Source organism: Leptospira saintgironsiae (assembly GCF_002811765.1).
Lineage (GTDB): Bacteria > Spirochaetota > Leptospiria > Leptospirales > Leptospiraceae > Leptospira_B > Leptospira_B saintgironsiae.
The window spans coordinates 172,264-287,606 of record NZ_NPDR01000006.1 but is presented as its reverse complement, the minus strand read 5'-3'; the positions used below and the strand labels follow the sequence as shown (position 1 = coordinate 287,606).

The 115,343-nt window shown below is 39.0% G+C and carries 103 protein-coding genes (2 of these 103 only partly in view); 32 read left to right on the top strand and 71 right to left on the bottom strand.

Translation table 11 applies throughout. The features are described from left to right. From CH362_RS14995 to CH362_RS14985, 3 genes are all read right to left on the bottom strand, one after another. Positions 1 to 332: part of a TIGR04388 family protein coding region (locus CH362_RS14995; RefSeq protein WP_125169732.1), annotated on the bottom strand (this coding region is incomplete at its 3' end). The annotated region extends 5,374 nt beyond the left edge of the window; the window shows 332 of its 5,706 annotated nt. Positions 333 to 358: 26 nt separating this feature from the next. After that, the gene (locus tag CH362_RS14990) at positions 359 to 847 is read right to left on the bottom strand and encodes an Lcl C-terminal domain-containing protein (RefSeq protein WP_165780275.1); all 489 of its coding nucleotides are present in this window, start codon (positions 845 to 847) and stop codon (positions 359 to 361) included. Positions 848 to 963: 116 nt separating this feature from the next. After that, on the bottom strand, positions 964 to 3,567 hold the full coding sequence (locus CH362_RS14985) for an Lcl domain-containing protein (protein ID WP_165780274.1): 2,604 nt from the start codon (positions 3,565 to 3,567) through the stop codon (positions 964 to 966). Positions 3,568 to 3,930: 363 nt separating this feature from the next. On the opposite strand from CH362_RS14985, the gene CH362_RS14980 reads away from it, so the two are divergent. Both CH362_RS14980 and CH362_RS14975 read left to right on the top strand, forming a co-directional pair. After that, positions 3,931 to 4,470 carry a hypothetical protein gene (locus CH362_RS14980; RefSeq protein ID WP_100711124.1) on the top strand — a complete coding sequence of 180 codons (540 nt, stop codon included), beginning with the start codon at positions 3,931 to 3,933 and terminating at the stop codon, positions 4,468 to 4,470. 63 nt (positions 4,471 to 4,533) lie between these two features. Next, positions 4,534 to 5,388, top strand: coding sequence for a hypothetical protein (locus tag CH362_RS14975; protein WP_100711123.1), 855 nt, complete (start codon positions 4,534 to 4,536; stop codon positions 5,386 to 5,388). On the opposite strand, the gene CH362_RS14970 is transcribed toward CH362_RS14975, so the two are convergent. The 10 genes from CH362_RS14970 to CH362_RS14925 all read right to left on the bottom strand — a co-directional run bounded on the left by CH362_RS14970 (position 5,385) and on the right by CH362_RS14925 (position 22,438). Beyond that, positions 5,385 to 6,074 (bottom strand): hypothetical protein, encoded by a 690-nt coding sequence (locus CH362_RS14970; RefSeq protein WP_100711122.1) that lies wholly within the window; start codon positions 6,072 to 6,074, stop codon positions 5,385 to 5,387. The genes CH362_RS14975 and CH362_RS14970 overlap by 4 nt on opposite strands. A 2-nt stretch (positions 6,075 to 6,076) precedes the next feature. After that, complete coding sequence (locus tag CH362_RS14965; protein ID WP_100711121.1) at positions 6,077 to 6,889, bottom strand: MORN repeat-containing protein; 813 nt, start codon at positions 6,887 to 6,889, stop codon at positions 6,077 to 6,079. Between the two features lie 7 nt (positions 6,890 to 6,896). Then, entirely contained in the window at positions 6,897 to 9,815 is a 2,919-nt protein-coding gene (locus CH362_RS14960) for an efflux RND transporter permease subunit (RefSeq protein ID WP_100711120.1), read from the bottom strand. Positions 9,816 to 9,820: 5 nt separating this feature from the next. Further along, positions 9,821 to 12,910: an efflux RND transporter permease subunit gene (locus CH362_RS14955; protein ID WP_100711119.1), complete on the bottom strand. Its 3,090-nt coding sequence runs from the start codon at positions 12,908 to 12,910 to the stop codon at positions 9,821 to 9,823. Next, complete coding sequence (locus CH362_RS14950) at positions 12,911 to 14,434, bottom strand: efflux RND transporter periplasmic adaptor subunit (RefSeq protein ID WP_100711118.1); 1,524 nt, start codon at positions 14,432 to 14,434, stop codon at positions 12,911 to 12,913. It lies immediately after the preceding gene. Between the two features lie 54 nt (positions 14,435 to 14,488). Next, complete coding sequence (locus CH362_RS14945; protein ID WP_125169731.1) at positions 14,489 to 14,980, bottom strand: tetratricopeptide repeat protein; 492 nt, start codon at positions 14,978 to 14,980, stop codon at positions 14,489 to 14,491. A 114-nt stretch (positions 14,981 to 15,094) separates the two neighbouring features. After that, the gene (locus CH362_RS14940; protein ID WP_100711116.1) at positions 15,095 to 15,793 is read right to left on the bottom strand and encodes a lipoprotein; all 699 of its coding nucleotides are present in this window, start codon (positions 15,791 to 15,793) and stop codon (positions 15,095 to 15,097) included. After that, entirely contained in the window at positions 15,794 to 17,572 is a 1,779-nt protein-coding gene (locus tag CH362_RS14935) for an Ig-like domain-containing domain (RefSeq protein WP_100711115.1), read from the bottom strand. A 29-nt stretch (positions 17,573 to 17,601) separates the two neighbouring features. Continuing rightward, positions 17,602 to 19,098 carry a TolC family protein gene (locus CH362_RS14930; protein WP_244280603.1) on the bottom strand — a complete coding sequence of 499 codons (1,497 nt, stop codon included), beginning with the start codon at positions 19,096 to 19,098 and terminating at the stop codon, positions 17,602 to 17,604. 208 nt (positions 19,099 to 19,306) lie between these two features. Then, a complete protein-coding gene (locus CH362_RS14925; protein ID WP_165780272.1) occupies positions 19,307 to 22,438 on the bottom strand; it encodes an Lcl domain-containing protein in 3,132 nt (1,043 codons plus the stop codon). A gap of 811 nt (positions 22,439 to 23,249) precedes the next feature. On the opposite strand from CH362_RS14925, the gene CH362_RS14915 reads away from it, so the two are divergent. After that, positions 23,250 to 24,416, top strand: coding sequence for an SH3 domain-containing protein (locus CH362_RS14915; protein ID WP_100711112.1), 1,167 nt, complete (start codon positions 23,250 to 23,252; stop codon positions 24,414 to 24,416). Positions 24,417 to 24,768: 352 nt separating this feature from the next. Next, the gene (locus CH362_RS14905; protein WP_100711110.1) at positions 24,769 to 25,131 is read left to right on the top strand and encodes a hypothetical protein; all 363 of its coding nucleotides are present in this window, start codon (positions 24,769 to 24,771) and stop codon (positions 25,129 to 25,131) included. 18 nt (positions 25,132 to 25,149) lie between these two features. Here the strand turns inward: CH362_RS14905 and CH362_RS14900 are convergent, their stop codons facing one another. From CH362_RS14900 to CH362_RS14835, 14 genes are all read right to left on the bottom strand, one after another. After that, positions 25,150 to 25,644, bottom strand: a complete 495-nt coding sequence (locus CH362_RS14900) for a hypothetical protein (protein ID WP_125169729.1) — start codon at positions 25,642 to 25,644, stop codon at positions 25,150 to 25,152. Positions 25,645 to 25,795: 151 nt separating this feature from the next. Beyond that, positions 25,796 to 27,247: an SH3 domain-containing protein gene (locus CH362_RS14895; RefSeq protein WP_100711108.1), complete on the bottom strand. Its 1,452-nt coding sequence runs from the start codon at positions 27,245 to 27,247 to the stop codon at positions 25,796 to 25,798. Between the two features lie 123 nt (positions 27,248 to 27,370). Next, positions 27,371 to 27,802 carry a hypothetical protein gene (locus tag CH362_RS14890; RefSeq protein WP_125169728.1) on the bottom strand — a complete coding sequence of 144 codons (432 nt, stop codon included), beginning with the start codon at positions 27,800 to 27,802 and terminating at the stop codon, positions 27,371 to 27,373. A gap of 374 nt (positions 27,803 to 28,176) precedes the next feature. Further along, positions 28,177 to 29,334 carry an SH3 domain-containing protein gene (locus CH362_RS14885; protein ID WP_165780271.1) on the bottom strand — a complete coding sequence of 386 codons (1,158 nt, stop codon included), beginning with the start codon at positions 29,332 to 29,334 and terminating at the stop codon, positions 28,177 to 28,179. Between the two features lie 73 nt (positions 29,335 to 29,407). After that, positions 29,408 to 30,193 (bottom strand): NADase-type glycan-binding domain-containing protein, encoded by a 786-nt coding sequence (locus CH362_RS14880; RefSeq protein WP_100711105.1) that lies wholly within the window; start codon positions 30,191 to 30,193, stop codon positions 29,408 to 29,410. Positions 30,194 to 30,280: 87 nt separating this feature from the next. Then, entirely contained in the window at positions 30,281 to 30,913 is a 633-nt protein-coding gene (locus tag CH362_RS14875; RefSeq protein ID WP_100711104.1) for a hypothetical protein, read from the bottom strand. Then, positions 30,885 to 31,313: a hypothetical protein gene (locus tag CH362_RS14870; RefSeq protein ID WP_100711103.1), complete on the bottom strand. Its 429-nt coding sequence runs from the start codon at positions 31,311 to 31,313 to the stop codon at positions 30,885 to 30,887. The genes CH362_RS14875 and CH362_RS14870 overlap by 29 nt, the downstream gene beginning before the upstream one ends. Before the next feature lie 183 nt (positions 31,314 to 31,496). Next, entirely contained in the window at positions 31,497 to 32,729 is a 1,233-nt protein-coding gene (locus CH362_RS14865) for a transposase (protein ID WP_125169727.1), read from the bottom strand. Further along, positions 32,722 to 34,077 (bottom strand): N-acetylmuramoyl-L-alanine amidase, encoded by a 1,356-nt coding sequence (locus CH362_RS14860; RefSeq protein ID WP_100711102.1) that lies wholly within the window; start codon positions 34,075 to 34,077, stop codon positions 32,722 to 32,724. Before CH362_RS14860 ends, CH362_RS14865 begins: the two co-directional genes overlap by 8 nt. 97 nt (positions 34,078 to 34,174) lie before the next feature. Next, on the bottom strand, positions 34,175 to 34,930 hold the full coding sequence (locus CH362_RS14855) for a hypothetical protein (RefSeq protein ID WP_100711101.1): 756 nt from the start codon (positions 34,928 to 34,930) through the stop codon (positions 34,175 to 34,177). 54 nt (positions 34,931 to 34,984) lie between these two features. Beyond that, entirely contained in the window at positions 34,985 to 35,671 is a 687-nt protein-coding gene (locus tag CH362_RS14850; protein ID WP_100711100.1) for an O-methyltransferase, read from the bottom strand. Position 35,672: 1 nt separating this feature from the next. Continuing rightward, complete coding sequence (locus CH362_RS14845) at positions 35,673 to 36,503, bottom strand: MBL fold metallo-hydrolase (protein WP_100711099.1); 831 nt, start codon at positions 36,501 to 36,503, stop codon at positions 35,673 to 35,675. Continuing rightward, positions 36,503 to 37,936, bottom strand: a complete 1,434-nt coding sequence (locus CH362_RS14840; RefSeq protein WP_100711098.1) for a M16 family metallopeptidase — start codon at positions 37,934 to 37,936, stop codon at positions 36,503 to 36,505. Before CH362_RS14840 ends, CH362_RS14845 begins: the two co-directional genes overlap by 1 nt. Next, positions 37,933 to 39,510 (bottom strand): M16 family metallopeptidase, encoded by a 1,578-nt coding sequence (locus tag CH362_RS14835; RefSeq protein WP_100711097.1) that lies wholly within the window; start codon positions 39,508 to 39,510, stop codon positions 37,933 to 37,935. The genes CH362_RS14840 and CH362_RS14835 overlap by 4 nt, the downstream gene beginning before the upstream one ends. A 95-nt stretch (positions 39,511 to 39,605) precedes the next feature. On the opposite strand from CH362_RS14835, the gene CH362_RS14830 reads away from it, so the two are divergent. Both CH362_RS14830 and CH362_RS14825 read left to right on the top strand, forming a co-directional pair. Further along, the gene (locus tag CH362_RS14830; protein ID WP_208859592.1) at positions 39,606 to 40,226 is read left to right on the top strand and encodes a hypothetical protein; all 621 of its coding nucleotides are present in this window, start codon (positions 39,606 to 39,608) and stop codon (positions 40,224 to 40,226) included. A 17-nt stretch (positions 40,227 to 40,243) separates the two neighbouring features. Further along, a complete protein-coding gene (locus CH362_RS14825) occupies positions 40,244 to 40,663 on the top strand; it encodes a lipoprotein (protein WP_100711095.1) in 420 nt (139 codons plus the stop codon). Between the two features lie 92 nt (positions 40,664 to 40,755). Here CH362_RS14825 and mpl17 read toward each other — a convergent pair whose 3' ends face one another. The 6 genes from mpl17 to CH362_RS14795 form a co-directional block, all read right to left on the bottom strand. Next, positions 40,756 to 41,151 (bottom strand): cell surface protein MPL17, encoded by a 396-nt coding sequence (gene mpl17 / locus CH362_RS14820; protein ID WP_100711094.1) that lies wholly within the window; start codon positions 41,149 to 41,151, stop codon positions 40,756 to 40,758. 37 nt (positions 41,152 to 41,188) lie between these two features. Continuing rightward, on the bottom strand, positions 41,189 to 41,683 hold the full coding sequence (locus CH362_RS14815; protein WP_100711093.1) for a YajQ family cyclic di-GMP-binding protein: 495 nt from the start codon (positions 41,681 to 41,683) through the stop codon (positions 41,189 to 41,191). A gap of 1 nt (position 41,684) precedes the next feature. Continuing rightward, a complete protein-coding gene (alaS, locus tag CH362_RS14810; RefSeq protein ID WP_100711092.1) occupies positions 41,685 to 44,444 on the bottom strand; it encodes an alanine--tRNA ligase in 2,760 nt (919 codons plus the stop codon). An 83-nt stretch (positions 44,445 to 44,527) separates the two neighbouring features. Beyond that, a complete protein-coding gene (rpsI, locus tag CH362_RS14805; RefSeq protein WP_086448385.1) occupies positions 44,528 to 44,926 on the bottom strand; it encodes a 30S ribosomal protein S9 in 399 nt (132 codons plus the stop codon). Positions 44,927 to 44,939: 13 nt separating this feature from the next. Beyond that, positions 44,940 to 45,389, bottom strand: coding sequence for a 50S ribosomal protein L13 (rplM, locus tag CH362_RS14800; protein ID WP_100711091.1), 450 nt, complete (start codon positions 45,387 to 45,389; stop codon positions 44,940 to 44,942). Positions 45,390 to 45,456: 67 nt separating this feature from the next. Beyond that, a complete protein-coding gene (locus CH362_RS14795; RefSeq protein WP_100711090.1) occupies positions 45,457 to 46,272 on the bottom strand; it encodes an LA_0442/LA_0875 N-terminal domain-containing protein in 816 nt (271 codons plus the stop codon). A gap of 90 nt (positions 46,273 to 46,362) precedes the next feature. On the opposite strand from CH362_RS14795, the gene CH362_RS14790 reads away from it, so the two are divergent. The 6 genes from CH362_RS14790 to CH362_RS14765 all read left to right on the top strand — a co-directional run bounded on the left by CH362_RS14790 (position 46,363) and on the right by CH362_RS14765 (position 50,688). Beyond that, positions 46,363 to 47,040, top strand: coding sequence for a hypothetical protein (locus CH362_RS14790; RefSeq protein ID WP_125169726.1), 678 nt, complete (start codon positions 46,363 to 46,365; stop codon positions 47,038 to 47,040). A 59-nt stretch (positions 47,041 to 47,099) separates the two neighbouring features. After that, complete coding sequence (locus CH362_RS14785) at positions 47,100 to 47,774, top strand: hypothetical protein (RefSeq protein WP_100711088.1); 675 nt, start codon at positions 47,100 to 47,102, stop codon at positions 47,772 to 47,774. A gap of 101 nt (positions 47,775 to 47,875) precedes the next feature. Beyond that, positions 47,876 to 48,505, top strand: a complete 630-nt coding sequence (locus CH362_RS14780; RefSeq protein WP_125169725.1) for a hypothetical protein — start codon at positions 47,876 to 47,878, stop codon at positions 48,503 to 48,505. 142 nt (positions 48,506 to 48,647) lie between these two features. Further along, positions 48,648 to 49,196 (top strand): hypothetical protein, encoded by a 549-nt coding sequence (locus tag CH362_RS14775; protein ID WP_244280602.1) that lies wholly within the window; start codon positions 48,648 to 48,650, stop codon positions 49,194 to 49,196. A gap of 205 nt (positions 49,197 to 49,401) precedes the next feature. Beyond that, positions 49,402 to 49,965, top strand: coding sequence for a hypothetical protein (locus tag CH362_RS14770; protein WP_244280601.1), 564 nt, complete (start codon positions 49,402 to 49,404; stop codon positions 49,963 to 49,965). A 54-nt stretch (positions 49,966 to 50,019) separates the two neighbouring features. Beyond that, positions 50,020 to 50,688 (top strand): hypothetical protein, encoded by a 669-nt coding sequence (locus CH362_RS14765; RefSeq protein WP_100711085.1) that lies wholly within the window; start codon positions 50,020 to 50,022, stop codon positions 50,686 to 50,688. A gap of 59 nt (positions 50,689 to 50,747) precedes the next feature. On the opposite strand, the gene CH362_RS14760 is transcribed toward CH362_RS14765, so the two are convergent. Then, positions 50,748 to 51,392, bottom strand: coding sequence for a YceI family protein (locus CH362_RS14760; RefSeq protein WP_100711084.1), 645 nt, complete (start codon positions 51,390 to 51,392; stop codon positions 50,748 to 50,750). A 58-nt stretch (positions 51,393 to 51,450) separates the two neighbouring features. Between CH362_RS14760 and thiL the strand changes: the two genes are divergently transcribed. From thiL to CH362_RS14745, 3 genes are read left to right on the top strand one after another with little or no spacing between them, the layout of a single operon-like run. Further along, complete coding sequence (thiL, locus tag CH362_RS14755) at positions 51,451 to 52,371, top strand: thiamine-phosphate kinase (RefSeq protein WP_100711083.1); 921 nt, start codon at positions 51,451 to 51,453, stop codon at positions 52,369 to 52,371. A gap of 48 nt (positions 52,372 to 52,419) precedes the next feature. Then, positions 52,420 to 53,748: an MFS transporter gene (locus tag CH362_RS14750; RefSeq protein WP_100711082.1), complete on the top strand. Its 1,329-nt coding sequence runs from the start codon at positions 52,420 to 52,422 to the stop codon at positions 53,746 to 53,748. Positions 53,749 to 53,752: 4 nt separating this feature from the next. Next, a complete protein-coding gene (locus CH362_RS14745) occupies positions 53,753 to 54,916 on the top strand; it encodes a DUF418 domain-containing protein (RefSeq protein ID WP_100711081.1) in 1,164 nt (387 codons plus the stop codon). Between the two features lie 17 nt (positions 54,917 to 54,933). Here the strand turns inward: CH362_RS14745 and CH362_RS14740 are convergent, their stop codons facing one another. Next, positions 54,934 to 58,773, bottom strand: coding sequence for a PAS domain S-box protein (locus CH362_RS14740; RefSeq protein WP_100711145.1), 3,840 nt, complete (start codon positions 58,771 to 58,773; stop codon positions 54,934 to 54,936). A gap of 170 nt (positions 58,774 to 58,943) precedes the next feature. Here CH362_RS14740 and CH362_RS14735 point away from each other — a divergent pair, with 170 nt between their 5' ends. Continuing rightward, complete coding sequence (locus tag CH362_RS14735; RefSeq protein WP_100711080.1) at positions 58,944 to 59,390, top strand: MAPEG family protein; 447 nt, start codon at positions 58,944 to 58,946, stop codon at positions 59,388 to 59,390. On the opposite strand, the gene CH362_RS14730 is transcribed toward CH362_RS14735, so the two are convergent. The 14 genes from CH362_RS14730 to CH362_RS14665 form a co-directional block, all read right to left on the bottom strand. Continuing rightward, positions 59,362 to 59,913 carry a hypothetical protein gene (locus CH362_RS14730; protein ID WP_244280600.1) on the bottom strand — a complete coding sequence of 184 codons (552 nt, stop codon included), beginning with the start codon at positions 59,911 to 59,913 and terminating at the stop codon, positions 59,362 to 59,364. The two genes, CH362_RS14735 and CH362_RS14730, sit on opposite strands and share 29 nt — an antisense overlap. Before the next feature lie 94 nt (positions 59,914 to 60,007). After that, positions 60,008 to 60,520, bottom strand: coding sequence for an SseB family protein (locus CH362_RS14725; protein WP_100711078.1), 513 nt, complete (start codon positions 60,518 to 60,520; stop codon positions 60,008 to 60,010). Between the two features lies 1 nt (position 60,521). Then, positions 60,522 to 62,000 carry an NADH-quinone oxidoreductase subunit N gene (locus tag CH362_RS14720; RefSeq protein ID WP_100711077.1) on the bottom strand — a complete coding sequence of 493 codons (1,479 nt, stop codon included), beginning with the start codon at positions 61,998 to 62,000 and terminating at the stop codon, positions 60,522 to 60,524. Further along, the gene (locus CH362_RS14715; protein WP_100711076.1) at positions 61,997 to 63,646 is read right to left on the bottom strand and encodes a complex I subunit 4 family protein; all 1,650 of its coding nucleotides are present in this window, start codon (positions 63,644 to 63,646) and stop codon (positions 61,997 to 61,999) included. Before CH362_RS14715 ends, CH362_RS14720 begins: the two co-directional genes overlap by 4 nt. After that, entirely contained in the window at positions 63,647 to 65,578 is a 1,932-nt protein-coding gene (nuoL, locus tag CH362_RS14710) for an NADH-quinone oxidoreductase subunit L (protein WP_100711075.1), read from the bottom strand. It abuts the gene before it with no gap. A 4-nt stretch (positions 65,579 to 65,582) separates the two neighbouring features. Next, a complete protein-coding gene (gene nuoK / locus CH362_RS14705; RefSeq protein ID WP_020768973.1) occupies positions 65,583 to 65,918 on the bottom strand; it encodes an NADH-quinone oxidoreductase subunit NuoK in 336 nt (111 codons plus the stop codon). Further along, the gene (locus tag CH362_RS14700) at positions 65,915 to 66,526 is read right to left on the bottom strand and encodes an NADH-quinone oxidoreductase subunit J family protein (RefSeq protein ID WP_100711074.1); all 612 of its coding nucleotides are present in this window, start codon (positions 66,524 to 66,526) and stop codon (positions 65,915 to 65,917) included. Before CH362_RS14700 ends, nuoK begins: the two co-directional genes overlap by 4 nt. Next, on the bottom strand, positions 66,520 to 67,578 hold the full coding sequence (gene nuoH / locus CH362_RS14695) for an NADH-quinone oxidoreductase subunit NuoH (protein ID WP_100711073.1): 1,059 nt from the start codon (positions 67,576 to 67,578) through the stop codon (positions 66,520 to 66,522). The genes CH362_RS14700 and nuoH overlap by 7 nt, the downstream gene beginning before the upstream one ends. Positions 67,579 to 67,581: 3 nt before the next feature. Next, a complete protein-coding gene (gene nuoF / locus CH362_RS14690; RefSeq protein ID WP_100711072.1) occupies positions 67,582 to 68,880 on the bottom strand; it encodes an NADH-quinone oxidoreductase subunit NuoF in 1,299 nt (432 codons plus the stop codon). 11 nt (positions 68,881 to 68,891) lie between these two features. Further along, on the bottom strand, positions 68,892 to 69,371 hold the full coding sequence (locus tag CH362_RS14685; protein WP_100711071.1) for an NADH-quinone oxidoreductase subunit NuoE family protein: 480 nt from the start codon (positions 69,369 to 69,371) through the stop codon (positions 68,892 to 68,894). Next, the gene (nuoD, locus tag CH362_RS14680) at positions 69,371 to 70,585 is read right to left on the bottom strand and encodes an NADH dehydrogenase (quinone) subunit D (RefSeq protein WP_100711144.1); all 1,215 of its coding nucleotides are present in this window, start codon (positions 70,583 to 70,585) and stop codon (positions 69,371 to 69,373) included. The genes CH362_RS14685 and nuoD overlap by 1 nt, the downstream gene beginning before the upstream one ends. 10 nt (positions 70,586 to 70,595) lie before the next feature. Continuing rightward, positions 70,596 to 71,117: an NADH-quinone oxidoreductase subunit C gene (locus tag CH362_RS14675; protein WP_100711070.1), complete on the bottom strand. Its 522-nt coding sequence runs from the start codon at positions 71,115 to 71,117 to the stop codon at positions 70,596 to 70,598. Then, positions 71,114 to 71,674: an NADH-quinone oxidoreductase subunit B gene (locus CH362_RS14670; protein WP_100705410.1), complete on the bottom strand. Its 561-nt coding sequence runs from the start codon at positions 71,672 to 71,674 to the stop codon at positions 71,114 to 71,116. Before CH362_RS14670 ends, CH362_RS14675 begins: the two co-directional genes overlap by 4 nt. After that, positions 71,665 to 72,042 (bottom strand): NADH-quinone oxidoreductase subunit A, encoded by a 378-nt coding sequence (locus tag CH362_RS14665; protein ID WP_036089115.1) that lies wholly within the window; start codon positions 72,040 to 72,042, stop codon positions 71,665 to 71,667. Before CH362_RS14665 ends, CH362_RS14670 begins: the two co-directional genes overlap by 10 nt. Before the next feature lie 514 nt (positions 72,043 to 72,556). On the opposite strand from CH362_RS14665, the gene CH362_RS14660 reads away from it, so the two are divergent. Continuing rightward, the gene (locus CH362_RS14660) at positions 72,557 to 73,021 is read left to right on the top strand and encodes a MaoC family dehydratase (protein ID WP_100711069.1); all 465 of its coding nucleotides are present in this window, start codon (positions 72,557 to 72,559) and stop codon (positions 73,019 to 73,021) included. An 18-nt stretch (positions 73,022 to 73,039) separates the two neighbouring features. Beyond that, on the top strand, positions 73,040 to 73,465 hold the full coding sequence (locus CH362_RS14655; protein WP_008594860.1) for a MarR family winged helix-turn-helix transcriptional regulator: 426 nt from the start codon (positions 73,040 to 73,042) through the stop codon (positions 73,463 to 73,465). Between the two features lie 6 nt (positions 73,466 to 73,471). Here the strand turns inward: CH362_RS14655 and CH362_RS14650 are convergent, their stop codons facing one another. Further along, on the bottom strand, positions 73,472 to 75,184 hold the full coding sequence (locus CH362_RS14650) for an HsdM family class I SAM-dependent methyltransferase (RefSeq protein WP_100711068.1): 1,713 nt from the start codon (positions 75,182 to 75,184) through the stop codon (positions 73,472 to 73,474). 147 nt (positions 75,185 to 75,331) lie between these two features. Next, positions 75,332 to 76,291, bottom strand: a complete 960-nt coding sequence (locus tag CH362_RS14645; protein ID WP_100711143.1) for an ankyrin repeat domain-containing protein — start codon at positions 76,289 to 76,291, stop codon at positions 75,332 to 75,334. 214 nt (positions 76,292 to 76,505) lie between these two features. Between CH362_RS14645 and CH362_RS14635 the strand changes: the two genes are divergently transcribed. The 5 genes from CH362_RS14635 (at position 76,506) to ileS (ending at position 84,216) form a co-directional block, all read left to right on the top strand. Beyond that, on the top strand, positions 76,506 to 77,996 hold the full coding sequence (locus CH362_RS14635) for an amidase (RefSeq protein WP_100711066.1): 1,491 nt from the start codon (positions 76,506 to 76,508) through the stop codon (positions 77,994 to 77,996). Between the two features lie 55 nt (positions 77,997 to 78,051). Next, complete coding sequence (locus tag CH362_RS14630; protein ID WP_100711065.1) at positions 78,052 to 78,531, top strand: flavin reductase family protein; 480 nt, start codon at positions 78,052 to 78,054, stop codon at positions 78,529 to 78,531. A gap of 70 nt (positions 78,532 to 78,601) precedes the next feature. Next, on the top strand, positions 78,602 to 80,833 hold the full coding sequence (gene purL / locus CH362_RS14625; protein ID WP_100711064.1) for a phosphoribosylformylglycinamidine synthase subunit PurL: 2,232 nt from the start codon (positions 78,602 to 78,604) through the stop codon (positions 80,831 to 80,833). After that, positions 80,830 to 81,474, top strand: coding sequence for a leucine-rich repeat domain-containing protein (locus tag CH362_RS14620; protein WP_100711063.1), 645 nt, complete (start codon positions 80,830 to 80,832; stop codon positions 81,472 to 81,474). The genes purL and CH362_RS14620 overlap by 4 nt, the downstream gene beginning before the upstream one ends. Positions 81,475 to 81,477: 3 nt before the next feature. Continuing rightward, a complete protein-coding gene (ileS, locus tag CH362_RS14615; protein ID WP_100711062.1) occupies positions 81,478 to 84,216 on the top strand; it encodes an isoleucine--tRNA ligase in 2,739 nt (912 codons plus the stop codon). A 27-nt stretch (positions 84,217 to 84,243) separates the two neighbouring features. On the opposite strand, the gene CH362_RS14610 is transcribed toward ileS, so the two are convergent. The 3 genes from CH362_RS14610 to CH362_RS14600 all read right to left on the bottom strand — a co-directional run bounded on the left by CH362_RS14610 (position 84,244) and on the right by CH362_RS14600 (position 86,116). After that, positions 84,244 to 84,930 carry a DUF1003 domain-containing protein gene (locus CH362_RS14610; RefSeq protein WP_100711061.1) on the bottom strand — a complete coding sequence of 229 codons (687 nt, stop codon included), beginning with the start codon at positions 84,928 to 84,930 and terminating at the stop codon, positions 84,244 to 84,246. 18 nt (positions 84,931 to 84,948) lie between these two features. Further along, positions 84,949 to 85,668 carry an LA_1326/LA_4305 family lipoprotein gene (locus tag CH362_RS14605; protein ID WP_425269068.1) on the bottom strand — a complete coding sequence of 240 codons (720 nt, stop codon included), beginning with the start codon at positions 85,666 to 85,668 and terminating at the stop codon, positions 84,949 to 84,951. Between the two features lie 85 nt (positions 85,669 to 85,753). Beyond that, positions 85,754 to 86,116: an STAS domain-containing protein gene (locus tag CH362_RS14600; RefSeq protein ID WP_100711060.1), complete on the bottom strand. Its 363-nt coding sequence runs from the start codon at positions 86,114 to 86,116 to the stop codon at positions 85,754 to 85,756. A 113-nt stretch (positions 86,117 to 86,229) separates the two neighbouring features. Between CH362_RS14600 and CH362_RS14595 the strand changes: the two genes are divergently transcribed. From CH362_RS14595 to CH362_RS14580, 4 genes are all read left to right on the top strand, one after another. After that, on the top strand, positions 86,230 to 88,056 hold the full coding sequence (locus CH362_RS14595; RefSeq protein WP_100711141.1) for a hypothetical protein: 1,827 nt from the start codon (positions 86,230 to 86,232) through the stop codon (positions 88,054 to 88,056). Positions 88,057 to 88,077: 21 nt separating this feature from the next. Then, positions 88,078 to 88,794: an amidohydrolase gene (locus tag CH362_RS14590; RefSeq protein WP_100711059.1), complete on the top strand. Its 717-nt coding sequence runs from the start codon at positions 88,078 to 88,080 to the stop codon at positions 88,792 to 88,794. A gap of 66 nt (positions 88,795 to 88,860) precedes the next feature. After that, positions 88,861 to 89,169 carry a DUF485 domain-containing protein gene (locus CH362_RS14585; protein ID WP_100711058.1) on the top strand — a complete coding sequence of 103 codons (309 nt, stop codon included), beginning with the start codon at positions 88,861 to 88,863 and terminating at the stop codon, positions 89,167 to 89,169. Beyond that, a complete protein-coding gene (locus tag CH362_RS14580) occupies positions 89,169 to 90,707 on the top strand; it encodes a sodium:solute symporter family transporter (RefSeq protein WP_100711057.1) in 1,539 nt (512 codons plus the stop codon). Before CH362_RS14585 ends, CH362_RS14580 begins: the two co-directional genes overlap by 1 nt. Before the next feature lie 26 nt (positions 90,708 to 90,733). Here CH362_RS14580 and CH362_RS14575 read toward each other — a convergent pair whose 3' ends face one another. The 5 genes from CH362_RS14575 to CH362_RS14555 are packed head-to-tail and all read right to left on the bottom strand — an operon-like array spanning position 90,734 to position 95,671. Beyond that, entirely contained in the window at positions 90,734 to 91,837 is a 1,104-nt protein-coding gene (locus CH362_RS14575; RefSeq protein WP_100711056.1) for an AI-2E family transporter, read from the bottom strand. Further along, positions 91,830 to 92,357: a cyclic nucleotide-binding domain-containing protein gene (locus tag CH362_RS14570; protein ID WP_100711055.1), complete on the bottom strand. Its 528-nt coding sequence runs from the start codon at positions 92,355 to 92,357 to the stop codon at positions 91,830 to 91,832. Before CH362_RS14570 ends, CH362_RS14575 begins: the two co-directional genes overlap by 8 nt. Positions 92,358 to 92,359: 2 nt before the next feature. Beyond that, positions 92,360 to 92,917 (bottom strand): lipoprotein signal peptidase, encoded by a 558-nt coding sequence (locus tag CH362_RS14565; RefSeq protein WP_100711054.1) that lies wholly within the window; start codon positions 92,915 to 92,917, stop codon positions 92,360 to 92,362. After that, on the bottom strand, positions 92,914 to 94,617 hold the full coding sequence (locus CH362_RS14560; RefSeq protein ID WP_100711053.1) for an ABC1 kinase family protein: 1,704 nt from the start codon (positions 94,615 to 94,617) through the stop codon (positions 92,914 to 92,916). The genes CH362_RS14565 and CH362_RS14560 overlap by 4 nt, the downstream gene beginning before the upstream one ends. 4 nt (positions 94,618 to 94,621) lie before the next feature. Continuing rightward, positions 94,622 to 95,671: a Gfo/Idh/MocA family protein gene (locus CH362_RS14555; RefSeq protein WP_100711140.1), complete on the bottom strand. Its 1,050-nt coding sequence runs from the start codon at positions 95,669 to 95,671 to the stop codon at positions 94,622 to 94,624. Between the two features lie 91 nt (positions 95,672 to 95,762). Between CH362_RS14555 and CH362_RS14550 the strand changes: the two genes are divergently transcribed. From CH362_RS14550 to CH362_RS14540, 3 genes are all read left to right on the top strand, one after another. Next, positions 95,763 to 97,160, top strand: a complete 1,398-nt coding sequence (locus CH362_RS14550; protein WP_100711052.1) for a UDP-N-acetylmuramoyl-tripeptide--D-alanyl-D-alanine ligase — start codon at positions 95,763 to 95,765, stop codon at positions 97,158 to 97,160. A 62-nt stretch (positions 97,161 to 97,222) separates the two neighbouring features. After that, a complete protein-coding gene (gene purE / locus CH362_RS14545) occupies positions 97,223 to 97,711 on the top strand; it encodes a 5-(carboxyamino)imidazole ribonucleotide mutase (protein WP_100711051.1) in 489 nt (162 codons plus the stop codon). Next, positions 97,708 to 98,826, top strand: a complete 1,119-nt coding sequence (locus CH362_RS14540; protein WP_100711050.1) for a 5-(carboxyamino)imidazole ribonucleotide synthase — start codon at positions 97,708 to 97,710, stop codon at positions 98,824 to 98,826. The genes purE and CH362_RS14540 overlap by 4 nt, the downstream gene beginning before the upstream one ends. 7 nt (positions 98,827 to 98,833) lie before the next feature. On the opposite strand, the gene CH362_RS14535 is transcribed toward CH362_RS14540, so the two are convergent. The 11 genes from CH362_RS14535 to rsmH form a co-directional block, all read right to left on the bottom strand. After that, positions 98,834 to 99,988 (bottom strand): polysaccharide pyruvyl transferase family protein, encoded by a 1,155-nt coding sequence (locus tag CH362_RS14535; RefSeq protein WP_100711049.1) that lies wholly within the window; start codon positions 99,986 to 99,988, stop codon positions 98,834 to 98,836. Beyond that, entirely contained in the window at positions 99,985 to 100,965 is a 981-nt protein-coding gene (locus CH362_RS14530; RefSeq protein WP_100711048.1) for a lysylphosphatidylglycerol synthase domain-containing protein, read from the bottom strand. Before CH362_RS14530 ends, CH362_RS14535 begins: the two co-directional genes overlap by 4 nt. A gap of 23 nt (positions 100,966 to 100,988) precedes the next feature. Next, positions 100,989 to 102,101 carry a glycosyltransferase gene (locus CH362_RS14525; RefSeq protein WP_100711047.1) on the bottom strand — a complete coding sequence of 371 codons (1,113 nt, stop codon included), beginning with the start codon at positions 102,099 to 102,101 and terminating at the stop codon, positions 100,989 to 100,991. Between the two features lie 45 nt (positions 102,102 to 102,146). Next, on the bottom strand, positions 102,147 to 103,136 hold the full coding sequence (locus CH362_RS14520) for a glycosyltransferase family 2 protein (protein ID WP_244280598.1): 990 nt from the start codon (positions 103,134 to 103,136) through the stop codon (positions 102,147 to 102,149). 107 nt (positions 103,137 to 103,243) lie between these two features. After that, positions 103,244 to 104,638, bottom strand: coding sequence for a UDP-N-acetylmuramate--L-alanine ligase (murC, locus tag CH362_RS14515; RefSeq protein WP_100711046.1), 1,395 nt, complete (start codon positions 104,636 to 104,638; stop codon positions 103,244 to 103,246). Beyond that, positions 104,638 to 105,714 (bottom strand): UDP-N-acetylglucosamine--N-acetylmuramyl-(pentapeptide) pyrophosphoryl-undecaprenol N-acetylglucosamine transferase, encoded by a 1,077-nt coding sequence (locus CH362_RS14510; RefSeq protein WP_100711045.1) that lies wholly within the window; start codon positions 105,712 to 105,714, stop codon positions 104,638 to 104,640. The genes murC and CH362_RS14510 overlap by 1 nt, the downstream gene beginning before the upstream one ends. Further along, positions 105,711 to 106,862 (bottom strand): FtsW/RodA/SpoVE family cell cycle protein, encoded by a 1,152-nt coding sequence (locus CH362_RS14505; protein ID WP_100711044.1) that lies wholly within the window; start codon positions 106,860 to 106,862, stop codon positions 105,711 to 105,713. The genes CH362_RS14510 and CH362_RS14505 overlap by 4 nt, the downstream gene beginning before the upstream one ends. Beyond that, the gene (gene mraY, locus CH362_RS14500) at positions 106,859 to 107,971 is read right to left on the bottom strand and encodes a phospho-N-acetylmuramoyl-pentapeptide-transferase (RefSeq protein WP_100711043.1); all 1,113 of its coding nucleotides are present in this window, start codon (positions 107,969 to 107,971) and stop codon (positions 106,859 to 106,861) included. The genes CH362_RS14505 and mraY overlap by 4 nt, the downstream gene beginning before the upstream one ends. Before the next feature lie 152 nt (positions 107,972 to 108,123). Further along, a complete protein-coding gene (locus tag CH362_RS14495; RefSeq protein ID WP_208859591.1) occupies positions 108,124 to 109,626 on the bottom strand; it encodes a UDP-N-acetylmuramoyl-L-alanyl-D-glutamate--2,6-diaminopimelate ligase in 1,503 nt (500 codons plus the stop codon). Further along, complete coding sequence (locus tag CH362_RS14490; RefSeq protein ID WP_100711041.1) at positions 109,592 to 109,951, bottom strand: FtsB/FtsL family cell division protein; 360 nt, start codon at positions 109,949 to 109,951, stop codon at positions 109,592 to 109,594. The genes CH362_RS14495 and CH362_RS14490 overlap by 35 nt, the downstream gene beginning before the upstream one ends. Continuing rightward, a complete protein-coding gene (gene rsmH, locus CH362_RS14485) occupies positions 109,948 to 110,907 on the bottom strand; it encodes a 16S rRNA (cytosine(1402)-N(4))-methyltransferase RsmH (protein ID WP_100711040.1) in 960 nt (319 codons plus the stop codon). The genes CH362_RS14490 and rsmH overlap by 4 nt, the downstream gene beginning before the upstream one ends. A gap of 245 nt (positions 110,908 to 111,152) precedes the next feature. On the opposite strand from rsmH, the gene CH362_RS14480 reads away from it, so the two are divergent. Continuing rightward, complete coding sequence (locus CH362_RS14480; RefSeq protein ID WP_100711039.1) at positions 111,153 to 113,147, top strand: methyl-accepting chemotaxis protein; 1,995 nt, start codon at positions 111,153 to 111,155, stop codon at positions 113,145 to 113,147. A 22-nt stretch (positions 113,148 to 113,169) separates the two neighbouring features. After that, positions 113,170 to 115,161, top strand: coding sequence for a methyl-accepting chemotaxis protein (locus CH362_RS14475; protein WP_100711038.1), 1,992 nt, complete (start codon positions 113,170 to 113,172; stop codon positions 115,159 to 115,161). 26 nt (positions 115,162 to 115,187) lie between these two features. On the opposite strand, the gene CH362_RS14470 is transcribed toward CH362_RS14475, so the two are convergent. Next, positions 115,188 to 115,343: the 3' portion of a rhodanese-like domain-containing protein gene (locus CH362_RS14470; RefSeq protein ID WP_100711139.1), read on the bottom strand. The gene runs 195 nt beyond the window's last position; 156 of the gene's 351 nt are visible here — the last part of the coding sequence; the start codon falls outside the window, past its right edge; the stop codon is at positions 115,188 to 115,190.

Genomic DNA, 115,343 nt, shown 5'->3' with positions numbered 1-115,343 from the left:
TCATATACATAATTTTTATAATCCTGAACGCTCTGAAAACTATCCTGAGTATTAACACCTGCAACTGCCGCTTGGATCTGAGCCTGAACCTGTGCCTGCCATTCCGATTGCAAAATGGAATAACTTTGCAGAATAAAAGCATCCCAATGAGTTATATCCTGCATTGAATTGGCTACCGAATACGAACCCTGCAATTGCTGCTGCCAATAAGGACTAAAACTCTGCACATTCAGATCAGGCACACTCACCGATTGGGAATTTGCTCCATCCGAAAATGGAAAGATCGCTCCGAAAAGTAAACATGCTAAGGATAGAGTCTTCAATCGATTCATTCGGAAAACACCTTTGATATATTTGTTCAAGGATAAACGTTAGTTACGCATCTAAGATAATAATTATTCACTTTGGCCGAGGTATGATAGATATACCCGTAATAAAAATTCACTGTCCAAGCGTAATTCGTATCCGCTCCGTACGAAGTGCTAGACCAAAAGAAATCTGGCATACCGTTCCCCGAGCTACTCGAAGAAGAACTAGCTGCCGCACCCGGATCAAAAATACCATCCAAAGCAGGATTGTATTGGGACCTCTCCACCAAAGATTTTAATTCAGCGATGGTAGGAGTCCTCCAATTCGAACCGTAATACTTACAAAGATTCTTATTCTTTACCTGACTCCAGGTGACTGCGGAAGCATTTATATAAGGTGAACTAGGAGCAGGAGTCGGGACCTTACACTGAGAGGTGGAAGTCGAAGTATCCCATTTCATTGGATAAATACATTTCTGCCAATACAAACTGGTTGACTTATCCTGGATCACATTCGCATCGGAAGAGTTTGCTTGCACAAATCTACTTGGTCCCGCATATATATTCGAAATATTTAATAAAGAAAAAAATAAAAGAATAGAAACCCTTATGCGACCCAGACTTTTATATTTAAAATAATCCAACATAAAAACCCTCAATGAGCCTTAGGCACGCCCGACACACATCTCACCTTATACAAACTAGTATTCAGATTAAAATATGTATCCGGATCCAGAAATCCCACAAACCAAGCGTTAGTCGGGTTTGCAGTAAACAAAGTGGAAGTCCAAAACGGAACTGGAGAAAAATTCGTAAACTTCGCCGAAGTAACCGTCGGATAAGAGTTATCAGACAGGTAGAGCGACAAAGTTTCTAGTTCCTGAACGCTTGGGACCCGCCAATTCGTAAGTCCCGCATAACCTGCCCCTGAATTTTGGAGATTCAAACTAGAACATTGATTTAACGCATCGTAATAACTATAAGAACCAGACTGTTCCGAACTTTTCCATTTCAAACCTGTAACTGCATCTGCAGTCACAAGATCGCTCGGAAAAGAAGCCGACAATGCCACCGGACCGGAGCCATAATCTCTCGCTACACCTAACCCAACACTTGCGTCATCTGAATTTGTCTTGAATACGGTAAACCCATACCCATGAGCCGAGGAATAAGTGGTCGTCATAAACGACAGAACTACGTCCGCACCAAGCGATATCCCGGTAATATCTTTCATACTACCTTGCAATATTTTCCAGCGGATGAGAGCGTTCTCTGGAAAATATATCCAAGGTAATACTGCAACAACTGTATCCGGCTGATTGCTATCCCAACGGAAGGAAAGATTCGTAATATCTAAAGTTTTCCAAGCGCTTCCGTCATACGCCTCAAAGACCATATTAGGACTATAATTCGGATCCATCGGTTCACTAAACACTACGGTAACAGTTCCAAGAGTAGGATCCACTCCAGTGTATCCTCCCGTAGGGATTGTAGAAGTCACCTGTGGTGGAAGAGTATCCTTCCAAACCGGAGTAGTAGCGCTCGCATAATGAGGTTGGTTCGTCTGATTCGCCACGCAGATAAGGACTAGGTTTTTACCTACTGAGAAATTCAGATTATCCAGCACCGTTGTCACCGCAACAGACGCCTGTATCTCTGATCCCGTAGGAGTACTACTCGCAGAAACAACATTCCCTGTCTTAAACACGGTAGCACCACCCGTTGGAGCAGAACCGTTATTACACTCACAATCGGATTGGCGAGAATAACTCGTCCCCGTATTACCTTGGTAAACGGTTGAGCCGCTTGAATTTGTGGAACTAGTACAATTATTCCCACCTAACAAAACCTTATACGAAGCTCCATTACCCGAAAACTGCCAAGTAATACTCTGATGAGAACTCGCATTCACCGCCTTTGAAGAAGGAGAAAAAGAATTGAATGTGATAGTAGCAAGAGTCTCGTCTATAGTAAACACAGCGGACTGAACGGAGCTAGTCAAATTCCCCGCAGGGTCCCTTGCTAAAAACCGAATGGTAGTGGTTTGGGAAAGTGAGATCGGAGTCGCTGAATTATAAAGAATTCCATTTCCTACAGTTCCAGTTGCAGAATTGATCGTCGGATTTGAATTATCCAAAGTATAAACTACGCTATACCCGTTGGAAGTACCGCTATTATCACTATAAACAAGTTGTACACTAACTGGAGAAGTACCGTATGCCCCCGCTCCAGGAGAAGCTGTCAACGTAGGAGCCGTATCATCTCTAGTGATAGAAATGCTCGTCCTACCCGTAAGCCCTGCAGTAACACAAACATAAAGTGTATTTAAACCCACAGACAACTGACTTGCTTGTACGTAGGACGTATTATTAGAGTTAGCCGAAACAATTCCAGAGTCGATCACATTTCCGTCACTACAACCTGTCCCACCTTGACGGATCGAATAAGATCCGGACTGGTTCGATCTCCATGAGAAGCTAGAAAGATTTACCGCACCTGAATTTACACTTACATAATTCGAAGAGAAGGCCGTTGAGATAGCCACATTCGGTACATTATGATTGATTTGATAAACTGCAGTACCTACATTACTCACCTTTCCTGACAAGTCCCTACAGCGGTATTGCACCGTATAATCTCCATCCCCACTCCCACCTACTGTAAAATTAGTGAAAGGCGGATTTGCAATATGACCATTTGCAGGACTAAAACTTGGGGTAGTACTATCTAACGTGTAAGCAATATTCCCTGGAGCAAGATTATCTGCACAAGTGACTGTAACAGTCTGAGCTCCACCATAAATACCCGCCGGAGGAGAAATACTAGCACTCGGTGCCGTAACATCATTTCCCAAAAGAGCTAAAATTGGATTATCAACTACACCGTCTCCATTCGTATCGAATCCAAGTCCCGGCCTTACCAAAACTTGGTTTCCTCCACAATTGATACCGGTGCTCAATGTCAAAGACCCATCCGAATGATAACAAATATAATAATCCACGGCTCCATCACCATTCACATCTACGGCATAAGGAGATGTGCTCGAACCTTGGTATAAAAAGATTAAATTCGGAACGCCATTTCCTTCCGTAGCAAAACCAAGAGTGTTTCCTAAATTACCTGGATCCAAGATCGTTCCGTTACCTGCGCTCCCGGAATTTCCGTTCAGGTTAACGGAATCCCCGACCGAAAAAGAAAAATTACCTGTATAAGGAGGAAGGATTCCACCTCCTCCACCTATACCAGCCCCTAACTCCACGAGAAAATTTTCTATAGCAGCGAGGACTTTATAATCCGCAGAATGTGGACCGCATTGAACTAGGAAAATAAAAAGAAAAAGCAACCATGCCCTGGATAAAAATGAAAAATGGCGAGATGAATATTGCACAGTGTACGTTAAACCCGATTGGCCCTCCTAATAAAGGAAGGCTACTGTCAAACTAACGTGGGATAAAAAAGAGAGAAACAATTTTTGTGGCAAGAAATGCATCTTTTTGTGAAAATCGATTCCGTATTCCACATAGGATAAGAGTTTTTTGCAAAACTAAGTTAATTCCCTATTTTTAATAGACGAATACCACCGATTATGTTGGTTTGTCTATGAGGGAGCGACCCAATCTACATGAAAAAAATTTTACTTACCAAATTTTCTATCCTTTTAGTAGCAATTTCTTTATTCACCAACTGCCCAGGAGACAAAGGTGACGATACCTTAAGTACCCTGACCACTCTTTATACTTTAGATCCCGGAATATTCGGCGGTTGTGTATTCGTTTATTACGGAGCGAAATCCGTATATCCATCCGTGACCGCAACTAAAGGTGGCGGACCGGTTAATGTACAGGTAAAAAACTCTAGTGGGGTAAACTATATGGGCTTCGTACTTATGCCCAACCTGCAAGTAGGAGATGTGATCACTGTTGGCCTCCCTGCCACAGACTCAATTACATTCGAGGCCTTTAAAGGTGGATGTCCCTTCTCTACTTCTACAGTCCCAACAAATATGCCCGCATCAAGCTCGGAGATAGACCCTTCAATGATAGGAGATGAAACATATGACGGAAATACATACACTGTGCAAACTGCTGGCGACTACATAATAAGATACGAATTGATCGGTGCACCAGATCCGAACTACAATATCACCGTCGATATCCAATAGACTTTCTGCACACTCGGGACCTATCCAAGCGAACTGTCCCGAGTTACCTCCCCCTAAAAACAAATGAAAAACACGATCCGAAATCCTCTCCTCTTCTCTCTCTTAACGATATTCTTCTTTGCCTGTCATCATCCGAACTCGGAGCTTCCGAACCCTCTACCAATCTCCAAATCCGAAACCTTAAAAATAGAATGGAAACTCATCCGCCCTAGTGCCTATACACAACAGATCTTCTCACCTATGTTAGATAAGGGAGACAAGACCCTATTCAACCAATGGACCTCATCCCCAATCACCTGGGAAGAAGGACAACTATTCCAAACAACTCTCCAGTCCGATCTTGGTAAGCCGGAACCCGGCGAGGGAACAGTCAAGGCCATAGCCGTTCCGATCGGCTCCCTCTTAGCAGACGATAGAAGTGGTCTTTTAGAATTCCTAGTATTTGTACAAAGTAAAAAAGGAGAATGCCAGGATAGATTCTCCGTCCAGCTTACATCCTTCTCCCGCTCATCCGAAGACATTATAAAAATATTATGGATGGGAGCGGCACATCGGATCCCGTATTCCGTAAGTAAATGTTTAAACGATAACGACGACCCGCATATCAAAACTCTCGCACGTCATAGTTTTTATCCTACGTACCATGCCTTTCCATTCACTTACATCGCCAATTTTTTCAATACGATTCCTCATGTCCTAACTGTGAATTATTATAGTACGCTGGACGAGGCAATCTCACAACTACCTGCTACGATCCGTTATTCTTTTTGTTCCCGTCTCGCAGCTGCTCCTGCTGGATCTGTTCGCTGTATTACTTCTCAAACAAATACGACTCCTCCTATCCTTTGGAAAGATCATATTCGTAAGCCAACATCTTCTGAATTGGCCAAAGAGATAACAACCGAACCTAGTTTCTAAAGATTAGAAATGATAAAAGTTGCAAACGAAAAGAACGGCAAAAACCAAGTGATCAAAGCTCTTCCCAAATTTTGACCGAAGACCCTTCTGCACATTCTAACATAAAAAACGGACTCCAAAATAATGGCTCCGAAAAAGAAAATCCCGTTCAAGCTTAAAAATAGGACCATAGAGAATGGATCCTTCTTAAAAGAGTTCGGGGTTACATTAAAAAGAATTAATATAGGATAAAAAGCCAAAAGAACATAAAGACTGGTGGAAAATGCAATCCCCAAGATCCTACGATATGATCTTCCTTCTTCACCCAAAACCCAAAGTGCAAGATAACTAAAACTCGCAAAATAGAATTGGAAGATAAGAAAAAGCACTGCGAGCATGAAAATACTATTTGGAAATGAATTCATCAAGTAAAGAGTAAAGGAAACCTTTCCTTGATCGTATAGCTCCTTCATTCTATCTCCATACTCTAGTAAATAAGCCGCGTTCGTCAAAGAGACCAGTAGATTAAAAACAACATAGGTTCCTAAAAACAAAAGAAAGACTCTAAAAACTCCCTTAAAAAATTCCTTTGGAGTTTCTTTTAAAATATCCTCAGGATAAAGATTATAATGAAGATTTTTCTTAAATCCTCTCGTATAAAAATTGTCCTGAACAAGTTCTTTTAATCTTTCGAGTAGATGATTCATGATCAATTGCCTTTCTTCTTCTTAATTGTTTTACTAGTCTGCTTATCTCGAGTTTTTCCTTCCTCGAGCTTATCCACGCTCGTCGAAGAACCTATCCCGGGCCTGTCGAAAGGTTGTGATCCTGGAACCTTTTGATCGTTTTCCCACATCCCTCTAAACAAAACGATCCCTCCGGGAGCAACCAAAACCCCGAAGCCATGTCTCATACCTGCTTTCCAACTTCCTAAATACTTGGAACCGTCCGAATAAATAAAGACTCCCTCTCCATCGTAAATAGAACCTTTCTGATAATAACCGATAAACTTACGTGAGCCTGGTAAACTCAAAACGCCCTGACCCTGTGGATGATCTCCTATCCAAGAACCCTCTAATATGCTCCCATCCGCCCATTTAAAAATTCCGGTTCCTTCTTTTTTATTGAAGGTAAAATCTCCCACATATTCTGTACCGTTAGGATAAACATATTTACCTTTGCCGTGTTTCATTCCCCGAAACCAACTGCCTTGGTAATAATCTCCCTTTCTGCTCCAAAAGGCCCCAAAACCCTGAGGTTTAGAATCTACAAAAGTTCCTTGATAAATATCTCCATTGCGGAATTGGATCTTGGAAAGACTATCCTTACAATTTCCTTCCAAACATACAGCATCGTCGAAAATCCTATAATACCCTCCCACCAGAAAAAGGAGGATTGCAAAAGATCCTAAACTTCTCTTCAAGGAAAATGGAGTATAAAAACTGATTATCTTCTTAAATACGAATGATTCTCGAACGAGCAAAAATACTTTATTAAAAAAATGAAATATTCGTATGATCACGCTTTACCTACTTTCTACCTAAAAATTGGAACTTCGAAAACTTGCTTGAGAGAATATACGGCAAAGCCTTAGTAGTTAAGAAAAGCGAAGAACCGTAACCTACGATCATAGTGACCTCAAACTCCCTCAAAAATCTTCCACCTTCTCTCGCAAAAACGATCTGAGGAATACACAAAGCCAAGATCCCGAAGATCGCCGACCTCTTCCTAAACCCGGATCCGATCGCCTCTCCCGTTTTAAGAATTCTCATAATATGAAAACACGAGATCGAGATCGTCAATAGCAACCCCAAGTATATAGGCAGGGACAAAGTCCCAAAAACTAAGCTCATAACCGAAAGAGTGATAAAGAAGGGCAATACTGCAGTGAACAAAACCGCAAACGGTTCTCTAAACGATTCGAAATAAGAAGCAAGCACCATATAGATCAATACGAGAGAAAAACAGATCACACCATAAAGACGGTTCTCTGTTTCCCAAATTTTCTCCATACTCCTACCTGGTTCTATATAATAATTCTCAGGAAGATCCTTCTCCAATTCCTGAACTATATTAGATTTAACTGAAAAATAAGAACCACCAGTAAGGCGCAAAGAAAATGATAATACCCTTTTCTTATTTTTACGGAATACCCTAGTGGGAGAATGTGATTCCTTTTGAGTAGTCACTTCCGGGAGCGGCACGTATTTCCCGACTTGATTTTTCACGACAAACCTTTCCAGACTTTGTTTCGAATTGCGGAATTCTTTTAACGCCCTCAATCGAATATCTATTTCTCGATGATCTTCCACATATTTTGAAATGACTGAGCCTTGGATCGCGGTTTTTAAAAAACCAGCTATTTCGGAATTATTTAAGGAAGCACCCGAAGCCTTATTATTATTCAAAGAAAGTTCCAATTCATCCCTTGGCGATTTGTAATTTAGTACCACGTCGCCGACTCCTGGAGTTTTCGAAGCCTTCTCCGCAGCATTCTTAGCAAGCTCGTCTAACTTGTCCAGATCGTCTCCAAGAATATCGATCCGAATATCTTTGAATTTAGAATTCTCCGATTCTCTCGAAAAATAACAGAAAGCCGGACTGATATCCCCTATGGAAGCGCGAACATTCTGAATGAATTCGTCCCCGTCAATTTTAGATTCATCGATAGTGATCACAAGAAATGCATGGCCTGGATCGATTTTTGAAGTAATTTCCGCAAAACCTTCTGCCTCTGCGATCTTACTCTCTACTTTTTTCACGACCTCATTCGTTTGAGGAAAATTAAAACCGGATGGGAATTCTACAAAGCCCAGAATTCTTTTGTTCTCTATGGAATAAAACAATTCCTTCTCGCTCTTTACTAATCTGAACATTCCAAATAATAGAATTATAATATAAACTCCCCAAAAAAACTTTTCAGAGACCTTCCAGTTGAAACGGAACGGGCTTACCAAATTTGGAGCATCCGAATTCTCATATAAATTCGGGACCGAAACGTAAGAACCAACAAGCAACCCTCGAATACGTCCGACAACAAAATGTAAAGGTAGAAAAAGAAAATACGAACAAGACAAATACAAAACTATGAATAACCCCAGCCTCATAGTGGATTGTCCAGTATCCGGATCTAAATAATATAAAGGCAAACAAAGAGAAAGAACGATTACCACTAAGGAAAAGAAATCACCTATAGTGTTTTGCAGAGAAAAAACGCCCTCTTCCTTCGAAAGAGACTGATAAACGATCAGCCAAAGTGCAAAGCCGACAATAATGGAACATGCAATAACTATATCGAAGTCTATCTTAGAAACAAAAAGAACGAATTCCACCAAAAAGAAGTTCAGCGGTAATTGGCAAAAAAGAGTGATATAATTTTCGTCCCTACCCCTTCTTCTTCTCCAATACCAAAATCCTCCCAAAAGTAAGGCGCCGATAAAAAAGCAAATTATAATATTCTGATATGTTTTACGGATGGACTCCGACTGATCATAGACTACGTTAAAATGAACATCAGGAAGAACTAATTCTTCTAACTTCTGTCGAATGGAAGAAGCGATTTGCATCGTATTCCCGAGCGAAGATTTATAAACGAAAACGCTTACAGTCTCTTTTCCGTTGATCCTGGCGGAACTTTCCTCATCTCTATGAGCAAAAGAAACCTCTGCAAAATCCTCCAAAAAGAAAATTCGGCCCAGCTCTTTCGAATGGAAAGGTTGCTTTTGAAGATCTCGCAAGCTGGAATATTTACCGAAAACTTTCAATTGGACCTTCTGACCGGAATTTTCTACCGTTCCGATCGAGGCATCTTTGTTATTATGTTGGACAGCTTCTTGGATATCTTCCAGTCCAAGACCGTAAGCTCTCAACTTTTGAAGATCGCAGCCGATCAACACTTCTCGAACCTTACCTCCAGAAGATGAAATTTTACTAACTCCTTCCACATTTTCTAAATATCTGCGCACTTCATTGTCAGCGATACTTCTTAAAATCGCAAAATCGAACTTCTGGCTTTCGACAGAAAGGATCATCACCGGTCTTTGGTCAGGATCGTACTGCAGCACTAGCGGCTTATGAACTTCTCTCGGAAAATTGCTCGAAACCATATCGATCCTTTCTCGGATCTCCAAGCTCTTTAAATCAATGTTGATTCCTTTACGAAATTCTAAATTGATTTCTGTCTTACCTCTCTCAGCATAAGAACGGATCTCCTCTATCCCGCCTACACCTGAAACTGCTTCCTCTAACGGTACGGTCAGAAGTTCCTCCACCAGCAAAACATCTGCACCTGGAAACTCGACCGAGATGGTCAAACCTGGATACTCCATCGTTGGAAATAAAGTAACCGGGACCTGAAAAAAAGCTAAAATCCCGAAAAGAAAAAATCCTGAAAAAAGCATACTCACACTCAGAATATGCTCTCTAAAAAAGACTTTTAGATCGGTCATAACAACTACGCCCTTTCTTTATTCTTCAGAAGATAAAAGAAGAGGACTGGGATCAAATAAAGACTGAAGAAGAATGAGGTCAAAAGACCTACGATACTAACAATCGCCATAGGAGATTGGAACTCTGTTCCTTTCTGGAGTTCCAGCATGATCGGCAATAAGCCTAAAATTGTGGTCGCGTTATTCATCAGGATCGGACGTAAAACGATCTTACCACTATCCACGATAACCTTTCGTAAAGGAATATTCTCTTTAGAAAGCAGGTGAACATATTCGTAATAGAGCGCTGCGTTATCTACCACTACCCCTAAAAGTAAAACCAAGCCCATAAAGGAACTGACATTCAGGCTCTTGCCGAAAATGTACAAAGCAGGGAACACTCCGATAAACATTAGCGGGATCGTGCAGATCATAATCAAAGAATATAACAAAGATTCGAACTGACTCGCAAGTAACATATAGATGAGAACGATCGCCAAAACGAATGCGAAAATCAGATCACTAAAGGATTTATCTATATTCTCTTGTTCACCCGCAAACCGAATCCGATATCCTTCCGGTAAATTCATTTTGGAGATCACATCCTTAACATCATCATAAGGATTATTTGATTCGCTGAAATCTACTTCTGCAGTAACCAAATTTACTCTGGAATTTCCGGAACGAATGATAGAGACCGGAGCCTGGGTCTCTTTGATGGACCCTATCTGAGAAAGTTGGACCAAATTACCATTGGGCGACTGGATCCTCATACCAAGCACCTTATCCAGGGAATCCACGTCCCCTTTTTTAAAGAAAAGTCTAACGTCCCGATTCCTACTCTCCATTTTGATCTTAGTAACAACGGAACCGAAATTTGCCATACGAAGATAATTGGACAGATAATCGTTATTAAGATTAAAGAAACTCGCCTTAATGGAATCGAAGCTAAGATCGTATTCTACGGAAGTATCTTCCATACTAACCCGAGTGTCTTTGATTCCGGACAATTTGGAAAGTTTAGACTTCAATTCCCTTCCGATTTCATTTAAAGTTTGGAGATTCTCTCCTAAAATCTCTAAGCTAAGCCCGTTCCCCTCGGCAGAAACTACCGAAGCCAAGACATCCCCGCTATTTTCAAAATGAATTTCCGTATCTTCCGAAAGTCTCAGCGACTTCCTAAACTTAGATATAAACTCTGCAGAAGAAGACCAGGAACCTTCTTTCAAGATCACTCTCAGAACTGCACGATTCGAACCCCAATTTCCTCTCTTCTTAGAACCCAATTGATCCTCTTCAAAACCAATGCGTGCTATGACACTTTTCACATCGGAATCCTTCAACAAAGTTGATTCTAAAGAAGAAACAATATCCCCAGTATGAGTAAGTCCAGATCCGTTTTTAGTTTTGATAAAGATTGAAAATTCCCCAGTATCTACTCTCGGAACGAACTCCTTCGGAAGTATAAATAGAAATGCGATCGAAAACAAAAATAAAATGGAGATCAATCGGACCAAAGGTTTAGGTTGTTCGATATACGAATTCAACTTAGCTTCATATTTGGATAAGAGATTCCTGTGAAATTCCTCGGAACGTTTAAAGATTACTTCTTTTAAAAATTTCGGTTCCATAGAAACCGAATACAAAACAGAAGTCATCATTGGAATTAAGGTTAAGGAAGCGAGTAAACTCATTAAAAGAGAGATCGTAATTGCAAGTGCCATCTCTCCGAAAACGATACCGATCATACTCTTGAAGAAAATGATCGGTAAAAAAACGATCACAGTAGTCAACGTCGCAGATACAACCGAACCTGTAACTTCCGAAGTTCCTTTCAGAGAAGCTTCCTTTATCGGAACACCTCTCGAAAGATTTCTTTCGATCGAGGAAAAAACGACGTTACTCGTATCGAAAAGCATTCCGATACCTAAAGCCATTCCTCCTAAAGACATCATATTTAAAGAGATTCCGAAGATGTAAAAAAGCAAAAGTGTCGAAAAAAGCGACGCAGGGATAACCGTAAGTAGAATGATCGGGCTTTTCAAATTACGAAGCAAAAAGACCAAAACCAAAAAGGCCAGGATCATACCCGTAATCAAAGATCCGGTTACTCCTGAAATCGATTCTCTAATAAATTTGGATTCATCATATACGATTTCAGCGGATAATTCTTTGCCGAATTTTTGATTAATATTATTTAATTCTAATTTTATACGATCGGAAATTTCGACCGAATTTCTTCCGGATTCCTTATACAAATATGCGATAACACAGTCTTTGCCGTTATATCTTGCGATACCCGTCTGTTCCCTAAATCCTACATGAACGTCTGCAAACGAGCCCAAACGGATAGGAACACCTTGAGAATTATTGCCGACGACTGTTTCACTGATATTTGCAACTGATTTAAATTCTCCTACGGCACGGATCAAATAATCCTTATCACCAACAGGCAAAGTCCCCGCAGGATAACTAACGTTGGATAGCGAAATAGCTTTTTTGATATCAAAAAGGGAAATGCTATAGGAGTTCATTTTCTCAGAATCGATCTCGATCGATACTTCCTTTTTGAATCCCCCGGAAAACTGGACGGCCGCAAGGCCCTCCACTCTTTCGAAATAAACCTTTACACTATCCGCAAGAAACGACCTCAATTCCTTGTCTTTCATTCCTGCTTTCGGAAAGATCGCAATCTCTTGAAAAGCGGATTGAGAAGGATCAAAACGAATGACGACAGGACGATTCGCATCCTGAGGTAAAGAGTCTCGTACTAAGTCGATCCTCTCTCGGATCTCTATGATAGCAAAATCAACGGAAGTATGATTTGAAAATTGGACTGTAACTGTAGACAGACCTTCCATAGATTCCGAACGGACCGACTCTACACCGCCGATCGTGCTAACTGCATCCGAAATTGGTTTTGTGATAAGATTCTCTACCTCATCCGAAGATGAATTCGGGTAACCGGTAACAATAGTTACTTTCGGGAACTCCAGATCAGGCATTAGATTGATTTTTAAATTTCCGAGAGCGATAAGTCCGAAAATAACAAGTGCGGACCAAATCATGGTAACCGTTACCGGCCGATCGACACAGAACCGTAGGATTGCTTTCATTTATCTACTGAAAGAAGGTGTTACGGGCATGCCGTCCCTCAATTGGGAAAGTTTTTCTAAAAGAACGACATCGTTCTGCTGGAGCCCCTGGAGAATTTCTATATCATTCCCATATTTTTTTCCTACTTTAACCTCGGTGCTATAACAACGACCTTCTTTAAAGATGAAAACGGAAGATTTATCTCCCTCGTTCGCTAACAAAGCAATCGAAGGAAGGAGAATAGTAGGGGTCGGATTCCCGAGTACGATATTCGCTCTGATAAACATTCCAGGCTTTAATTTTCTGCCTACATTCTCTACGATCGCCCTGACTTCTACAGTATGTGCTTTCTGATCCACTAAAGGACTCACCAAAGTTACTTTCCCTGAAAATTTTATATCAGGAAAAACATCTGCAAAAAAATCGACACGCATTCCTTTTTTCAAAATGGTAGATTCGGTTTCCGTAATATTAAAAACTGCATACACTTTATTGATATTGATGATGGTGAGAACCGCTTGATTACCCGACGCTCCTCCAAGAAGTTCTCCTTCGGACTTATACTTCTTAGCGACTACACCCTTCATAGGAGAATAAACTATAACTTCCTTCAGCATAGTTTTGGTGGAGTTCACCTGGGCCTCATGAGATCTACAAACCCCTTCCATGGCCTCGTATTCTGCTCTTTCTATTTTAGTATTAATTTCCTTGAAAAGATTTAGTTTCTCTTCTTTAGAACGCGGGAGTACATAACCGTTTTGAACGATATCCTCGTCGGTCAATCCTATGCTCCGGATTTCATTATCCCTTTTAGCTACCCCTAGCGCAGTTTCCTTTGTAGTTAATCCAAGTTTAGCGATCTCAAACTCTTCTTTACTAAGGCCCCCGACCTTATAAACCTCTTCGAGGGCAAAAAAAGTGGCTCTGGCTTTCTCAAGTTCTTCTTTTACCTTTTCGTATATAGCTTCGCTTTTTTCCTTTTCCTGGAGTAAGCCATATACATTCATTTTAGCTTTTTCCCATTTTTCTTTTGCTAAGCGAGCCTGGGATCGAGAGGCTTCTAAAGTCGCCTGCTGCTTCATCAACTCAAGTTCCATCTGAAGACTTTCGACTTGAAATACCTTTTGTCCTAAAGAGACTTCCTCTCCTTCTTGAACGAATATTTTTTCCAACCTTCCGCCGATCTTAGAGAATATATCCGCTTTACTTTCAAAATCCACTAAACCGGAAACATCGATATTAGGAGAGATCATACGTTGCTCTACGTTTAACGCACCGATAGAAGGAGCGTTTTGAAGGTCGCCTGCTTCTCCAAAGGTTCCTCCTTCCGCTCCTCTTTCTTCGAAACTTTCAGACCGATTCGGTTTCCCGAAAACAGCGTGAGCAGGTTTGAATACTATATCTCCGGCCTTAGTTACGAACTGGTTTGCCCTGGCTCCTCTCGTTGCCTTGGAATAGATGAAAAAGCTGGCGAGGTAGATCGTAATACCGATTACGATAAATCGAAAAACTTTGTTGGAAAATAATAACTTCAATAGATCCATAATATTCTCTACGAACTGTCCGTTCGAAAAGTGATTAGCCGAAAATTTGGCTACTTATTCTTTTCTGGTTAAAGCCTGGAACTGTTTAAAGTGAAAATCGGCCTTCTGGGCGACATTCGCTCTTTTGTAAATTCCCGACAACTGTTTATGTGCGAGGGCTATCTGCGGGGTCTGCAAAACCATTTGCGAATAATTCTGGATTGCCAAATCCGTCTTACCCGCTTCTTCTAAAATCCTACCACCAATATACAAAGCCTCTAGATTACTCGGATCTCTTTTCATAAATGTTTGAAGATTTTCGAAAATCGACTGGTCACGAATCCCGGAAGCAAATTGGCATTTTAAGATCCAAAGTAATGCCGTTAAATTTTCCGGATTCTTATTATATATTTCTTCAAAGTATTTCTTAGCTTCTGGAAATTTCAGATCGTAATAGTTGATTTTTCCCATTACGAATAACGTATCTTTATATTCCGGATCTTCCTTATGGATCTCGTTTAGGATTTTTAAAGCTTCGGATCTTTTATTGACCCAAAAAAGATTCATAGCCTTGGCATATTTTTCCTCTAAGGCTTTATCGTTACTGCCGCATGAGGAGATAAAAATTAAAGATAGAAAAAGAAGAATTAAAAAAGGTCGTTTCAAATGCATATATATTTGTTAAAATTTCCACCACGGTTTAGGTTCTTCTCTTTTTTCCAATTTGTCGATGACTCGACTACAAATGGATTTCAAAAGTTCCGCTTCAGTTAAGGTTCTACCTTCAACTGTATAATTTATACCACTCACAAATTTCCCGTTTTTATCGAATATTTCCAAAAATAGGATCCCATTTTCGATCTTATCCAGTATTTTACGATTATCGTTCATCGCAAGAGCTCCCTGGATAAAAAAATCAAAACGTGTAACTGCTTGAACCGTCTTAATTTCAGATTCTCTTAATAATTTAGAACTGAAATCCGGGGATAAAAATCCCGGTTCTTGCCCACCAGGACTTGCTCCAGCTCCGCTCATCTTAGCGTTTTCCGCCAATTGGGCTAAAATATCTTTTGGTTCCTTCTTGCTCGCAAGCTCCTTCGACGCCGAATCTTCGCTGACTTTGATATAGTCGTCCAAAACCAGGATACCATAGCCCGCATTCAAAAGTTCGAACTTAAGCATATTCGATAAGTTCTTAGTATTATATGGGTCGAAATGGTTATCTCGGTTTTCTATATAACCCAAAAGATAGGTAGATTTGACAGATTCTTTTTTAATCGCAATCCTCATTGAACCGGAATTCAAAAAACCGGAATAAGAACAATTTACGAAAAAGAATATTAGAATAATTGAAAGAATTATGTACTTTTTAAAAAACATTTACTGACTCACCGCTGAGAATGTGAAAGGAGAACTCAAACTACGACCATTTACATCCGTTGCTGAACTATTTACTTCGATCATATACACCGGACTGTTCGGATCGACCCCAATCGGAGCATACGCATTTGTAAAATCCAATCCAGCTCTTGTGAGATTATAATCGCCTGAAGGACCAAATGCTCCGTTACCACCGCAACTGGATTCGATTTCGGCAAATTTCAAATCTAACACTCTACAACCGAACGGATAAGAGACCTGACAATCGCTCCAACTCCAAGTAGACAAACGAATTACTGTTGAAGTCCCAGAAACCCTAGTCAAAGAAACTGCGCTTGCTGTGGCTCCCGTATCCATATAGTTATTGAAAACCAACCTAAAATTGTCTGTGGTTTGATCTGCACAGGATGTGGCTGTCGACGCACCATCATCTCCACCTCTAAATTTATACGAACTCGGAGAAAGAACTGGTAAAGAAGAATCCCACCAACAGAATCCTAAATTCCAATCTCCGCCGGTAGAACTTCCTGTTCCTGGATACGTAGTCGAACAACCAGGTGCTCCGGTTTGACTAGCTAAACCGACTGCTTGAACAATCGGAGCCGAAGTTAGCGCTCCCGCCACAAAGCTTCCGACCACAGCTTGTTGCATTGAGATCAAACTGGACGACTGAGCAGATGTTCCAACACCAACTTCGTAACGAGTACCATACGACAAAGTAGAATCCGAAACTAAGGTAAGGGTTTGGTTTCCATTCGACCAGCTAAAACTACCCGGAATGTTAGGAGAAAAAGAAACGGCATTTTGAGTGCTCTGAGTATCCATCGGAGTAGTAAAGTTGAATGTAATCGTATTATTCGTAGGATTTCCCACACAGCCATTATTCACAGTGCTCGTTAAAAAATTAGTCGCACTTCCGATTCCTGCCTGGCAACCAGCTTGAGAACCGCTCAAGACGGTCATGGAAGAAACACTTGGATTCGCATTACCCGACCCAACATAAAAACTCGACTGAACTGATTGTTTCATTGCTATATTATTCTGATCTGTGGCGGATGCTCCTACCACGACAGTATAACGTTGATTCAGATTTAACGCAGAGTCTAAAGTAATTGTAAGGATCGTGTTCGAGCTCCATGTATAACTTCCGGAAACGCTAGGACTGATCGAAATTGCCGAATTCGTAGTTTGAGTATTCATCGGACGAGAAAAATTGATCAGAATTTGATTTTGAGAAGGGTTTCCCATACAGGCATTCTGTACGTTCCCATTCAAAAAATCGGTTAACGCAGCATTCGAAGTGTTACATGCAGAAGAAGTACCGGCATACACGTACATACCGGAGATCGTTGGATTAGAACCCAAACTTCCAGTCGAAGTTCCTATGGCCACAGAAGCACTAAACGGATTCTGAATATCCATACCGTCCGGATCTTCGCAAGCTTTCGTAAGATTAATAGTGTATGTCCCTGCATTCAAAGCAGAAGTAGGAGTGAAAGTTAAAATTAAACCTGCAGTATTGCTAAAAAATCCGGGAGTCGATGGAGAGATCGTAAATGCGATCTGACAACTATTGATATTCATAGGGCGACTAAACCCAATAGAAAACGATTGGTTCGTCGGTAAATTTTGCATCCCCGAAGCGGGATTACTAAAGATAACTTTGGGTGGCTCTGTCTCTCCGATAAAGGGATCGACTTTTAATAAATTTTTCGAAACTGAATCACAATTAGTTAATGCTGCAACAATGATCAATCCTATGACTAAAAATTTTTTCATATAAATATACTTTCCTCGTTTTCCCCTACTTAATTCGCACCAGGGAACGAAGCCCCATCATTGGAATCTACAGCTGCTGCTTTTCTCGGATCTTTCCCTTGCAATAACGCGCCGATTAGGGAGTTTCCTCTTCCTTTCTGAAATTGGATCAGTTTTCTCTGCGTTACATCCACATTAGCAACATAAGATGCTTCATAGCAGCTAATCATATAACCTACTAAAGAGTCGGTCAATTCCTGCTCTGCACGGACAAAATCTAATTCAGAATTCAAAAGATCTTCCTTCTTAGATTGACCCACGTTCATCTTAGTATTACTAATTTTTAATGCTTCCCAATTCAACAGAACTCTCGAATTCGAGATCTTTAATAGCTCCCAGGCCTCTGTAGTACGGTCCAAACTTTTTTGCACCTCAACTGCCACTTGATTTTCCATGTTCTTAAGGCTTAAGACCGCTTCGGATAATTGTACTTCACCTTCCATGATCTTACGGGAATAAGCCATATTATCGAAAAACTTGATCGTGCTGGATTCATATCCGTTTAACCCAGGCCCAACAGTTTGGTTACCAAAACCGGGATATGTTTGGATACCCGTTCCATCTTTCTGAACCCCCATACTTCCGTTCGATTGAACGACCGAACTACCAAGAGGCATAACGAAATTAAAATTAACCCCGTAAATATCATGACGCAGCGGAAATTCATTACCGTTCTTACCGGCGTAACCACCTAAATAAAGTTTAGGGATCCAGTAATTATCCGCTATTTTTTTCTCATTCTTAAGTTTTCGAACAACAACCTGAGATTTTTTCAAATCTTCTCGAGTATTAATAGCTCGAATAATCGTTTCTTCTATATCGAAGATAGGTTCAGTAATTGCGAAATCGGTATAGATATTTTCTTCAAGATCAATATCCACATGAAAGTCTAAAGACAAAACTTGCTTCAATTCCAAAAGGGCTTGGTTAGATTCGTTCTTAAATTTCAGAAAAGTAAATTGTGCTTGCTTGATTTTATTCGAAACTTCCATCAACTGAACTTTTGTAATAAGTCCTTGGCTGAATTCTACCTTAGATTTCCTCAAAGATTCTTCCATCTTCTCTATCGACTTGCGGCCTAATAGGATTTTTCCCTTAGCAGCTAGAGCTTTCATGTATGCTTTTTGGATTTCTAATTTGACCTTTGCAGAATTGATTTTGAAATCTTGTTCGTTCAAAAGGTCATTTAATTTGGCGACTTCTACCTGGAGACCGGCTTCTCCCCCGTCAAATACAAGTTGTTGGACTGTTAAGCGAACATCATTATAAAGGTTATCGGAAGAACCAGTGTTAACATTCCTTAAACCCAGATACTGAACTCCAACTTTAGGAAGGAATTCTCTCCACCTTTCGGCAATCACCATCTTCGCGATTTCTTTTTTAGAATCCAGAGTTCTCAGAATAATATTATTCGTAGTCCCAATCAGAACAGCTTGGTCCATATTCATATGTATCCTAACTCTTTCTACATTTCCACGATTCTGCATTACGGCTTGAGGAGAAACCGAACGAAAGAAAAAGAGTAAAGTCAATATTATAAAAACTTGAATCGTTCTCAAACGAACAAAATAAATTATCTTTTCAGACAATATCCGCATAAAATTCCTCAACGACATAGTATTTCGAATTACCATCCCACTTATGAAAGACTCTTAAAAATGAAGGCCATATTCACAATAATATTTCCCAATTCACTTAATCGGTAACGCAACGTATGAAATACGAGTTACTCTTTGCTGCAAAAGGACTGACTAAACCTCGATTAAAATGAACATACCATGCGTTCGAAGGCGAAGGTGAATATGAAGTAGAAGACCAATAGTAATTTGATAATGTTCCGGGGAAATATATTGTATCCACCGAAGGATTGGCCTTTGAATAATCCATAATTGATCTCAACTCATTGATATTTGGCAATCTCCAAGTCTTACCAGCGAGAGTTAAGGCATTACAACTTGCTAAAGCTGTGGTCCAAGTCGAACCGGTCGCCGAACCTGTATTACAACTAGTTCCGGACAATCCGTTCGTACATTTTTGCCAAGTCAAGCCGGTCACATTATCCGTAACCGTACCATTTTCCACTCCAGCAACCTTATTGATTGTAAAAGATATCTGTGCAGAATGAGAATTAGAAGAAGAGACACAGAAGATCCCGTTAGAAGTCGGCTTAACGGAAGTCGTTGCGGAGCCGTCACTAAAGACTGTAGCCCACGAATAGTATGGGTCACCAAAATAAGATGTAGCACTCCAATAATTAGCCCAATATGTAGAAAGCGAACCGCTGGATGTGCTTAAGAATGCTGTAGTATTGATTGCTGGCGTGCTTCCTGAGCCATAGGTAGGTAGAGTATTAAGCTCAGAAGCTGTTGGCAATCTCCAATTTGAAATATTACCGTAGTTGGAAAGGTTTAAACTAGAGCAGGCGTTTACTGCAGAAAGAAGTGGAGTAGTCTGGCTATTGTCATTGTAAAATGGCCAAGGTCCTAAAGAACCAGATGTATTTTGCACGCATGTATTTGGAGTTCCGGTTTGTACTTCCCATCCCAAAGCGCAAGTTTTCCAAATTAAACCTGTAGAAACATCAGTAGTAATATAAGCAGCGCCAATATTAGTTGGCCCGGTATAACTTCTGCCAGTGTTCTTGCTTGTATAATCCCCATCTTGGCCGGTTCCAGCGCATGGAATAGGATTTCCATTAGCATCCGAACAGGAAGCCTGGCCCGTCTTCAAAACTGGGAATTTTTTCGGTTCTTTCGTAGTCGTAAAGCTTATGTTTACATCGGAAGCTATCGCGTTTCCTGCAAGGTCTTTAATATAGGTGCTCGGAAAAGAAAGTAAAACCTTAGTATTCTCTGGATAATTAATCCAAGAAAGATCTACCACAAGCTTAGTTTTATTTGTATCTGCCCAAGTGAATTTTGCCGAAACATCAGTACAATTCAAACCTAATCCATCATATATGTAAGCCGTAATCGCAGCAGGAGTCGTCGGCGCTGTAGATGGACATAGATTGGAATCAGAAGCAGGGATCAAAGTCGCGTCCATCGATTCGCTAAATTGGATCGTTAATGCGGCAGGTGATACGGCGATACCCAATCCGTTATTTGCCGGAATAGAAGATGAAACTGTAGGCAACACACTATCCTTGGTAATCGTCGTACTCAGACTTCCGTATTGAGGATCCAAACTTGCATTAGCAACACAGATCAAAACCGTATTGGATCCGTTTACAAAATTGGAATTATCCAGAATGGACGATACTTGGACATTAGCTGTTGCTGTACCACCTACGTTCGTTCCTGTGGCCAAAGTACCAGAGTTGCAAGTGGCAGACGATCCAATGTATATTTTATAAAAACCTGATAGACTTGCCTGCCAATTAATTTGAACTGTAGAGCCGGAGTTGGAATTGACTGCTTTACTCGCAGGAATATAAGCATTTACAGTCACAGTCGCAACTGAAGAATTAATAGCGTATGTAGAACTAAGAATGGTCGAAATATTTCCAGCACTGTCTCTCGCTACTGATCTTATTTCTGTTGAACCGTTCGAAAGTCCGATCGAAGAGCCGGAATAAAGGTTACCATTCGATATTACACCAGTTACCGGATTGATGGACGGATCTGAACCGTCTAACGTATAAGCTATTTTACAACTGCTTGTATCATTACAACTCAACTGAATGTTCTGGGGGGAAGATCCATACGTTCCAGCGCCAGGATTCGGAGTAATAGATGGAGCAGTATCGTCCCGAGTAATAGTTAAAAGCGAATGTCCACTTAAACCCGAAGTTACACAAAGATAGACGGAATTGGAACCTAAGCTCAACTGACTTGCCAAGATAGTAGATGAAATATTGGTATTTGCTGTCGCTGTTCCACTATTCAAAACGGTCCCATCACTACAACTGGTCGCATTCAAGCGAATCGAATAAGAACCGGACTGGCTAGACTGCCAAGATACATTTGCAGATTGAATCGAACCGGAATTCACGCTAAGATATGCGGAAGATAAAGCGCTAGTAATGGAAATGATCGGAATATTATGGTTAATCTGGTAGACTGCAGTTTGGACACTCTCTATATTCCCAGCAAAATCCCTACATCTATATTTAATCGTATAGCTACCGTCTCCCGCTCCTCCGACAGTAAATGAAGCACGAGGCGGATTCGTAACCTTTCCATTCAAAGGTGAAAAGGCTGGGACCGAACCATCTGTTGTATAAACAATATTACCTGGGGCAACATTATCAGAACAGTTGATAGTTACAGATTGGCTACCACCATACAAACCTGGGGTAGGACTGATTAAACTGCTCGGATTGGTAGAATCGCCGGCAATATCAGAAAGAATAGGATTATCTGCTACACCATCTAAATTCGTATCGAATCCATGAGTAGTAATTACGACTACTTGGCCACCTGAACAATTGATGCCCGTATTTAGAGTAACACTTCCACTTCCCCCAAAGCAAAGATAATAGTCTAAAATACCGTCCCCATTCGCATCCACTGCAAAAGGTTTATTATTACTAGCATATAAGAGGATCAAATTCGGAACGGAAGCATTTTCCGTAGCAATTCCAATGGTCGTTCCATTATTACTAGGATCCAGTACGGTACCAACCAGAGGCGGAACACGTGTTCCATTCAAGCTAAGAGATTTTCCCGGGAGTATAGAGTTTCCAGTAGTTGTACCGAGGTTTTCGGATAATAATTGGAGTAATGCGGATTGAATAGAACTTTGAAGGTTCTCCTGTCCACAATTGACAAATAGTAATAAGATTAAAATGATCTTAGCAAAGAAAGAAAAGGAGGATTTAGACATAAATCGGTCGCATTTTGCGTAGCTTAAAAAAGCATATTTCATAAAGGAAAATAGATTCCGGAATTTTCCTCTTTCTGCCACGAATTTACCATCTCCTAGCAAAACAAATCTTCGCAACAAGAATCAATAGATAATATTTTTTTTCTTAAAAAATCGAATAAGCAAGTTCCTAGTAACGTTCAGCGTTAGACGCAAAACGTTTTTTAATATTGTACAACTTGGATATAAGGAAATAAATTTATCCCTTTGGGGATATTGGAAATGTATAGAAGATAGCGCACGTGTGAGCGGAATGAAAATTCCCATTTTGACTAATGTTTAGGATCTCAGAAAAGAATGAAGTAGAGAGTTTCTATAACTTCAAATAAAAGAAAAATAAAAACTACTCATCACCCCATTCCCTACATTCCGCAATAAACCACTCTTTCTACTTAATAGTCGATCTAACCTGTAGACTTTTAAACCTTTAAGAGCAGACCAAAGTATCGAAACCGGAAAAAATGCTCCGAGTTTAGAAACAATTTCCAGACTAGCAGTTGTATTTGAGGTTCATCCGAAAGCATTCCTTGATGTTCCTTTCGATGAAAAATTGAAGAAAAATAAAATTTAAAATTCTTCTTTAATGGTTAGGTTCAAGAAATACCGATCAAAACAAAGCTAAACTTCTTCGCCCGGACTATTTCAATAAACCTTCTTATATAATAATTTCTCGTTCCTCTATCTCATTCAGGATACTCCTATCAAAACTAACTTAGACCAATCTACTTAATAGTTGAGAAATTATCATAAAGAATAATAGATTGTTTTCATTATGATCCCAGCGCAGAAATCTAATAATTTTCTTATACTATTAACTATATCTCTTTTTCTATTCAATTGTACAAAGAAAGCCCGTTATTCAAATTCTCTATATGGAGTAAAAGTATATAAGGAAGCTAAAGTCGACTCTGAAGTAATCGGCACAATTGAGTTCATTGAACCTATCTATATCCAAGATGATAAACCTTTCTCCGACAATATGATTAAAATTTCCTTTCAAGGAAGAACAGCATTCGTAGAAAAGGAATTTTTATCCATTGAGAAAGTTCAATTTTATTATAACGTTATTGCCTCTAATTTAAACCTTCGATCCGCTCCAGGTTTAAAATCGGAAAAATTGATTTTATTACCCAAAGGAACCAAAGGAGAGATCTTATCTATTAGCAAGGATCCAGTAACAATAGATGGGCGAAAAGGATTCTGGTTTCAAACAAAGTTCCAAGATAAAGAGGGATGGATATTTTCAGGTTACACATTAATAGCCACAACTCTCGATTATTTCCAAGAGGATTTGCCAGACGATTACAAAATTTCGCTTAGATCTATAGATCTTTACTCAGGCACTTTAGAACAATTCAAAGGCAAAGGTAAAATCGAACTCTCATACGAAAACAGCGATTTTAAAGTATATCAAGTTAGTTATCCTAAAAACGATGATTGCGATTCACCAGATGACAGAATACTATTTGAAAGCAAATTGGATGGACGCCTTTTTTACGATAAGGGTGTTGTTCAACAAACTATAAGGAAAACTAACTATCCTATTCACGATAGTATACTTACATATTCTATCGGCTGTAAATGCTGCTGTCCATGGAGTTCTACAGAAGTCTATTTTTTAAGAAAAACTGTACAAGCTATATATTTTGAAGATACGAATACTAAACCTATGTGCTTCTTTGGAGATGAATATAAGAGCAATTATAGCGAAAATCGGATGAATTCTGAAAATCACCTTCTTACATTCTGGAAGTTTTCCGACTGTAGATCGTTTGGAGGAATAGAAATAGATTCTGAATACCCAGTGGTAGCATTTAAAGGAAACTTATTTGCTGAAATATTTTTCGAAGGTGATTCTGTTAAAATCGAGCAATTTAGAAATGTAGAAATTCCAGCTAAATATTCAGAAAGCTGGAAAAATTCTACAGCGATAAAATAAGTAGGACTCAATCGCCAAACTAAATTTGATGAGCAATTTCTTTTTAAAGAAGCTAATTCTTTTCTTATTGTCTTTATCTATCCTATTTCAAAGCTTTATGATATGGTTTGGGCTTGGTATGACTGGAGCATTTGTAAATAGCATAGTTCCTGAATCAATTCTTTTCCCTATTTTAATGCCTATCTTTGCAATTCAGAATATATTGATTTTATTTCAAAGATCTATAAGTAAGAAAATCAATATTTGGATTTCTGTTTTGCCATTGGTTTGCATCAGTTCTACTATTTTCTGGAGAGCCTTCGATGCACTCTTCCTAATGCTGAGAGCAAAAGTTCCAAAGGCAAATACTTAAATGCCATCCAAAAAGAGAGAAGCATCTTATGACTATGTTTGCTTCAGTGAACTTGTATATGAATACGATAAACCCAAAGAGACAGAAAAGAAAATTAAGAGACGATTGAAATATTATGAGTTAGCAGATTATGATCAAGCAAGAGTAGATTATATCAGAAAATTGAGAAACGATTTGAGTGAAGAAATACAAAAGAATAGAGAATCAAAATACTATTTGGAATCAAAAGATACTTATTCTGCCTTGCACGATTTCGATGTGGATTTATTACTGCAAGACTTTCTTTTAAAATACCAGAATATCAGCAAAGACGATATGGGGTCCATCTTACTTCTCGCTATTTATGTTTACTATCTTCGCTAATCCTTCTGGAACAGATGACTAATCGAAACTATATCTAACTTCTTTGCCAGTATTATTCCGAATATATACATTTCGCTTTTCGAGTATTAATCTTCTTTCATCCTTAATTTCATGATCAACGATCTCTTGAAAATGTTCCGGATATTTACTAAACTTATAAAACTCACTCCCGCCAGTTTTAAAACTAGTCAAGTCATCAAAATCATAGCCGTTTTTTCTCTGCGTAAAATTTCCAAGGCCTAATACCTTCATACTCCCTTCATTCAAAATTATAAGCTTTTCTTCTAATTTTAAGCCAGGGATTTCAGCTTCACATTTATTTTTAATCTTATTTAAATCACCTCCTTCCAATTGGAGAAATTTATAAAAATAGATATATAGACGATCTTCACTCCAAAGATATTCGCCAATCATAGCTCTTTCTTTTTTTATGCAAATCGCAGGATCTATAATATAAACAACTGTTCCATTTTTTGAGAAGGCAAATGTATTACCTGATCTTAAATCATTCACACCAATCTCTTTCCATACTCCAGGCATTTCAACAGGGTAATGAGGAGCATCGTGATTAATCTCCCTCCCTTTGTTGCAAAACAAGAAAAGAAACGATGAGATGAAGAAAACAAGTTTTCTATAATAATTCATTAGTGCGTGTGAAAACTATTTATTCACTACCACTGCCCGAAATCAATTTCCCATCGATTAACTTGTATGCAATTTTTTCTTTACCCGCCTTTATATTGAGATTGTTTTGAGATAAATAAATATTGCATTTAATATTCTTATTTTCTTCATCTTCCTCAATGGCAACTTGATCTCTTTCATTAATAGTTATATCACAAGCGTTCTCTTTATTCCATTCCAGAACTTTATTAAAAATGCTCCCATCAAATGCATAATACAATACGTAATTTGCATTTGTAACAACCCATTCATCTATACCATCATTATTAATATCCACCAGCTCCTGACGAGCACCCATCCATGGTAAAGCAAGGGAAAATATTCCGTTTTTCTTTGAATATAAGGCTGAATGTACTTTTTCTTTATCGTAACCTTCATCGTAAATATTATAAGTAACTTTAAAGAGATTAGGGCTTTTCGTATTCTTTCTCGGCAATTCAGTTATTTTAAGTGATGATACATCCTGAAGGGGTGTCATGAACTCTGATGAAAGAAGATTGATTAGTCTTAAATCATACTTACTTCCATATTTCGCGCTCGACCAAGAGAATAAATCGTATTCTGAGTATATTCCATCTTTTTCCGAAACCCAGGCACTTATGCATCCCCTTTTTTCTCGATGGTCCCAGTAGTAAGTATAAAAATCTTTTTCGATTTGAAAGTATCGAATATTCATATGTGTCGTAAGACTTGTTACTTTAAAGTATTTTAATCTATCGCTACTTTCACCTTTAAGATTAAGCTTTTCACACTTTTCATCGGTGCCTTTTTCCACTCCCGGATCGATCCAGAAAACTGGATGCGCAGCATTTGGAATGTATAAACCCGAATAAGACTCGACCTCATCTCTATTTTCATCGAAATCATAAGGTTTGTAATTGGACCCTACTGTAAAACCAAGAAATACGTATCCAATTTTTCCAGAACGAGTTTTGATCTTCCCCCAAGAAGCAATTTTCCCTTCGATCTCATACTTAAATAGAGATCCACCGATTATATCAATTTCTGTATTTTCCGGCAATACTTCAATCACGTCTCCTTTAATTGAAGGAACAGAAACCAAATTCAACTTTTGCTTTCCGGTATATCGCAAAGGCGAAAATGAATCATGAATGATTGTTATAATATCTGATTTAAATATTTCTTCATTTTGATTAATGTAACCTTCTTTACCATCAATTCTTACTTCAAACCAAAGTGAGTATTCGCCTTTCTCTTTATCAAATTTACCTTTATTAAGAATCTCAAATCGGTTACCATTGGATAAAGAATCAAGACATTTACTTTTAGCTGATGGGGTTTCATGAAGACAAACGCCGTCTTTAAGAACGAAGCCTTCACCAATTGCCAATTGCTTAGGTTCGGAACAATAAATGTTTCCTAATATTGAAACAAAAACAATGGATTTAAGTAGATGTTTTAAGATTCTCAATTTGTATATCCCGATAAATGAATTTTATAGCTATGAAATTAAAGCACCTAAGTTTTTAGCATCGATGTCAATTTAATGATGGTAGAGAGTAAATTAATATAAACTATCAATTACTAAAAATTCCTATTCCAAAGGCTCATACTGGAATGGTTTATTATCAATATCTTGCGAAAACCTCGCTCCATTATCTATTACTTCTGCAAGTTCTGATTTTGGAGAAATTTTCAGCACAATATCTTTTGAGACAATATCAAAATCCATGAATAGCTTTCCTGATGAATGAAACATTTTACAATTGTTCATTTTATTACATTTCAAGGTAAGGGACCTCAGCTCCACCCCGTTACCAGCAAGTATAAAACTTATGTTATACTTTGAATCAGTTCTCTTGGTGAAAGTTAAATGCATAGTTGTATCACCATACTCATTCTGATCGATTCTAAAATATAATCCAGTAAGGTCGATATCGTTATTATTATTTGATTTAACCGGTCCCTTTGCTTCATACGGAATAGAGAGGAGGGTAATTGTAATTATACATATAAGTCGTTGCATTCGCATTCATTCGCTCCTATTTTTAAATAGCATAGAATCACTCGTTATTATAGGACTTTCATTCTTAGAATGGTGAAGGCTCTGTAATCTTTAACCCATAATCTGTGTAACTCTTTATCGATACTAATGTTCCCGCATTCACATCCTGTGCTTTCCCTTGGTACGCTGGAAATAAAAGATTCACATAAATCGCATCTGTAAAAAATACCTCGCCCTTGTTCTACTTCCGAAGTATCCGCGATACTCTTTCTAATAACTTCGTATTTAAAGCTGTCCATTTGAATCTAACATTTCTTATACCCGAAATGAGTCTCGACGGACAATTCGATTATTTGTTTAAGAATTTTTCAACGTGCCAAATTTAATATACACTACTAACATCCCCCTCCTGCTCCGTTAAATACAGGAATTACTCTATCCTTTTCTAAACTATAGATTTTATAAAACCACCATTCGTATCCATGTGTTACTGTAAATATTTCAAGTATTCCGTTATGATCTAAATCAGTGATCGCAAATACAGTTTCACGATCCGGGACATCTCTCTTTCCTCCGATCGAGTCATGGTAATAAATATTCTCAATTTTATCCGACAAAATTTTATCTATACGAAATACCTGAGAATGACCGCTTTTATCTGGATACTCGATTGTCTGAGTAGCGATAATATATTCATTTCCATTATTTTTAACTGATTTATAAATACACTTATCCCCTGAAACACAAAGAAAGTTTCCTCCTTTGAAATCGTCCGGACTCTTCTTCTTAATCATTGACAAAGAAGCATTCTCAATAGTTTTAATTATAGTCCGATCAGTGAAATACTTAAAATCTACCGAAGATTCTGAAATTCCATTTAATCCGATAAGAATTAAACTGCTCGGGGTAGGTTTTATCCCATTATAGATTCCTGAAAAATAATATCCGTCCCAACATCCCTCTTCCTGCTTTTCAGTATAGTCCTCGGCAAATTTAACGTTCCTTATTTCACCTATACTTTTTTGGTCAGAGGAAAGAACTATTCCATGATCAATAGATAGTTTCTTTGGGACTCTACTGATAGTCTTTGATTGGACAATGTCATGGGAAGCTGGTTCTCTTACCACCCCATCCTGTAGAATCGATAAAACGGTAGCCTTTAGTTTTCCTTTTTCAATTTGTTCAAAAATACCAATTAGACCTGTTTCCCTCTTATGACCAAGAAGTAGATTAACGTATTGACTAGACATGAACCCGACATTTCCAGATTCAGTCTTTACCTTGTACCAATAAATTGGTATCAAAGTACCAAAATTAGGATATTGTTCTTTCGTAATATTCTTTGAGGTATCAAGAATCTCAAGACCTTGTCCATTATTCAAAACCTCTACGATAGGCTGGTTTCGTCCCGGATTGGCTCTGAGATTTACTTTGTCGCCGGAGACTGCATAGACATACTGAGGGGTAAAATCAAGCTTCTTAGCGCATCCCCATAAATTTAACGTTATACATAAAGATAACATACTACTAATTTTAAATAGATTACTTCTCATAAAGTCCTTCATTTAGAAAATAAAGATAACAGTCAGGCCGAATCGGAACATATAATAATTACGATTATAGATTTCATTCATTCAAAACTTCAGTAATTAGAGTATCTGAGTATTTATCCCCTTTATAAACACTCAAAATTTCAATGGCTATGACTGAGTGATATAACCGTTCTTTTGAATCCTTATTTGGACTAGGAGCACCTTTTAATTTGTAAGTCGGTATTTCTAACTTCTGATAACCATTTAAATCTAGTAGGATAACGGAATGGACTCCAAGCTTTCTAAATTGTCCTAAAACAAAATTACTTTGACCTACGCTATAATAACCAGATTCCAAAACGTGAACCCGAATTTCTTTAGGTCGATTATTTGCTATAAACAGGGCTGCGGACTTTCCAAAACCAGTCCAAATCTTAATTGGTCGGCGAACATCTACGTATGCTAAGACAACTTCTCCAATACCATCCCCCTCAACCCCCTCAGACCAGGCAGTAGAAACATCTTTGTCCATAAGGGAGTATGGAGAATATAGACAGGATAGGTTTACACGATTTACAAATTGAATCTCATTGTCGAAATCCATTTCTTTTGGAACCTTCGGCAACGGAGTTTTAGGCATCAAGATCGAACTTGCCCAATTCTTCGTATGATATCTATCATACCCATTATAATTATCCCGATTTCTTTGTTGGACAGAATCTCCAATATACATATCAGGCAGTTTATTATTTGTGATTTGCTGCAACAAAGTAGGATTAGAAGCATTCTGGCAAGGTGTACCATCGTAAGCTTGCGGAAGAATCTCTCCAACGTAAATGATAGAAAGAAAAAGTAAGAAGATTTTAATTTGTTTAGCCATATACTTCAAATCGCTTCTGATCACATAACCTTAGTGTCATATAAACAAGAACTAAATTTCATTTTCAAAATTCCCAAAGCATGTAAATTACTTTGTCACCTGTAAACAATCCACCTGGAATTTACGACCATTATTATATTGGTAGTACAGTTTATCATTTGAATCGACGAATAATTTAATTTCCGTTTTCCAATATGAACAAGCTCTTTCGCAGAATTCTATACTATAGATTGAGTTGTTCTTGCATTCCCTTTCAATACAAGCGTTAACACTCACAGATTCAAAATGTTCCTGATCAAGAATTATTGAAATACAATTTGAAGTAGCTTGCCATGAGCCTTCATCGGAATAATAATCGGCAAAGTGATGTATAATGCTATGATCGGAAAATAAATGCAGATCTAAGCTTCCTGAATTTTCTTCCGTAAATCCACCACCGGTACAGCCTATAATTGTTCCCGATCTAAAATCTTTTGGGAAATTAGCTTGGTTAACTTGGAAACAACCATTCTTATCAGTATAAACATCTTTCGTGGCTCGTTTTAATATAGGTTCGGTTGTTAAAAACCCTGAAAATACCCAACCATTAAATTCTCCTTTTACATTTGGAAAGTTCGTTCCATATCTTTTATGTATTATCGGAGAATACTTTATTTTAGTCCATTTACCCTTTCTGCGAGAAATAGTAACTTCATTTTTGGACCATTCTATAATGCTCACTACTACGTTGAATGTTATCTTTGTATTTTGAAAGAACAGATTGAACATCTGAGCCTATTCTAATTCCCGATAAGGTTTCAAGACTTGGATCATTAATATAAATTCTTCCTAGTCGAATATCGTTAGCTGCACCCGTAAACATAAACAATACACTCTTAAGATCTGGTATAGAATAAAAATAACATGGCTTTCCATCAAAATCGCTATCCTCCTTTCCACCGACAAACTTAATAGATAACTTTTTCTCTATCTGGTCAATCCGATCATTAAGATTAATGGAACCAAGTCCACGAAGATGGATTTTTAGATTCTTTATTTCACTGGCTTCCGACTGAGGCTGAAAAAGTAAATAAAAAGGAATCAGAAAGGAAATTATTAGGACTATAAAATTGTTCTTCATTACAGTTTATAAATTTCGTAAGTAACGAATGATGCGCCAAATTAAGAACGTTAACTGACTTAACGATTGACAAAAGTCTCCACATATATACATTCTGCATATAGTTTTTTGAGGGGAAATGGATATAGTAGACTATTTAACTACCAGGTCCCTGCTTTCTAAAAACAATAACTGATTCAATCATCACCCATTCCCTACATTCCCCAATAAGCCACTCTTTCTACCTAATAGTCTATCTAACCCATAGACTTTTAAACCTTTAAGAGCAGAATACTCATTCAAATAAAGAGTACTATACTTAGGATTAATATAAGAGTAAGAAGCTAAGAAAGAGTATTTAACAGATCTTTGGATTCCTTCTGCTACTTGGTTATTAATAGAATCTTTACTCCATCTATTTCTAGCCCAAACGTTTCTTTTAGAATCATTTGCACGAGCACTATGGTTTATACTTCGAAAGTTTTTATTATATCTCTCCATCCAAGGCATTCCTTCATCACTAAATATAGGAGAATCTTCTGGAATAAAATCCATTAAAGGCATTAGAGTTTTCTGTTTCTGATCAGGAACAGATGAAAGTATTACAGGTCCACCTTTGATCGCAATAGTGTGAACTAAAGTCCCTATCTGATATTTACCTTTCTCTAAAGCTACTGCATCAGTAAGATATATTGATGCTGTTTGACCTTTATGCTTATATCTTTTACGAAATCCATTAGCTCTTTGAGAAGCAGAGAATAAAGCCAAAGTATCCATATGAACTACTGGTTTACCTTCTATAAATGGCTTCAAATCGCCTGATTCTGGCAAATTTCTACCTTTCCAAGCCTTCTTAAGATCCTTTACCATTTCTCTTTTAATAGAAGGAATGAGATCACTTAAGAATATCTGTAATCGTCTTTTAAGAAGAGTAGCGGTTGATTTAGATACACCTAACCTTCTCTGTATCTCAGAAGCAGATAATCCTAATGGTGACCTTTGTATCGCTTCTAGAAAGATATATGAGAAGGTCCATAAAGGTATTTTGAGATGCTCTAGTGGAGTATCTTTAGTTAGAGATACCTGACAGTTACATTTGGAGCATCGAAGAACATTCTCTCTAGTAGATATACCTTTAGTAAGAGGTATTTTACAAGTAGGACAGTTCTTAGGATAACATTTAGATATTAGGTTTCTAGTAAGATCAGTGTAATAAGTAAGATTTAAATTAGGAAAACGAGAATTAAAACGATCTTTAGCAGTACGTGATTTTAGTTTGTAGGTTTTAGTAGTATGAGAGTGGTGAGGGATGAATAATTTTGAGTTTCTTGGAACAAGGGGCAGAACTTCGGAGCCGAGGACTTTCCGAAGGAAGGAGGAGGTTTCGAATGTCTCTGAGTTCTGCCCGTTGCGGAAAGAAGACTCAGAATCAATCATCTCTTACTACTCTGAAGTAATTTCCTTCCTTCAAGTTTTCATAACGTGCCCAATCGATTTTTTTCCCTTTAGGAACATAAGGTAAATCAGCAGATTTAATTTTGATGCCGTGAAATAAGGAATAAACCCCGACCGCTAAACTAATTGCAGTGTCCTTTCTTCTTTGGGTCAGGATTTTCATATCCTTCTCCTTATCAATATAACCAATTTCTAAATATGCTGAGATTGCATTGATAAATGTAGGAAGACTATAAGTGGAGATATACGGCTTATTAATTGGACCAGGATTGGACAGTTCTTCTTCTGAATTAGGCAAAGTCCTAAGGCCATATTGCAAAAATCTCATGAGTTCCGTTGCAGCGTAATGATTGTCTCCTCCGAACCCTTCTGCACCATCTTCTCTTCTCCAAAGTTCAGGCTCTGCTCTTTCTCTATCCCAGAATTTTCCTTTCGCGGAGTATTCTGAATGTTTTTTGGCATATGGCCCTGGACCATCTAACACCGCTTTATCGACCCAGCCGGAAGGATCAGCATATTTCCATGTCACCATATTTTGGCGATATCCTTCAAAATTAGAAAGGTCAGTCTTTTTACCGGATTTGTTCGGCCAGTAACCATTAAAATAGATCCAAGCATCCGCTACTGCATTTTCTAAGCGGGACCATTCCATCTTGAAACGCATCCACTCGCTCCAAGGCCCGTCTTCAAAAGACTTAGAAGATTTTCCTTCGGATATTTTTCGTAAATTATAGAATGTTCTATAAGAAGGAGAAAGAACTGCTGCCATTCCACCTGGATGTCCTTTCCAACTTGGATTCAAATGCAAAGATAAAACTAAATAAGGTCGAGCTGCGTTGATCCTGGAAATTCTTCCGGGTTTAAGTTTTCCTGATTTTTTATCCGGATAATCATACAATCTATAAAAAGCATTCGGGTCAGAAGAAAGATCGGCTCCTTCTTCTTTTGCTGTTTCTTCTCTAGTTAGATCCGAATCGATTCTGATCCAAGGAAGAGTATCATTCGTAAATTTTTTTGCATAAGATCTAAATGTTTCGAATCCTTCCGGAGTTTTGGTAAGGTCCAAAATTTCTTTTACTTCTTTTGCAAGAGCGAGTACTACTTCACTTTCTCTTCTGGATTTTGTTTGAGCGCCTGCCTTATAAGGTTCCAGATATTTGTTAGAGATTGGATCGTATTTATCTCCGTGTTCCTCTTTAGGTTTTAGGTCCAAACCGCCATGGCCAGGATCTATAACTATATTATAGGTTCTTTTCGGGGTTGTTTCTTGAGAAGAAACAGAAAATGAAAAAATTAGGACTAAAGGAATAAATAAAATTTTTCGTATCACGTATGGAAATTTATTTCTCCGGGGATATCAGGCAAAGACTGCTATCCCCTTGTGATACGTCAAGGAAGGAATCCGGCTATTGACGTCCGGAAATCTTTTAAAGTTTAGATTCTGCGTAGACCATATTGCGATTATCGCTCAGATCTATTTTGTATTTCTCCCGGACATTCTTACTTTCCTCTTCTGTCTTCAATTTGCTGAGGATAGAAATTCCGTATTCTTTCGCGATCCTAAGATGCATGAGACTGTCCTTAAATCTGGAGTCCCTTCTCATCTTCTCCGCTTGGATGAATTGGTAATAAGCAATTTGAAGTTTATGTTGGTTATTGGAAACTTCTCTTCCAGCATATCCCTTTGCAGCAGCGCCAGGTCCGGACTTTTGTTCGATAGAAACAATTGCATCCGCACATTCGCCCAATAACTGATCCACTTTTTGGTTATATAGATCGGAGAATTTTCCGTACAATTTGTTGGTCTCGTCTTCCGTTTCTTTCATCTTACGGCCAGCGACAACATATTTACGCATTAAAGAATATCGATATGCTTCGTTGTATTTTTTCCAGATGGTATCGAAATCCTGTTGAGAGTTCTGGACCTGAGATCCGAAATTTTTTACAACCACTTCCAAGGCACCTAGATCACCTTTGATCTTGTTTTGGGTGGAATCCAAGGTTCTGGCAAAATGAAATTCCTCCAAATAATCTCCCTGGTATTTAGGATCTTCAGCCGCATTGGCTAAGGCAGAACCTTTACCGTCATTACTTGTGGGTTTATTTTGTGCAGATACGCCGTACGAAATTATAAAGAATGCCGCAAACACCGCGACGATCCGAGGGAAAGAATTTTTTGTCATGTGATCGACCCTTCGCGGTAATATAACACAACGCTTTAGAACCAAACAAGCTTTTTATTGCTTAAAATCGAAACATAATATCCCGTCACCAACAGGGAATAAGGTGTATTCTATCTTAGAATTTTTGATTAGGGACCATAATTTACGGACTGCTTGGTCAGAGGGGGCTTGGTTTTCCGGATCTGCAATCCTTCCATGCCAGAGAACATTATCGTAGATCACTCTTAGATTTCTGGTCTTCCCTTTCTCTAGGATCATTTCTAAAATTTCTGGATAACGTATCTTATCACAGTCCACAAACATCAGTTCTTTTCGGCCCAAAGAAGAAGGTTCCAAAAATTCTTTTGCGATCTCAGAACAGTCTGCATTCGTAAATGTAACTCTATCTGAGTTAGGCTCCAGCTTGGCAAAAAATTCTTTCGCAACTTGGATGAATTCTTCCTCTCTATCCACAGTTTGGATCTTTGCGTTTTTTCGAATTGCAGATACAATCCATAATAAGGAAATTCCATAACCTGTTCCGAGTTCCAAAACCACATCCGGATCCCAAGAAGAAGCCAAAAATGCAAGCACTGCCCCGGAAGCAGGAGTTAAAACAGGAAATCTATCTTGAGAAGCTTTTTTCTCCAGATCTTCTAACCAATGAAAGGGACGTTTTACTAATTCAGAATGGATCCAATCTTCTAATCCCTCCTTATAAATAGAAGTACCGTATTTCTGTTTCGGGTTTTGAGAAGCCATATTATTCAGGAAGAAAAAGATGAATTCTATCTCTTTCGGAAGGAGGAATTCTTTTAGTTAAAACTTTTCGAATATACGCAGGAGGATAACGTTTTGAAAAATGGATCAGAACTATCTTTTCGTTTTTGAAAGAAGAAATATGATGTAAGATCTCATCTAAATGGATATGCCCCCATTCTCTTGCATTCTCCACATTCCTTTCGTGGTCTATATAAGTGCATTCTAAAAAAAGGATCTCAGATTCTGCTACATCCTTATGAGTCAGCACATACTCTATTTTGGTATCACCTGAAAAGCTGACCACAGGTTTGGAATGAACTTCGTTGATGTCGATCCCTTCTTCTTTCTTTTTCAAAAGTTCGTTTCTATCTAATCCGGCAAACTCGGATCTTAATTTTTTCTTTCTTTCGTAGATAGTATAACCTTGTGAATCTACTCTATGAAATGTTTTCCACGCTTTAAAAAAATGATATGCGTCTATTTCTATTTCTTCCCCTTCTTCTAATCCTTTCATTTCGTAGGAGTAAGTAAAATCTTCGATTTTAGAATAGAGAGATAAAATTTCTCTCATAGGCGCTTCTAAACTTTTAGGAAGGTAAATTTTAGGAGGTCCTAATTTACGTAAGGATCTTTGAGAAATATAATAAGGAATTCCTGCAGAATGATCCAAATGTGCATGAGTCAATAGTAGTCTATCAATATTGATACGATTTGGATTTTGGTGTCCTATATCGAACATCAAACTCAAACGAGGCATTACAATAGAGGTACGAATTCCTCCTTCTGAAATTCCTTCAAATAGGTATCCTTTATGTTCGAACTTACAATCCATTATGGGATCGGATCTTCCGGGCCAATTGTTTTTTGTCCAGGCAGGTCAGAAGAGACTGAAGATTTTGGTCCAGAGATCACTGCAGTTAGTTTATCTCTTCTAAAATATATTTTACCAACTCTTCTCAAATCTTCAAGAGAAACATTCTGGATTTTATCTCTGTAATTTCTAAGATAATCCTTAGGCATTTTATGTTCTCTAAAACGAACTTCGTTACGAAGAATTTCCATAGAGTCAGTGAATAAGAAGATAAATTTATTCAGAATTGCTTCTTTTGCATTTTTCAATTCTTCTTCGCTTATATTAGAGAAGGTAGAATCTCCCAAAATTTCTCCCATGAGATTATAAACTTCCATGGTACTTTGAGATTTTGTCTGAGTGAAAAAGTAAATCACCGAGTGATCTTTCTCAAACACAGGATGACTGGAAGAAGAATAAGCGAGTCCCTTATCCGAGCGGATCTTACTCATGAAGTAGGAAGTAAAACCACCGCCTCCAACAAGATAATTTAAAACTTGGACTGCATAAAAATCTTTATCATTATGAGCAGGCCCCACTCCCAAAAACAGAACTACGTTTTGGGTATTCGCCTTATCTACGATCAAGTTTTTGATATCTTTCTGTTTTAGATTTTTATTCAGCTCTTCCGGACTAGAACCTTGGGATTCCATCACTGGATTTCCTGACAATCCTGGCAGAATATCTCCTAAAAACTGAGGAATTTCTTCTTGGTTCCATTTGCCACTTACAAGTATGGAACGTCTGGAACTCAATAATTGGTTTTTATAATATTCCCCTAGATCTTCTTCTTTTAATTGTTCAAGTGTAGTTAAAGAAAGTGCCTTTCCCTTTACTTTTCCTTGGTATACAAGCTCGTTTGCTTTTCTAAAAGCAAGACCTACGATATTATCATTTCTTCTTTTGATCTGTTCGCTTAATTGTAATCTTGCGATCTCAAATGCTTCCTTTCCAAAGATAGGTTGTTTTAAAAATTCTGAGATTAATGCCTTAGACTCTTGGTCATATCTGGAAAGCCAGGAGAATGTTAAAGTCACAGTGTCCAGATCAGAATCCACTCTTAGCTTGGAACCGTAAGATTCCCAGACTTCTGCAAAACTTTCACCTGGATGAGAGGTTGTGCCCCCCTTCTTCCAAGCCTCAGGAAAAATTTCCACTAGTTCAAAAGAAGTTTTAGGTTGGAAAGAAGGTCCCGCATAAAAAGTAATCTCCAGAGTTTTGATTGGAAACTCAGAATTTTCCAAATACAAGATCCGAGTGTTCGGGTCCTTACCAATCTCCTTAATTTCAGGAAAATGGAATTCTAAAGCGGGGACTTTTACGTCTTTTACAAAATCTCCCGGAGCAGCTGTTAAGCCAGCAAAAGAGAATAAGAATACAAGATTGGAGATAGTTAATTTTTTTATAATATTCATTTTTTCTCTCCATCAGAATTAATCAGATCGCCTACAGTCAGGTTTCGAGATGTAAAATATTTTTGGGCCACTCTCATTATATCATCCGGCGTAACTCTATCCAAACGTGCGTAATCATCGAAAATCTCGGTCCAATCTCCGGCCACTAATTCATAATAAGTAAGAACATCAGCAAGTTTTGAATTGCTGTTCAGACCTCTGATATAATCAGCCACTATCTGATTTTTAATCTTAGCCAGTTCATCTTCGGTGACTGCTTCTTTTTTGAGAGTTTCAATTTCTTCGAGGATAGAAGATTCAATCTTATCAGGATCCGCACCTCTTACGTTGGTTACATAGATCGCAAATAGATTCGCATATCTTTCTCCAGGTTCTCCTGTCCAACAAGCTACTCTTTGAGCAAGCTTATCTCTAAGTACCAGTCTCTTATATAATCTTCCGGTCTCACCTTGAGACAAAATTGCATCAATCAATTCTAAAACTGGTTTATCAGGATGAGGAGAAGCTGGGGTCAGCCAACCCATCACTTTCATAGGACCAGAAGAATGTTTTGCACTCACTCTCCTTGTCTCATGATCAAAACTTTCTGGCTCATGAGAAAGTTTAGGAGAAGGTCCATCCGGAATATCTTCAAAATATTTTCGGACTAATTTTTCGGTTTTATCGAAATCAAGATCTCCTACAATCCCGATCGCCATTTTATGAGGCCTATAATTCTTTCTGAAAAACTCTTCTGTTTTATCTATATCTAAAAAAGGAAGATTGGATTCATAACCGATTACAGGCATTCCATAAGAATGTTTAGGAAAAGCAGCGCCTAAGAATTTCTCTCTTAAGATCCCCATTCCCTGGTTTTCCACTCTCATCCTGCGCTCTTCCAGAACCACATCTCTTTCTGTATAATATTCTCTTAATATAGGATCTTTTAATCTATCTGATTCTAATTTTGCCCAAATCTCCAGTCTATTTGCTGGAAGAAGGATTTGGTAATTTGTTACATCGTTTGTAGTATATGCATTAAAACCAGTGCCGCCATTCTTCTCATAAATATAAGAATCTTCGTTGGAAACCACAAACTTACGATGGAGCTCCAACAGATTCTTAAATCTGGTCTCTAAAATATTTTTATCTTTGATAAGTTTTTCAGGAACAGGTTCCCCTTTGGCAGCTAATTCTCTTTCTTGTATACGATAAGAATCTAAACGTTTTCCCCATACACGGATCTGATCTAAATATACTTTTTCTTTTTTGGCATCAGTGACTCCGATATTTTTCGTGCCCTTAAAAAGCATATGCTCTAAAAGGTGGGCGGTACCTGCGATCTCAGGAGTTTCATCTGCAGCACCCACCAAAAATTTGGTATAAACTGCAACCGTAGGAGAATCGGCCCTTTTCATCATAAGAAGCCTGATCCCATTCTTCAAAATCACCTTTTTCACTCTGGATTCCAAAGTGGTTCGGATCTCTGAGAAGATGTCTTCGTTAGCGAATGCTTCGAAGTTTATAAAAATACAAAGAGTGAAAAACAAAAAACTGAAACGAGAAATGACGGACTTGGAAAGATATTCCCACATAACCAACATGATTTCCCCTAAAAGTTATGTTGTCCAGAAGATACCGGGAAAAAATCCCGCTGGTTTTTGTAGAGGGGAGCTTTAAACTAGGACCTATGTTGCGGGTTTTGTCGGTCTTATTCCTGACATTTTTTTTAGGATATTGCGAACCTGCAGATCCAGAATACAGAAGAAAGGTTTGGGATAATTTAAGCGATTCGGGTTTTATCTCTCATGATTATTTCCAAGTAGTGGTAACAGTTCCTATCCCTAACCAAGAAAAACCTATCCTAACATTAAGAGAAGATTGTAAGGCAAGAGCCATCCGTAAACGAGATGAGATGTCTGTAAACTTACTCTTAGCTCAAATCTCAGAAGAAAGAAAAACTTGGATAGGAGTCGGGGTCAATTCTACAGTTCCCAAATATGAGCCACTTCCTGGACCACCCCAAGCGGTTCGGACCAAGTCCAATTCTCCTATGGGTGCCGCTTCTATCGCCACTCAAAACATACAGGCCCCAGCAGAAGACGATACTCCGGAAGAAAAAAAAGAAAAGAAGAAGACGGAAATCGTAAATGCCGATTATTTAACCTACCGAGCTTCTTTCGCTTGGCTATTGGATAAACTGTTCTTATACAGAGAAGATTATAGCGACCCTAAGAGCTGTATTTTTGTTTTTAGGGTTGTGGATGCGGATTTACTCAAGCGAACCTTAGAATCTAAAATCATTCCATAACAAAGGAATCTAACGCTATGCATACAAAAACGATTTTTACAATATTGATCGTTTCTCTAATTTCCGTATGTAAAACACCTCAAACGGAAGAACCTAAAAAAGAAACTCCTAAGAATGTGGTCCAAGAATCCGCTCCCACAGAGGACGACCAATTCGTAAAAGCAACCGAAGGTTTTATCAGCTCATCCACTTACCAAGTTGTAGTATCTTCTTTGGATGGGAATGAAGGCGAGGCATTAGACCTTGCTAAAAAAAGAGCCTTAAATCTTTTTATAGCGGAGAAGGGAGACTCATTCCGCCCTACCGACCGCAAATTCCTGAAAGAATTAGTAGATTCAAAAGGAAAGTTTGTAAAAGTTTCTAAACCAATCAACGGAAAGACTTACTATCTATTTCATGTATCTCAACCAGATCTAAAAATAGAAATTAAGAAATAATTTGAAGCATGATGTAGGAGCTCCTACAAACCAGTTTAAATAAAAAAAGCGGCCATGATGCCGCTTTTTCTTTTTACTCAGATTCTATTCGATTATTGAATAGTTTCTTTTTGTAATATCTTTCCAGGAATACAGATATTCCTATTATAATCGCAGTAGAAAATTTTAGCGTGAATTTCTAATTCACCTTTTCCTTCTAATTTTAACTGCATAGGCTCAACTGATTCAAAATATTCTTTCTTGCGAGTAGAAATTTTACCTTTCAGTTTTAGATCCGCAGAAACAACTTTTAATCCGGATCCAGGATTGAGTAAAATTCTATGCGGTGCTTCTTTCTGGACCCCGAAATTTTCAGGATATACAACTTTCAAAAGATACGTAGAAGGAGAAGATTTTTCTATCTTAAACTTGATCGGATTTTCCTCTTCAGCAGAAAGCCCTGAGATCATAAAAGTAGAAATGATTGCGAGAAGTATAAAACGTTTCATACCTAAATTAGACCCTTATCTTTCTGAAAGGTTTTGATTAACCTTTAAAATTTTGAAATTGGACATCAAAAGAGAGATCAGCAGATTTTAGGAGTTTCATGATCTCTTGAAGATCATCCTTCTTCTTACCTTGGATCCTAACACAATTTCCCATAATAGTTGGGATCACTTTCAGTTTAGAATCTTTTACAATCTTAGTAATTTCTTTGGTCTGTTCTTTTTCGAGGCCGTTGCGTATTTTCACTTTCATACGAACAGTATTACCTGTAGCAGGTTCCAATTTGGATTTGAAATCAAAAGACTTAAGACCAAGTCCTCTTTTAGCCATTTTATTGATCAAAACATCGATTACACTTTCCAACTTAGCTTCGTTGTCGGATATAAGAGTCAGATTTTCTTCTTCCAGTTTGATCTCTGACTTAGAACCTTTAAAGTCGAATCTATTCTTGATCTCTGCGATCGCTTGGGTAACCGCGTTTTGTAATTCAGGTTTATCTACTTCAGAAACAACGTCGAATGATGGATCGCTCATTTTATTTTCCCCCGTTCAAGCTGGAACTTACCTTTTCTAATGCAGATCTGACTGCTTCTTCTACTTTGGAAACTTCTTTTCCTCCGCCTTGGGCCATGTCCGGTTTTCCACCGCCCTTTCCGCCTAAAATTTCACAGGCAGTTTTTACGAGTTCTCCACAATGGATCTTTCCAGCGAGAGAAGCAGAACAAGTGATTACTATGCTCGCATCTTCTGCGTTTTTGCTAGCAAGAATAGCTACTATTTCCTTTTCTCTGACTTTGATATTATCAGAAAGTCCTTTTAATGCTTTTGCATCCTTGGATTCAAAAATCGCAGAAACAATTTTTACAGATCCGATTATATTAGAATTTTCGAATACTTTTGCGATCACTTCCGGATTGTTCTCAAAGTCCCTGGATTCTCTATTCTTCTTCTCTTTTAAGAACTTGGATTGAGTTTCTTCTAATTCAACGGATAGTTTTTCGGAAAGATCCCTGAGAGAAACTACTGCGTCTGCACCTTTAGATTCGAACAAGGATCTAATCTCATCCGGTCCAGGGATGGTAGTTTTGATAGAAAGTGAAGCCCCTTCTGCACCCAAATCATCTTTGATCTTAAGGTTTAGATTTTGGACTGCTTCTGTTAATTCTGCAAATCTGTTTTGGAAGGTTTCGAGAACCAGTGGGCCTGCTACTGCTTCTATCCTTCTGTTTCCAGCGCCTGGGCTGGATTCTTTTTTAATGAAAAAATATCCGATATCTCCAGTATTCCCTACGTGGGTTCCACCACAGAATTCCAGGGAACGATCTCCCATTTGCAGGACTCTTACGCTGTCTCCGTATTTTTCGTCAAAAGCAGCAACTGCTCCGGTCTTCTTAGCTTCTTCAATTGGTAGAACTTTTGTATCTACCGGAATATGACGACCAATACTTTCGTTCACCCAGGATTCTATATTACGAATTTCTTCTGCACTTAAAGGACTTGGATGAGAAAAGTCAAAACGCAAATATTCAGGAGAAACGATGGATCCCTTTTGAAGAACATGATTTCCAAGTAGATTTCTGAGGGCGCCATTTAATAAGTGAGTTCCGGAGTGATGGAATTTGAGTCTTTCTCTTCTTTCCTTTTCTACTTCCAGCTTTGCTTTGTCTCCGGCAGAAAAACTTCCGGAAATAACTGTCCCGATATGAAGAATGATATCATTCTCTTTTTGGGTATCTAAAACCTTAAAGACGGACCCGTCTTTTCGGATAAATCCAATATCTCCAACCTGCCCTCCACCTTCTGGGTAGAATGGACTGGAAGAAAATACTAATACACCAGACTCACCTTCCTTAAGTGCGGACGTCTGTTTATTATCTAAGAAAATAAATTTAAGATCTGACTCTGCTTCTAAAGCATCGTAACCCAAAAATTGGGTCTTATCAGTTTTGATCCCAGTGAATAAGGAAACCTTATTTGCTTTCCAAGTCTCGCGAGAAGATTGTCTATCCTTCTCTAATTCTTCTTCAAAACCTTTTCTGTCGAAAGAAAGTCCATGCTCTGCAACTATCTCTTCTGTCATTTCTGCCGGAAAACCATAAGTTCCGTATAACAAGAAACTATCTTTCCCGGAGAATGTGCTGGAACCTTCTGATTTGGTTTTGGAAACAAGAACTTCTATCTTCTCCAAACCGATCTCTAATGTTTTGAGGAATAATTCTTCTTCTGCCAGAAGTGTTCTTTCTACTGAAGAAATATGTTTTTCTAATTCAGGATATCTTTCTTTATAAATATTACATACTGATTTTGCCAGTTTGTGTAAGAAAGGTTCCCTTAGGTCCAATTTTCTGGCGAATAATACTGCTCTTCTGATCAAACGACGGATAACGTATCCTCTTCCAGTTCTATCTGGATAGATACCATCGGATACTGTGAATAATACAGAACGAATATGGTCAGTGATGACCCTAAAAGGAACTTTAGTGGATTCGTTATATGTTTTGCCTGAGATCTTTTCTACTTCTGAAATAATTCCACGGAGTTCATCGGTATCATAGACTGAATCGACTCCTTGCAAAAGTAGAGCGACCCTTTCTAATCCAGAACCAGTATCGATACCTGTTTGTTTAAGAGGATGAAGATTTCCTTCAGTGTCTTGGTTGAATTGATTAAATACTATATTCCAAAATTCTAAAAAACGGTCGCAATCACAGCCCGGTTTACACTCGTATTTTACACCACAATCTGGGAAAGCCTTCTCAGGTCCTCTATCCAAGTATAATTCCGAACAAGGTCCGCAAGCACCGCTATCTCCCGCAGGTCCCCAGAAATTGTCTTTTTTGCCTAAACGAGTAATCCTATCCTTAGGAATACCTTTAGAGATCCAGATTTTCTCCGCTTCATCATCATTTTCGAATACTGTGATCCAAAGTTTTTCTTTAGGAAATCCAAGATGATTTACGGAACAATCTAATGCGTATTCGATAGCTTCTTCTTTAAAATAATCTCCGAAGCTGAAGTTTCCAAGCATTTCGAAGAATGTACAATGCCTTTCTGTTTTCCCAACATTCTCCAGGTCAGTGGTTCTCAAACATTTTTGAGCAGAAGTTGCTCTTGTATAAGGGAGTTCTACCGCACCAGTAAATAACGGTTTGAACTGAACCATTCCTGCAGTAGTGAATAGAAGTGTAGGATCTCCCGCAGGTAATAGAGAGGAAGAAGGAACTATTGTGTGGCCTTTCTCCTTAAAATAATCCAAAAAGATTTTGCGGACTTCGGAAACTTTCTTAAAATTCATGATACCCCTTAAAACAGAAAATGCCCGAGGTCTTGCTGGCAAGAACTTCAGGCATTCTCAAAAATAGATCTAAAAAGCGTAGATTAACGTTTAGAGAACTGAGTTCCTCTACGTGCTTTGTGTAGACCGTATTTTTTACGTTCCACCATACGTGGGTCACGAGTCAGAAGGCCTTCTTTTTTAACAGTAGCTCTGAACTCGGGATTATAGCGGCAGATCACTCTTGCAAGTGCGTGACGGATTGCTCCGACTTGTCCGATGATCCCTCCTCCGGAAACATTTACCTTAAGATCAAACTTTTCGGCAACGTTCATCAGAGTTAAAGCAGTGATAGCTTCTTTAATATTAGAACGGCTGTTTTGAAGATAATCTTTGTAATCTCTATCATTGATTACAATTTTACCAGAACCTTCTTTTAATTTTACACGGGCGATTGCGTTTTTACGACGACCTACTGCCCAAATTTCCTTGGCGCTTGCCATATTCTAATATCTCCTAGAGTTCCAGTTTGATCGGCTTTTGAGCGCCAAGATTATGCTCGGTTCCTGGGAAAATTCTGAAATGAGTTAACATTTCAGCACCGAGTTTACTTTTAGGAAGCATGCCTTTAACAGCTTCATACAGGATTTTTTCAGGTTGTTTTGCTCTCATGTTTTGGAGAGTAGTAGCTGTCATACCACCTGGATAGCGAGAGTGATGGAAATATTCTTTTTGAGTCTCTTTATTTCCAGTCACTGCTACCTTAGCAGCGTTGATAACAATGATATTATCTCCACAATCAACGTTGGGAGTAAAAGTAGGCTTATGTTTACCGCGGAGTCTAGTTGCGATCTCCGAAGCGAGGCGACCTAAGGTTTTGCCTTCAGCGTCGACTACGTACCAAGCTTTACTAGCTTGTTCCTTTTTTAAGGAAGGAGTTCTATGCGGTTTAGATACGATTGGCATGGGTATGTCCTGTATTGGCCAATTTCGCGTACCGGCCTAAGGGGTCAAGGAAATACGAACAAAATTCCTAGAAACCGAGGCTAAAACTTGCCTCTGCTCCCCAGCCAATTCTGCCAGCAGACCAATCAGGTTTAGGTACAACTGTCCAAGCTACTGGATTAGCAGAAGCTCCCTGCTCCCAGGACTTTCCCAGGAAATAAGTACGGACCAATTGAGCAAGATACACTCCTCCCAATACATACACGGAAGTGTTATAAGATTGGACTGAACTTTCGTAATCTGCTCTTGCTCCAGGCACTACGGTGAGAAGGTAGAAGTTTGCAACTCCACCTCCGTAGATCAATGCTCCCGTACTGCTACTTTTGGAAACTGCGTCATCATATTTGCTTTTTGCTGATTCAGCCTCGGATCTGGAATAACCTGCGTATGCTAAGCTGGCCAGGAATGCTCCTCCGGTAATCTTAGCTTCCAGTTTATTATCAGTATACCACTGTCCCCAACCAGGCAGGACTGCAGAACGCCATACTGCGCTCCATCTACTTCTGCCAGACTCTGTAGAAGTTGGAGGTGGAATGATCTGAATCGGCTCCTCCACTATTTGAGGATTCTCTTGGACCTTCTTTTCCTCTTCCTTACGGATGCGGTTCTCTTCTTCTCTTGTGATATCTTTATAAATAATTTTTAATATTTCTCTTTTGTTGATGGTTTGTTTGCCAGATTCGGATTGAACGGTGATCGTCTTCTCGTTTTGACCTACAACATTACCGATTACCTTGCCTCCTTTACGGAGAAGGATAGTCTGATCTGCAAATAAAAGGCTTGGAGTTAGGACCATTGCCAATAGGAAAAAAATTATAGAACGGACTTTAAGGTTTGGACGCATCTTGGCAGAAGGAAAAACTTTCTGACAATTTAGTCAAGTGTAATGAGAAATTCCTTGAAGTTTGTATAGCCCTTTAAGGATTATTATATTGTGCAAAGCCGCAGGTTGATCCTAATCGTATTTCTATATTCTTTCCTATATTACAATTGTTTGAGCGACAAAACCTGTTCCGACGACGATAAAAGCTGTAGTTCTCAAGCTCTTATTTCTTCTTACCTTTCCTTTCAACAAGAAGCGATTTACGTATATTCAACAAACCAGAAATACCAAGGGAATTTGGCAGCCTATGGGGCAACCGAGGAAGAGAGTCTCCAAAATATATGTAGAGGCGAAAAACTTTTGTCCGGTCTGGTCAATCAATTCTGCCCGAATGTTCAGGCATTCGTCTCTACCGCAAACGCACCTTTGTTTGATTATGCGAGCGAATATGGTGTTCCAACTACTGTTCCAATTTATGGTCCAACAGGAATCTTGCTCTCAGATAATTGGACTACCTTTTTCGGATCTGCAACTATACTAAAAAGCACACTCTCTGCTGCAGGTTTGGGGTCAGAATTGTTTTGGACTTTTGCGGACAGTACAGGTGGCCAGGGGACTGATTGTTTAAACGGAACTACTACGGATTCAGAATCTCCCGGAAGTATCGGAACGCCAAATAGTACCTCATTAGATTGGATCAATCCAACAATAAGCAATTCGGCTAGTTGTGATCAATCGTTAAGAGTATTATGTATCTGCTATATTGCTGGTGAGAGTGTCGCACAATAATCTATATAATAAAGCTTCTTGCAATTTTGAAATGCCATAATAACGTATGGCTCATTGTTATGCGAATTCCAATATACATTATTCTTTTTAGCTTTCTTTCATTTGGATGTATTTCGGATAAAACCTGTTCCAATGAGGATAAAAGCTGTAATATCCAAGCATTAATTAGTTCCGCATTCTCCGTTCCAGAAGGGATCTATGTATATTCTACAAATGCAAAATACCAAGGTAATCTCTCCGCTTACGGTTCTACTCCGGAAATAAGCGCTCAAAATATATGCAAAGAGGAAAAATTATTTTCTTCACTTGCAAACCAATTCTGTCCGGATGTGTGGGCTCTAATAGCAACCGTATCAGTGGCTCTATATGATTACAATACATCCTATTCTGTTTCAACTATCCTTCCTGTTTATGGACCGACTGGAATCATGCTTGCTACCAACTGGGATAATTTTGTCGTTAATGGAAGCACCAATTTACTTCAACCCTTGGCTAGTGCAGGTCTTGGAACTGATGATTTTTGGACTTTCAGCAGTATAGGAGGAGGGCTTGGAGCAAGCGATTGTAGCCAAGGTGCGGATAATACCAATGCTTCTTACGGAGTAATCGGATCTGCAACAACGACGAATGTGGATTGGCTAAATGTAAACGGAACGGCTACAGTTACTTGCAACACTAGTCATCGTGTGCTTTGTATTTGTTTCACTCCGGATACTAGCTCACAGGGACAATAGTATAAAAATTCTGCAAGATTCTCTTGAAGATCTAAGTTCCATATCCTTTATTCAGAAAATTATTTCTTGCAAAACCTAACCGTTTGGTCTTTAATCGTGCGGTGAAATTTCTTGCGCCATTACTCTTCTTATTATTTTTTTCCTCAAATGCTTGTATAGACGGCAAAACCTGTGCCTCAGAGGATAAAAGTTGCAGCTTTAACGAAATTTTATATTCTTCTATCTCCGTTCCACCTGGGATCTATATCTATTCTACTCAAAAATCCTATCAGGGAAATATAGCCGCATATGGGCCGGATCTACAAATCAGTCTTACGAATATCTGCGCGGAAGCGAGGCTTTTCGCTCAAACCATTTCCAATTGCGGAAATATTCTTCCTCTGACTGCAAGCCCAACTAGCTCGGTCAGTACATACACTACGGATTTTTCTTTAGATGGGACTTTACCCGTAAGAGGAGCTCGAGGAGAATTAATTTATAGCCAGTGGAATTTAGTTTTTTCGTCTACTCCTACATTGTCCATGAGCAGCGCAGGAGTAACGACCGAAAAGTTTTGGACTTTCGCAACCACCGGATGGTCGTATGCTTCTAGTTCCTGTTTGGACGGCACCTTGTCCGATAATGGAAACGTAGGAATTACAGGAGATCCGAATGATATAAACTTAAGTTGGGGTTCCTTTGCAAGCGATACCTGTGACAGTTATAGAAAAGTTTTATGCATCTGTTATTAAGGATTTTTTTTCGTCTTAAGTTTTAGAAAATGGTTCACTTTTCAGGAATTTTTATATGAACAAGTCGTTTTACTTTTTTAGCTTTTTACTCTTATTTTCGAATGCTTGTATGTCCTCGGATGTTTGTTCGGATACGGACAAGATGTGCAACACTAAAGAACTATTATTCTCTATCTTCTCCACTCCGAAAGGGATCTATTTATATTCCACTCAGAGTTACCAGGGAGATCTGGCGAAATATGGATCTAGTTTTGAAGACAGCCTAAAGAATATTTGCACTAGTAATAAGCTATTCTCTGCGATCACTGATTTTAGTTGTTCTAATGTTCTGCCGGTTGTTTCGACTTCCACACATTCTCTTTATAATTTCGCAACAGATTATGGCCTGCCAAGTAGTACTGATTATCCGGTAAGAGGGCCTAAGGGGGATATCTTGGCTATATCCTGGACTAATTTTTTCACTTCCTTATTAGTAACCATGGAAGCTGCCGGAGTCACATCTCAAACATTTTGGACATTCTCCAATTCTGGAGGAGTTTATAATTCTGCGGATAATTGTATCAATGGGACAAGCAATGGAGCCGCAGGCGCCATTGGATCTCCTACAGATAATACTACAAGCTGGGTTAATTCCGGAGCTCCAGCTTGTAATGAATCTCATCCAATAATATGTCTTTGTTATAAGGATTAAACCTTAAGAATTCAGGTATAGAAAACAAATTTAAGACTCCAAATCGATTTATAATTTCTTGCCTGCCTGCGAACTCCGATCTATCCTTGGTTGGATGGCGCTTCGCATTCTTCTTGTTTTATTTTTTTGTATTTTGTCCGGAGGTTGTCTTACTGATAAAACATGTTCCGACCAGGATAGGACTTGTAGCTCACAAGCGAACTTAATGAGTCTTCTCATTTCAGCTCCCGAAGGAATTTATATGTATTCTACAAATACTGGCTACAACGGAAATTTATCCGTTTTGGGACCAGGAACATTAGATTCTAGTTTAAACTTTATTTGCGGACAACAACGACTTTTTTCAAATATCATAGATACTAAATGTTCTAAGTATGCTCCTTTGGTTTCGACTTCTCTTGTTTCTGCTTCTTCACTAAATGCTTTATATTCAGACTTACCTACGACAGGTGTTCCGATCCGAGGTCCCTACGGTACAATTATTGCCCAAGATTATTCTAACTTATTCGCATTGGATCTTGAGGTTACGTTAGAAGCCGCAGGTTTAGGAAACCAAACCTTCTGGAGTTTCGGAGATGGGAATGGTGGCGCTGCCGCAGACAATTGCACAAACGGAACAGATGATGGTAGTCTATCTACTTTGGGGCAAGCAGGAAATACTCTAGTAAAAACGCAATCCAGTTGGTTCGCAACAGACATTAGAGGTTGCGGAGAATTACATAAAATACTTTGTCTTTGTTACGTTCCCACTGCAGGTGGGGGTGGTTGATATCCATATGCATTCTGAATTTATAATATATGTGAAAAGGTTTTTGGTGAAGTTATGATATATCGTATTGTTTTGATCCTATTTTTTGGATTTTCGGCCCAAGCTTGTATGGATGCAAAAACCTGTTCAGATCAGGATAGGTCTTGTAGTCCTTTGGCAAATCTACTGAGCTATTTCTCTGCTCCTTCCGGAATTTATGTTTATTCCACCGGTGTTGCTTATGGAGGAAACTTGGCGATCTTAGGTACAGGCACTTTGGACGCAAGCCTACAAACCATCTGCAAACAAGAACGACCTTTTGCTGCCATCTTAGATACTGGATGTCAAAACGTTGCCCCTTTAGTATCTACACTTGCAGTATCTGCTAATAATTTAACCTCATTGTATTCAGATATTCCGACTAATGTTCCAATGCGAGGCGGACCTACTGGCACAATCTTGGCGGATGACTTAGCTTCTTTTTACAGCTTGGATCTACACGTAACCTTGGAAGCCGGAGGTTTAGGCACAGCTGATTTCTGGACCTATGGAGATGGAACCGGCAATTACGCTTCAGGCGTTACCTGTAATGACGGGGATGATAATACTTCTGCCAATACTGGATACATAGGAAGTCCTCTGCTTTCTGCAGCAGGCACCTGGAATAATGTGCAAGCTGCAAATTGTGATCAAGCATACAGAATACTTTGTATTTGTTATAGGCCGGTCGCTGCCGGAGGATAAGACAGAATATCTGAATTTTGTAATATGCGGGGCAAGTTTTATCCTCCGTGTCTCAGTTCTTATTTACAATCTTTCTTTAAAGTAGATTTTATAGTAATCTCTACATCTGGCCAAAGAACAGATTTACCATCCTTACTTTTATGAAGATCGCTACAAACTGTGTTTAATGCAGTTAAAGCCTTACCTGCATTCCAATTATTTACATCCAAAGAACCTTTTGCTTCTAAAACTTCTCCAGTTAAAGTGAATTGTAAAGGAACATCTTTACTCACTCCGTTCCAGACAAGTTTTATCACTCCAGTTCCAGACTTTCCATCAGCGTCTAGTTTTGCAGAAGATACGGATCCTTCTATCTTTCCGCTCTTTTTCAAATTTCCGAAAAATGCGCCCTTGATCTTTGGATCTCTTTCTGCATTTCCAGAGTCTAGGTCCAAAGAATCGATAGAGAATTTTAAACCTTTTAATGCGTCAGGAATATTAGCCGAAGATTTAGCTCCTGCAATAGTTACTTTGGTAAACTTACCGCCTACTCCAGTTTTTTCAGTGAATTTAAAAGCTTTCCATTCAAGTCCAGTTGCCTCTTGGCTCACGGAATATTTGCAAGAAGCCTCAGCTGATAACGAATTGAATTGCAAACTTCCTGCAAGGGAGAATACTGAAAAAATCAGTACGGTTAAATAAAAAGAATTTATACGTGATTTCATGGCCTTATACTAGGGTTGAAATAAAACAAAGTCAAGATTTTTAGATATTGGAAAACACTTGAACGAAGAAGAACTCATCTCCTCCTTATATCCTCCCGGCAAAGAACAGGAAAACGACTGTTATTCGGATAAAGAAGGTAACTTAATCACAACAGATACGATTGCCGAAGGAACTCATTTTAGATTGGACTGGAGTCGTCCTGAAGATTTGGCAAACAAATTGGTAGAAGTTAACGTATCAGATATAGCGGCGGCTAACGGGACTCCTCAAAAGGCATTTTTTAATTTTGGACTTTCTCCTTCTTGTAATCGAAAAGAATTTTTAGAACCATTTATCGAATCATTTAAGAAGGCATTAACTTCTTATGAAATAGAACTCTGCGGTGGAGACACATACAGAACACAAGAGTTAAACTTAACTTTAACTCTATTCGGAAAATCAAATTCTCCTGTAGATAGAAAGGGTGGAAAACCAGGAGATAATGTATACTTGAGCGGTCATATAGGTGCTTCTCTTTTAGGTTATAAGATATTAGAAGGTGCCCATATTTCTCTTTCTCCAGAAGTCAAAAAACTCGCTTTGGATAGACATTTAAGACCTAAATCCAGATTAAACTTAAGTCGTTCTCTATATTCAAAAAATAGAATACATGCGGGAATGGATCTGACAGATGGACTCAAGCAAGATGTGTTCAAATTAGCAAAGTCTTCAGGCGTCAGAATAGATTTAGATCTAGACAAACTTCCTTTTGAAAATGGAGTAAAAGAAGCAATCGGGATAGAAGGTGTTTTAATATCTGGAGAAGAATTAGAACTTTTATTTTTATCTCCAGACGAATTACCTTCTTCTTGGGAAGGCATCTCTATCCGAAAAATCGGCAGTGTTATCGCTTTGGAAGAAGGTGAATCTCCTCAGGTCCGATATTCTTACGAAGGAAAAACTTACTCTCCTAAAGAATCCGGATTTAGACATTTTTAATCAAATTCTACTTGTGCTTCCGACATATACGATCATTCTTCCCGATCGATGAGAAACGGTCTATTATCTTGGATTCTACCAAGCCCTTCGAAACCTTTACGCCCAGATTCTGAAGTTAAAACTCTTTATCCAAAGTTTCGTTGGAGAATTTTAGAGGCAACATTCCTAGGATATTCTGTCTTTTACACCGTTCGGAATAATTTTCCTGTAGTTTCCAAGGAAATCGGACAGGCTCTTTCCTACTCCCAAGAACAGATCGGAAACATTTTAGCGATCACCGCAATCTCTTACGGTATCGGAAAATTCCTGATGGGGGCACTTTCAGATAGAAGTAACCCTAAAATTTTTATGCCATTAGGTCTCGTTCTAACAGGAATTTGTAATATATTTTTTGGTGCTTCTTCCGATTACCAAACACATCTAATTTTATGGGGACTAAACGGTTTGTTCCAAGGAATGGGTTGGCCACCTTGCGGAAGATCCTTAGGACATTGGTTTTCCGTTAAAGAAAGAGGACAAAAATTCGCAGTATGGAATATAGCACATAATGTAGGAGGAGGACTTGTAGGAGTAATTGCAGCCTATAGCGCCTCTTGGTTCGGATGGAGAAACGCATTTTATATTCCGGCAGCTCTTTCCTTTTTAACTGCGATCTATTTGTATTTTAGATTATTGGATACTCCTCAATCTGTTGGACTTCCTTCTATTGAAGAATATACCGGAACGGAAACTGATTCTGCGAAAGTTTCTGAATCAGAAAGAGAACTCAGCTTTAAGGAAATTTTTATAGATCTGGTGCTTCTAAATAAGTATATCTGGGTCTTTGCAATAGCTAACTTTTTCGTTTATATAGTGAGGTATAGCCTCACTGATTGGGGACCTTCTTATTTAAAATTCGCGAAAGGAGCGAGTTTAGAAAAAGGAGGGATCAGCACTTTAATTTACGAATTCGCAGGAATAGGTTCTACTCTACTTGTTGGCTGGTATTCCGATAAGGTAGGCGGAAAAAGAGGATTAGTCAGCTTGATATGCATGTTTCCTATCTTATTTGCATTATTTGGAATATTATATCTTCCTCCTGGATATTTATGGGCAGACCTTACTCTGTTTGGTATCGTAGGATTTTTTATCTATCCACCAGTCATGTTACTGGGAGTCGCCGGATTGGACTTTACTTCCAAAAAGGCAGTCGGGACAGCAGCAGGATTTATAGGATTATTCGGTTACTTGGGAAGGACAGCTCTTTCCAAAGGATTAGGATGGATGAGCTCATACCCCTGGTTTCGCTGGGAATATTCTATATTTATAATATTCTCTTCTGCGATCCTTGCGATAATCCTACTTGCATTTACCTGGAACTGGAAGCCTAAACAGTAAGAACATGAAAAATAGAATAGGATTTATAGACTTTTTAAGAGGATTTGCGCTTTTAGGAATACTCGCAGTCAACTTGCCTTATTTTTCAAAACCGATGTATTTGGTCGCCTCCTTGGGTGAAAATTCCACTCTTCTGGATTCCATAGGTTCTTGGATCGTAGCATTCTTCTTCGAATCTAAGTTTTATGTATTATTTTCCTTTTTATTCGGTTACGGATTTTTTATCCAATTGGAGAACAATCAAGAAGCAAATTCCAGATCCAGGTATTTCAGAAGAATATTCGGTTTAGGAATATTAGGACTTCTTCATGGAATCTTTTTATTTATTGGAGATATTCTGCTTTCTTACGCAATTTTAGGAGCATTACTCTGGTTTTTAAGAAACAAATCTTCTTCTTGGTTATTAAAACTTTCTCTATTCTGTCTGGTAATTGCTGTATTTTGCAGAATGGGTATGAGTTTAGCAGAAGGAGAATTTAAATCCCAACTAGAAACAAATCTTCCTCGCCTGTTAGAAGAAAGTAGAAAAGCATATTTAGGAGGATTCTGGGAAAGTAATGTGCAAAGAACCAAGGATACTATTCTTTCCATTCCATTTTTGGTATTTTACCAATGGCCTACTGTTTTCTCCATGTTCTGTTTAGGTTTTTTTGCTGCCAAAAATTCTATCTTTTCTGATTGGGAGAGAACGAAGCCCGGATTTCGGAAACTTTTTCCTTGGGCTTTAATCCTGGGAATTTTAGGGAATCTAATATACACATTACATTCTCGTCATATTCTTTCCGAAAATCCAAGTGTGTTCTTAAAAATTTTATATGCGATATCGGATACTTTCAGCGCACCTGCTCTCACTTTTTGTTATGTATATCTGCTAGGAAATTATTATAACTCCGGAAGAAGTTTTGCGGATCGAATCTGGTTCGAGACTATGGGAAAACTTTCTTTAACTTGTTATTTAGGAGAATCCTTGATTTGTACATGGATCTTTTGTGGCTGGGGACTTGGTTATTTTGATCAGTTAGGTAGTTATATTGTCCTCGTTCTAACCGTTCCTATCTGGATCTTTTTCGGTGTAGTTTCTCTAATTTGGAAAAGAATCTTCTTTTTAGGGCCTATGGAATGGATCTTAAGATCTTGGACCTATTGGGAGAAGATCAAAATACTTTAGAAAATATTAAAGTATATTTAACTCATCCAACGGAAGATAATCCGGGCAAAATCTGCTTTTACTGCAGGCTTGCTGATGTAATCATCCATCCCAGCTTCTAAACATCTTTCTCTTTCACCAGAAACGATACCTGCTGTCACCGCAATGATCGGAACTCTGTGACCGTCCTTTTCTAAAATACGTATTGCCTTTGTTGCCTCGTACCCATTCATCTCAGGCATTTGGATGTCCATAAAGACCAGATCAGGATTAGTCTCTCTAAACTTATCCACAGCTTCTCTTCCTGTCAGAGCCTCTATACATTTTGCTTTGGGAAGGATCCTTTTAACGATACTTTTTGCGAGCATCATATTTACAGAATTATCTTCGGCGATCAGGATAGTTGCAGTTTTATGAATGGTAGGAGCTCCTTCTTGATCCCTCGTATTCAAAGGAAATTCAAACGGTTCCTTAAAAATCTGATTTCTAGCAAGAATATCGAATAACTTCTGCATGTGAATGGGTTTAGAGATCACTTCTTGAACTCCCAGTTTCCTGGACTTCTCGCTAAATGAGTCTCCTTCTTCCGGGTTTACTATCAATACGATCGGCTGATCTTCACTTCTGATTTTCAGATCCTCTCTTACCTTCCTAACAAGCTCAAGCCCGCCACCTTCCGGCATTTCATAATCCATTAGAATAATATCATATCTATTTCCGCTGGATAAATTCTGTAACATCTCCTCTCCATTTCTGGAAAAGTCCGTAGGAATATTCTGGGTAGATAACATTTCTCCGATCAATTTTACGTTTTCTTGATTCTTGTCGGCGACTAAAACCTTTTTGATGGAACGAAGTCTGATCCAATCTTCTCCCACAATTTCCGAAATATTCAGCTTCAGATCGAAATAGAATGTACTTCCTTTTCCTAATTCACTTTTGACTTGAAGACCGCTACCCATGATAGAAAGAAGTTTATTAGAAATAGCAAGTCCGAGCCCTGTCCCTCCAAATCTTCGAGTGGTAGAGACATCTCCTTGAGTGAATGCTTCAAATATTTTATTTTTAGCATCAGGCGCGATACCGATACCAGTATCTCTAACAGAAAATCTAAATTCCCCTTCTGTTTCTGAAATTTTTTGAAGAAGTTCTATCTTAAATTCTATCTCACCTTCTTCCGTAAACTTTACGGAGTTACTGAATAGATTTACTATTACTTGTCTTAACCTTACACTGTCTGCCTTTACAAAACGGGGCACGTCCCACGCGACATTTACTATTACTTCTAATCCTTTTTTCTGGGCCTGGAATTTAATTGTATTTACGATCTGGCTACAAAGTTCCAAAAGATTTGTTTTTTCATAAGACAATTCCAGTTTCCCGGCTTCAATTTTCGAAAAATCTAATATATCATTAATAATGTCCAACAAGGACTCGGCGGATTGAAATACAGTCATCATATACTGATGCTGAGTGGAATCCATTGATGTTCTAAGCAAAAGATCGGAAAATCCTATGATCCCATTTAAAGGAGTCCTGATCTCATGGCTCATATTTGCCAAGAAGTCCGACTTAGCTCTATTTGCCTGTTCCGCAGCCAGTTTCGCTTTTTTTAATTCTTCCCTTTGCAGGCAACTTTCAGTGATATCTTGTGTGAACATCATGATTCCACCAATGGCACCATCTAATTGATACCAAGGCCTTACTTCCCAGCGAAGGTATTGGTCATGCTCCCAACCTTCCGGTCTCCATACATCCTCATCATTTTTCAGAACTTCTCCAGATAAACATCTTTGGTGGATATCCTTCCATTCTTGGGAAATGTTTGGAAACACTTCGTAATGAGATAGCCCTATGATATTTTTTCCAGACAATTGATATTCGGTTAACCATCTTTCACTGACGGCAACGTATTTGATCTCTGCATCAAACATTGCAACAGCAGCAGGGGCATGCTCAACGAATGCGGAAAGCCTGGATTTTTCTCGAAACAATTCCAGTTCCGCTTTTTTTCTTTTGTCAATATCGTATAACGCACCGAATATCCGGACACATTCACCGTCCTCGAACTCCGCGCTCCCTACCGTTCTTACCCAAAGTTCATTACCCTTGGCCGTTATTATTTCCATTTCCAAATCATACGGAATTCCGTCTGTTAAAAGTAATTTTATTGCCTCTGTTACCTTCTCTCTACTCTCTCCCTCCTTAACGAATTGAAGACCTCCCTCAATATCGGGAACGTAGTCAGCAGGGACCTCGTGCATTTCTTTTGTTATCGCTGACCAAGACCCCACTTTACGTTTAAGGTCCATATCCCATGCTCCGATTCGGACCAGTTTGCTGGTTTGTTCCAACAATTCTTTAGCATGCCTCAGTTCTTCTTCTGCTTTCTTGATCTCGTCTATATCTAATATCTGAGAGATGAAATGATTAGGTTTTCCGTCTGCATCTCGTACTAAAGCAACCGAAAGTAAAATCCAAATCAGTTCTCCATTTTTCTTAACATAACGTTTTTCTAAATGATAACCCGACCTTTTACCTTCCAAAGTTTCCGTAAGTAATTGCAGATCTTTGTCAAGATCCTCTCGATAAGTTATTTCTCTGAATGTCAGTTTGGATAACTCTTCCCAATCATATCCAAGTAATTGGATAAGATTCCCGTTTACTTGAATCCATCTCCCTTCTGGATCTAAAATTGCCATCCCAATCGCAGAATATTCGAAGGCACTTCTAAAAGAACTCTCCATTCTCTTTCTTTCGCCTATATCCCTCGCTATCTCCGCGGAACCAATTATCTTTCCCGAAGAATCTAAAATAGGAGAAAGTGTGATGGACATTTCGATCGAATGACCGCCCTTTGTCTTTCTTACTGATTCAAAATTCGCTGTTTCTTTGAGAGCAATCATCTTTTGATTGATCTTGGATTCCGATCCATTCGATTCCTTCGCGACCAGAATATCAAAATTAGATCCTAATATCTCAAAGGAATTATAGCCGAAGATTTTCTCAGCTCCCTTATTCCAAGAATTGATCTTGCCATCCAAGTCCTTTCCGATAATTGCATCGTCAGAAGATTCGACTATCTTTGCCAACTTTAGATTTTCAGCTTCTGCATTCTTAATTTTTGAAATATCACTGACTATAACTGAAAAGCCTATTACCTTTCCGTCTCTAAAATCCGGAATATACTTTGCTAATGAATATCTGAAATGTTCTCCATCTATAGATGGGATTTTTCTTTCAAATAATTGGGTCTCACCATTTAAGACCTTTTGAACATACGGAAAATTTAATTCGAATAATTCGTCACCTAAAACCGTTTTCATATGTAAGCCGACAATCTTTTTGGCCTCAATCCCAAACCAGTTTTGATATGCATCGTTAGCCAATCTATTGATTAGATTCGAATCCCAATAGCCAATCATATCTGGTAATGCATTGATTAAGGAAAGGATATCCAATTCCTTTTTCATCACATGTAGCTCGGACTCTTTCAGAATTTTGATTGCACCGAGACAAATCAGCTCACCGGACTGACCTTCTATAATTTTAAGTTTAGTATCTGTATCCAGTTCAGAACCAGAAAATGTTTTGTAACGAATAGGAAGAGTTTTTGTCTCCTGAACCTTCCCCAATTGAGAATCGATCAACTCATAATCTTTCTTAAAAAAGAGATCTTTCCAATGCACAGAAGAGATATCAGAGTCCGATCCGGAGAACCCAAGGACCGATTTGAATTTTGGATTGAGCCACAATCTATTTCGATCCGAAAGATCCAAAACCCAAATGCCATCCAGCCCTTCGGTTTGGATGAATTGGAAAACTTCCCAATCATTTTGTATCCAGTGATAGACTAACTTTTCCAGGGATTCTTGCATTGTAAGTATAAGAGTATCAGACGAAAATAAAGGGCTTTTTAGATTAGTCAAAAAGTTTCAAGAGTCAATGAAAATAGAATTTGAAGATTTTGAAATTCTGTGTCTTTTGGTTGCAGATTATAAGCAAAAGTATTCCATATAAAAATTCCTTTTGATCCAAAGGTTTTGAAATGCAAAAAGAATATTGGCTTCTTCCGATCGGAGCGTTAGCTCTATTGACTTTTTTCGTATTGTTGCAAATCCCAATTCGACGTTTATATGCAGGTTTTATCGGAAAGGTAATCCCAGAAGATTTTAAGTTCGGAGAATCCAAAAATGTTCCTCAATGGGTAGCCATAGCAAATCGGAACTATATGAATCTATTGGAAATTCCTCTATTATTCTATTTGATCTGCCTTATACAATACTTAACGAGTTCTAATGACCCTTTAAATTTTCAGCTGACCTGGATCTATGTGGGACTTAGGACCTTGCATAGTCTCATTCACCTTACTTACAACAACGTTATTCATAGATTAATTATATTTGCTATGAGTAATTTGATCTTGTTTGGGATATGGGTAAACTATTTCAGAAAATTTTTAGAGTTTATTTTTTGGGGAAAAAAATTTCCTTAGATAAGGCTCTATCTAAGGTTTTCAATCCCATAAAACGCCCCAACCTTCCGTATTCCGCACCGGAAGAATAAAAAGGCATTAGGAATATAAAGAAAATCTGATAATAGTAATCATATTTTTCCACTAAGTCTACCGAACCTAAAAGTTCACCTTTTGAATTATAAAAATCAGTGCTCATAGCGAAAGAGCCTTCTTCTCTGTATGGACGAAAACCCCAACCTTTGGAAAATGTATATTCTAATCCTCTATCTTCTGCCTGAGATTCTACGATCTTAATTTGAACTTTCAGATCACCGTCTGGAGAAGTAGCAACCTCTCGGAACAACCCCGAATCTTCATACGCAGAAATTAAAAGTTCGGTCCACGTTTCTTCCCTATTTTTTTGCTCATCTTCTTCCAGATTGTAAGCGTGATCATCCTTTTCTGGGATATAGATCACTTTAACAGAAACTTTTTTATAATGTTTTAATACTTTTCCATCGTTTAAGGTAGAAGGAGAAGAAAGTTCCGATCTCGAAACCAAAATACAGTTTGTGAATAAAGCGAATAAAAGGAGAAGGTTGAAAATATATATTCGAAAAGAAGAATACATTGGTGCGTTTGGTAAAAGAAAAGGATTATTTTTCTTTTTGCAATAATTCCAAATGATCTCTGGAGAGCAACCATAACGTAGAGCCAGGATCTATAGCAACTCCAGAAACTCCCTTATTCTGTAATCCTAAGGCCCATAGTTCTTTTGCAGTAATTGGAACGAGTGCAGTATCCTTTTTAAAATAACGGAATGATTCGGAAGGATGAGAAAATGCCGGTAAGAACACTCTACCATGTTCATCGCTTACGTATAATAATACGATCGGTTGAGGTCCCTTTTTAGAAGGAGTCTTCTTCTTTTTTTTAGCCACTACTTTCTTTTTGGGTTTTGCCTTTTTAGCGGCAGCTTCTTCGCCAGCATGAGGGATTAAAAAGTAAGCTTTGGTGAGCTCAGCGGAAAGTTTTTCTAAATTTTTTTCGGAACGATTTTTAGAATAAAGATAGATTGCTTCCCTAAACCTTGCATTCTCTCCATCAAACTTAGGGATAGGTTCAAAATATTCTTTAATAGAAGAGAGAACTTTTTTGAAACTGGACATCTTACTTTTGTAATTCTGCGGATTTGTTCGCGAACTTTAAGCTATTCAAATCCTTAGGTTGGATAAAATACCATCCCACTAACACGGCAGCCAAAGAAATTGCAGAAACGAATAGAACTCCGTAACTTGCTTTAGGAGAATCTAATTTAGAAATTTCTCCTTCCTCAGAACTCATGTATGCAAGTATTCCTACTTTCACATAATAATATAATGCTAATGCAGAGTTCGCAATACCTCCGATGAGTAATAATCTGGAGATTTGATCTGTTCCTTCTGCAATCCTTTGGAATAGAAATAATTTTGCCCAGAATCCACCTAAAGGAGGAATTCCAGCTAAAGACAAGAAGAAGATAAATAATGCAAAACTGGTCCAAGGCCTGGACTTTGCAAGTCCAGCAATTGAATCATACGTTACGTGGCGATTCCCTTCTTCCAAGAAAGATAAAATTGCAAACGCTCCCAAACTCATAAAAGAATATACGATCAGATAGAATAAGGCTTCTTCTTTTCCGCCTAAAGAAATCCCCGCTACTACATATCCTGCATGAGCGATGGAAGAATATGCTAACACTCTCTTTAAACTTGTCTGCTTCAGAGCTACGAAGTTTCCATAAGTCATGGACATCAGAGCCAAAATTCCCATGATCCAAGTCCATTCTCCGCCTGCAACTTGGACTGGAAATTTTGAAAATACAACGAGTAATAATCCCATAGAAGCAGATTTAGAGGCCGTTGCCATAAAGCCGGTAACTGGAGTTAACGCACCTTCGTAAGCATCAGGTGTCCATGAATGATATGGGAATAAAGCAATCTTGAATGAGATCCCTGTTAACAGAAGTAATAAACCTATCTTTGTAAAATTGGAATCAAATCCAGAACTCAGCAAAGGTTTTAAAGAATCTTGCAGATGAGTTGTGCCAGATCCTCCGAATAAAAACGCCATCCCGAATAAGAAAAATCCTGTGGAAAAACTTCCTAAAAGGAAATATTTCAAACTGGCTTCTAAAGAATAAACATCACTTCTTGCCATTCCGACGAGAACATACAAACATACTGACATCAACTCCAATCCAACAAAGATTGTGACAGTATCCGTTCCAGAAGTCATCAGAAACATTCCGACTACTGAAAAAAGAAGAAGGGGATAGAACTCTGGAAATTCCATATTATGTTGTTCTAATACTCTTGGGGAAGCAAGAACAGTGCAGAATGCTGCGATTAAATATAACGCCCCAAACCAGAAACCGGTGGTGGAAATTTCATAATGTCCTGAAAAATATGATCCGACTCCAGGATTCGATTGAGAAACAAATAAGGAGAAGAAGGCAGCAATCAAAATTAGGCCAGAAGTGAACCTTACAATCCTGAATTCGAATCCTTGGAAAAAGAACTGTAGTCCAAGCAATAAGATCCCTCCTCCGGAAAGTACCAGAATAGGAAGTATAGAAATTAGATCGTTGGAATTTGGAATTAAATTCATTCTTCCGCCTCTTGGGATACTGTCTTTTTACCTGGGATCCCTGTTCCTCTTCCGGAACTGATCCTATCCTCATAACTAGGAGGCTCGACGCCCAAGGTCCTATAATTTATAAATTTCTTTTTGGTATTTTTCAAAGTGCCTTCCTGTTCCAAAAAGGCTCTTTCTTGTAGAGCTTGCTTAGAAGTAAGGTTCAACACTACTCTGGCGCTCGGTTTCAAATACTCGAGTAGAAGATTAGGAAAAATCCCAGTTAATATTATAATTCCTGCAACTACGGAGATTATAAACTTCTCCCTTATATTTAAAGGAGACAGGCCAGAAGATAAAGAGTTTGGCTCACCAAATAATAAGTGCCTTGCAAAGTATAACATGTACCCCGCAGCAAAGATAACTGCGGTTCCGGCTAGGAATCCGTAAAGAAGGCTATATTTAAAAGTTCCGATAAGAACTAAAAATTCTCCCACGAAACCATTTGTTCCGGGAAGTCCAGCACTCGCAAAAGCAGCCAAACCAATTGTTACTGCTAAAAACGGAGCTGATTTAGCAAGACCAGAATAATCTTTTAGTTCATTACTTCCAGTTCTTTCATGCAAGAATCCTAATATAAAGAACAAAAGCCCTGAAGTAAATCCATGATTCACCATTTGGAGCATTCCGCCAGCCACACCTTCTTCCGTAAGAGTTAAGATCCCCAAAATACAGAATCCCATATGCGAAAGAGAAGAGAATGCGATTAGACGTTTGCTGTTTTTTTGGGTTAACGCGACTAAAGCCCCATAAACGATCCCAGCAACAGCAAGTGCAGTAAGTAGATTACGATATTCTAAAAATACCTGAGGGAAAATTGGAATAGCCACTCTCACATAAGCGAATAGCCCTATCTTCAGTAGAATTCCTGCTAAGTCAACGGAACCTACAGTAGGAGCCTCTTCGTGAACATCTGGCATCCAAGTGTGGAAAGGAAATAAAGGCACTTTGATCGCAAATGCGAAACTAAATCCAACAAATAACCAAAACTTAATATTCGCAGGAATAGAATTTAGAGACACTACAGCCAATTCTTCTAAATCGAATGTGTGCGTGTAATGATATAAAACCAAAATACTCGCAAGCATGAAAACGGATCCGGTAAATGAGAATACCAGATATTTCATTGCTGCTTTAATTCTTCCGTTCTCTCCCCAGATCCCTACCATCAATGTGAAAGGTAGCACCATCCATTCCCAGAAAACATAGAACTGGATCAGGTTGACCGAAAGAAATACTCCGATCACTCCAGTTTCTACCAAAAGAAGAAGTATAAAAAATTCCCTAATCCTATGCTTTACATTAGAAAAAGCAGATAAAGCCGAAAGAAAGAATAGAAGCGCGGACATCGTAACAAGCAATAAAGAAAATCCATCTATTGCTATATGATAATCCAAACCTCCTGATTGTAATTTCAAGAAGTTCCAAATATGATGTGTAAATTGAAAACCGCTATCTCCTTTCAAAAATTCCAAAAAGAGAGGAATGGTCATCGCGAAGACTCCCAGAGTCACGATCGAAGACCAAAGTCTGATCCATTTTTCATTTTTAGAAAAGAATAAAAAAGGAATCCCTAAAACAGGCAAAAATAACAGAATACTTAAATAATACTGGGGCACTTAGATTCCCCTCCATAAGAAAACGGACAAGATCAAAACGGTCCCTAAGACAATTAGAAAAGCGTAATCTACTACGGTTCCTGTTTGGATCCTACGTAGTAATGAGGCGACCCCTCCGGAAAGTTTCCCTGTTCCGGTCAAAACTCTGTCGATCAAATGTTTCTCTATTACTTCGGATAAAAATTCGGATAGTGCAGAAATCGGTCCAATCAAAACGTTTTTGAAAATTTCATCTATGAAATACTTATTTGCAGGAAGAAGTCTCCAGCCGGAATAAGAGGATTCATCTGAAGGTAGCTTCTCTTTTTTACCAAAGAAGAACCAATAGATCCCAACTCCCAAAAGGATTGCACCTAACGAAAGTCCAGCTAGTAGGAGTTCCAACTCATGGGTTAAATGATGGGCTTCCAAAGGACCTTTTTGTTGAGAATAATATAGTAATCCTTTTGCAAAAACAGGAGAGAAGTATTTCTCTAAGAAATCAATTCCTCCTCCTAAAGATTCAGGAACCAACAAATATCCGGAAAATGCAGCACCCAATGCCAAAATCACTAATGGCACAGTCATGGTCCAAGAAGATTCATGTGGATGTACATGATTAGAAACTCTGGACTTACCAGTAAACGCCAAGAACGTTAGGCGGAACATATAGAATGTGGTCAAGAATGCAGTAGCGATCCCCATTCCAAAGAATACTGGATGGAAATAAAACGCTTTTTCTAAGATCAAATCTTTAGAGAAAAATCCACTGAATGGTGGAGCTCCTACAATCGCCAAGGTCCCTAATAGAAAGGTCCACCAAGTGATCTTCATCTGGGACTTGAGTCCTCCCATTCTTCTTAAATCCTGCTCATCAGATAATCCGTGGATTACTGAACCGGAACCCAAGAACAACAGGGCCTTAAAGAATGCGTGAGTCAATAGATGGAAAAGTCCCGCAACATACGCGCCTGTTCCCATTGCCACAAACATATAACCTAACTGAGAAACAGTAGAATAGGCTAAAACTTTCTTAATATCGTTTTGATAAACACCAATAGTCGCTGCGAAGAATGCAGTGAATGTCCCAATACAAACGATCCAAAAGCCGACCTTAGGAACTAAGATAAAAATAAAATTCAATCTTGCGATCAGGAATAATCCCGCAGTCACCATGGTTGCCGCATGGATTAAAGCAGAAACTGGAGTTGGTCCGGCCATTGCATCGGGCAACCAAACATGGAACGGGAACTGAGCAGACTTACCCATCGCACCTATAAAGAAGCAGATTGCTACAAAAGGGAGTGCGTTCAAAAAGAACTTCGCCTGAGGCAAAGATTCAGAAATTGTAATAAAGGAAACAGAACCAGCCAACCAATAAGTTAAAGCAATTCCACCTATCATCGCCAAGTCAGCGATCCTATTGGTAACAAAAGCTTTGATACTTGCTTGTGCAGCGTTTTCTCTATGAGTATCAAAACCGATCAGAAGATAAGAACAAAGTCCTACACCTTCCCAACCGAAGAATAAGACCACAAGGTTTTCTGCTAAAACCAAATGGAGCATAAAGAATACGAATAAGTTCAGATAAGAAAAAAATCTTCCAATTCCAGGATTTCCTTTCATGTATCCGATGGAATATAGATGGATCAAACTTCCGATCCCCGTAATGATCAGAGCCATAAAAAGAGAAAGTTGATCTACTTGGTAAGCAAGATCCACTTTAAAATTCCCAACTTGTACCCAATTGAATAGAGTTACAATTTGAGCATCCTGTCTTTCCAAGGGATGGAATTGAAGATAAGCGAATACGCTCGCAGCAAAAGATACAAAAGACAAAGAGGTTCCGATCGGACCTGAAAGCCCCTTCCAGTATCTTCCGAATAATGCGTTTAATACGGACCCAAGAAGTGGAGAAAAAGCCAGAACGGATATAAGGATTTCCCAACTCATCGCATTACCATTTCATTAAATTCATTTCGTCTACGAAACTTGTCTTTTTCTTTCTGTGAATCGCAACTACTAAGGCTAAACCGATCGCTGCTTCCACTGCAGCGATTGCCATCACAAAAAATACAACCACTTCTCCCTGAACCTGATGAAGTGATTTAGAAAAAACAACAAATACCAAATTTACGGAGTTCAACATGAGTTCTATACTCATGAAGATGACTACAGCACTTCTTCTGAATAAAACCCCGGCTACACCGATGGAAAAAATAATACAGGCCAGGATCAGCAGATATTCCACTGGGATTCCCGCCAGAGTTGGTTTCAGAATTCCCGGATTCATGGCTCCCCTTCTTCTGTTTTTTTACCTAAATTCTTTTTTCCTAATATAACTGCACCAAGGACTGCAGCCAAAAGTAATATGGAAACTATTTCGAAAGGAAGAAGGTAATCCAAAAACATGGAACTTCCTACAGCGGCAGTATTTCCTTCTGCGATTACGCCCGCCTTACCTTCTTCTGATTTGGACAATGTATACTCATAAGATCCAGAATCAGAATATCCTTTCGGAGAAGCCTCCGTATTCGGGACACCTTCTCTCACTGAATGGATAAGCACCACAGCAAGTAACACAACAACAGAAAGAACCAAAACTTTTTTGAGAGGATGATCCCAAAGTTTTGCAATTCCTTCATCGTGCAAAGATAGAAGCATCAGAACGAAAACTACAAGCACCATGATAGCGCCTGCATAAACCAAAACTTGCATTGTGGCCACAAAAACGGAGCCAATGATCGCGTAAATTCCGGCTAACGCAAAAAAGGAAAGCACAAGTAAAACAGCAGAACTAATAGGATTCGGATGAAATACAACTCCTAATGCTCCAGCAACCAGCACTCCGCCAAATATAAAAAAGAGCAGAAGTTGAGGATTATCAAAAATTCCTACCATTTCCAGAAACCGTCCAAACTTACATAAACGCTTGCGACTATTATATTTGCCACTGCCCAAGGGATCATTTTTTTCCAGCCGATAGTCATCAACTGATCATATCTAAATCTAGGCAGGGTCCATCTCACCCACATGAATAAAAATGCGAAGAATAAAACTTTAAGAGTAAAGAAGCCTAATCCCGCCCAGGCCTGCCAAATAGAGCCGCTCAATATACCAAAAGGAAGATGATATCCACCAAAAAACAAAATGGTGACTACACAACTCATAGTGATCATATTCATATATTCTGCAATGAAGAATAACGCGAATTTAAATGCACCGTATTCTGTATGAAATCCAACCACCAATTCGGATTCAGCTTCTGCTAAATCGAAAGGAAGTCTGTTTGTCTCAGCAAACATAGCCACTACGAAAACAGAAAATGCAATAAATCCAGGAAGTTTAAAAATATTCCAAAGACCGATCTGAGCATCATTAATATCAGTAAGTTTTAAAGATCCAGTCAAGATCACGATCGCCGCCACAGAAAGACCAAGAGGCAATTCGTAACTGATCATCTGAGCCGTAGCACGGATCCCACCAATCAAAGAATATTTATTATTGCTGGACCAACCTGCAAGAATTATCCCATAAACAGAAAGACTGGAGATAGCAAACAAGAACAAGATCCCTGTATCAGGATTTGCAATTTGAAGATCTAAAGAAGTAAATCCAACCTCTTTTGCCAGAAATTCAGGTAAGATCACAGTCCCACCCAAGGGAACCACTGCCCAAGCCATGATCGCACAGGTCATAGAGATCGCAGGTGCAATCAAATACATAACCTTGTTTACATTTTTAGGAAAGATCTCTTCTTTCGTTAAGAACTTGATCCCATCCGCCAAAGGTTGCAGTAAACCAAGAGGACCTGCGCGGTTCGGGCCTTTTCTGTCCTGGATAAATCCGGCTACTTTACGTTCTGCTAATGTATAATACGCACAAGCAGTGATGAACACTAAGAAAAAAAGCGCACTTTTTAATAACCAGAGTAGAACTATATTCCAGTCCATAGTTCAGACTCCCGTCTGTGCAGGAATTGGTTCTTCTTCTTTGCCTGCTTTATCTTTTAATCTGGCTTCGAATTCATGTTTGAATTTTAAGATAGTAGGTCGGACTGCTCCCACACACGCATCAGAAAGAGGACAGATGGTTGTTCCACCTTCCATATTTCTAGCTAAGGAAAGAATAAGATCCAAGTCTGCACTTGTTCCTTCTCCTTCTTTGATCTTATGTAGTAGATCCCTGACCCAATGTGTACCTTCTCTGCATGGAGTACATTGACCGCAAGATTCATGAGCATAGAATCTTGCAAATCTGTAAGTGGTCTCTACCAAGTCAGTGCCTTCTCCGATTACGATTACCGCACCAGAACCAAGCATTGTTTTATGAGCCGCCATGGATTCAAAATCCATATTTGCAGTTTTACATTCTTCTGCAGTTAAGATCGGAACGGAAGAACCGCCTGGGATCACCGCTTTTAACGGAACATCGTCGAGCATTCCACCACAAAGATCATTCACTAATTCTAATAAAGGAGTCCCTAATTCTATCTCATATACTCCAGGTCTTTTCACATGACCTGAAACGGAGAATAAACGAGTTCCTGGAGATTTTTCAGTACCTATTTTAGAATACCAATCAGCACCCTTATCCAAAATATGAGGAACAGTGGAAAAAGTTTCCACGTTATTCACCACTGTAGGGCAACGATATAAACCGGAAACCGCAGGAAATGGAGGTTTTAATCTAGGATGACCCCTACGACCTTCCAAAGAATTGATAAGTGCTGTTTCTTCTCCGCAGATATAAGCACCTGCTCCTGCGTATAATACCAGATCAAAATCGAATCCGCTACCTAAGATATTTTTACCAAGATATCCTTTTGCATAGGCCTCATCAATCGCCTTCTGCATGGAATCAATTCCCTTATTGAACTCTCCACGAATATAGAAAAATCCTTTATTTGCGCCGATCGCTTTTGCACCGATTACCATCCCCTCAATGATTTGGTGGGGAAGGTTCTCAATCAGTTTACGATCTTTGAATGTTCCAGGTTCGCCCTCGTCTGCATTGCAGATAAGATATTTAGGTTTTGGAATATCCTTAGGAATAAAGGACCATTTCAGGCCTGTAGGGAAACCAGCTCCCCCTCTTCCTCTTAAACCTGATTTTTTGACGATCTCTATAATTTCTTCCGGCGCGATAGACAGAGCCTTTTTCATCCCGTCGTAACCGTGAACCGATTCGTAAAATTCCAATTCGTTCGAACGAGGATCATCTATAAATTTAGTGAGGATTTTCATTTCTGCCATAACGTTTCCCCTTAGGTTAAATCCTTCAGGATCTCATCCATTTTTTCGAACGTTAGATTTTCATAATATGCATCGTTGATCTGGACCATTGGAGCATAACCGCATGCACCCAGACATTCCACTTCTTCTAAAGTGAATTTTTTATCGGAAGTTGTTTCTCCCAATTCTATTCCCAAACGAGAACAAATATGTTTTTCGAGCTTATCATTCCCTCTCATATAACAAGAAGAAGTTCCACAAATCTGGATATGATACTTGCCAACAGGTTTTTTATTGTACAAGGTATAAAAGGTAGCAACCCCATATACTTGAGCGAGAGAAATTGGAGAGCCTATCTTATCTGCAAGAGCTTCCATTCCTTCTCTATCTACAAAACCTTGTTCTTTTTGTAGGAGGTACAACCCAGGAAGGATCACACTCCTTTTATCTGGGAACATCTCCAGTAGTTTATCTAGTCTTGCAACTGATTGCGAAGAAAATTGATAACTCATTAACAGTCCAACTCCCCTGCGATCACATTCATAGAACTCATAGTAGCGACTGTATCTGCAAGAAGTGAACCTTTTACTAATTCAGGGAAAGATTGATAAAACCAGAAACATGGCCTACGCACATGCACTCTCCAAGGGGACTTCTCCCCTTCGGAAACAATATAGAAACCGAGCTCGCCGTTAGCAGCCTCGGTTGCCATATAATATTCTCCCTTAGGAACTTTAATACCATGCATGATCAATTTGAAATGGTAGATCAACTCTTCCATATTCTTATAAACCTTGCTCTTGTCAGGAAGATAGATATGAGGCATGTCCGCATGATGAGCACCAGAAGGAAGGCCGTTAATAAGTTGTTCTACGATACGAAGGGATTGTCTCATCTCTTCCATACGAACAAGAGTCCTATGAAGAACGGAACCGTCCTCTCCCACAGGAATATCAAAGTCCACTTTATCATAGAACATATAAGGATCGTCTTTACGAATATCCCAAGGAACTCCTGCTGCTCTTAAGTTAGGACCTGAATAACCGTAAGAAATAGCATCTTCTGCAGAGATACCTCCCACACCTTCCGTTCTATCTATAAAGATCCTATTATTTACGAGTAATGACTGAAACTCTTCAATCGCAGGACGAAGACCTTTGATGATAGTCTTAACATCCTTCTCGAATTCAGGATAAATATCTTTTTCGAGTCCACCAATTCTGCAGAATGTAGTGGTAAGTCTTGCACCTGTGAGTTTTTCCAAAACCTGATAGATATTCTCTCTATGATGGAATAAATGTAACATCCCAGAGAATGCACCAAGATCCACACCCAAGATACCGTTGCAGATAATATGATCCATCACGCGAGAAAGTTCGGAGACGATCATACGAACGTAAGTGACCTTATCAGGAACTTCTATCTCTAACATTTTTTCGACAGCGAGGATCCATCCGATATTATTAAGCGGAGTGGATACGTAATTCATTCTGTCTGTACAAACTAAGAACTGATTATAAGTATAACGTTCTCCTAATTTTTCGAAACTGCGATGCACATAGCCGATCACAGATTCTGCATCCACCACTCTTTCTCCATCTAATTGGATCACATTCTGTAAGATCCCGTGAGTAGAAGGGTGAGAAGGTCCCAGGTTCACAAGAAGATGTCCTTCTGGGAGTTTTTTCTGTTTGAGGCTGAAATGTTCCGCGGTTTTTTCGTACATCGCTGCCATCTTAAGCCTCCATATCTTCTTTTAAGTGAATGGTGAGAAGGTCTTCTACCAGATAATCCTGGCCAAAACCTTCCAAAGGATAATCTTTTCTTAATGGATGACCTTGGAAATTATCAGGCATGATAAGACGATCCATTCTAGGATGTCCTGCAAAACGAATACCGAATAGATCGTAAACTTCTCTCTCCGGCCAATTCGCACCTTTAAAGATACTTATGATACTTGGGACTTGTTCATCTTCTTCCAATGCCACGCGAAATTGTACTCTTGTGGAGGATTTGTTTCCGGAGCGGAGAAGGTAACAGACTTCGAATCTTGGCGTTTTTTTACCCAACCAATCGATCGCAGTCAGATCATTTAAATAATTCAGTTCAATCCCAGGTGCTGTCTTTAAAGCAGAAAGAACCGGAACAATTCCTTCCGGCTTTAAGAAGAATGTAGGAAGATTTGTGAGTATTTCTTCTTCCTTGGAGATAAAATGAGAGAATTTGTCTTTTAGGAAACTTTGGATTGTTTCTTTCATTGGACGACCAGGGGTTTGTTTCTTTCGTTCATTTCCCGGATCTTATCCATTACTTCCTGTCTTCTGGCTTCTAACCCTTGGGTTTTTACTTTTTCCTGAAGTTTGATTACAGCATCTAAAAGTGCTTCTGGTCTAGGAGGGCAACCTGGAACATATAGATCCACAGGAAGAATACGATCGATTCCCTGTAAAACGGAGTACGCGTGGAACATTCCACCAGAAGAAGCGCAGGCTCCATAACTGATCACGAACTTTGGTTCAGCCAATTGATCGTAAATTTCACGAAGCACCGGAGCCATTTTATAAGTGATGGTCCCAAGAACTAAGATCATGTCAGCTTGTCTAGGAGAGAAAGAAGGTCTTTCGGCACCAAACCTGGCGATATCATAATCCGCGCAGGCAGTACTCATGTATTCTATCCCGCAACATGCAGTCGCAAATGGATAAGGCCATAAGGAATAACTTCTTCCCCAGTTGATTACGGAATCTACCGTAGCGATCTGAAAAGAATCTCCGTAAGACGATCCGGGTTGAGCGAGTTGTTCGTTTAATCCCATTCTAAGGCCCCCTTCTTCCGAATATAATACAGTCCAACCACGAGGGTGAAAATAAAAACAAACATCTCAATCAGAAGAAAATTCCCAAGTCCCGCCTCTTTGAATGATTTTAAATTCACGGCATACGGGAAAAGAAAGATCGCTTCTATATCGAAAAGTATAAACAGAACAGCTACCAAGTAAAACTTGATATTAAATAATCCCTTTGCATCCCCATAATAAGGTACCCCACATTCGAAAGTGTCATGAGGTTTTGATTTTTTTTTGGGGTTTAGAAGGAACGCGAGTCCGAGTATGAGAGCGGAGAATCCTACTCCCAGGAGGAATTGAATCAGCAGGGGGCCTAAATGGTCCGGCGAACTTCCCATATCTAACTTCTATCAAACGCGATTACTCACCTATGTCAATCTAAAATCCCGAACGGGGCCTTTACAAGAGGTCGGAAGACCGGATTCTATCATTTTCGAATTTTACAATTTTCCTTTTTTCGAAATGAGAACGTCTTTCAATACCGTTGTCAGAGACACAGAGTTATCACCGTAAAAACAGAACGACTGTTCTAAGTTTCAAAAAGAACTTTAAGTTTTTTTAAAGTATCTCAGTTTCACAGAAAGACACAGGGATTACTTTCACACGGAGACACGGAGCCTCAGAGAAGAAGGTCTGAAAATCTTATTAATTTTAAAATTCTACCCTTCGTGTCTTTGTGCCTCTGTGTGAAAAATCTTCCCAGTGCCTCTTTTAACTCCCTCTCTCCGTGTGAAAACTTTGGCTATCGAACAGAACAGTCGTTCTAGTTTTACATAAAAAGTTGGTGACAAAACTATTTAAGACCTTAAGTTATTGGACATATAGATCTAGCATTGACAGGGACAAAATCAAATGGCTAAACTCGTACTCTCCAGCTTCGCAGAACTACAGGCTTATGAAGGAAAAGAACTAGGCGTATCCGACGCTCACGAAATCACCCAGGCACAAATCGATACATTCGCAAACGCAACTTTGGATCACCAATGGATCCATACTGATCCTGCAAGAGCTGCAAAAGAATCTCCTTTTGGGACCACAATCGCTCATGGCTATCTTACACTTTCTATGGCTCCTTACCTTTTGAGTCAGATCTTAGAATTAAGGAACATTAAAATGGGGATCAACTACGGGATGGAAAAACTCCGCTTTTTAGATCCTGTTAAGGTGGGCTCCAAGCTTAAACTTAGAGCAGAACTTATAGAATTAAAGGACCTGAGAGGGACCGCAAGAATGACCCTGAAGCTTAGCTTCGAAGTAGAAGGTGCCGCAAAACCTGCTGCAATCGGCGAAGTGATCTATCTCTACCAATTCGCCTGATAGGCAAGGCATTCTAACATGAATCCTCGTACGATCATTTATCTGATTTCTAGGATCAGGGACGAATTCCATAGACGTTTGAATTCGGAACTGAAGGACAAGGGCCTGGGCCAGCTGACCACTACCCATGCGGACATTTTATTTGCATTAGCAATGTCCAAAAGAGTTCCGATGCAGGATATTGCTCGGATGATAGACAGAGACAAATCCACTCTGACTGCACTTGTGGACAAACTGCAAGATTTAGGTTATGTGGAAAGAGTAAGAGACACCCAAGACCAAAGGGTAGTCAATTTGCAACTTACTCGCAAGGCTTACTCTATCCGACCTGTGATGCTTGGGATCTCCAGATCATTACTTGCAGGTCTTTATAAAGGTTTTACGGAGCCAGAAAAAAAAGATCTAGTCCGGCTTTTAGATAAACTTTATAAAAACTTAAAGTAATTCCTCTTATAACCCGGTTAAGAATTCAGTCTCAATACTTTTGAGTATTGCTTCTTCATCTGGGTTTCTGATTCCCTTTTCCCCTTTTTGTCTGCGGCCCGGAGTCCAAGGACGGATCATATTCCTATAATTATGGAGTAATTTTCCGATCTTCTCCTTCTCCGCTTCTTTTAATTTTCTGAAATCAGGTACGAGAAGAGAATTCAAATCTCCAGGTTCTACTTTTCGTAATCCTTGAGCGTATTCCCTAGTTCTTGATTCCAACTCTTTGCGGACATGAGGAGTGATTAGATAAGCAAATAAATATTCTTCAAAATGAGCGTATTCAGGTTTTGCAGAAAATCCATGAAAGCAGGTGAGATGAACTGCAGGACTTTGATTGAACACGAATCTAACTTCTTCCCTATGAAAAGAAGTAGCTAAGATCCTGCAAGGTCCTCTGTTTTCCTGAGAATGCCAAGGTTTCCTTTTGGAAGGAAGAAAACGTTTAGGAACACCTCTTTTTATTCCTTCTTCCAGATATTTGTTAATACCTTCTTGTTCATTAGTTTTAGGAACTTCTTTTGCATCTAAAAGCCATACTTTGGCTCCCTGAGACTTCAAAGTATTCCAATCATCTCCGGTAAAAAATGGAGAAAGTGCGTACTGAGCTTTCGGAATAGAAGATCTAAGATAGTTTCGAGGAATAGATAAGTTCGAAGCGTCTTTTTCGGATAAAAGAAAATATCCGTTGTCCCCTGTCGCGATTCCTCTCCTAAAACTTCCGAATTCCTTGATAGGGACCCAACCGTGACTATTATCTTCGGACATAGTCACATAATTATTGTTAGTTGAATTTTTATCATCATTTTTTATATTTTGTACCGGTTCCGAGTCATCGCTCAATAATCTAGTCCATTTTGCCTCCGCATCAGGACGGATCTTTCTCCAGGTCATCTCGGAAAGTTCTATACTTTCTCCTTTAATGAATGATGAGGTCCTTGACCAAAGAAAACCTTCTTCCTTCTCTTTTGAATTTTCTAAGAACAGTATACAGGAAGAAGTAACTGCACCAGTGAACAAGGACCAAGAAGAATCTAAGATAAGTATACGGCGAAGATATCCGGATTGAATGATCGCTTTTTTTATCGGAACTCCATATCCAGCGTTCAAGAATTCGTAAGGTACAAGTATAGAAGCTCTTCCTCCGGGCGCTAAAAGCCTTAGTATACGAAGTAAGAAGAAAACATAGAGGTTAGCAGTACCTGGAATCTCTTCTTTAATGTCCTCTGCGAATTGACGGATCATTTTTTTTCCATGTTTAGAATGGCTTAATCGAAGATAGGGTGGATTGCAGAGAATGATATCGTAGCTTTCTTTATTTTCGTCTTGTAGGAAGTCCCCTAACACTAAGTGAAAACGATTTTTTGAGATCCCTGCCTTCTCCAAGTTTTGTATACATTTCTCATGTAGTATTGGATCGATCTCCCAGCCGTGAAACTCGCTATCTAATTTTGGAAAATGATCCTGGAATTCTTGGAAAAAAATTCCTTCTCCCATTCCTGGATCCAAGACTTTAAGTTTTTTTCCTTCTAAAACAGCTTTGGTTTCAGAAATCCATTCCAGCATTGGGCTCACTAAAGCAGAAGGCGTGAAAAATTGCCCTAAAGCTTTTTCTTTTGTCTTAGGATCTGGTTCTTCTTGTGGTGGATCAACTTTGTCTTCGCATGGAACGATCATGAAAGAAATTTTCGCCTATATAACGTTGATATGACGACGAATCTACACGACAACCTTACAATTGTTAGAGGTTTTTAGAAAAAAGCATTGTATACCGAAAAGTCGCTTGGGTATACTCTAAAAACTGTATACTAAGAAGATTTTGTATTATTGTGTCTTGGAGGAAAGTTTTTCGGCCAAAACCCGCTCTATTTCATCCAGATGATATTCTTTTGCCAGATCTAGTACCGTCTTACCTTGATTATCCGCAAGTGTAAGGTCAGATCCTAGTTGGATCAATTTCTGTGCTGCAGAAACATTTTTTCTCTGGATGGCTTCCATGAGAGGAGTTTTTCCTTCTGCGTCTCTATGATTTAGATTTGTCCCGGCCTTAGCTAAAACATCCAAAATTTTTAGATCAGTTTGTTTAGGTTCTGTAGCATAATGAAATGCATTTCTCGCGCCGATCTGATGTGTCCCATTAGGAGTGTGCACATCTTTCAATCTGCTAGTGAACACTGCTTTTGAACCGTTCGCTAATAAATATTCTGCGATTCCCAAATTAGAAGGAGAAGACGCGCCTCCCACTGCTAAGAATAGAGGATATTCTTCGATCCCACCTGGATCATGATTTGGGTTAGCACCGTTCTCTATCAAAAATTTTACTAAAACAAGACTTTGGTTCCGGATCGCCATATTGAGAAGAGAAACTGGTTTTTGATCCTCTCCCTTTCGAGCGGTATATTCCACCAATGCACCGGACTCAATCAGTCGTTTTGCCTCAGCAAGATCGTCCATATCCGGAATTTTTACTTTTAAGATAGGGATTAAACGATAGAATAATACGGAATTCCCATCCACATCCTGAGCATTGATATTTGCTCCGTGTTTGATGAGAAACTCAACTACGTCCTCACCATCTGCAAGCATGATCGCTGTGCGCCCATCATCATCCTTAGCATCCACTGTGGCGCCTTGGTTCAGAAGTAACTCTACCTTACGAAGGTCCCCTTCTTTTACCGCTGATAAAAATTGTTTGTCCAGTTCGGTATCGGCCTCGATCGCCAAACTGAAGAAGAAAACGAGCACAGCCCAGCTTCCGCGTCTAAGTTTGCCGTATTTTGCCATTATATCCATTATTCCGAACACCAATATTTACCTATCCTGGTTTTAGCTGCGATTCTATAAATGAAAATTCCCTTCGGCTGGGGAATATCCTTGACCCAAGTGAGCCAAGCTTTATGCCTCTCTCCCTTAGAGCGTTTTATTCGGTAAATGGTTCCCAGTATTCTTCTGGATTTGCCCCTTCGACCGAGTCCTAAATCCATTCTGGCGGAAGAATATGAGTAATACAAAATTTCCATTCGATTCTTATGATAGTATCGGCCTCGCAGATCTGATCCGAAAGAAGAAGATCCAACCCAAGGAATTATTAGATTTTTCTGAAGCAAAGATAGATAGATTTAATCCTGAATTGAACGCAGTTGTTTTGAACACAATCGACAAAGCAAGAGAAGAGCTTAGATCCGGTAAGATACTTAAGGGACCTTTTTACGGAGTTCCACTTCTTATTAAAGATTTATTACATCATGTGAAGGGACAAAAGATCACTTCAGGTTCCAAGGCTTACAAAAATTACATTCCATCCGATGACAGCGTTTTTGTTTCCAGACTCAGAAATGCAGGATTTGTTTTTATAGGTACTACAAATGTTCCTGAATTTGCTTTGATGGGAATTACTGAGCCAAAATTTCATGGGCCTACTCGAAATCCTTGGGATCCAGAAAGAACTCCGGGAGGATCTAGCGGTGGTTCAGGAGCTGCAGTCGCATCCGGAATGAGTTCTATTGCAACAGGTTCGGACGGTGGTGGATCTATCAGAATTCCAGCTGCATATTGTGGACTATTCGGATTAAAACCAACTAGAGGAAGAGTTCCAGTCCGTCCTTACGGAAGAGTTTGGCAAGGCGCTTCTCAAGATCATGTTCTTACTAAATCAGTCAGAGACAGCGCTGCAGTTTTGGACTTAGTCTCAGGAGTTGGGATAGAAGAAGCGTTCTCCATGGATAAAAATAAAACTTCTTATCTATCCGAAGCGAAGAAGTCACCAGGCAAACTAAAGATCGCGTATTCTTTCACTTCTCCTATTGGAACTCCAGTCAACCAAGATCATATAGACGCGTTACACGACACAGTAAAGCTCCTAAAATCATTGGGCCATAAATTAGAAGAAAGTTCTCCCCAGGTGGATGGAAAACGTTTAGCAAAAGCATATGTGACCATGTATTTCGGAGAAGTTGCTTCTGAAATCTCTCGCTTAGACAAAGTATTGGGCAGAAAAGCAAAAATGGGAGATGTAGAATCCACTACTTGGATTTTAGGATTACTCGGAAGATCTATTTCCGCCGGAGAATTTGTATCTGCGATCCGTTATTGGGATGAAGCCGCATATATCTCAGAATCCTTTTTAGAAAATTATGATCTATATTTGACCCCTACCACTGCAGAACCTCCTGCTAAAATTGGAGAACTTGCACCTAAACTATATGAAGAAATTGCAATGCAAATCATCGGAAGAATAGGAACTGGAAAATTACTATTAGCCAGTGGTATGGTAGACCAACTTGTAGAAAAAAATCTATCCAGAACTCCTTTTACTCAGTTGGCAAATCTTACGGGACAACCTTCCATGTCTGTTCCACTTTCCAAAACGACTCTCGGTCTACCGATTGGAATGTTATTCACTTCCAAAAGAGGAAGAGAAGATGTACTTTTCCGACTGGCAGGACAATTGGAAAAAGAAAGACCTTGGGCAGATATTAAGAAGTCTTAAGGATTTTTTAAGACAATTCACTTTACAAATAGGATCGAGAAACAATCTAATAACTATGTCTTTCAGCACGGACGAATTCAAAAATTCACTCTCTCATTTTGCTTCCGGGGTAACTGTGGTTACTTTTTCCGACACCACTAGAGCCGGAGGATTGACTGTTAGCAGTTTTAGCTCACTTTCTCTAGATCCACCTTTGGTACTTTTTAGCCTCCAGAAGAATATATCGAGCCATGATCCTTTGCTTGCTTCCGGTCTGTTTACTGTGAACATTCTGTCTGCAGACCAACAGGAATATTCCAACCAATTCGCATCCGGTAAAATAGATAAACATGAACTGATCCAAAAGTTAGCCTGCGACCTAGGGCATAATGGAGTGCCTTACTTAAACGGCACATTAGCCAGGATAGAATGTGAGCTGGAAAAACAAGTAGATGGGGGGGATCATACCATAGTGATCGGAAGAGTGTTATTCGCAGTATCCGACGATTCTAAAAGGCCTCTTTTATATTACCGTAGGAACTACTATAATATCTGAACCCTAAAGACGGTATTTCCGCCCTAAAGTAGTTTTCAGTGGGGGCCAAGTCAGAAAAACTGGTCCCGTAATGGAAAAAGAATCCGTCTCCCTCCAAGACGCTCTCGAACACGGTCTTACCTCAGAAGAATTTAGCAAAATCCAGGAAATCCTAGGCAGACTCCCTAACTCCACAGAACTCGGAATTTTCTCCGCAATGTGGTCGGAGCATTGCTCTTATAAAAATTCTATTCTTCAATTAAAAACTCTTCCTACAAAGTCTGATAAACTTTTGGCCCAAGCAGGAGAAGAGAATGCCGGAGCCATGGACATTGGCCAAGGACTGGCAGTTGTTTTCAAAATAGAAAGTCATAATCACCCTACTGCAGTGGAACCTTACCAAGGTGCAGCAACTGGAGTAGGCGGGATCATGAGAGATATTTTTACAATGGGAGCAAGACCCATCGTATCTCTAAACTCTCTTAGATTTGGTAACCCTGACGAACCTAGAAATAAATATTTATTATCCAGAGCAGTCAAAGGTATCGGAGATTACGGTAACTCACTCGGGATCGCAGTCTCAGGTGGAGAATTATTTATAGACGAATGTTTTTCTAAGAACCCTTTAGTGAACGCGATGACTGTCGGAATCGTCAGACATGATCAAATGGCAAGCGCAACCACTGGAGGAAAGGTGGGTAACGCGGTATTTATCGTTGGTTCCACTACAGGAAGAGACGGTATTCACGGTGCATCCTTTGCTTCTAAAGATCTGACAAAAGAATCAGAGTCAAAACGTTCCGCAGTCCAAGTAGGAGATCCATTTATGGAAAAACTACTGATGGAAGCATCTCTCGAAGCCATCCAGAAAAAACTTTTAATAGGTATCCAAGATATGGGTGCTGCTGGAATTTCCTGCGCCACTTCTGAGATGAGTGCAAAGGGAAAATCCGGAATGAAGATCAATCTGGACCTGGTTCCTTTCCGCGAGACAGGGATGAATGCTTATGAAGCAATGCTTTCCGAAAGCCAAGAAAGAATGCTGGTAATCCCAGAAAAAGGGAAAGAAGAAGAGCTTGTTGCTATATTCAAAAAATGGAATCTAAACGCAGTTCAAATCGGAGAAGTTACCGATACCGGACTATTAGAAGTTTATAAAGATGGAAATCTAAAAGCTAAGATCCCGGCAGATACTTTAGTCCTAGGCGGAGGCGCTCCTAGATATGTGAGAGAGACAAAACGTCCTGCGTATTTGGACCAAGTTTCTTCTTGGACCCCTGATTCAACTCCTGATCTGCAGGAAAATGAATCAGGCAAAAAACTTCTTAAACTATTAAATTCTTGGAATATATCTTCTAGAAAACCGATCATTGAGCAGTATGATACTGAGGTTGGCCTAGTTAAGCTGATCGGACCAGGCGCAGATGGAGGACTATCCGCAATCCCTGATACCGATATGGCATTGGCCACTGCGACAGATTGTAATTCCAGATTCACCTATTTAGATCCATATTGGGGAGCAGCACTTGCAGTTTGTGAAGCAGCAAGAAACGTAGCTGTCACAGGTGCAGAACCTTTAGGCGTAACCAATAATCTGAACTTTGCAAATCCTTATATTCCAGAAAACTACTATATGTTTTCAGAATGTGTTCGAGGAATGGGAGATGCTTGTAGATTTTTAGGACTTCCCGTCACAGGAGGAAACGTTTCCTTCTATAATGAATCACCTGAAGGCCCGATCTTCCCTACTCCAACCATTGGAATGGTGGGAATTCTGGATAAACAGAAGGAAGCAGTCTGGGGAGCTCCTAAAAAAGCAGGACTTAGTTTAGCTCTAATCGGTAAATTTAACCCAAGCTTAGGTGGAAGCGAATACCAAAAAGCTTTCTTAGGCAAAGTCCAAGGACAGATCCCTAAATTCGATCTTGCAGACGAAAAATCATTATTAGAAGTTTTGGTTTCTCTCAGAAAGAATGGAAGCCTATCTTTTGCAAAAGACCTTTCTCTCGGAGGCATTGGGGTAGCGCTTGCAAAAATTGTAATACTATCCGGTCTCGGAATTAAGGCAGACTTAAACACAATCAAACAATCCAGAAAAGATCTTACACTTTTCGGAGAGAGTTCTGGTTCTGTTCTGATCGGTTACGAAAAAGGGAAAGAAGAAAGTATCAAATCCCTTGTTGGTTCTAAGGGTCTGGACTTCTACTCCATTGGAACGGTAGAATCAGATCCTAAACTCGAGATACAAGGATACGGAATTTCCACCTCTTCAAACGAACTAAAATCGGTTTATGAATCCGGTTTAGAGGAAATATTCAAATGAGATCCATTCAAAAAATCGGTATCGCCTATTTAATCCTTTGTGCCGCTTTCATTATTTCCGATTGCAGACGTCCTGCTTCTGAAATATTAAATGAGGCTTCTAAAAACCCAACCTCTATCGAAAAATTAGATTTGGGTTTAGGAAAACTTGGAACAGTTCCTCCTGCTCTATTTAATTTTCCAAACCTGAAATGGCTGGATCTTAGAATGAACGAGCTTACTTCTCTTCCTGAAAATGCAGGAGACTGGAGTAATTTAGAACATTTGAATATTTATGGGAATGATATAGAAAAACTTCCTGCATCTCTTTCCCAACTTTCTAAACTTAGATTTTTTTTCGCAGGAAATAACGACTTTGTTGGAATTCCTACAGAACTACCTTCAAATTCTATCCAAACAATTTATCTGGATTCCAATAAGATAGAATTCAAAGAATCTGATATAGATATTATAATGGGATTTCCAAAATTAGAAGTTTTGGATCTGGCAAGAAATAGAAAGATCGCGTCTTTTCCTAAAAACTTTGGATTTTTAGCAAGCCATCCTAAACTAAGACTTCTGATCTTAAAAGAAACAGGTTTAAAACCTTCTCAAATAGAATCTGCAAGAAAACTTCTCCCTAAAGTGAAGATAGAATTTTAATCCATGAAAGAAGAAGATAAGAAGAATCCATATTCAAGTACGGTAATACTCCCTCAAACGGATTTTCCAATGAAGGCAGGACTTTCTACTAGAGAGCCTGACCAGATCAAAACCTGGCAGTCAGAAAAAATTCTGCGCAAAATGCAGGAAAAAAGAAAGGATAGACCCCAATTTATTCTTCATGACGGACCTCCTTATGCAAACGGCAACTTTCATACAGGACATGCACTCAATAAGATCCTAAAAGATATGATCGTTAAGTCCAAATTTTTTGCGGGCTACCAAACAGACATGATCCCTGGTTGGGACTGTCACGGTCTTCCAATCGAAGTTCAAGTTCTTAAGAACCTGGGCAAAAAAGCAAAAGAGATCGGCCCGGAAGAATTAAGAAAACTTTGTAGAGAATATGCGGAACAATGGGTCCAAAAACAAGGACAAGATCTTTCTCGTTTCTTATGTTTTTGGGAAGAAGGTAAGATCTACAAAACTATGAGCCCCGATTTCGAGGCAAAGATCGTAGAAGTTTTTGGAGATCTATTCGAAAAAGGTTATGTATATCGAGGCAAAAAACCAGTTTATTGGTGTATAGAACTTGCGACCGCTCACGCTGAAGCAGAGATAGAATATTATCCTCATAAGTCCCCATCCATCTATGTAAAATTCCCGATCAAAGGACAGGATAGAAAATTCTGTTTAATCTGGACGACTACTCCTTGGACTCTTCCTGCAAACCTTGCAATTAGCTTTAATCCTAAATTCGCATATTCATTTTATGCAACTCCTAACGGAGAAGAATTACTTCTCGCAGACGGATTAAAAGAAGCTGTAGAAAAAGCAGCAGAAGTCCAGCTCACTAAAAAAGAATCAGTCTCTCAGGAAGCTCTTTCTAAAATGGTATTCCGTCATCCATTCTTGGATCAGGATTCTATTCCTCTTTTTGGAGAACATGTAACTCTGGATGCAGGAACAGGAGCAGTTCACACAGCACCAGGACACGGACAAGACGACTATAAGGTTGGTTTGGCTGCAGGTCTGGAACCTTATTCTCCCGTAGACGATTACGGTAGATATACAGACGAATTCCCAATGATGAAAGGGATCAAAGTCTGGGATGCAAATCCTAAAATTGTAGAATTATTAAGAGAAAAAAATCTACTTCTTCATTATTCTGAATTTGAACATAGCTATCCTCATAGCTGGAGAAGTAAAAAGCCTCTTATCTTCCGTGCGACCCCACAATGGTTTTTCCAAATGGATTACCAACAACTTAGGGAAAAATCCTTAGAAGCGATCGACAAAGTAAGTTGGATACCTAACTGGGGAATCACCAGGATCCGCTCTATGGTGGAAACTCGCCCTGACTGGTGTCTTTCCAGACAAAGAAACTGGGGAGTTCCAATCCCTGCATTCACTTGCGAAAATTGTAATGAAACCCATCTAGATGCAAAATCCGTAAAGTTCTTCACTGATCTAGTAAGAACTAAAGGAATAGAGATCTGGTACAGCGAACCTGCAGATTCACTTCTTCCTCCTGATACAAAATGTTCTAAATGTGGATCTTCTTCTTTTAGAAAAGGAAAAGATATTTTAGATGTTTGGTTTGATTCCGGAGTTTCTAATTTTGCAGTATTAAAGGAAAGAGGCAAGGAACCTCCTGCAGATCTATATTTAGAAGGTTCGGATCAACATAGAGGTTGGTTCCAGTCCAGCCTCTGGCCTTCTATGGCTTTACGAGGAATTCCACCTTATAAATCAGTCCTAACTCACGGATATGTTTTGGATGAACAGGGACGAGCAATGTCCAAGTCCTTGGGCAATGGAATAGATCCAACCACAGATATTATCAATGTATACGGAGCGGATATACTCAGACTTTGGGTAAGCTCTCAAGACTTCAGAGATGATGTAAAAGTCGGGAAAGAAGGCCTTAAGATCATTGCAGACAATTACAGAAAGATCCGAAACACATTCAGATATCTTTTAGGTAACTTGTCAGGACATTCTTTAGACCAAAATCTTAATGTTTCCGATTTGGAAGAAGTAGATAAATATTATCTATCCAAACTGGCACAACTTGCAGAAGAACTGAAAACCCATTATGAGAATTACCAGTTCCACCAAGTATATCAGAAACTTCTTCTATTCTGCACAGTAACTCTTTCCCAAGATTATTTCGAAATGATCCGTGATAGAATGTATTGTGATCGTAGAGATTCCAAAACCAGAAGATCTTCCTGCACTACACTCCAGATCATCCTAGAAACTCTTTGTATATATTCTGCTCCTATCTTAAGCTTCACTACGGAAGAAGTTTGGAAAGAAAATGGTAAGAAAGAATCAGTATTTACTGAGGAATTCCCAGATCTTTCTTCTTTCAGAAACAAAGAATTAGAAACTAAGTTTGAAGAAGCTTTGACTGCAAGAGAAACAGTTCACAAATCTTTGGAACTTGCAAGACAGGCGAGTAAATTAGGAAAATCTTTAGAAGCAGCTGTGGAAATCTCTTCCAAGGCGGAGAATAAACTACAAAAGGATTTCTCTTTAGAAGCTCTGGAATTAATCTTCACTGTTTCTCAAGTTAGTTTTGATAAATCGGACAGAGAACAATTGTCTGAATATTCGGATGAACATTTTTTAGTTAGAGTAGTAAAACCTAAAGAAGAAGAATGCCCTCGCTGTTGGAGACATCCGGCGGAGGAAAGACATAACGGTCTTTGTAAACGTTGTGCAGCGGCCGTTTAAGGCCGCATAATCCGGGCGACTTCTACCCTATTTACGATTTCCTAATATTTGCATCATCTGCATTTGGATTTGTTGGATCTCAGTCAACCTTCTCCATTGGTTCTTGAGAATATGATCTATCTTTTCATGAAGATGACGTATCTCAAGCTCGGCCTTTAGATTGATCTTATAATCCATCTCGGATCTGGCTCTATCCTTTGCTTCCTGCCTGTTCTGGCTCATCATGATAATGGGAGCTTGGATCGCAGCTAAAGTAGATAATATTAAATTAAGTAAAATGAATGGATAAGGATCGAATTTCCAGAGTGAGAAGAATGCATTGATTCCTATCCAAACTGTCATAGACAATCCGAACATTAGTATAAATGTCCAACTTCCTCCGAAGTCCGCCACCTTATCGGCGATTCTCTGTCCGAAAGTCAATCTGGATTGAAATGTTTGGTTTAGATCCTCAGAGATTAGGTCCTGGTTTTCAAGACTGTTTCTGACTTCTTCTTCCAAAGAGCTTAATTCTGAAGTTTCCTTTTGGATCATTCCTTGGATGTACTTCATGGTAGCCAGATTTAATTCTCCCAAGGAGATCATCTGACTGCCCTCTTTAAATCTTGGATCTTTTTTGATGAGATCCAAAACTTCAGGATTAATATATTCGAAAGAAATTAAGTCTTTAGGATCCGTAGTGGAAGGGTTTAAACAACAATATTCCGGATCCATTAGTCTATGCTTATCAGATTAAGGTCTGTCGTTCTCATCAGTGAGTTTAACAGGCTGGTACTGTTTTCTTGGAGTGAACTTGTATTTGCTTGGGTTTTTCATATCGAACACAACCCATTTGCGCAATGGAAGTCCGTCTACTTGTCCAAAGTCCACATTCTCCCCTTCTGCGATCTCTGTTCCGTCGAAACCATGAGCTAGTCTGATCTTTTCTACCCGGGTCCAGCGACTAAAATCTAAGGCCGCGTCTCTATCTACAAGCTCGCGTTTGATACGGCCGAATAGAAGATTGATCTTACCTTCTCCCGCCCAAAGGATACAACTTGTAACCTCGTCGAAAGAGATCACAGACTGAGTATCATCGTATTTAGAAATGATAAGAAGAAGTTTATCTTCAGGAAGATTTTTTAAAGTAAAAGGAAGATCTCTTGCGAGCAGATCCAACTCATGATCTGAAAATACGAAATCTGAGAAGTAACCTACAGAAGAACGTTTAGAATATCTTAAATTGCCAAAATAGTCCTTAATTTTTGCCTGATCCAATTGGATAGGATGTTCCAATTTTATATCATCACTCTTGGAAGTTTTATCAAAATCAGGGAGATCGGAAACACTAATCGTGAAAAATCCCATCCCTTCGGAACGAAACATCCTGTCCTTAAAAAAGTAAGGATAACATCCCGAGAAACTAAAGGCTAAAATAAGGAGCAGGGAAGTACGAAGAGCTTTTCCCTTCATAAAATCTAAAAGTGAAAAATTCATTACAGGACTCTTGCCGAATTGATTCATCTATTTGTTGGAACTTTCTAGAAGAGTTTCCGGTTCATTCTACCGTCAGAAATTCCCGAAAGTCGGGATATTTCTCCAGAAATTCTTCGATGGTGTACAGATTTACAATTCTGTCTAGACCGGAAAGCCTAAAAACGGAATGTAGGGACTTATTTAGCCCGAATATATTTACAGTTCCTTGATGGTCCCGGATCTGATTTCTGACTTTGATGATAATGCCTATCCCAGAGGAGTCGATAAACTTTACGAGACCCAAATGAAAGCTGACTACAGGGGGATATCCATCCCGAACGCTGTCCTCAAACTCCAGGTAAAAGTCCCGGGAATTATCCATCAAGATATCCTCCTGGACCGAAAGTACCAGGTGATTTTCTCGGGCGAGACTTTTAAGAATCATGGGAAAATAACAGGCCCAGGAATTCAGAGTATGTCAAGAAATAAGTATCTTTGTTGATTTATTTCGCCAGAAAGCCAAGATACAATCAGAGCGGTTTCCAAGGAATCCAGTCCATGTCCGAATTCGATAAAACCAGAAAAAGTATCGGTGCTAATAACCTAGATGATAAAGCCAGGCGGGAAATGTTCGACAAGTTCCAGTCCGCCGGCGGAAAAGTAGTCTCAGATAAGGATAAAAAAAGGGAAGAATCTCTTCGCAAACAAAAAGAGCAACCCCAAGTCCGCCAAGGTGCAAGAAGCCAAGCCGGGGGAAGAGACCCAAGACAAAATCAATCTTCTCAATCAGGAAGATCTTCCGTAAAACAGGTTCCTTCTAAGCCAAATCCAATTATGGATCGTAAAGCTTTAGAAGATGAGATGGGAAATTTTTTCAATCGTATGGCGGTCCGCTTTAAATGTTGGATCTCCCGCGTAACGTCATTTTCTTCCAGTGACCTTCTCCCTGCTTTCATGTCCGAGCTGAATATTGCAGGAAAAAAAGCACTACTTGAAATGAATTTTGTAGGGAATGATCTTTTAGGAAACCCTGCATACGCTTCTAAGATCGCAAAGGAACTCGACGGACAAAATCCTCTCTATATAGAGCTATTGGGCAGAATGCACAAAGCATATGATAGCACCGAGTTGAACCAGCTTCTAGAGGGGCATAACGCTGCTCCTGACCTCCCAGTGTCGGTTTCTAGAGTGAGGCAACCTCTCTATTCTATATTCAAAAAATTGTATTATATGTATCCATTCCAAGGTTCTTACGTGAAAGCTGTGACCTTGGGCTATCAGGCACTGGAAAAACTGGAAGGTAAACCTGCAACCGTTTACAATACAAAAAGAAAAAGGGCCCTCCAGGAATTTGACGTTCTTTACGGAACCATTTTTGATAAGCTCTATCTTGCAATTCTTAGAAGTGAGGACAAAAATATCCCACTTTTGAGCACATATATGGAGAATGTTCTGGGAATCCTACCAGAAGAAAAACTCGGCCAACGAAAACAGGGAGAAGAGTTAGACGAAATCTCCGGTGGAGTACATCCAGAGGAAGAAGATACTGAAGAATCTCCGGAAGAAAAGCCTGTAGATCCGGAAGAAGGCCTTAGCAAAGAGCTAAAATACGGCCTAAAACTTATGAGATCCATGCCTTTGGATCAATTAAGAAAACGTCATGATACCAGAGGAGAACATGATCTTATTCCGGCTGGAGATAAGGCATTATTAACCTGGTTATTCTTTAAGGAGTTCGACGAAGAATATTCCTTCGTAATGACCACCAAGAAGATAGATCTGAAACCCACAATCGCGGCCGGATCAAAAATCGATTATCGTGAAAAACTGATAGACCTTTATGAGACTACGAGAGGGATCCACGAACAATTCAGGATCTATGACCAGTATTATAAAGAATTAGAAAACCATCTCAAAAACCCCGGCGCAAATTATATTGAAGCTTCCAAAAAAACTTCCGCTCTGGAAACAAAAAGAAGCCAACAGTCGCGTAACGTAAGAGTTACCGCTAAGGACTTTTTTCAAAAAGGAGCGGAACTTCTTTCCAAATTGATCGCAGATATGAAAGGCAAAAAAGAGATCGTGACCAATATGGAAACTTTAATGACTTTCGATCTGATGGAATCCAAAAAGAGATTGAATAAGAAACCTATAAAGCAATGTATTATGGAATCTTATTGTTATGCTCTGGCGTTTTCCGAACGTTTGGAAAACGGAGATCTTTTTGGTGGAGTTCCTGAACTTTCAGCAGAAGAGATGGAAAAAGAATTCGGCATCAAGGCTACAAATGCTGCTCCAGAAGCAGAAATTTTAAGCCCAGGTGCTGAGTCCGGCGACGGAGAAGACGATAGTTTCGGTGTGGACCCTTCCATACTTTCCGATTAAATTCAAAGTCGCAGGTAAAGAGTGACCTCAGTAAAAATTACCCTTTTCCAAAAGGATCTATCCCAACCGGTTTCTCCTGAACAAAGAACCAAACTTTCTAAGGAAAAATCGGACTTTCTCATTCTACCATTATATTTTCCGGGAGGAGGAAATGGTTCTCCTGAATCATTAGCTTCTCGTGCTAAACCTTTTTTAGATGAGATCTATGCAATCTCAGAAGTTTATAAAGGTGCAATCTTTGGTGGAGGAATGTTCCGCAGAGATGATGAGGGTAAATTAAGATTCTCTATTCCAATTGTACAAAACATTGTACTAGTAGATTGGTACGATGTAAAAGGATTATCTTCTGAAGATTCTCCTGCTATCCCAGGTTCAGGAGAAGATTCACTGATCCTAGGAGGATTTCGTTTTGGGATCTTTGCAGGGAAAGAGATCCAAGATAAATCCAAACTGGAAAAATTAAAATCGGACAGGATCAATTTAGCATTCCATTTGGATTCTGTTTCGGATAACGGTACGAACTATTCTCAAGATCTAAAAAATTACGCAGACCTTTCCTCTCAGTATGGAATGTTCTTAGTGCGTAGCTCTGGCTATGGCATTCCTTTTGGTAAAAAAAGGATAGGAAGAAGTTTACTTTCCACTCCAACAGGAGTCACCTGGAAAGTGGCAGAAACCGAACAAGAAAAAGAGATCATCAAGACAGTTAATATAAACGGTATCAACGGTTTATTTTAAAAAAGCTTTTTATCCTTGCCAACCGGAGGTATAATTCTATTCTCTCCGCCGTTCCAAGGACTTCAAATGAAGATAAAAGCTCATCAATTGATCGAATCCATCGAGTTTAAAAAATTAGTTCGTACTAGATGGACAGTTAGTTTTGTTTTATTGTTTTTCCTATTCCTGAACTATTACGGATTTATACTCATCATCGCCTTAAAAAAGGAATGGGTTACGGAAAAACTAGGAACCGGTAACTACGGATTGTACGCTGGTGCATCTGTGATCCTATTCTCCTGGTTACTCACATTCATATATGTTTTTTGGGCCAATCGATACTACGACCAAGAAGTAGAAGTATTAAAATCTAAATTAGAATCGGAGACTAGATAATGGAATCCTCTCTAGGCCAACCAAACTTTATCTCCGTTCTATTCTTCGTAGTATTCGTAGTTCTTACATTAGGAATTACTTATTGGGCTGCTAAAAAGACCAAAACTTCCAGCGAGTTTTATGCGGCAGGAAGATCCATTACAGGTTTCCAAAACGGTTTGGCTCTTTCTGGAGACTTCATGTCTGCAGCGTCCTTTTTGGGAATTTCTGGAATGGTAGCCTTAAAAGGTTATGACGGGATTATCTATGCAGTTGGCTGGCTTGTGGGTTGGCCCGCACTCATGTTCCTTCTCGCGGAACCTTTGCGCAATTTAGGAAAATATACTTTTGCGGATGTATTAGCTTTTCGTTTAAAACAAAAACCGATCCGGATCGTTGCTTCTGTCGGCGGAATTTTGGTAACAATCACCTACTCTATCGCTCAAATCGTTGGCTCTGGAAAACTGATCAATCTAATGTTTGGTCTTCCTTATGAGTTAGCAGTTTTGATCGTAGGTGGAGTTATGCTATTGTACGTTCTATTTGGGGGAATGATTGCAACTACTTGGGTGCAGATCATTAAAGCATGCCTTCTACTTTTTGGTGTTACCCTGCTTGTAATTTTATCTCTGGCCCAATTCGGTTTTAGTTTAGAAAATTTATTCTCCGCAGTCGAGACCAAATTTGGAAGAACAGCTTTAGAACCAGGAGGATTTGCATCTAGCCCGATTGATTCTATTTCATTAGGACTAGCGTTAATGTTTGGTCTATTAGGTTTACCTCATATTCTAATGAGATTTTATACTGTGCCTGATGCAAAAGAGGCCAGAAAATCTGTGGCATACGCTACTACATTCATAGGTTATTTTTACATCATCATTCCAATCGTAGGATTTGCTGCTGCAGTTCTGATCGGAAGGGAACAAATTGCAGGAATAGACAAGGGCGGAAATATGGCGGCAGCACTTTTAGCCGAGTTGCTTGGCGGAACGCCATTTTTAGGATTTATCGCAGCAGTTGCATTTGCTACAATCCTGGCAGTAGTTGCAGGTTTAACATTGGCAGCTGCTTCTACCATTTCTCATGATCTTTACTTCAATGTATTTACAGAAGGTAAGGCAACTGAAGACGAACAAGTCTCTGTTGCTAAAAAGGCGACAGTTGTATTCAGTATAGTAAGTATTCTTTTAGGGATCTTATTCAAAGACCAGAACGTTGCCTTTATGGTGGGCCTTGCATTTGCTATCGCAGCAAGTGGAAACTTCCCTGCATTATTCCTATCCATTGTATGGAAAAATTTCAGTACGTTAGGTGGAGTTTTCTCTATTCTGATCGGTTCTGTTTCAGCTACCTTATTTATAATATTCAGTCCAACTGTATGGGTGGATGTTTTTAAATTTGATCAGGCAATCTTCCCTTTAAAAAATCCTGCTATCGTTTCCATGTCTTTGGCATTTATCTCTGCATTCATTTTTTCTAAACTGTTTCCAGACGAAAATGCTTCTGCAAAATTCGAATCTGAAAAAGTCAGGGTTTATTTAGGAGTTGGAGCGGAGTAAAGGAAGAAGTAACCAAGCTGCTTTGTTCAAAGCAGCTTATGGTCTTTCATGGATCTATAAAGTGAAGCAATTGTCACTTTAAGAATAGCGGCAAGTGGAACTGCTACAAGCATCCCAGCTATTCCGAGTAAACTCCCACCCACAGTGACTGCTCCCACTACTATCACAGGATGTAGAGAAACAGCATCCGAGATAATAACTGGCTGAACAAAAAAGTTATCCACAGCTTGTGCGATCAGGACTACAACAAGTATGGCTACCATTAGTTCATACATTCCCATACCATCATTAATGCCATTCGGATTAAAAATCCCAGCACCTTGTGTCAGAGTCATGAATAATGGAGGAACCATTCCAATGATAGGTCCTAAGTAAGGAATGGAGTTTGCGATCCCTGCAAATAAGGCGAAAATATAAAAGAATTTTAAACCGATCACATAAAAACCGATCATGGAAATCACAGTGATAATCGCACTCTGGATTACCAAACTTCTCAAATAATTTGTAATTTGTTCATTGATCTTTGAGGCTACCATCAAGGTCATTTCGAAATAACGGTTCGGGACAAGACTTACTATATTCTTATACACTCCGTTTCCGTTTAACAAAAACAAAAATGCAAATAAAGGTGTAACCACCAAATATCCAATCAATGTAGGGATCACAGAAACTAGACCGCTTACTTGAGCGTGAATCAGCTCAGCTGCTTGTTTCACTAATTCATCCGGGCGAATTGTATCTTCCCAGCTTGCAGGATAATCGTTAAATCTAAGCTGGAAACCAACTACCAGATATTTAAACTTTGCGTCATCTATATCCTGTTTCCAGTTCTTCATGATCGGCTGCAAAGTAGAAACGATAGGAGGAGCAACCTCTGTCGCAATTAGGTAGATAGGAAGGCAGAGTAAGAAGATAAGGATGGCAACTGAAATAATCCTAGGCACACCCAAGGTTTCGAAGTAGTTTATGGTTCCGTTAAATATATAAAACAGAATTAAGGAAAGAGCGATCGGAACTACAAGAAGTTGCAGACCAATTGTAAAAAATACAATGGCCGCTCCGACTAAAAAGAAAAATATAAATCGGATTACATATGTGGAGAGCGGTTTCGCATTATGATGATCAGGCATTTTTTTGTTTGCCCTTGTAATAAGCTTTTTCCAATAACTGGTTGGTTTTCTGAAGTCTTTCTACCACAACTCCAGTAAGACTTAAAAGTATCTCAATCCCAATCTTAGGTTTGGTTTCTATAATTTCTTTTAAGTCAGGTTGGAAAAATCCAAGTAATGTAGAAGGTTCTTGTGCAATCGCAGTTGCAGTCCTTCTCTCTTCAGAGAATAAAGAAAGTTCTCCGAAGAATGAATGTTGGTCTAAATGAGCCAGGTCCAATTCTACTCCGTCTCTTACGGAACGGATCGCTACCTTGCCGTCAAAGATCATATAAAATCCTGCTCCGGCTTCTCCCTGTCTGAAAATTTCCTCTCCTTCGGAATATTGTCTAACGTGAACTAATCTTGCAATTTCATGCAAGGTCCTTCTTTTCAATTTTCCGAACACAGAAGTTTCTCGAAGAAAACGTATAATCTCCGGGTTGGAGGTTCCCTTCTTCTTTATTATCTTTTTCCAAATGGGGAGTTGTAGAAAATTCAAAACTACTTCTTATCCTCTTCGATTTTCATAGTTAGGATCAATATCACCAATCCTACACTCACACAAGAGTCTGCGAAATTGAATGCAGGCCATCTATCAATCAAAAGCCAGTTCGGCCAATCAAAGTCTAGGAAGTCTACCACTCCGATAAATCTACCTTCGTAACGATTTTCTACAAATCCGAACTCAGCTCCGATCCCGATAATTTTTACGAAAAACTTATCTATAAAATTTCCGAATGCTCCTGACATTACAAGAGCCCAACCAGCCGGATGCCCTAGGTCAGAATTTTTCCAACGATATGCGATTAACACTAAGATCGCAACTGCAGTCAGAGACAAAGAGGTCCTTGGAAATCCTTGGAAAAGACCCATCACAAAACCGGTATTGAAAGTCAGGGTTAAACGGAAAAAATCTCCCATCAATTCGATAGGGTTATGAGGTCTTAGGTATAGTATCGCGATATATTTGGTAACTAGATCTATAACTGTTCCAGCAATCACGCTAATGATGAAGATAGGGGGATATACCTCTAAGAATTTCTTTTCGAAATATTTCACTGACGATTCCTTTTAGAGCTGAATTTATTTTTGATAACGGATAGAGCAAGGAGGATTCCGAAGAAAACGGATACCCCGTAAGCCACCATTGCTTGAGTTTCGATCCCTTTATCCAATCTATCGGTTCCATAATGGACACCAAAAAGTATAAATGCTGTACTGATGATCTGATGACCTAAAGAATACATCTTCTTAGTATGTTGTTCCAGGTCCGGAAGTTTATAGGCTTGTTTGCCTCTGTTTAAATTTTTAACAGCCTGTAATAATTCTCCAGGAAGAGAAACAGCCTGTCCCCAGATACCACCTTCCTGAACCAGAACCTTCTGCCATTGGTTCTCTCCTTGGAAGACCAGACCCTTAAATGGTTTTTCGCCATAATCCAAAACAGTACGATATGGATCCAGATTTGCAGTAATCCCAACAAGAAGACCAAGAACTCTCTCCAATGGGACAAGAGCTGTCGGCAATTGGATCATTCTAAGAAGTCCACGAAGACTTGAATTGATCTCTTTTAAAAATTTCAGATCTTCTGGTGTATGGATCTGTTCAAACTTAATATTCTTAAATGAATCCGTATCAGACAAGAACTTAGAAAGTTTTTCCATGGAATAACGGACTACTTCTTCTAACTTCTCTCTATCTGCTTTTTTAGAAACAAGCCCTAACTCATCGAGGGCCTCAACAAGTGCAGGATAGTCCTTTGTCATTGCGCAAAGAATGATCTTTCTCAGAGCGATAGCTTGGCTAGGAGGAATCTCCCCTACTGCACCGAAATCTATAAAACAAAGTTTTTCATCAGGAGTATAGATCATATTTCCTGGATGAGGATCTGCATGATAAAACCTATATTCAAATATCATAAGGATATATGCTCTGATCAAAAGATCTACTGGCCTAGACTTTGCTTGGCCTTTCTTTAATGTGCCGGCTTGAGTGATCCGCTTTCCTTCTATAAATTGAGCAGTTAAAACACTTTTGCCGCTCCACTCAGGGATCAGCTTAGGAAAAACATAATCAGGCTCTTCTGCAAAATATCTGGCCATACGATCCATGGACTCGGCTTCTAAACGAAGATCAGTTTCTCTTCCTACTAATTTTGCAATTTCCCTATGAACTATTTTGAAATCGAATGTAACCAGGAATCGATTGATCCTTTTCAGGAATTTGCGAACTGCCTTTAAATCTTTTTGGATAATATCTTCGATGCCCGGATATAAAATTTTAACCGCTACTTTCTCTCCCTTAAAAGTGGCAGAATGCACTTGAGCGATGGATGCAGATGCTAAAGGTGCTTCCGAAATATCAGGGAATACTTCTGCGATCTCTTTCCCGAATTCTTTTTTGAATCTTTCTTTAATTTCAGAAAAGGGATGAGGAGGAACTCTATCTTGTAAGTCCTGCAATGGTTCTGTGAAACTTTCAGGGAATAGATGAGAGAGTGATGCGAAATACTGACCAAGTTTTACATACACTCCTCCCATTTTTAAAAAGAAGTCTCTGCATTCTATGCCCAATGATTTATAAAATTCTAATTCTCTTTCTTCTCTTGATTTGGAAGATAGAAATAATCTTACAAATTTATAATACCAGAATAGACCGAATATTTTTTTCCAAAGAAAGAAGCTACCTCTATAGTATCTCCCTCTTGCGGAATAAGCAGGTAATTGATTTAAATATGTAGATTGGGAACTTGCAGGCATACGTTTAGATGGACGAAACAGTTCTAATTTCGGCGCCGGATTTGATTTTATGTAAAAGTTCCATGATACCTAGATTTTCTCCGATGTCACCGGTCATTTTTTCCGACTTCCCCGTAAGTACATTGCGTATCTCTGCATAAAGATTCATAAACGGGTTCGATCCGAGGAATGATTTTTCGGGAAATGAGACTTCCGTCAAACTATTAAATCCTTTGTATTTCTTAGAAGGTTTGGAAACGAAAAGTCTCATACCATCATTGGAGAGAAGAATGCGGGCCTCTTCAGTCATAATATCTATCTCGAATTGGAAATACTTTCGAGCACCCCCAGCTTCCAAAAACACCGCAGGCCCAGACTTATATTCCAAGAATGCGAGCGCTCTATCCTCAATCGGTATCCCCTTTCTTCTAGTCAAAGAAGATCGGATCCGATCAGGCTTACCCAAAAACCAATAGATCAAATCCACAGCATGAGTTCCGTCATGGAATAAAGGCCCTGTCCTTCCTTGGAATGCCCTACCAGGAGCCAAGGCAGAAGTCAAAACAGATGCTCGAATCGTACGGATCGGTCCATACTTTTGAGAGTCCAGAACCTGCTTTGCCCATACATATTTGGGATGGTATCTTCTCTCATGATTGATCCAAATGCGTATTCCTTTCTTACGGGAAATTTTTTCTAGATCCTTAGCTTGTAAAAAAGTTTCACAGACTGGTTTTTCGATCAGGAAATTTTTAACACCTCTTTCGATCCATTCGAGTGCGTTTCTATAATGATCTTCAGATGGGCTCGCAATGATCGCAAGGTCAGGTTTATATTTAGAAGGTAAATGGTATGGATCGGAGAAGGTCAACTGGTCGGAAAGTTTCCACTGCTTGCTGAAATTTTCCCTTTTGTCCTGATTAGGATCCACTCCTCCTACAAACTCAAAATTCTTTTTACCCCAAGAGGAGAATAGGACCCCGGAATGAGTGCAGGGCTTAGACCGATACGGATCTTTTTCCAAGGAAGAAGCGATCCTTCCTAAACCGATTAAAACAACCTTGGTTTTTCGCATCCCGCATACTTGAAAACCAGAACCGGAAGCTTGCAAGAGGAATTTTTAAAAATAGACTGCGAGTATTTTAGGTAGGAAGATATTGGGTCTGATGAAAGCACCATTCCAATACGATCCGGAAACTGTAAGAAGGGTACTAGAAAGTCCATCCGACTTCTCCTTTCAAAAAGAATCAGAGATCACAAGCATAAGCACAGCATCCGGAATGGTGGAACCTGGAACCTTATTCGTACCGTTAAGAGGAAATAGGGACGGACACGAATTTATATTAGATGCATTAGAAAAAGGTGCCTCTCATTTTTTATGCGAGAAGGGTCATCCAATCTTGGAAGGCCTCAGTTCAGAACAAAGAGAAAAAGCAATCCAAGTGAAAGACACATTACTCGCACTCGGGAAACTTGCTACATTTCATAGATCCAGATTTAATCCAATTTTAATCGCGGTCACCGGTTCAAGTGGAAAAACAACTACCAAAGAGATCTTGTCCTCCTGTCTTTCTCCGTTAGAAGAAGGTTTATTGGTCACGGAAAAAAACTATAATAACGAGATCGGAGTTCCATTCACATTATTCAAGATCAACTCAAAGACAAGATATGTTGTATGCGAGATGGGGATGAATCATTCAGGAGAAATCTCCCGGCTAACCAAAATGGCAAGGCCAGATTATTCACTCATCACCACTATTGGAACTGCGCATATAGAATTATTAGGTTCCAGAAAAGGGATCGCAAAAGCTAAGGCAGAAGTTCTGGAAGGAATGTATAAAGGTGGATCATTATTCTATCCTGAAACTGGAGAATATAAGAATTTCCTAAAACGAAAATGTATACGTTACGGTATCAAATTTAAGTCTGTCCCACTTAAAAGAAGAATAGAAATTTTAGAAACAAACCGAGAAGGATTTAAAATTTCCTTTTTAAATTCTACTTTGGATTGGAGTCTACCTGGGATCAAGTTGTTAGAAAACCTGGCATTATGTGTTTCCGTTTTGGAAGATATTGGAACTCCTACTGAATGGATACAAAACGGGATCAAAAATTTTAGATCCGGTGACAAACGATTAGATTTCCAAGTGGGAAATTATAAAATCCTAAACGATACCTATAACGCAAATAGAGAATCCATGTTATCTTCTCTGGAAGCATGTTCTCAAATTGCAGGAGAAGAAGGATTTTACGCAGTACTAGGAGACATGAAAGAAGTCGGAAATTATTCCCGCAAATTCCATACTGAGATCGGAAGTTTTGCGGCTGGTTTAAAGAATTGCAAAGGACTCTTTCTATTCGGAACAGAATCCTCTCATGCGCTAAAGAGTTTTCGAAAAAAAGCAAATCAAGGACTTCTATCCTTCTCCTTTCCTGGTGACGAAGAAGGACTTAAAAACTTAGTAGATACAATCCGCAGAGAAGTGCCTTCCGGCTCTTATCTATTAGCAAAAGCTTCCAGAGGAATGAAATTAGAAAGAGCCGTAGAAGAATTAAATTCATAAACCAATGGTTCATCGGTGTTTTCGGACTTGCCGGTGGATCGATATTAAAGGAATTTGCAAGTGTGAAAACGAAAGTCGCTGTTATAATGGGAAGCAGTTCGGATTGGGAAACCATGAAAGAAGCGGTCTCCATCCTAAAACAATTCGGAATCGAATGTCATACCGAAATCGTATCCGCACATCGTTCTCCAGAACTATTATTTGAATTTTCTAAATCTGCAAGATCCAAAGGTTTTGAGATTATAATCGCGGGTGCCGGTGGAGCGGCTCATCTTCCAGGAATGGTGGCTTCTCTTACTACCTTACCAGTGCTCGGTGTGCCTGTACAAAGTAAGGCGCTATCCGGAATGGACAGCTTATTGTCCATAGTGCAGATGCCAGGTGGAGTTCCTGTAGGAACACTTGCGATCGGAACTGCGGGAGCAAAGAACGCAGGACTGCTTGCCGCAAGAATATTGTCCCTTCAAGACGAAACATTATCTAAAAAATTGGAACAATACAGAAACGATATTAGAGAAGAAGCATTGTCCAAAAACAAAGACCTAATATGACAAAAATTCTAGTTCCTCCTGCAAGACTTGGAGTTATGGGATCTGGGCAACTAGGAAGAATGTTCGCCCAAGAAGCGATCCGAATGGGTTATCAAGTATCCGTTTATTCTCCTGAAAGAAATAGTCCTGCTTCCTTAGTAGGAGCCGTAGAAACAGTTGCTCCTTACGAAGATGAAAATTCACTTCAAACATTCTTAAAGTCTATAGATGCACTTACATTCGAATTTGAGAATATACCAGGAGCAGAACTAAACCTTATCTCCGAATATTCTCAAAAAAATTCTCTTCCGGTCTTTCCAAGTCCGGAATGTATCCGGATCGCACAACATAGGATCAGAGAAAAAACATTATTTTCTAAATTAGGACTTCCTACTGTGCCTTTCTATCCGATCACAGATAAGGCAGAAGCTACAAAAGCTGCAGAGACTTCCAAGTTCCCCGCAGTATTAAAAACTTCTTCCTTTGGTTATGATGGGAAGGGTCAGACGAAATTCAAAAGTAAGGAAGAATTTAGAGCATGGGTTGGATCGCTTGGACAAGAACCGCTCGATCTGATCTTAGAAGAATGGTATGAATTCGACAAAGAAGGTTCAGTAATCCTAGCAAGGGATCAAAAAGGAAATATACTTTGTTTTTCTCCTTCTGAAAATATTCATAAAAATCATATTTTGGATACAACCATCCATCCAGGAAATTTTTCAGACCCTATCAAAAAACAAATGATAGAATCTGCTAAAATCCTCGCAGAAGGAATAGATTACGTAGGCGTATTCGGTTTGGAATTTTTTATTAAAGGTGATAAGATCGTTTTAAACGAATTTGCTCCAAGACCTCATAACTCAGGTCATTTCTCACAAGACGGGGCGAATATTTCTCAGTTCCAACTCCAATTGAGATGTCTTACTGGGCTTCCCCTTCCTTCGGAACTTTCTTCCCAACCTTCTTCCATGAAAAATATCTTAGGACAAGATTATCTTCCTGAATCCGCTCTTTGGGCGAAGTATCTTTCTGATGAAAGATATACTTTGCATCTTTACGGAAAATCTGATCCAAGACAGGATCGTAAAATGGGGCATTGGAATTTTGTGGGAGATGGAGCGGAAAAAGCGTTTTAATAGATAATTATAAAAAGTGCTTTTTTATAGCTGTATCCAAAGACTTTTCATTCGTTTTTTGTATCTGTTTTAGGAATGAAGAATATTTAATATCCTGTGCAGGAGCTATCGCTCTTTTATAACACTTTATCACATGATCCACATCAAAATTAGGATTTTCTAAATAAGTAGATGAAGATCCCAATTTCATATATTTGATAAAATTAGAAACTTTGTCTGAATATACGATAGGGACCATTGGTTTTAGCGTAAGTGCGCCTAAGATCAAAGAATGAAGGCGGATCCCTATGATACATTTTGATTTTTTCGCAATAGATATATATTCCCCTGCACTTATCTCTCGATCGATTATTAAAAATCTTTCAACTTGATCTTTATTCAATCTATCCTTGATCCAAAATAATAAGTCAATATCTTGGGAAAGAAAAAATGGAATTCCGATAATTGTAGTTTTTTTATCTAACTCTAATACATTCGAGACTAATTTTAATAAATTCTCTCTGTATTTTATCAAAGAACTCCCTTGATAAGCTCTAGAAAACTTTAAAGATAGTTTAACGGGTAAAAATGACTTACTGAAAAACCAATCCCTCGGACAAAATAAAACATAAGGTTGTTTATATGTTTTCCAATTTTTATCGGGAGAGTTTTGGAAATTAAAGACTATATCGTAAGCAACGTCTATAGATTTCGGATTAAATTTATGTTCAATCAATAATTGCTCGGACTCTTTATCTCTTACTAATGAATATTCAGTAAGAGGAGCCATTGATCTCAGAAAAAAGCTCCCCAAAAATGTCTTAATAGGGCCAACTCCAATGCATAATAATATAACCTTCTTCTTAAAAACTGCTCGAGCTAGGAAGACTTGCAAAAAGTAGAAGGGTATATTTAAAGCACTAGATCCGTCTTGTAATAAGCCGCCACCAGACAAGACGAAAATATCACATCGTCTTACTTCATTAAAAAAGCTTAAAATACTTTGTTTTAATATTTTAATTTTAGGATCTGATAGGATTTTTTCAGTTCTTTGAATGTTCTTACTTAAGATTGAGATTTGGATAGATGATTCTTTTTTAAATTTATCAACTAGGACTTCTGCAATCGCCTCGTCACCTATATTGCCGGCACCAATGAAAGCGGAAAATAATACTTTTTTCATCCGTTATCTCCATTGTCGTTCAAAGAGGATAATTTAAATGGCAACTTAACGATCAGCCATGAAAAAAATAAGAATAATAGATCTGCAACTGCAGCCCATAATCTAGTGACTATCGCGATCAATACCGCACCTTCTCCAGAAAAGATCGGAGACAAAAATAGAACTAAAGCACCTTCTCGAATACCAATCCCACTTGGAAGAAACGGAACAGCCATACCGATCGCACCTGCCATACTAAAAGCGCCGACTAGATAAAAATAAAGATCAAATTGAACGGTAGAATAAAGAGCCTGAGTCAAAAAAAATACGGAAGTTCCGGAAATAAAAGTCCCGAAAGCATATAAAAGAAAAGATCTAAAAACTGCTTTTGGGGTAACACTAAGCTCTTCACTTGCTTCAGTTTTTCGAAGTAATCTAAAAGCGATTTTCATTAAACGATTAAAGATAGGCGGAGTTAATACCAAAAGGCATAAAAGACCTAAACCTAGAAGCATTAATCTAATTTCTAAATTTAGAAGAGAAAGACGAAAATCAAAAGCGATCAATAAAGCCGAAACTGTTGCGATAGCCGCAACTTGCATTCCCCCTTCCAATAAAGAAGAAACTGCTAAACGACTCTTTGAAATACCATGGCTGTTCGCCATATAAATTTTACCTGCTATCCAAGTTACAGTACCAGGTATATATCTACCCATCCAAGCCTTAGCATAAATGAAACTCATCTCAGGAAATCGAGGCAGAGTCTGGCTACCTAAATCGGTCAATATAGAACGCCAGATAAATACTCCCCAGAAACGAAATATTAATCCAAAAAAAGTAGCTATACCCACCATTACCCAATCGAAACGAATACCTTCTAGTTTAGAAAAATCGATTTTGAATAGATAGATACAGAAAAAGATAATTACAAAAATCAGAAATAGACGACTCCACATCTTATATGGAATTTTATTTATTAAAGATTTTAATTTACTCATGGTAGAATGATTCAAATCCTCTTTTATTCATTCTTTTCTTTTATAAATTTGATCAAACTTTGTGCAAGATAGTCCCAAGTTAATTTTTCTTTAAACTTCCGGATACCAGCTCTCATAGATGATAACTTATTACGATCTAATTCCGAAATTTTCTGAGATAGATCTGAAAGAGAATTAGGCTGTATTAAAAAACCGGTTTCATTTTCTTTAACAACATCTATAAACCCGCCTACCCTAGTTGCTAATATTGGACGCTCATAATTGTATGCGATAGTAGCCACTCCACTACCGGATGCGGTGCGATAAGGTAAAACAATAATATCTGCTCTATCAAAATATTCAGCAGCTTCTTGATCACTTGTATAAGTAAGATGAAATTCTACATTTTTAAGATTCAATTTTTCTGCTTCTTGTATGATCTTATCCGGGTTTTCCCAAGGCTCTCCCACTACAGTAAGATAAATATCCGGATCATTCAGTTTAGCCAAAGAACTTAATAATAGATCCAGACCTTTATACGGACGAATAAATCCAAAAAAGAGTAATTCCAATTTCCCTCGTTTGCCTAATGTTTTTTTAGCAGGAGGAAATTGTTGATAGATAGGATGCAAAATTTTCAGAACGGGTTTATTTGGAAATTTAGAGAGCAAAAGTTTTTCATGTTCTGTTGAATGAACTATATACCCATTTGATTGAGACAGCAGGAACCAACTTAATTTACGCTTCCAAAACTTAGCGTCGTGATCAGTCAAGTTATGACATAAGAATAATGTCGTTATCCCTCGTTTTCGCAAACGATATGAAATATATGCAAACGCTGGCGCCCAGAAGATCGTCCACCAATTTAAAATGACTGTCTTTATTCCTTCTTGAATAATAGAATCAGCGGCATTTTTCCAACTAAATGGATTATAACAATCTAATGTGTATTCGACTCCTTCTTCTGAAACGATATCAGAAAAAGGATCCTTATCTGATTTTCCGGGATATAAAAAACCAGGATATTGTCTGCTGAATGAAATTGTTTTTAATACACATTCTTTTTCTAAAGATCTTTTTAAAAAAGTAGTATATTGCGCGATACCTCCCCTATACGGAAGAACAGGACCAAGTAAGGCAATAGAGGAGGATTTCATATTTATAAAGCTTTATCTTATTTACGGAAAGGCTTTCGGAAGAACTCAATTATTACGAAGTTTTATTTTCCTAATATTATCTGCATTCAGTTCCGATTGTTTCCGAAAATGTGATTTCTTTTCATAGTACAAAGTCTCTTCGTTCAATTTCCGATTCATTCCTATTAGAAAGGCGAGAATCCCGGAAACTAAAAATAATCCGGATATAATCACTAACACCACAGCAAATAGCAAAGATTGCACATGCCCTTTTCCAATTCCTAAATAGAAAAAGATCAGAAACCGGATCGCAATCGCTAATGCAGGAATAAAAGTAGTAATAGCCAAGACACCGAAAAACTGAAAGGGTCTATATATAATTAATAACCTTACTAAAGAAGTTCCGGATTTCCACATATGTTGGAAAATGTTTTTAAACAATCTGGATTTTCTAGTTGGTGGATTCGTAGGGATCGGAATAGAAGAAACTGCAAGATCCATTTTGACTGCTTGCACGATCGTATCTAAAACATAAGAAAACTTAGTAGTTACATTTAGCCTTAAAAGACTTTCTCTGGAATATGCCCTAAATCCAGAAACAGTGTCTGGAATATCAGTGCCGATTAAATTCCGAACAACCAGATTTCCGAACCATTGTAGAGTTTTCTTTAAGGGAGAAAAATATTCTACCTTCCAAGGCACTCTGTTTCCGATGGCAATGTCTACAGAACCTGCCATGACTGGCTTGATTAAATCAGGAATATAGGAAGAAGGATATTGATTGTCCGCGTCTGTATTTACGAAAATGTCCGCACCACTTTCCAGAGCAGCTTCTACACCGGACTTGAACGCTCTGCCCAATCCTAAGTTCTTTTTGTGAGAAATAATTTTACAACCGTATGCAGCGGCGATCTCTGAGGTACGGTCGGTAGAACCGTCATCTACGATTTGAACTTCTATCGTTTTGATACCAGGGATCTTTTTGGGGATCTCGGCAAGCACCGTAGAAAGAGTTTTTTCCTCGTTATAGCAAGGGATATTGATTACTAACTTCATTCTACTACTTGTCAGAATGCGGGATTTTCGCGATTCGTCCAATACTTTTTAGATGTATTGCTCTTTGCATAAGTATAATAAGTGTATTAGAAATTCTAAAATAGAATTTAGGAATTCAAGAGTTCCAGTCCCCAGTCCCGAACATTCCCCGCTCCTAAACTTACAAAAACATCGCCTGACTTAAGAAGGTCCTTTAATATAGAAAGATCTTCCGCGAGATTTCCCGAAAGGATTTTGGGTCTTATCCTCATTTTGTCTGCGATTAATTCGGAAGAAACTCCAGGAATCGGATCTTCTCCGGCGGAATAGATTGGAAGAAGTAGAACTGTCTCCACTTGGTCCAAACTTTTGGCGAAGTCCTGAAATAAGTTTTTGGTCCGAGTATATCTATGAGGCTGGAATAGGATCACAGGTTTTCCTCTTCCTCCAGATAACTCCCGAATAGAAGAAAGAACTGCTTGGACCTCAGTGGGATGATGCCCGTAGTCATCATAAATATCCACACCATTCTTATTTCCGATATACTCTAATCTACGTTTGACTCCAGCATATTCAGAAACAGACCTTGCGGCCTCTTTAGGATCTGCTCCTAAAGAATAGGCAGCAAGAACTCCTGCAAGTGAATTCGTAAGATAATGTTTTCCTGGAAATCTGGAGCTGATCTCGAATTCTTTTCCATCTAAATAGAATATAAGTTTATTATTTTCTATTTTATAATGTACTAATTTTCTAAAATCTTTCGACTTAGTGTTCTCTTCCGAAGAAGTAAAACCGAAAATTTTTGATTTGTCTTGCACTAACCCAAGGCAATCCGCAATTCCAGGATCATCCGAATCCAAAACCACGGTCTCGGTTCCGGAAGAAATAAACTTAGAAAATGCTTCTAATAATTTTTCTCGAGTATGATAGAAGTCCAGATGGTCCTCATCAATATTCGTGAGGATACGCACTTGGGCTTTATGATTTAAGAATGTTCCATCCGATTCATCTGATTCGAAAACTCCAATCTTACCAGAAGAAAATCTCCCACCCACTCCATTTAAAAAGGAAACATCACCGCCTACCATTACGGAAGGAGAATATCCAAGATCATTGAGTATATGAGCGGTCATCGCAGTCGTTGTAGTTTTCCCGTGAGAACCTCCAACTGCAATACAAGTCAGATGCTCGAAACAAAGATGCAAAACTTCTGATCTATGAAAGAATCGGATCCCTTTTTGTTTAAAGAACATCGCAATAGGATGCGAATCCAAACGAATGGCAGAAGAATAAATAGCTGCATCATATTCAATATTCTCTCCCAGATCGGAAAGTTTGGAGAATATTTTTACATCCTTCTTCTCTAAGTTTTCAGTTATCTGACTTTTTTTACCGTCATAACCTGAAACTTCGAAACCAGCATCTGCTAATATATGAGCAAGACTGGACATACCGGAACCACCGATACCAAGAAAAAAAGGTTTAGAAAATCCTAATCTCTGTTGAATAGATCCGTTTCCCATTATTTAGTATTTTCGAAGAAAAAACTGGCGGTTTCAGTAGATGCCTCTACATGAGAACATTCTAATGATCTAATAGACATTTCGTTTAGAAGCTCAGGCTTCTCCGCATACTCGTTCAGGATGCGGAATAATTTGCTTTCATCCTCGTCTCGTTGTTCGAGTAAAGCGGCCGCCCCATTTGCTTCCATATACTTTGCATTCGCAGTCTGGTGATCATCCTTTGCGAAGGGATAAGGAATGAGTATCATAGGAAGTGCATAAGCTGCGCATTCCGAAAGAACTCCAGAACCAGAACGAGCAATTACTAGGTTCGCCCAATCGTAATGTTCAGCCATATTATCCGAATAAGAGATAAGATCCGCATCCTTAGTTTTCTTAGAAACCTCGTCGTATAATGCAGTCCCGGTGAGCATCCTAAAACGGAATCTTTCCTGGATCACTTCGTGTTTCATAAGGTTGACTACCATATTATTGATCTGTCTTGCTCCCTGAGAACCACCCATTACTAAAACGTTAAATTGTTTTTTCTTTTTAGGATCCCATTTATCACTGAACTTCAAAGCAAGTTTAGGGATAGTTTTAGATCTTAAAGGATTTCCTAATATTTCCCAACTGCAGGAAACTTTTGTGTCTTTAGGTGGAAAGCTGAATGCAACCTTATCTGCAAATCTAAAGAAGATACGATTTACTTTTCCAGGAATACAATTCTGTTCACATAGATACAGTTTTTTGCCAAATATCACCGCGTATAGAAGAGCTGGTACACTTGAATATCCACCCATTCCCACAACTGCATCTACACCAAGTTGTCTAAACTTGATCCAAGACTTTAGAAGTTGGAATACGTATCTAAAAGGTAATAAAAGAATATTTCCGGAAAGAGAAGGAGTATTATGCCAGACCACTTCGCAAGGAGCTTGTTTCAGATCTGGATTATCCTTATTTCGGATAAGAGAATGTAGAAAAACGTTAGAAATATCTAAAGAATCTTTTCGACTTACAAGACTTTCTGCGAGAGCGACCCCAGGAGAAATATGGCCTCCTGTGCCCCCTGCTGCGATTAAAACCGATCTCATACGCCTATGTTTTCTTTTCTGGTTATATTGACAAGGATTCCGAAGGCCGCCAAAACCACGAGAAGTGAAGATCCTCCGTAGCTCATAAAAGGTAAGCTGATCCCTGTGATCGGAAATAATCCAGTTACTACATAACTATTAATAACGAATTGGGTCCCCAAAATAAAAAGTAAGCCTGCTCCTAGATAAAAACCGAATGGGTCCTCTACTCTTTTGAGAAGAACATACACTCTAGAAAGAAGTATCATCACTAAAGCAAAGAAAAATAAAAAGCCTATAAATCCAAAGTCCTCTACATAGGTAGCAAGAACGAAGTCAGTATGACTATAAGTTAGATATCTATGCGCATATCCGCTGGCCAATTTATTTCCGAACCAGCCTCCATCCAAAAATGCTCTGAAAGAGGTAACTAACTGGTGGCCTTCATCGTAACGAAAACGATATGGATCTAACCAAACTTCCATTCTTTTTCTTCTATAGCCTACTTGGCTGATCAGAAGATAAGCTAAAGGAAGAGATACCAAACCTACAAGAAGAAGGTTCCTAACTGGAAATCCAAATAAGAATACAAAAGCTATCACCACAAATAAAATTTCCATCGTGGTTCCGAAAGCAGGCTCTGCCAGGATCAAGATCAAAACTGCGAGTAATAAAACTGCAGGAAGAATAAACTTTTTAGGATCTCTAGTCTCTTTTAGTTTCAGTTTTACGATTAAAGAAGATAGATAAACTACCACTGCCAACTTAGCGATCTCAGAAGGTTGTAACTGATACGGCCCTATCCCGATCCATCTATGGAAGTTTCTTCCATAGTAAGTCCCTACGGATTTTCCAACTCCTGGAATAAAGACTAAAATTAAAAGTAAAACGCTGACTATAATTCCGCCTAACGCGAATCTTTCTAAACGTTTATAAGGAAAATTTGCAAAGAAGAAAAATACTATAAGGCCAATGGTCGCCCAAGCTAATTGTTTTTTCAGAAAATATTCGGAGTCTTGGAATTCTCTCCATGCGGTGACGGAGGAACTGGAATACATCACACATATTCCAAAAAGTAAAAGAAAGAATACGGATGCAACTAGGACCAGATCGAAAGGGGAACCGGGAGATTCCCAAAAATCTTTGAACCTTCTCCCGAGTGCCTTCATTGTATTTTTAAGCTAGATAAGGAGATGATCGCAAGAATGATTGCTGCGATCCAGAAACGGATGACAACCTTTGTTTCAGGAACTCCTCCCAATTCAAAATGGTGATGTAAAGGGGCCATTCTGAAAATTCTCTTTTGGGTCAGCTTAAAAGAGCCAACTTGTAAGATTACAGACAGAGACTCTGCAACAAAAATCCCGCCTAAGATGACTAGTAAGATTTCCTTCTTCAACATTACACAAGTGAGTCCGATGGTTGCACCCAAGAATAATGATCCAGTATCTCCCATGAATACTTGCGCAGGATGACTATTGAACCAAAGAAATCCGATCAATGCTCCAGTTAATGCAGCAAGAAACACACTATATTCATGAGCATGAGGAAGATAAGGAATATTTAGATAATTTGCAGCAACTGGTGTTCCAGAAACATATGCGATCAATCCGAGAGTCCCAACTACAATCCCTGCAGTTCCACCAGCAAGGCCGTCCAAGCCGTCAGTTAGGTTTACTCCATGAGAAGATCCTAATATTACTAAAATAGAAAATGGGATCGCAAAATATCCCCAAGACAAAATAGGCCCTTTTACGAAAGGTAAGAATAGATCCGTTAAATGGAACAGGATTTTACCAGTAGTACCCTTTGGCGCTTCTCCAGTAGAATATAAGAACACTACACAAAAGATCACAGCTAAAACCACAGAAACTGCAAATTTAGTGCGAGCCCTCATTCCACCCTTGATCTTTTTTACAGATTTCATGTAATCATCTATAAATCCTAAAGCAGCAAAAGAAACAGAACATGCGAGCAACAGAAGAATATTAGAATTTCTTAAATTTCCCCAAAGAAGAACGGATACAACCAAGGCTGATACGATCATCAGACCACCCATTGTTGGAGTTCCAGATTTAGCGCTATGAGATTTTGGCCCGTCGTCCCTTACACTTTCTCTAAATTTTAATCCATGTAAGAAATCGATCACCCTTCCCCCAAACCAAAAAGTCAGGAACATAGAAGTCAATCCCGCCATCAAAGCACGGACAGTTACATAGCTGAAAAGTCTTAAGGAATCTAGGTCTTGGAAAAATCTTTCGTATAAAAAATAAAACATATCGTTTCTAGGAAGACAGATTCGCCCGCGCTAAGTACGAGTAAACGTAAAAAAGAAAATCTTCTTCTCTGACTTAATTATCGACGTAAGCCAGGATCTGAGACATTTTTTTTGTATTTAGATCCAGCGCATGCCGGTTAGAGGATTTGCAACTAGATACCGAATGCCTTCCGGATCTCTTCTCCGTCGTCAAAATGCCTTTTATCTCGGCCTATGATCTGGTAGTCTTCGTGCCCCTTTCCAGCTACAAGAAGACATCCCCCCTCTTTTAAGTGAGAGATCCCATAAAGGATTGCTTTCGCTCTATCTACTTCTCTAAGCATCAAAGAATATCCGACAGGAAAACCGGCCTGTACATCATCTAAGATACTTTCCGGGTCTTCTGTTCTTGGGTTATCTGAAGTGAGTATTACCTGATCCGCAAGTTCGCCCGCTATCTTCGCCATCTTAGGACGTTTGGTTTTATCTCTATCCCCTCCACATCCGAAAAGTGCAACAAGCTGCTTTGGTTTGGATTCTCGGATACTTTTTAAAATATTTTCCAAAGCATCTGGAGTATGAGCATAGTCTACGACAGCCATACGAGATTTATCTTTGCTATAATAGATCTGAAATCTTCCCGGGATTTGAGGAATACTTTCCAAGGCAGATAGAAGTGACTTTTTCTCCCAACCTAAACCGAGTGCGGTCACAAAAGAAAGTGCAGTGTTCCTAACATTAAATCCGCCCAAAAGATTGGTGCTGATATTTGTATCTCCACCCCAATCATCCGAAAGTCTAATCTGGTAAGAAGTTTTTTCCAAAGAGAAACTTTCCGAATGGATCTCAAATTCTCCTGAACTTCTTCCAAGAGAGAAAATTTTTAGATTCGGAGAAGAAGTCTCTACGACAGATTTAAAATCTTTTCCACCCGGAGCATCCGAATCTATAACGCCAAAAGTTTCGGGATTTAAAGCTACTGAAGAAAACAGAAGTGCCTTACTATTCAGATAATCTTCCATGTCCGGATGAAAATCCAAATGATCCTGAGTGAGATTGGAGAATACTCCTACTTTAAAATGGACCCCGTTTGTTCTTCCTAGTTTTAATCCGTGAGAACTCGCTTCCATAAAAACATATTCCACTCCTGAATCATACATTTCTTTCAGAATGGATTGAAGACTACTTGCATCTGGAGTGGTGTATCCTGTATCAGATAAAACACCTTTGAATTTAACGCCAGTTGTCCCGATGATCCCACAGGATTTTCCTTGAGATTCTCCTAGATAAGCTAAGATATGAGTTAAAGAAGTTTTACCATTAGTTCCGGTAACTCCTATCACTTTCAGTTTAGAAGAAGGGTCCCCTAAAATTATAGATGCAATCGGACCAGCCAGACTTTCTGGATCAAGATCAGTCTTAAGAACGATCTTATTTTCTAATTTCGGGATTTTTAATTTAGATCCTATTAATATATATTTAGAAGAAGAAGTCTTAGCATATTCTGCTCCTTTATCACCCGAAGAATCAGGAAGACAGAATAGATCATTCGGTTCTAATTTTCTGGAATCTGTGCGGACAAAATTAAAGTTTTCATCCGGAGTGTAAGATCCTGATATTATTTTAATATCTGGAAAAAGATTAAGGAGCTCTGAAAGTTTCAAGTTCCGCCTCATTTCTTTCTGGAGGAAGAGTCACTGTAATGATCCGATCTCCCACTGTGATCGGTAAATAATGATATGTTTTACGATACAACGCTTCTATCCTGCGTGCAGAAGTATACGTTGCCATTCCGATCTTTAAATCATCATTTTTCTTTAAAAGTTTTTCTTTTTCTAGGGAAGCAATTGCGAGTTCTCTATTTAATCTAGAAACCTGAACATTCTGCCAAACAAATAGAAGTGCGATACTAAATGGAGTTATAATCCAACCAAATATTCTAAATAAAAAACCTAGATCAGGCCAAAGACGGATGGACAAAAATTCTGAAACCCTGCTCATTCTTCATCGTCCTCCTCTTCTTCTTCAGTATCGGTAGGAAGTGATTTATGTATGACACGTAATTTTGCAGAACGAGACGCAGGATTTTCTTTTGTTTCTGCATCCGATGGAAGAGCTGGTTTTTTAGTCAGAAGTTTAGCTTCTCCGCCTCTTGCATAATCTCTGAATAAGTTTTTAATGATCCTATCTTCCAAAGAATGAAAAGAGATGACTTGTAATAGTCCACCTTTTGCGACCAGATCTAAAAGTTTTTTAACCCCGATCTCTATATGAAGAAGTTCCTGATTTACTTCTATCCTTAAAGCCTGGAAAACTCTTGTAGCAGGATGTCTTCCTGGAGGCCAAAATTTTCTAGGAATCACTCTAGAAACCAATTGTGCAAGATCTCCTGAGTAACCGATCCGAGAATGTCTTCTTCTTTCTAAGATCGCTTCTACGATCTTCTTGGTCCAACGCTCTTCCCCATACTCGTAAAAAATTTTACTCAGAGCTTTTTCGGGATAAGTATTGATTACATCTTCTGCAGAAATACCACCGGAAGAAGAAAGTCTCATATCTAAAGGTTCATTCTCTCTAAAACTGAAACCCCTACCTGCATGTAATAGATGAAATGTAGAAATTCCCAAATCTAAAAGGATACCATCGGGAGGATTGGAAACACCGTGGCTGTTCAAGAATTCGGAGTCAAGGTCCGAAAAATTGGCTTCGATAGGAATAACTCTCGAAGAATACGCGGAAAGTCTTGTTTGGGCCCTGGATAACATGACCGAGTCTCGATCTACCAAAACCAATTTAGAATTGGGGAATTGTTCTAAGAGTAGAAGACTATGTCCTCCTTCTCCCGCTGTTCCGTCCAAAAAAAGGAGTTCTCGGTCCTTATCGAATACAGAAAGGAAGAAGGAAATGATCTCCCGATAGAGCACCGAATAATGGACAGGTTCCAATTCGTTTTCCAAGTTCTACCCGCTTATCCAAAAGGCAACCAAGAACCGGGCCAATTCTTATATAATCCGAAGTAAGTAAGGTTACAAACCCTCTAACACGAACGCACTAAAGTCTTGACTACTCTACTTTACTAGATACAATTCCCCTTCTCCTTAAATAAAAATCGCTCTGGTGACAAAGGTCTGAAAGGAATTGTCCGATTAGGCCGACGAATTATTGTATCTCTTAGCCTCTTCAGGAAGGCCTTATTATAGGTATGCAAAAAAGCAGTTTAAAGTTCATTCTTCTAGGCGCAGGCATCGTTATTCTTACTGTACTAACGTTATTGATCTCGGGCAATGCCTACTATTTCGGTCAGAAAAAGATCACAGAAAATCACTTAAACCAAATGCAAAATGTGGTAGCGGTGGTTGCCCAAGAGTTCGATGCATTCTTACTCTCTCATACGAATGTGGCTAAAACGTTAGCCGCTGACCCAAGAGCAATACAAACAGCACTTACAGGAAAACCAATCGCTGGCGACCTTCTCAAAGATGTACACCAAAGGTATGGGATTTACGAAAACGTCTTCGTAATGAGCTTGGATGGACAAAAAAGAATTTTAGCAGATAGTTTAGATGGAAAGTCTCTAGGTTATAAGGCCCAAGGAGATGAGCTAAAAGAAAACATAATCGCAGTACAAGAAGGAAAACATTACTTAGGATCGCCACAAAAATCTCCAATCACTGGACTTCCTGTTGCAGTGATCTCTGTCCCAATTCGTAACGGTGCAAATATTGTCGGAATATTGAATATAGCTCTCTCTTTCGAAGATGTTTCCGAAAAAGTAATAAATAAGATCCGCATTGGAGAACAAGGTTACGTTTCCGTAATGAGCCAAGCCGGTTTGGTGATCGCCCATCCTAAAAAAGAAATGATCATGAACCTGAATGTGGCTAAAGAAGATTACGGGAAAAAAATGTTGGAATTGAAAAGTGGAGAAATTTTTGAATTCACTTTCAAAGGAGCAGATCGTTATTCCACGATTTCTAGATTGGACCAATGGAGAATGTCGGTAATTGCAATCCAACCTAAAACAGAGATCAGAGAAGCGCTTGGAGAATTATTACTTTCTATAGGAATTATCAGTTTAGCCACAGTAGGTATTTCCATTTTCTTACTTTATGTTCTTCTAAAGAAGAGATTAGATCCATTAGAAAATGCTAGTAAACTTTTCCAAATAATGGCCCAAGGTGATCTGACTTCGGACATTCAAGTTGTGTATAACGACGAGATCGGTATAATGAGTGCAGATTTGAATTCTTTTATAGCAAGTCTTAGATCTTCTCTCAAGGATATCCAAAGGATTGCAATGGAGCTTGCGTCTTCCGCGGAAGAATTAACAGTTTCTTCTCAGAGTTTTGCTACCGGCGCTCAATCTACAGCGGCTTCTTCCGAACAAATGTCAGCTACTGTAGAAGAGATGTCGGCAGGTATGGAAAATATTTCCTCGGTAACCGATAGGCAATATTCGAATATATTAGAATTTCATACTAAAATAAAAGAACTATCTTCCGGCGTTAGAAAGATAGGCTCTGAGATCAAAAACACTTTACAGATCGCCGAATCCATCTCCCAAGAAGCAAAAAAAGGAGAAAGTTCACTTACCGGAATGAGTAATATGATAGAAAATATCCTGAAATCTTCCGGCGAAATGAAATCTATCATCGGGATCATCAATGATATCTCTGATCAAACTCAACTTCTCGCTTTGAACGCTGCGATAGAAGCTGCAAGAGCAGGTGAAGCAGGAAAAGGATTCGCAGTAGTTGCAGAAGAGATCTCCAAACTTTCAGTCAAAACGGCTTCTTCTATCAAATCGATTGGAGAGATGATCAATAAAAATAACTCCGAATTGGATGAGGGTGCCAAAGGGATCCGCTCTTCCGTTGAGATACTGCATAGTATTATCAAAAACGTGGACTCAGTCGGCGAGGCGATGAATCATCTATTCGAGATCACTTCTGCCCAAGAATCTGTGAACAGATCTGTGGATGAACAATCTGATCGTGTTGGAACAGAAGCAGAAGGTGTCAAACTCGCAACTGACGAACAAAAAAGAGCAGTAAGAGAGATCGCTCAGGTAATCACTCAGATCAATGAGCATACTTTAAATACTGCATCCGGTTCAGAACAAATGTCATCATCTGCTCAGAACCTCGCAACGACTGCGGAAGTGCTGAAAAATATAACCGAAAAATTTAAAATATAATCCGATCCCGGTTCAACTCATAATGCAAAGAAACAGTTTAAAGATCATTATTCTCGCAGTAAGCACAATTACTATAGTTCTACTTACAGTTGGGATTTCCTCCTTCGCGTACTTTACAGCAAAAAAATATGTGGAAGAAGCTTATATAGACGAGATGAAGAAGATCTCGAAACTCGCGGGAAAACATATCAAATTTTTCTTCGATCAACAAGCCACCTTGGCGGAATTCGTTAATTCTAACGCCCCATTCGTCAAAGCTACTATCGCAAGAGATAAGGGAAATTTGAACCCAACTCTCGCAAACGTATTCAAAAAATATGATACTTATGAGAACGTATTCTTATCCACTCCGGAAGAAAATCCCTTAGTATTCGCAGATGCCACAGGAAAAGCGATCAATTTCCGCTGGGGAGGAACAGGCTTTGATGCGAATATCAAAGCTGCATTAGAAGGAAAAAATCTTTTAAGTAAGGTAAATCCTTCTCCCGTAACAGGAGAAGCAGTTGCAGTTCTTACAGTTCCGACCAAAGACGGAAACCAAGTAGTAGGTATTTTAGGGTTTGCAATCTCTCTCAGTAAAATGACAGAAGCAATTGTTAGCGGGATCACAATTGGATCGGACGGATATATCGCAATCACTGACATGTATGGAGTGGTTGTAGGACATCCAGATAAATCCCTTATCCTAAAACTCGATCTGAGCAAAACGGATTGGGGCAAAAAATTAATGACCCTTCCTTCAGAAGAGCATATGGAGTATTTTTTCAAAAAAGATAAAATCGCCACTGTTTACGATGTTCCCGAATACGGCCTAAGAGTTTCTGCAGTAGTATCCAAGGACGAACTTGCAGAAGTGGTTCATCAAATGTTATTTAGGATCATCGCATTTGCTCTCGTCTTCTTAATCGTCTCTATATTCATTATTTATAAAATAGTAAATATTCGCCTTCATCCTTTACAGGAAGCAAGGGAATTATTCCGCGCCATGTCTAGTGGAGACCTTACGGCAAGTCTAAAAATTTACCATGAGGATGAGATAGGAGATCTAAGTAAGGACACTAACTCATTCTTAGAAAGCCTTAGAACTTCAGTAAGGGATATTCAGAAGATCTCCCAAGAACTTGCGGCTTCTGCGGAAGAATTATCTGCGAGTTCGGAAAACTTCTCCAATGGAGCCCAATCCACAGCAGCCTCTACAGAAGAAATGTCTGCCACAGTAGAGGAGATGTCTGCGGGGATGGATAATATTTCCGGCTCCATATACAACCAGTACAAGAATATTTCTGAATTCCAGGTCAAGATCACTGAACTTTCTCAAAGTGTGAATCAGATCGGCAACGAGGTCCAGTCCACCTTGAATATGGCAAAGTCCATTTCTCTCCAGGCAAAAAAGGGAGAAGAATCTCTTTCCGGAATGAATGCGATGATCTCGAATATTCTGAAATCATCTGGGGAAATGACCGCGATCATAGGGATCATCAATGATATCTCTGAACAAACTCAACTTCTGGCACTGAACGCGGCGATAGAGGCAGCAAGAGCGGGAGAAGCAGGAAAAGGATTCGCAGTGGTTGCAGAAGAGATTTCCAAACTTTCAGAAAAAACAGCGTCTTCTATCAAATCTATTTCTGCGATGATCAATAAAAACACAGGAGAATTAGATAGCGGAGCAAAAGGAATACAAGCATCTACAGAGATCATTCATGCGATCATCCGAAATGTAGATCAGGTTTCTGATGCGATGGATAGATTATATTCTATCACAGGTTCTCAGACGGATATAAACCAAGCTGTAACGGATAACGCAGGAAAAGTAAGGACTGAGTCGGAAGCGGTAAAATTAGCTACGGACGAACAGAAAAAAGCAGTTTCAGAAATTTCTCAGGTGATCATGCAGATCAACGAGCATACGATCAATACTGCATCCGGAGCGGAACAAATGTCCTCTTCCTCCAGAAACCTATCGAATACAGCGGAGATACTCAAAAATATCTCTGAAAAATTCAAACTCTAATCGTTTAGGAAATTAAACTAAAAGATTCACTCAGAAACAGCGGAGAATAGACGGTCTATTCTCCCTGCGTCTCTTACTTGAGAAAAACCTTCTTCTTCTAAGAATGTTTTTGCTCTCAAGCTACGTCCACCCGATTGGCAATACAGAATGATTTGTTTATCCTTAGAGCCTAACTCGTCAAT

What these genes read in the sequence shown, in the direction of transcription:
- CH362_RS14525 (WP_100711047.1), bottom strand. Translation starts at nt 102,101, where the DNA reads ATGAAATCCTCCTCTATTGCCTTACTTGGTCCTGTTCTTCCGTATAGG.
- CH362_RS14505 (WP_100711044.1), bottom strand. Translation starts at nt 106,862, where the DNA reads ATGAAGGCACTCGGGAGAAGGTTCAAAGATTTTTGGGAATCTCCCGGT.
- CH362_RS14560 (WP_100711053.1), bottom strand. Translation starts at nt 94,617, where the DNA reads ATGCCTGCAAGTTCCCAATCTACATATTTAAATCAATTACCTGCTTAT.
- mraY (WP_100711043.1), bottom strand. Translation starts at nt 107,971, where the DNA reads ATGTTTTATTTTTTATACGAAAGATTTTTCCAAGACCTAGATTCCTTA.
- nuoH (WP_100711073.1), bottom strand. Translation starts at nt 67,578, where the DNA reads ATGGACTGGAATATAGTTCTACTCTGGTTATTAAAAAGTGCGCTTTTT.
- CH362_RS14585 (WP_100711058.1), top strand. Translation starts at nt 88,861, where the DNA reads ATGAAGATAAAAGCTCATCAATTGATCGAATCCATCGAGTTTAAAAAA.
- CH362_RS14760 (WP_100711084.1), bottom strand. Translation starts at nt 51,392, where the DNA reads ATGAAATCACGTATAAATTCTTTTTATTTAACCGTACTGATTTTTTCA.
- CH362_RS14785 (WP_100711088.1), top strand. Translation starts at nt 47,100, where the DNA reads ATGCGAATTCCAATATACATTATTCTTTTTAGCTTTCTTTCATTTGGA.
- CH362_RS14890 (WP_125169728.1), bottom strand. Translation starts at nt 27,802, where the DNA reads ATGCAACGACTTATATGTATAATTACAATTACCCTCCTCTCTATTCCG.
- CH362_RS14905 (WP_100711110.1), top strand. Translation starts at nt 24,769, where the DNA reads ATGCCATCCAAAAAGAGAGAAGCATCTTATGACTATGTTTGCTTCAGT.
- CH362_RS14955 (WP_100711119.1), bottom strand. Translation starts at nt 12,910, where the DNA reads ATGAAAGCAATCCTACGGTTCTGTGTCGATCGGCCGGTAACGGTTACC.
- CH362_RS14660 (WP_100711069.1), top strand. Translation starts at nt 72,557, where the DNA reads ATGGCTAAACTCGTACTCTCCAGCTTCGCAGAACTACAGGCTTATGAA.
- CH362_RS14675 (WP_100711070.1), bottom strand. Translation starts at nt 71,117, where the DNA reads ATGAAAGAAACAATCCAAAGTTTCCTAAAAGACAAATTCTCTCATTTT.
- CH362_RS14655 (WP_008594860.1), top strand. Translation starts at nt 73,040, where the DNA reads ATGAATCCTCGTACGATCATTTATCTGATTTCTAGGATCAGGGACGAA.
- CH362_RS14850 (WP_100711100.1), bottom strand. Translation starts at nt 35,671, where the DNA reads ATGGCTTCTCAAAACCCGAAACAGAAATACGGTACTTCTATTTATAAG.
- CH362_RS14535 (WP_100711049.1), bottom strand. Translation starts at nt 99,988, where the DNA reads ATGAAAAAAGTATTATTTTCCGCTTTCATTGGTGCCGGCAATATAGGT.
- CH362_RS14600 (WP_100711060.1), bottom strand. Translation starts at nt 86,116, where the DNA reads ATGATTCTTAAAAGTCTCGCCCGAGAAAATCACCTGGTACTTTCGGTC.
- CH362_RS14980 (WP_100711124.1), top strand. Translation starts at nt 3,931, where the DNA reads ATGAAAAAAATTTTACTTACCAAATTTTCTATCCTTTTAGTAGCAATT.
- CH362_RS14735 (WP_100711080.1), top strand. Translation starts at nt 58,944, where the DNA reads ATGCAAAAAGAATATTGGCTTCTTCCGATCGGAGCGTTAGCTCTATTG.
- nuoD (WP_100711144.1), bottom strand. Translation starts at nt 70,585, where the DNA reads ATGTACGAAAAAACCGCGGAACATTTCAGCCTCAAACAGAAAAAACTC.
- CH362_RS14935 (WP_100711115.1), bottom strand. Translation starts at nt 17,572, where the DNA reads ATGAAAAAATTTTTAGTCATAGGATTGATCATTGTTGCAGCATTAACT.
- CH362_RS14665 (WP_036089115.1), bottom strand. Translation starts at nt 72,042, where the DNA reads ATGGGAAGTTCGCCGGACCATTTAGGCCCCCTGCTGATTCAATTCCTC.
- CH362_RS14750 (WP_100711082.1), top strand. Translation starts at nt 52,420, where the DNA reads ATGAGAAACGGTCTATTATCTTGGATTCTACCAAGCCCTTCGAAACCT.
- nuoF (WP_100711072.1), bottom strand. Translation starts at nt 68,880, where the DNA reads ATGGCAGAAATGAAAATCCTCACTAAATTTATAGATGATCCTCGTTCG.
- CH362_RS14945 (WP_125169731.1), bottom strand. Translation starts at nt 14,980, where the DNA reads ATGAATCTTTTTTGGGTCAATAAAAGATCCGAAGCTTTAAAAATCCTA.
- CH362_RS14510 (WP_100711045.1), bottom strand. Translation starts at nt 105,714, where the DNA reads ATGAGATCGGTTTTAATCGCAGCAGGGGGCACAGGAGGCCATATTTCT.
- CH362_RS14930 (WP_244280603.1), bottom strand. Translation starts at nt 19,098, where the DNA reads ATGCAGAATCGTGGAAATGTAGAAAGAGTTAGGATACATATGAATATG.
- CH362_RS14520 (WP_244280598.1), bottom strand. Translation starts at nt 103,136, where the DNA reads ATGAAGTTAGTAATCAATATCCCTTGCTATAACGAGGAAAAAACTCTT.
- CH362_RS14775 (WP_244280602.1), top strand. Translation starts at nt 48,648, where the DNA reads ATGTGCAACACTAAAGAACTATTATTCTCTATCTTCTCCACTCCGAAA.
- CH362_RS14745 (WP_100711081.1), top strand. Translation starts at nt 53,753, where the DNA reads ATGAAAAATAGAATAGGATTTATAGACTTTTTAAGAGGATTTGCGCTT.
- CH362_RS14815 (WP_100711093.1), bottom strand. Translation starts at nt 41,683, where the DNA reads ATGAGCGATCCATCATTCGACGTTGTTTCTGAAGTAGATAAACCTGAA.
- CH362_RS14870 (WP_100711103.1), bottom strand. Translation starts at nt 31,313, where the DNA reads ATGAAGAACAATTTTATAGTCCTAATAATTTCCTTTCTGATTCCTTTT.
- CH362_RS14765 (WP_100711085.1), top strand. Translation starts at nt 50,020, where the DNA reads ATGATATATCGTATTGTTTTGATCCTATTTTTTGGATTTTCGGCCCAA.
- CH362_RS14830 (WP_208859592.1), top strand. Translation starts at nt 39,606, where the DNA reads ATGTTGCGGGTTTTGTCGGTCTTATTCCTGACATTTTTTTTAGGATAT.
- nuoK (WP_020768973.1), bottom strand. Translation starts at nt 65,918, where the DNA reads ATGAATCCGGGAATTCTGAAACCAACTCTGGCGGGAATCCCAGTGGAA.
- rpsI (WP_086448385.1), bottom strand. Translation starts at nt 44,926, where the DNA reads ATGGCAAGCGCCAAGGAAATTTGGGCAGTAGGTCGTCGTAAAAACGCA.
- CH362_RS14540 (WP_100711050.1), top strand. Translation starts at nt 97,708, where the DNA reads ATGACAAAAATTCTAGTTCCTCCTGCAAGACTTGGAGTTATGGGATCT.
- CH362_RS14840 (WP_100711098.1), bottom strand. Translation starts at nt 37,936, where the DNA reads ATGAATATTATAAAAAAATTAACTATCTCCAATCTTGTATTCTTATTC.
- CH362_RS14595 (WP_100711141.1), top strand. Translation starts at nt 86,230, where the DNA reads ATGTCCGAATTCGATAAAACCAGAAAAAGTATCGGTGCTAATAACCTA.
- CH362_RS14975 (WP_100711123.1), top strand. Translation starts at nt 4,534, where the DNA reads ATGAAAAACACGATCCGAAATCCTCTCCTCTTCTCTCTCTTAACGATA.
- CH362_RS14480 (WP_100711039.1), top strand. Translation starts at nt 111,153, where the DNA reads ATGCAAAAAAGCAGTTTAAAGTTCATTCTTCTAGGCGCAGGCATCGTT.
- CH362_RS14720 (WP_100711077.1), bottom strand. Translation starts at nt 62,000, where the DNA reads ATGAATTTAATTCCAAATTCCAACGATCTAATTTCTATACTTCCTATT.
- CH362_RS14725 (WP_100711078.1), bottom strand. Translation starts at nt 60,520, where the DNA reads ATGTCCAGTTTCAAAAAAGTTCTCTCTTCTATTAAAGAATATTTTGAA.
- ileS (WP_100711062.1), top strand. Translation starts at nt 81,478, where the DNA reads ATGAAAGAAGAAGATAAGAAGAATCCATATTCAAGTACGGTAATACTC.
- CH362_RS14605 (WP_425269068.1), bottom strand. Translation starts at nt 85,668, where the DNA reads ATGAAGGGAAAAGCTCTTCGTACTTCCCTGCTCCTTATTTTAGCCTTT.
- CH362_RS14575 (WP_100711056.1), bottom strand. Translation starts at nt 91,837, where the DNA reads ATGCCTGATCATCATAATGCGAAACCGCTCTCCACATATGTAATCCGA.
- CH362_RS14925 (WP_165780272.1), bottom strand. Translation starts at nt 22,438, where the DNA reads ATGTCTAAATCCTCCTTTTCTTTCTTTGCTAAGATCATTTTAATCTTA.
- CH362_RS14770 (WP_244280601.1), top strand. Translation starts at nt 49,402, where the DNA reads ATGAGTCTTCTCATTTCAGCTCCCGAAGGAATTTATATGTATTCTACA.
- CH362_RS14880 (WP_100711105.1), bottom strand. Translation starts at nt 30,193, where the DNA reads ATGGCTAAACAAATTAAAATCTTCTTACTTTTTCTTTCTATCATTTAC.
- CH362_RS14960 (WP_100711120.1), bottom strand. Translation starts at nt 9,815, where the DNA reads ATGACCGATCTAAAAGTCTTTTTTAGAGAGCATATTCTGAGTGTGAGT.
- CH362_RS14530 (WP_100711048.1), bottom strand. Translation starts at nt 100,965, where the DNA reads ATGAGTAAATTAAAATCTTTAATAAATAAAATTCCATATAAGATGTGG.
- CH362_RS14630 (WP_100711065.1), top strand. Translation starts at nt 78,052, where the DNA reads ATGTCTTTCAGCACGGACGAATTCAAAAATTCACTCTCTCATTTTGCT.
- CH362_RS14490 (WP_100711041.1), bottom strand. Translation starts at nt 109,951, where the DNA reads ATGAGCAGGGTTTCAGAATTTTTGTCCATCCGTCTTTGGCCTGATCTA.
- CH362_RS14475 (WP_100711038.1), top strand. Translation starts at nt 113,170, where the DNA reads ATGCAAAGAAACAGTTTAAAGATCATTATTCTCGCAGTAAGCACAATT.
- murC (WP_100711046.1), bottom strand. Translation starts at nt 104,638, where the DNA reads ATGGGAAACGGATCTATTCAACAGAGATTAGGATTTTCTAAACCTTTT.
- CH362_RS14645 (WP_100711143.1), bottom strand. Translation starts at nt 76,291, where the DNA reads ATGGCAAAATACGGCAAACTTAGACGCGGAAGCTGGGCTGTGCTCGTT.
- CH362_RS14670 (WP_100705410.1), bottom strand. Translation starts at nt 71,674, where the DNA reads ATGGGATTAAACGAACAACTCGCTCAACCCGGATCGTCTTACGGAGAT.
- CH362_RS14795 (WP_100711090.1), bottom strand. Translation starts at nt 46,272, where the DNA reads ATGCGTCCAAACCTTAAAGTCCGTTCTATAATTTTTTTCCTATTGGCA.
- CH362_RS14825 (WP_100711095.1), top strand. Translation starts at nt 40,244, where the DNA reads ATGCATACAAAAACGATTTTTACAATATTGATCGTTTCTCTAATTTCC.
- CH362_RS14650 (WP_100711068.1), bottom strand. Translation starts at nt 75,184, where the DNA reads ATGATCGTTCCATGCGAAGACAAAGTTGATCCACCACAAGAAGAACCA.
- CH362_RS14835 (WP_100711097.1), bottom strand. Translation starts at nt 39,510, where the DNA reads ATGTGGGAATATCTTTCCAAGTCCGTCATTTCTCGTTTCAGTTTTTTG.
- CH362_RS14740 (WP_100711145.1), bottom strand. Translation starts at nt 58,773, where the DNA reads ATGCAAGAATCCCTGGAAAAGTTAGTCTATCACTGGATACAAAATGAT.
- CH362_RS14620 (WP_100711063.1), top strand. Translation starts at nt 80,830, where the DNA reads ATGAGATCCATTCAAAAAATCGGTATCGCCTATTTAATCCTTTGTGCC.
- alaS (WP_100711092.1), bottom strand. Translation starts at nt 44,444, where the DNA reads ATGAATTTTAAGAAAGTTTCCGAAGTCCGCAAAATCTTTTTGGATTAT.
- CH362_RS14635 (WP_100711066.1), top strand. Translation starts at nt 76,506, where the DNA reads ATGAGTAATACAAAATTTCCATTCGATTCTTATGATAGTATCGGCCTC.
- purL (WP_100711064.1), top strand. Translation starts at nt 78,602, where the DNA reads ATGGAAAAAGAATCCGTCTCCCTCCAAGACGCTCTCGAACACGGTCTT.
- CH362_RS14555 (WP_100711140.1), bottom strand. Translation starts at nt 95,671, where the DNA reads ATGCGAAAAACCAAGGTTGTTTTAATCGGTTTAGGAAGGATCGCTTCT.
- rplM (WP_100711091.1), bottom strand. Translation starts at nt 45,389, where the DNA reads ATGCCAATCGTATCTAAACCGCATAGAACTCCTTCCTTAAAAAAGGAA.
- CH362_RS14580 (WP_100711057.1), top strand. Translation starts at nt 89,169, where the DNA reads ATGGAATCCTCTCTAGGCCAACCAAACTTTATCTCCGTTCTATTCTTC.
- CH362_RS14915 (WP_100711112.1), top strand. Translation starts at nt 23,250, where the DNA reads ATGATCCCAGCGCAGAAATCTAATAATTTTCTTATACTATTAACTATA.
- CH362_RS14885 (WP_165780271.1), bottom strand. Translation starts at nt 29,334, where the DNA reads ATGAGAAGTAATCTATTTAAAATTAGTAGTATGTTATCTTTATGTATA.
- nuoL (WP_100711075.1), bottom strand. Translation starts at nt 65,578, where the DNA reads ATGAGTTGGGAAATCCTTATATCCGTTCTGGCTTTTTCTCCACTTCTT.
- CH362_RS14940 (WP_100711116.1), bottom strand. Translation starts at nt 15,793, where the DNA reads ATGTTTTTTAAAAAGTACATAATTCTTTCAATTATTCTAATATTCTTT.
- CH362_RS14495 (WP_208859591.1), bottom strand. Translation starts at nt 109,626, where the DNA reads ATGAGGCGGAACTTGAAACTTTCAGAGCTCCTTAATCTTTTTCCAGAT.
- CH362_RS14950 (WP_100711118.1), bottom strand. Translation starts at nt 14,434, where the DNA reads ATGGATCTATTGAAGTTATTATTTTCCAACAAAGTTTTTCGATTTATC.
- CH362_RS14610 (WP_100711061.1), bottom strand. Translation starts at nt 84,930, where the DNA reads ATGGATCCGGAATATTGTTGTTTAAACCCTTCCACTACGGATCCTAAA.
- CH362_RS14700 (WP_100711074.1), bottom strand. Translation starts at nt 66,526, where the DNA reads ATGGTAGGAATTTTTGATAATCCTCAACTTCTGCTCTTTTTTATATTT.
- mpl17 (WP_100711094.1), bottom strand. Translation starts at nt 41,151, where the DNA reads ATGAAACGTTTTATACTTCTCGCAATCATTTCTACTTTTATGATCTCA.
- CH362_RS14550 (WP_100711052.1), top strand. Translation starts at nt 95,763, where the DNA reads ATGAAAGCACCATTCCAATACGATCCGGAAACTGTAAGAAGGGTACTA.
- CH362_RS14970 (WP_100711122.1), bottom strand. Translation starts at nt 6,074, where the DNA reads ATGAATCATCTACTCGAAAGATTAAAAGAACTTGTTCAGGACAATTTT.
- CH362_RS14865 (WP_125169727.1), bottom strand. Translation starts at nt 32,729, where the DNA reads ATGATTGATTCTGAGTCTTCTTTCCGCAACGGGCAGAACTCAGAGACA.
- CH362_RS14855 (WP_100711101.1), bottom strand. Translation starts at nt 34,930, where the DNA reads ATGACAAAAAATTCTTTCCCTCGGATCGTCGCGGTGTTTGCGGCATTC.
- CH362_RS14845 (WP_100711099.1), bottom strand. Translation starts at nt 36,503, where the DNA reads ATGGATTGTAAGTTCGAACATAAAGGATACCTATTTGAAGGAATTTCA.
- CH362_RS14685 (WP_100711071.1), bottom strand. Translation starts at nt 69,371, where the DNA reads ATGAGTTATCAATTTTCTTCGCAATCAGTTGCAAGACTAGATAAACTA.